The organism is Achromobacter spanius (genome assembly GCF_029637605.1).
GTDB classification, from domain to species: Bacteria; Pseudomonadota; Gammaproteobacteria; order Burkholderiales; family Burkholderiaceae_B; genus Achromobacter; species Achromobacter spanius_E.
Genome location: NZ_CP121261.1, coordinates 2,848,565 through 2,961,655 on the forward strand (window position 1 = coordinate 2,848,565; position 113,091 = coordinate 2,961,655).

Below are 113,091 nucleotides of genomic sequence, written 5' to 3' on the forward strand. Positions count from 1 at the left end.
GCCATTTGCGCAGCCATCATCCGCAACTGCCTATCGTGATCGTGTCGGCGCATGAAGACCCGCTCTTGATACGCCGCGCGCTGGATCACGGCGCGATGGGCTTCATCCCGAAATCGTCAGACGCCGATACGCTGGGCACTGCCTTGCGGCATGTGATGGACGGCGGCACCTGGTTGCCCGATACCGCCGACGCCACCATTGCAGGCTCCCGCGACGCCCTGCCGCGCGAGCCGGCCATGGCGGCCAATGTGCGTGAACTTACACCGCAGCAGTTCCGGGTATTGCAGATGGTGGGCGCGGGATTGTTGAACAAGCAGATCGCGCACGAATTGCAGGTATCGGAAGCCACCATCAAGGCCCACATGACCGCCGTGATGCGCAAGCTGCGCGTATCGAACCGCACCCAAGCCGTGCTGATCGCTGGGCGGCTGGGCCTGGGCACCTGGCGCTATGGTGCTATTGCGTCAAACCCTGGGCGTCAAACGTGATGACGCCACGCCAGGCTGCTCCGGACCCTGCTGCGCCATGCATTGACGAGCCAATCCTTCGTGCACCAATCCTTCGTGCACCAACCCTTGATCTGCCAGGGTCCGCGCGCGCAGTTTCGCCGCCAGCAAGGCCCGCAACGAGGCCGGCTTGATGGGCTTGGCCAGCACCCGGTAACCGCGCGCCCGCGCCGCCTGCGCCAAGGCGTCCGCGCCATCCGCCAACAACAACGCGCCTCGTGTGGCAGGCGAGTCGACGCGCAGCGCATCCAGGCTGTCCAGCCCGCTCATGCGGTCGCGCAGATGAAAATCGACCAATAGAACATGAGGCTGATGCCGCATCAGCGCCAGGGCGTCGTCCAGCGTGGTCGCGCACCACACACTGGCCTGCCAGCCGTCCAACAGCGCTTGCAAGCCGCCGAGCACTTGCGGATCGTTATCCAGGCACAGCACCCGCAAGCCCTGTAGCGAGGCATGCACGGGCGGCCATTGCAACCGCAACGCCGGGCCGCTCAAGCGTGTTGGCGCGGGCCTTGCGGTTGCAACGCTGGGCACGCCGACCGAAAACACGCTGCCACGGCCAAGCGCCGAACGCGCGTCCAACCCATGCCCCAGCAGCAACGCAAAGCGGCGGCATATCGACAAGCCCAGCCCAAAGCTGCGCCCTTCCCGGTTCTGTGGTTGTTCGTAGCGCTGAAACTCGTCGTAGATGCGGCGCAATTGATGCGGGGGGATGCCCGGCCCAGTGTCCCACACTTGCAGCCGCACTTGCCCACCTTGCGAACGCGCGGACAACAAAATGCGCCCGCCACCCGTGTAGCGCAGCGCATTGGCCAGAAAGTTCTGCAAGATGCGGCGCAGCAGGCGCGGGTCGCTGCGCACCAGCAGAGAAGGCTTGGCGTGCAGGCGCAACTGCAAGCCGGCCCGCAGCGCCACGTGGCCGTATTGGTCGGCCAATTGCCGCAGCATGGGTTCCACGTTGAAGTCGCTGAGTTCAGGCTTGAGCACGCCCGCGTTCAGCTGCGATACATCCAGCAGGCCGTCAAGCAGTTCTTCCGCCGCGCGCAGCGACGTGTTGATGCGGCCCGCCAGATAGCGTTGCGCCTCGGGCCGGTCTTCCTCGTTCAGCGCCGACGCAAACAGGCGCGCCGCGTTGATGGGTTGCAGCACGTCGTGGCTGACGGCGGTCAGGAATTGGGTGCGTGACCGCTGCGCCGCTTCGGCCTCTTGCGCCCGCGCGCTGACGCGCTGCTCAAGCGTGTCGTTGATATCCCGCAGCTCGCGTTCGACGCGCTTGAAGTCGGTGATGTCGCTATAGCTGGTAACGTAGCCGCCGCGCGGCAATGGCCGGCCACGCAGTTCCACGACGCACCCGGACCGCAAGGTGCGCTGCCGGTGATAGACGGCGCCGGCTTGCATCAGGGCGATGCGCTTGCCTACCACTTCGTCGATGTCCAGGCCCGGATCCGAGCCAAACTTCCCGCGATGCGCATTGAAGCGGATGAGGTCGGCCACGGGTTGGCCCACGCGCAGCAGGCCGTCGGGGTAATCGAACAGACGCTGATACTGCTGGTTCCACGCCACCAGCCGCATGCGCGCATCCACCACGCTTACGCCCTGATCCAGGCTGTCCAGCGTGGCCAGCAGGTCGGGCATGCGTAGCGGGTTGTGCCTTAGGGCGGCATACGCCAGCAGGGCGAAGGCCAACAAGGCAAGCGCAAGCCAGCCCAGCATCATGGGGGAAGTCTCCTGCGTCAGGGGTCGGGCCGCGGGCGCAGGTTGTCATTGTGTTGGGTCCCGTCGGCACTGCGCGCATTATGACGCTGCCTTCGCACGGGTAGCACACGCCGACGCTATCGGCGCAGCAAATTCAGACGAATCCTAAATCGACAAGATGGCGTCTCCGACAGGAATCGAACCTGTATCTAGGACTTAGGAGGTCCTTGTTCTATCCGTTGAACTACGGAGACACGTTGCGGGCGGAATTGTATCGCTTTTCACGGGCGGACTTGTGAAGCAAGGGACGTATGAGACGACCCGCAACGCTGGTGGCTCATTCCGATTTCTCCTTGTCCATCTCTTCAATCTCCGCGAAGACAGCGGCAGCGGGCACTCCATCACCTTGTTCAACTGCATGGCGTCCGTCGGCAAGAAGCCGCGGCAGCGCAATGGTTTGCTCTTGTTCTTCGTAGTTCATGACTTCCCTTGCCTGTTGTGAAGACCGACGCCTTCTTGCGACGTTCAGCCAATTGAGGGTTATTCCGGGCTACGCTCACGCGCGATCCGCCGTTAGCTTCTCATCTCGCGCCTGTGACAAATTGCATCCATGACGCATGCGTCACTATTATTTTTTTATGACAAGATGGCGAATCGCCTTGCGCGCCTCTTGATGTACTGTTTAAATTCATCGCGTAAGCCCCTAATTCCTCTGGACTTTTCCTGAACCGACGATACGCCGGCTTGCGAAACATTTCTTCACAGACTGATAAGCCTGCTCAACCATGGCATTTTCCTGGAAACGTGCAATTGCGAACGCGGTAGCGCCCATGGCGCTGGCGATGTGCGCGCTCCTGCCCCCCGCCGCGCAAGCCGCGAAAAATTCCGACCCTTGCAAGACCAACGCCAAATCGGCGGCTTGCAAGGCGCAACAGGCCAAGAAGGCCCCCGCCCCGAAGGCGGCTTCGGGCAAGGGTTCGTCCGGCAAGCAAGCCGCGGCCAAAGCTTCCCCCAGCGCCAAGAAGGCGCCCCCCAAATCTTCGTCCACCGCCAAAAAAGCCCCACCCAAGTCGTCGTCCAGCGCCAAGAAGTCGCCACCCAAGGGGGGCAAGCAAGTGGCCGCCAAGGGCACGCCCCCGAAGAAGGGCGCCGCGGGCAAGAATGGCAAACCCAACAAACCGAGCCGCGCGCAACGCGCTGCCGCCGTCGCGGCGGCAGCGGCCATGCCGCCAGCGGCGTCGTCGGTGCGCGCTGAAGCCGCTGCGCTGCGCTCCAGCACCGCCTATGTGCAAGACCTGGAAACGTCCACCGTTCTGTTTGCCAAGAACGCAGACGTCGTGCGCCCCATCGCGTCCATTTCAAAGCTGATGACGGCCGTCGTGGTGGTGGACGCCAACCTGCCGATGGATGAAATGCTTGAGATCACCGACGATGACATCGACGGCCTCAAGCACACCACGTCGCGCTTGCGCGTGGGCACCAAGCTGTCGCGCGGCGACATGCTCCACTTGGCGCTGATGTCGTCCGAGAACCGCGCGGCCAACGCGCTGGGCCGCCACTACCCGGGCGGCCTGCCGGCTTTCGTGGCCGCCATGAACGCCAAGGCGCAATCGCTGGGCATGACCAGCACGCACTTTATCGAGCCCACCGGTTTGTCCAGCGACAACGTGTCGTCGCCGCATGATCTGGCCCGACTGCTGCGCGCGGCGTCACAACGCCCGTTGATCCATCGCTACTCGACCGACACCGAGTACGACGTTGAAATCAACAAGCGCACGCAAACCTTCCGCAATACGAACCTGCTGGTGCGCAAGCCCGACTGGGACATCAAGGTGTCGAAGACCGGCTACATCAACGAGGCCGGCGAGTGCCTGGTGATGCTGGCCCGCATCAATGGCCGCGACCTGGCCATCGTGCTGCTGGACTCGCAAGGCAAGCTGTCGCGCATTGGCGATGCGGTGCGCATCCGCCGCATTCTGCAAAGCGAAGTGGCGCTGGCATCCATACAGTCTGGAAGCTAGGCGGCAACGCGCCGCTTGGCGCGCAGCGGTTCCGCGTCGTACATCGATGCCGGCAGCCCTTTCAACACCGCTTGCGGGTTCAACGACCGGATCGGCACCGAGGCATCCTGAGGAATCCGCCCATCGGCCTGTAGCACTTGATAGCGCAGGCAGCACACGCGCAGGAAGGAAGTGAAGTTGGCGGCCTCGCCGCGATATTCGATCAGCTCGTCGTACAGCCGTTCGATCAATTGCGTGACGCGCATGCCGTCGCGCCCGGCGATCTCTTCCAGCACCTGCCAGAACAACTGCTCCAGCCGCAAGCTGGTCGCCACGCCATGCAGGCGCAGCGAACGGGTTTCGGGCGCGTAGGACTGCTCGCTCGCGCGGATGAAGATTTCACACATATAAGCTCCCGGACCAGGGACCAGGCGTACCAGCCGGGCACGCCTCGCGAAGGACCACTTTACGACGGTTGCCGTCGCGCTCGCAACACATCAGGCGGCTTACGTCCCAGCCCCCCGATCATGTCAACCAGTGGCCGCCACGCCACCTGTCCCCCACCCGTTCCATGCAGTCCCGGTTGATAAAAATCATGGTGTCGGCAACGCAAGCGGTCGAGCATAGGGGAATTGAACTGACATCGGAGCAGACGATGGACAAGACCATGAAAGCCGCCGTTGCACGCGCATTTGGCGAACCCCTGGTGATTGAAGAAGTGGCCGTGCCGCGCCCCGGGCCGGGCGAATTGCTGGTCAAGATAGAAGCCTGCGGCGTGTGCCATACCGACTTGCACGCCGTCCAGGGCGATTGGCCCGTCAAGCCCAACCCGCCCTTCATTCCCGGCCACGAAGGCGTGGGCCACGTTGTGGCGGTGGGCGCTGGCGTGACCCATGTAAAGGAAGGCGACCGCGTGGGCATCCCCTGGCTGTACTCCGCCTGCGGCCACTGCGAACACTGCCTGGGCGGCTGGGAAACGCTGTGTGAACAGCAGCAGAACGCCGGCTACTCCGTCAACGGCGGTTTCGCCGAATACGCGCTGGCCGCCGCCGACTACGTGGGGCTGTTGCCCAAGAACGTGGGCTTTGTCGATATCGCCCCCGTGCTGTGCGCGGGCGTCACGGTGTACAAGGGCCTGAAGATGACGGACACGCGGCCGGGCAACTGGGTCGTCATCTCCGGCATCGGCGGGCTGGGCCACATGGCGGTGCAATACGCCCGAGCCATGGGCCTGAACGTGGCCGCGGTGGACATCGACGACACCAAGCTGGCCCTGGCCCGCCGCCTGGGCGCCGAGGTCACCGTCAACGCCAGGACCACCGACCCCGCCGCTTACCTGAAGCGCGAAATCGGTGGCGCGCACGGCGCGCTGATCACGGCGGTATCCCCCAAGGCATTTGAGCAGGCGCTGGGCATGGTGCGGCGCGGCGGCACCGTGGCGCTGAACGGTTTGCCGCCGGGCGACTTCCCGCTGTCGATCTTCGACATGGTGTTGAACGGCGTCACCGTGCGCGGCTCTATCGTGGGCTCAAGGCTGGACCTGCAAGAGTCCTTGCAATTTGCCGAAGCCGGCAAGGTGCGCGCCACGGTGTCCACGGATCGGCTGGAAAACATCAACAGCGTATTCGACCGCATGAAGCAGGGCCAGATCGAAGGCCGGGTCGTGCTGGACTTTGCCTGATTCCATCCAGCACGGCCCCACGCATCAGGGCGTGATCTTCGTGCCCAGCACCGTCAGGAATTGCGACAGCCATGCCGGGTGCGCGGGCCAGGCCGGCGCCGTCACCAGGTTGCCATCGGTATAGGCTTGATCGATGCCGATCTCGGCATAGGTGCCGCCCGCCAGCCGCACCTCGGGCGCGCACGCCGGGTACGCCGAACACGTGCGCCCTTTCAGGATGCCGGCGGCCGCCAGCAGTTGCGCACCGTGGCACACCGCCGCGATGGGTTTGCCGGCCTGGTCGAAGTAACGGACGATATCCAGCACTTTTTCGTTCAGCCGCAGGTATTCGGGCGCGCGTCCGCCCGGTATTACCAAGCCGTCGTAGGACGCGGGCTCGACGCGGTCGAAGTCGAAGTTCAACGCAAAGTTGTGACCGCGCTTTTCGCTATAGGTCTGCGCGCCTTCGAAATCGTGGATGGCGGTGGCAATGGTGTCGCCGGCCTTCTTGTACGGGCAGACCGCGTGCACCGTGTGCCCCACGGCCAGCAAGGTCTGGTACGGCACCATGGTTTCGTAGTCTTCGGCGTAATCGCCGACCAGCATCAACAGTCTCTTGCTCATGAATATCTCCTTGGGATGAGGGGCGGCCGGTTCAGCACCCAGCATGGGCTTCCGGTTCTTGATGTTCTGGGAGACATTGTGCGCGCGTCCGGCAGGCGGGGGGTGGTAATGGGATACCACAGAAGGCCGCCGTGGCTGCGAACCCATGGGCACTGATGCCCCGGGGAAACCTACAGCAACAGTTGAATAGCCGGCAGGCTGGCGTCCGCATTCAGCAACACGACCTTTTTCATGCGCAGCTTGAATGCGCCGGGCCGACCCTCAATCGTGTGATAAGCGGTTGCGGCCAGCATGCGTTGCACATCCCCTTGCGTCTCCACATACAGGAAGGGGGTACGCATCTGGTGCAGGGTCGAGCCCGGCTCGGCTTGAGCTATCTGCGGCGCTTGCAGGATGCGCAGGCCGCGTACAGCCGGATGCAGGGAATGGGCGCGGGGGTTGCCGTATCGCTGCATGCGCAGCCGCAGCAGCAGCAGGTCTTCGTAGAGCAAGGACGGCGCCTCGTCCCCCAAGGGCTGGTCCGGCGTCAACGGCATCCAATACAAGCCGTCTTCCGCATACAAGGACAGCCATTCGTCGTAGCGCTGCGTGTCCAGCAGCAGGGCCTCGTGGTAGACGAATGCGGCCAGGGCTGCCTGTAGCGTCATCGTGTCCGGGTCAATCCGATCAGTTGTCACGCCGCGTCTCCCATCAGGTTCAGCCAGCCGCGATGTTGATTGCGGATGACCCACTCGTTATTGCCGCTTTCCATTGAACTGGCGCCGGCCTGCAATTCGCTCTCTTGATAGCCTCGGTGCAGGCTCAGCCATTCATTACCGTCACAGGCCAGGCCACGTTGCTGGCTTTCGAACAGATGCACATCGTCATGTGCAACCACCGACATGGGCGAAAACACCAACCTGGCATACGACGCCGCGCGCTGCCGCAGGCGGGCCGGCGCGTTCTTGGGCGCGAAAGCCCAGGTTTCGATCAGGGTCTCGTTCACCGCCAGCGGACGCAGCACGCGCAGGATCATGGGCGAGGCCTTGGCTGCCAGGCTGGGATAAAGCACCGTGTTCTGCGGGGAAAACGCCAGGATCTGTTGCGCGCCCTCTTTGCCATGGCGCGCTTCCAGTTCGGCTTGATAGTCGGGCAGCGGGGCGTAGCCGGTATGGATGCTGAACTTCGTGCCCAAGATGCTGTGCCCGTGTGGCAGCACGCGTGCGCCCATCTCCGAATAAAAGCTGTAGCCCGCGCCAAAGGGCAACAATTGCTCCATGGCCAACACGGTGTCGCCGCCTTCGGGCAGCGCTTCTGCCACGTGCTTCGCGGCACTGGCGGCCGATTCGTGCGTGGAGATGGGGTGCACGGTGTCGTTGACGTTTTCCAGATAGAGCTTCCAGTTGCAGCCGATGCGGTTGCGCAAGGGTGCACCCAGCACGGACAGTTCGCCGTCCGGCGCGCGCGCCACCATGTTGTCGAGCGTGGCAAGGGCTTCCCCGAAATAGGACTCGAAGTCCGGGCCGTCGTGGCTTATCCGAACGAACACAAAGCCCTTGTAGTTCACGTAGGCCCCCGGCGACGCCAGGCCTTTCCCGGACGGGCAGGCGGACAGGTTCGTGCCCTCGTAGTCGTTCTTCAAGGGAATGGACAGCAGGCTGCCATCCAGCCGGAAGGTCCAGGCGTGATACGGGCAGCGCAACACCTTGCCGCAATTACCCGCGTGCTCGTGCACCAACTGGCTGCCCTTGTGCGCGCACCGGTTCATCAGCACCGTCACCTCGTTCGCACTGGCGCGCAGCATGATCATCGACTGTCCGGCGATGTTGGTGGTGGTGTAGTCGCCCACGGCGGGCGTCTGGCTTTCGTGGCCCACGTACACCCAGGCGCGCGTCCACAACCGGGCTTGCTCGGCGCGGTACACATCGGGATCGATATACAAGTCCCGGTGTACCTGGTCCGGTCCGACCAGATGCCCGAACCCCTGGTGCAAAGATCCGTCCTTGAAAGAACCGTCCGTCATAGCGTCTCCTGTGCGTTTCATGGTTTCGGGTCAGGCAGCGGCGGCTTGCGCCAGGTTCGGCGCGGGCGTATCGCCAATGGATATCGGCGTCCAGGCGCGGCTGGCCGAATCCGGCGGCACGGCGGCGATCAGCGCGCGGGTGTAGGCGTGACGAGGCCGTTCAAAGACCTCGTCGACGGGGCCTTGTTCCACGACCTTGCCTTGATGCAGCACCAGCACACGCGTGCACAAATAGCGGACGACGGCCAGGTCGTGCGACACGAACACCAGGGCAATGCCCAGTTCCTGCTTCAAGCGCAGCAGCAGATTCAGGATCAGCGCCTGCACCGACACGTCCAGGCCCGAGACGATTTCGTCGGCCACGATCAGGCGCGGCGTCACGCATAACGCGCGGGCGATGTTGACGCGCTGCTTCTGTCCGCCGGATAGCTGCGAGGGCAAGCGGTCCACGGCCTCTGGCGGCAGCCCGACCGACGCCAGCAAGCGCAGCGCCGCCTCCAGGCGCGCCGAACGTCCCGTGTCGGCGCCTGCGCCGGCGGGCGCGGCTTCCAATATCTGGGTCACCAGCGAGCCCACCGTGCGCCGCGGATTCAAGGCGGAATCGGGGTTCTGAAACACCAACTGCACATCGTGCGGGTCCGCCAGCGGCACGCGGCCCGTGGCCGGCCGCAACGGCTTTGCAGTAGGCGTGACGGCGGGACTCTCGGACGTGGCATACACAATGCGGCCCGCGCTTGCCGGAACCATTCCGGCAATAAGGCGGGCAAGGCTGGTCTTGCCGCTGCCGCTTTCACCGACGATGCCCAGGAACTCCCCCTGCGCGACGGAGAGCGACAAGGGCTGCAAGATCTGCAGCTGGGGCCGGGCCTTGAACAGACGAGCGCGCCCGGGATAGCTGAGCGCAACGTCGCTAAGCGTCACCACCGGTTCCGCGGTTGAGGGCGGCATCGCGCGCATCGCCAGGAACGCGGCTCCGTCGTCGTCAGCCGGCGCGCGCAAGGGCGGAATGGACGGCAGGCAACGCGCGGCGCGCTCGCCGCCACGGTCTAGCAACGCGATATCGCGCTGACCGCAAACGTCTTGACGCGACGGGCAGCGAGACGCAAACCGGCATCCGCGTAGCGTCGCGAAGTCACGCAAGCCGGGCATGAAATCGGGCAAGGTGCGCAAGGCCTGCGTCGGTGCCGTCATGCCAGGCGCGGATTCCTTCAGGCTGCGCGTGTAGGGATGCAGGGGCTCGTCCAGCACCTGGCGCGCCGAACCGAATTCCACCACTTCGCCCGCGTACAGGACGGCGATGGAATCGCAGACGTGCGCGGCCAAGCGCAGATCATGGGTCACCAACACCACCGACGTTTTATGGCGCCGTTGTTGTTCCGCCAGCACCCGCATGATCTGCGCTTGGGTGATGACGTCCAGCGCCGTGGTGGGTTCGTCGGCAAAGATCAGTGCCGGGTCGCCGCAGAACGCCATGGCGATCAGAATGCGCTGGCACTGTCCGCCCGACATCTGGTGCGGATACCGCGCCAGCATGCCGGCCGCGTCGGCCAAGCCGACCTCGTGCAGGCGCTCACAGGCATAAGACTCGTGCCGCGCCGCCGGTATGCCCACATGGCGCAGATGCTCGAACAGTTGCTGGCGCACCGTCAGCGCGGGGTTGAGGCCCGACAGCGGCTCTTGCGGAATGAAGGCAATCTGCCGCCCCAGCATGGCGCGGCGTTGCGCGGCGGGAAGCTGGTTCAAATCGGTGCCACGAAAATGAATGGCGCCTTGCGTGATGGTGAACCCGGGTGGCAGGTTGCCCGCCACCATGCGGCCAACCATGCTTTTTCCCGCGCCCGATTCGCCCACCAGGCCCAACATGCGGCCTTCGGGAACCTCGAGGTCTATGTTGCGCAAGACGGCGGCGGGCAAGCGCTGGCCGCCCACGTCAACGTTCACGGTCAGCGTCAGGTTCTGCAAGCTCAACAGCGACATGGCCTAGTTCCTTCCACGCTTGCGCGGATCCAGCATCTGGCGCATGCCGTCGCTGAGCAAATTGAATCCGAACACCGTCAACACAATGCCGGTCACCGGCGCGATCAGAGTCCAGATGGCTTCCTGCATGGTGCCGCGGGCGTCGGCGATCATGACGCCCCAGGCGACGACGTCGGCAGGCACCGATAGCCCGACAAAGCTGAGAATGGCTTCGACAATGATGGCGATGCCGATCTGCAGGCTGAACAAGGTAAGGATCAGCGGCACCAGGCCCGGCAGCATCTCGCGCAGCATCACGCGCATATGGCCGAAACCCATCAGCCGCGCCGCCGTCACATAGTCATTGCGGCGGATCTTCAAGGCTTCGGCCCGCACGACCCGGCAAAACCGCGTCCAGTCCACCAACACGATGGCAAGAATCACGTTACCCACGCCGGTGCCCAGGCCCACCATCAGGATCAGCGACAGCACCACCGGCGGAAACGACATCCACAGGTCCACCAGATAGCCGATTGCCTTGTCCACGCGGCCGCCAAAATAAGCGGCCACCAGGGCCAGGGTGCAGCCGACCAGCATCGCGCCCATCGCCGCGCAAAGGCCCACCCACAAGGCCACGCGCGTGCCGAAGATCAGGCGCGACAACACGCAGCGGCCCAGGCTGTCGGTACCCAGCGGGTATTGCGACAACCCATCCGCCGCCCAGGCCGGCGGCAACAAGGGAGACAGCAGGTCCTGCGCCAGCGGATCGTTCGGCGCGATGGCGGGCGCAAACAACGCCACCGCCAACAGCGCCAGCACAATCGCCCCGCCCAACGCTGCCTTGGGCGAAGCGCGCAGGGCCACCCACCAGCCGGACAAGCGGGCCGCAACCGGAGCCGCGTGAAAATTCAGCGTCGTCATCAGAGGTCTCTCAAGCGGGGGTCGATCACGGCGTACAGGCAGTCGACGCTGGCGTTGATCAGCAGAATCACCGCGCAAAAGACCAGCGAAATGCCCTGGATAAGCGGCAGGTCATGGTTGCGCACCGCCTGCACCATCATGTTGCCCATGCCGGGAAAAGAGAAAATCATCTCGATCAGCAGGGTGCCGCCAAACAGAAACCCGAACTGCACGCCGATCAGGGTCAGCGTGGGCAAGAACGCGTTGCGCAGCATGTGCCGCAGAATCACGCGCCGTTCGGGCTGCCCGCGCAGCCGCGCAACGGCCACGTATTGTTCGTGGCTGGCTTCCAGCAGGCTGGCGCGCAGCACTCGCACGATCAAGGGGCTGAACCCCAACGCCAAGGCCAGCGCCGGCAACACCAGGTGCGATGCCGCGTCGCCCCATGCCGCCCAGCGGCCCTGCAGCAGGAAGTCCAGCAGCACGAAGCCGGTTGGGCCCGACATGGCCACGTCCGAACTGAACCTGCCCGAGAACGGCAGGATGGGCCAATGCACGCCAAAGCCCAGCATCAGGAATATTCCCCACAGGAACCCGGGGATGGAGATCAGCAGCACCAGCCCCGTGTCGGCAATCAGTTCGCCGCGCCGGTCATGCAGCACGTACAGCAGCAAGCCACCCGGAACGCTGATGGCAAGCGCCATGATGAGCGCCACGATCGATAGCTCCAGCGTGGCCGGCAAGGTGGTGGCGATCAGTTGCGTGACCGGCACGCCGGAGCTGATGGAACGCCCCAGGTCGCCGTGCAGCACCTGCCCGAGCCAGATGCCGTATTGCACGATCAGGGATCGGTCCAGCCCCATCGTGTGCCGCAAGGCCTCGACTTCGGCGCTGGTTGCGCTGGGCGGCAGCATCATGCCCAAGGGGTCCGCGGGCAACAAGCGCAGCACCACGAAGACCACCACGGACAGCGCCAGCATGGTGGGCACCGCCACCGCCAGCCGCCGCACGAAATGGGACACCAGCGCTGCCCACATCAACGGCTCCAGCGATACGTCGCGGGCAGGATGTAGCCGGTTTGATAGACCTGCATGTCCACGGACTTCTTGGACGCCACCGTGGCCACGGACTGCAACAGCGGCAGGCTCCAGGCGTGTTCGGTGGCCTGGCGCGCCAGGTCGCGGTAGCCCTGGATGCGTTTGTCAGGGTCGGCCTGGGCCGCCAGCGCGTCGATGGTCTTGGCCAGTTCCGGTTCTTTCCAGGTGGAAAAGCGCAGGCGCGGGTCCAGGATCTTGCCGGCGAATATTTCGGGGTCGCCGGTGGCGTTGGCCCAGCTGTACAGCATTACGCCAGGCACCTTCGATGAATGGCTCAGCTCAAGGTACTTTGCCAGCGTGATCTCTTGCAGATCGGCCTGCACGCCGATCTGCGACCACATCTGCACAATGGCGCGCGCCATTTCGTAGTCGCTGGGAAAGGTGTTGTTGGTTGACAGGAACTGGATCTTCAACGGCTTGTCCGGCCCGTATCCCGCGCGAGCCAGCTCGGCCTGCGCCGCGGCCTTGTCGAACGCATAGTTGAACCCGGCCACGTCGCCCGGCGACCCGGGCGTGGCCAACACGGAAAGTGGCTTGGCCACGTTGGCGTAGAACGCCTTGGAGATGGCCTGCTTGTTGATGGCCAGGTGCAGGGCGCGACGCACGTGCTCGTTCTGGAACTCCGGCACGTAGCTGGGAATTTGCAGAATGAAGATCTCGCTGTACGGATAGACCTCGGCCTTCAGGGCGGGGTTCTTGTTCAGGCGATTGACTTCACGCAGTGGAATCTGCACCGCGATGTCGGCCCGACCCGATTCCAGCATCGCCACGCGCGCCGACGAATCCGGCACGAACTCGAACACCACGCGCTTGATGGCGGGTTTCGGCCCCCAGTATTTGTCATACGCCTCCAGCACCACGCGGGAGCCGCGCTCATAGCGCACGACCTTGTACGGACCGGCGCCAATGGGCGCGGCCTTGAACCCGTCTTCGCCCACTTTTTCGAAGTAGGCGTGGGGCAGGATGTACGAGGTCAGAAAACCCAGGTAGTTCGGCGCCGTCGGGGTCGGTGTGGAAAACACCATCGTGGCTTCGGTGGGGCTGGCGACTTGAATGTCTTGCAGCGCACCGAAGAAACCGTTGATGGCCAGGCGCTTGTCCTGCTTGGGACGGTCCAGGAAGCTGAACTTGAAATCGTCGGTGGTCAGCTTGGAGCCATCGTGGAAGGTCACATCGTCGCGCAGCACGATGCCCAGCCGCATGTTCTTGTCGTCCAGCCAGCGCCAGCTTTTGATCAGCGCCGGTTGCAGCTTCAGATTCCCGTCTATGAACAGCGCGGAATCGAAGACCGCCTTGTACAACGACTGCCCCGCCGGGAACGTGACGGCGGTGGGATCCCATGAGGGCACGTCCACCGGATACGCAATCTTCAGCTCTTCGCCTTGCGCGGCCGGCTTGTCCGCCTGAGCCCACGCCGAGGACGCCATCAGCCCGCTACACACCATTGCCAGACAGGCCACCAGGGCTCTGCCAAACCACCTTACCCACCATGCGTCAATCATGAACGGCCTCCGATATCGGAATCGTTGCAAAGGCGCCCGGCACCGCCGCGCGAACAGTATACTGTTGTGAATTTAAGCACTAGTAGTTGAACTTTAAACTAATTATTTACCCTAGTATCAGCAGCTTACTATTCGATTAAACAATATATTGTTAAGGGATAACCCCCGTCCTGAAGGCTGCTGCACCCGTCTTCAAAACCCGCCGGCCCGCCTTTGGAACAGATCAAATGGGACAACTTCAAGAACGCCTGGTATGGGACGCCGATGCAGGCGCCATCCTGGATGCCGACCGCCGCTACGTCATGCTGCGCGCCGACGTACTGATGGGGCTGTTCGCCGCCCTGCCCCCCGCGCAACGTGACGCAGCACTTGGCAGCCTGCAGGCATCGGTGCGCAGCCACGGCGGCGCCTCCGCGCGGGCCTATCAGGCGCAAGGCGCGCCCGACCGCGTGCAGTTCCTGCAGGTGATGGCGCAAGCCGCCGCCGACCTGGGCTGGGGAGTCTGGCGCTTCCAGACCAAGGGCACGGACGCGCTGGCGCTAGAGGTGCACAACAGCCCGTTCGCGATGGCAATCACCGGGTCCGACCGCCCGGTCTGCCATGCGATTACAGGTATGCTGGAGGCCGTCAGCGCATTGGTCGCGGGCAAGGCAAGCACGTTTCGCGAGACCAGGTGCGCCAGCATGGGCGCGCCTTGTTGCGCGTTCCAGGCGCAAAACGATTAAGGCCGGCAGGCAGTGATGAAGGCAAAAACCACAACAAGAGACACGGCGCGCAAGCCGAACCTGCGTGAACAGGTATACGGCATCGTCCGAGAGCGCATACAGATGGGCCTGATCCGTCTGGAAGACCGGTTGGTGGATCACGACATTGCCGAAGAGCTCGAGGTGTCGCGCATGCCCGTGCGTGAAGCGCTGATGCAGCTCAAGAGCGAAGGCCTGCTGGAAGGCACGGCACGCGGCTTCGTGCTGCGCCGGTTCACGCTGGGCGAGATGAACGAGATTTTCGAAATCCGTACGCTGCTTGAACCCGCCGCGGCCGCCGCGGCCTCGGTACACGCCGGCCCCAAGGGTCTGGCCGACATGAAGGCTGCCCTGGAACGCGCCGAAGACGCGCACGCCCGCACCGACATCGACGAATTCATGCGTAGCAACGCGCATTTCCGATGGGCCTGGCTGACGATGGTGCCCAACCGCGAGCTGGCCGAGGTGATCTCGCGCTACATCGATCACGTGCAAGTGGTGCGCCTGGTGACGATGGACGACCAGGAAATCCGCAGCATCGTCCTGCAGGGCATGCGGGGCCTGTACGAAGCGTTTCTATCCGGCGACACCGAACTCGTGCGCATCCGCATGCTGGGCCACGCCCGCGCGGCGGCGGCCTGCTATTACAGCGCCTATCAAAAGATGCTGGAGCAATCTGCCCAAGAGCAGGCCATAAACCGCGCCTAACTGGTGCGCGGCCGTCGCGGCCCTATTCAAGTGCCACGGACACCGGCTTGGCGCCCAACACCGTCACCAGCGCGTTGGGGTCGATGCCGATCAGGTAACCCCGGCGGCCACCGTTGATGTAGACCACCGGGTAAGTCAGCACGTCGGCCTCGACCCACACCGGCATCTTCTTGCGGGTGCCGAAGGGCGACGTGCCGCCCACCTGGTACCCGGAATGCCGCTGCGCCACCTCGGGTTTGCAGGGTTCGACTCTTTTCAGCCCCGCCTGGCGCGCCAGGTTCTTGGTGGAAACTTCACGGTCGCCGTGCATGACGACGATCAGCGGCTTGGCGGATTCGTCTTCCATCACCAGCGTCTTCACGACCGCGTGCGGGTCCAGGCCCAACTGGCGCGCGGCTTCGCCCGCGCCGCCATGGTCTACGTAGTCGTAGGTGTGTTCGGTGTAAGGCACCTTGTGCTGCTTGAGCAGTTGTGTGGCGGGGGTTTCGGAAACGTGGCGGGCTTTGCTCATGGTGTTGCCGGAAAAAAATAGAGCGCGGACTTGGGTGATTATCCGCGCGGATGGTGCGCGGCGTGCAGCGCCTTCAGGCGCTCGCGCGCGACATGAGTGTATATCTGCGTAGTGGAAATGTCGGCGTGGCCCAGCAGCATCTGCACCACGCGCAGGTCAGCGCCATGGTTCAGCAGGTGCGTGGCGAAGGCATGGCGCAAGACGTGCGGCGATAGCGGCGCGTGGATGTCGGCCAGCAAGGCATACTTCTTCACCAACTGCCAGAACGCCTGGCGCGACATGGCCTCGGCGCGGCCGGTGATGAACAGCGCATCGCTCTGGCGGCCGGCGGCCAGTTCGGCGCGCGCTGTTTTCAAGTACAGGTCGATCCAGTGTGCCGCCTCGGCGCCCAGCGGCACCAGGCGGTCTTTGCCGCCCTTGCCCAGCACCACGCGCACCACGCCTTCATTCAGGCTGACGTCCAGCGCGCGTACGCCCACCAATTCGGACACGCGCAAACCGGTGGCGTATAGCGTTTCCAGCATGGCGCGGTCGCGCAGGCCGCGCGGCTGCGTCACGTCGGGCGCGCGCAGCAAGGCGTCCACTTGTTGCTCGGACAAGGTCTTGGGCAGGCGCGGCGGCTGCTTGGCGGCGATCAGGGTCAGGCACGGGTCGCGTTCCGACCGATGTTCGCGCAGCGCCCAGGCAAAGAAGCGGCGCAGCGCGGCCAGGCGGCGGTTGGCGGTGGTGGCGCGGGTTTCTTCGTGGCGGAAGGAGAACCAGGCTTCGATGTCGGACTTTTGCGCGTCGCACAGCGGTTTGGCCGGCCCCACGGGCAGTGCCTGGGCGCTTGCCGCGTCGCCATGGCGGTCGGCCATTTCGCGGGCATAGGCTTCCGGGTCTTCCAGCCAGCGGGCGAAACCGGTCAGGTCGCGGCGGTAGGCGGCCAGCGTGTTGGCCGACAAGCCGTCTTCCAGCCAGACGGCGTCGATGAAGGCGTCGATATCGGCTTGGGAGGCAAGCGGTGGGCGGGATGTCGTCATGCCCTTCGGCGTGTCCTTCGTTGTTTGCCGCGGCGTTCCCTTCGTCATGGCCTTCATCGTTCTCCCACCCCCGCCGCCGCCGACTTCAGCCACGCTTCGAACAGCTTGAGGGCATCCGACCGGTCGCTACGCTGCGGATAGCCAAAGTAATAACCCTGGCTGACCGTCAGGGATTGCGGCACAGGCATGGCCAGCGTGCCCTGGTCCAGCGCGGGTTGGGCCAGAAAGCGCGGCATCAGCCCCACGCCCAAGCCTGCCTGCACCGCCGCCATCACCATGGTGAACAGCTCATAACGGGGGCCGCCCGCGGCCTGCGGGCCATACAGATGGTTATTGGCGGCATACCACTGGCGCCAGGCGTCCGGCCGAGAGGCCAGGTGTAAATGCGTCATGCCGGCCAGCACGCTGACGCCGGCCTCGGCCGTCTTGGCGGCGCGGGCAGCAAGCGCGGGGGCGCAGACGGGCACCAGTTCACGCTCGGGAAACAGCAGCCCGCCCTGGGTGCCGGGCCACAAGCCGTCGCCGTGATAAAGCGCGCCGTCGAACGGCTGGTCTTTGAACTGGAACGGCAAGGTACGCACCGACAGGCTGACGGTGATGTCCGCGTGCGCCCGCTGGAAGTCCGCCAGGCGCGGGATGAGCCAGGTGGTGGCCAGCGTGGGCACCACCGCAATGTGTATGCTGCGGCCCATGCCCGTGCGGCTGACCAGGCCAAAGGTGTCTTTTTCGATCTGGTCCAGATGGTGACGGATCCGGCCGGCGTATTCGGCGCCGTGATCGGTCAGCACAATGCGCCGCCGCACGCGCGTAAACAACTGCACGCCCAGCCGCGCTTCCAGGCTGGCCACCTGCCGGTAGACGGCGCTGTGCGTCAGGGACAGTTCTTCGGCGGCGCGGGAAAAGCTGCCCAGCCGGGCCGATGCCTCGAACGCCTGCAGGGCGGTCAAGTTGGGAATGCCGTTTCTCATGGAGCAAAACTGCCTGAAAGCCAACGGGCACTACGTGCCGGGGAATCAATAGATTGTGCAATTTTATCAATTGCGTTGTGCGGCCAGGGCACATATCCTCGAGAGTCTTATCCTCGGCTACCCACGACACCCCACCATGTCTCAGCAAGATTCCCGCCTTGGCGGTCACATTCTGGTCGACCAACTGGTCGCCCAGGGCGTCAAACACGTTTTCTGCGTTCCCGGCGAGAGCTATCTGGCGGTGCTGGACGGGCTGCACGACGCGGATATCAAAGTTACCGTGTGCCGCCAGGAAGGCGGCGCGGCCATGATGGCCGACGCCCACGGCAAGCTGACTGGCGAGCCCGGCATCTGCATGGTCACCCGTGGCCCGGGCGCGTCCAACGCGCTGGCTGGCGTGCACATCGCCAAGCAGGATTCCACGCCGCTGATTCTGTTTGTGGGCCAGATCGAACGCGGCATGCGCGAGCGCGAAGCCTTTCAGGAAATGGACTACCGCGCCGTGTTCGGCACGCAGGCCAAGTGGGTCACCGAGATTGATCAGGTTGAGCGCATTCCCGAACTGATCTCGCGCGCGTTCCACATCGCCACGTCCGGCCGCCCCGGCCCTGTCGTGATCGCATTGCCCGAAGACATGCTGGTGGAAGCGGCCAAGGTTGCCGACGCCCCGCGTTACGAATTGATTGAATCCGCACCCACGGCCGGCCAGTTGGCCGACCTGGAAAAGCTTCTGGCCGACGCCAAGAACCCCGTCGCCATCCTGGGCGGCACGCGCTGGGATGCCCGCGCGGTGCAGCAGTTTGCTGATTTCGCGCAGCGCCATGCGCTGCCCACGGCGGTGTCGTTCCGCCGCCAGATGCTGTTCCCGGCTGATCACCCCTGCTTCATCGGCGACGTAGGCCTGGGCATCAACCCGGCGCTGCTCAAGCGCGTGGCCGATGCCGACCTGATCCTGCTGGTGGGCGGCCGCATGTCGGAAAACCCCAGCCAGGCCTATACGCTGCTGGACATTCCGGTGCCCAAGCAGAAGCTGGTGCACGTGCATCCCGACACCGCCGAACTCGGACGCGTCTACCGCGCCACGCTGGCTATCAACACGTCGCCCGCCGCGTTCGCCGAATCGCTGGGCAGCCTGAAGGCGCCGGCCAAGCCCGTGTGGGCCGAAGGCACCCAAGCCATGCGCGAGTCGTACCTGAAGTGGAGCGACCCGGAAACCGTCACGACGCCGGGCGCGCTGCAAATGGGCCAGGTGATGGCGTATCTGGAAAAGACGCTGCCGGCCGACGCCATCATGACCAACGGCGCGGGCAACTACGCCACCTGGCTGCATCGCTTCCACCGCTTCACGCGTTTTGGCACGCAGTTGGCGCCGACGTCGGGTTCGATGGGCTATGGTCTGCCCGCGGCAGTGGGCGCCAAGCGCGTCTGGCCTGACAAGACGGTTGTCTGCTTTGCCGGCGACGGCTGCTTCCTGATGCACGGCCAGGAATTCGCCACCGCCGTCCAGTACGACCTGCCCATCGTGGTGGTGCTGGTCGACAACGGCATGTACGGCACCATCCGCATGCACCAGGAAAAGCACTACCCCGGCCGCGTGTCCGCGACCGAACTGAAGAACCCGGACTTTGCCGATTACGCGCGCGCGTTCGGCGGCCACGGCGAACGCGTCGAAACCACCGACCAGTTCGGCCCGGCGTTCGAACGCGCCCTGGCCAGCGGCAAGCCGGCCATCCTGCATTGCTTCATCGACCCCGAAACCATCACCCCGTCGACGACCTTGGAAAAGATCCGCGACGCGGCGCTGAAAGCTCAGCACTGAACCCCCGATCGGGCCGGCAAACATGGCGGTGCGCCCAGGCGCGCCGCCCTCGGAAACCCGAACTTGCCGCCCGAATTATTTTAGGTTTAAACTTTCTAGATTCCGAATACGGATCCATAGCGGAGACCCAGCATGTCCTCGAATCCTTCTTTTCAATGGCAAGATCCCCTGTTGCTGGACCAGCAACTGACCGAAGAAGAACGCATGGTGCGCGATGCCGCCTATGCCTATTCGCAGGACAAGCTTGCCCCCCGCGTGCTGAACGCCTTCCGCAACGAGAAGACCGATCCGGAAATCTTCTCGGAAATGGGTGAACTGGGCCTGTTGGGCGCGACCATCCCCGAAGAATATGGCGGCGCCGGCATGAACTATGTCAGCTACGGCCTGATCGCCCGCGAAGTCGAGCGCATCGACTCCGGCTACCGCTCGATGATGAGCGTGCAGTCGTCGCTGGTGATGGTGCCGATCAACGAATTCGGCAGCGAAGCGCAAAAGCAGAAGTACCTGCCCAAGCTGGCTCGCGGCGAATGGATCGGCTGCTTCGGCCTGACCGAACCCAACCACGGTTCCGACCCCGGCGGCATGGAAACCCGCGCCGTCAAGACGTCCGACGGCTACAAGGTTTCCGGCAACAAGATGTGGATCACGAATTCGCCGATCGCGGACGTGTTCGTGGTGTGGGCCAAGTGCGTCGGCGGTGACTTCGACGGCAAGATCCGCGGCTTCATCCTGGACAAGGGCATGAAGGGCCTGTCGGCCCCGGCCATCCACGGCAAGGTCGGCCTGCGCGCGTCGATCACCGGCGAAATCGTCATGGACGAAGTGGAAGTGTCCGAAGACCAGATGATGCCCGGCGTGTCCGGCCTGAAGGGTCCGTTCACGTGCTTGAATTCCGCCCGCTACGGCATCGCCTGGGGTGCCGTCGGCGCCGCTGAAGCCTGCTGGCACACGGCTCGCCAGTACACGCTGGACCGCAAGCAATTCGGTCGCCCGCTGGCTGCGAACCAGCTGATCCAGAAGAAGCTGGCCGACATGCAAACCGAAATCACGCTGGCCCTGCAAGGCTGCCTGCGTTTGGGCCGCATGAAGGACGAAGGCACCGCCGCCGTCGAAATCACGTCCATCATGAAGCGCAATTCCTGCGGCAAGGCCCTGGACATCGCCCGCCTGGCGCGCGACATGCTGGGCGGCAACGGCATTTCGGACGAATTCGGCGTGGCCCGCCACCTGGTGAACCTGGAAGTGGTCAACACCTACGAAGGCACCCACGACGTGCACGCCCTGATCCTGGGCCGCGCCCAAACGGGCATCCAGGCGTTCTATTGATCGCTTGTCAGGCTTGAATGAAAATCCCGCCTTCGCGATGAAGGCGGGATTTTTTTTTGGGTGGCGCCGGCTGATGGGTTACGCGCGCTATACGCCAGCGTCCTTGCCCCGGCCTTCTCGCGCTACACCCATCCTACAACCGTAGGATGGGTGTAGCGCGAGACGCAGTAGCCAAAATTCACACTCCACCATCGCGCAAACCCATCATCCACCGCAAGCCGTAGGATGGGTGCAGCGCGCGACACATCAGCCAAAATCACAGCCCGCCATCGCGCAAACCCATCATCCACCGCAACCCCGTAGGATGGGTGCGGCGCGCGACACATCAGCCAAAATCACACCCCGTCATCGCGCAAACCCATCATCCCCCGCAAGCACGTAGGATGGGTGCAGCGCGCGACACATCAGCCAAAATCACACCCCGCCATCGCGCAAACCCATCATCCCCCGCAACCCCGTAGGATGGGTGCAGCGCGCGACACATCAGCCAAAATCACACCCCGCCATCGCGCAAACCCATCACCCACCGCAACCCCGTAGGATGGGTGCCGCGCGCGACACATCAGCCAAAATTCACACTCCACCATCGCGCAAACCCATCACCCACCGCCAGCCCGTAGGATGAATGCAGCGCGCGACACAGCAGTCAAAATCCCCGCCATCGCGCAAACCCATCCCTCCTTAATTCTCCCCCGACAAATCAAACAAACTCGTCGCGTCCATTTCCAGCACGCCTTCGTCGTGTTGATTAATCACCGTCCAGGACCACGTGATAATCCCCAGATCCGGGCGTGACGACGACGTTCTCGCGCCTTGCACGCGCGCTTCCAATCGCAAGGTATCCCCCGGGCGCACCGGAGTCCGCCAGCGCACTTCCCCCAACCCAGGCGACCCAAACGACTCCGAATCATGCAACGCCGCATCCACCGCCATGCGCATGGCCAGCGCGCAGGTGTGCCAACCACTGGCGATCAGCCCGCCCCAACGGCCTTCCGCCGCGCGTTGCGGGTCTGTGTGGAACCACTGGGGATCGAACTTGCGGGCGAACTCCAGGATCTCGGCTTCCGTAATGGTGACCGGACCGGCCTTGATCAACATGCCGTCTTTGAACTCAGCGAACTTCATTTGTTTTTTTCCCCTCGGAAAAACAGACGGCGCGCTCAAGGCGCGCCGTGCTTTTCACGTATGTCACGCTTGTGAATGACGCTAATAAGTCTCGAAATGCAGGCGCCCTTCGCGGCGCAGCACATCGTGCAGGATAGACCAATCCTGCCCCGCCTGCATCGTCACATCACGCAAGGCCTCCAGCACGCCGACTTCCATGCCTTTCAGGCCGCACACATAGATGCAGGTGTTGCGGTCAGCCAGCAAATCGCGCACCTGCCCCGCCCGATCTCGGATCAAATCCTGCACATAACGCTTGGGCTGGCCGGGCTCGCGCGACAGCGCCAGATTGATGTCGATGAAGTCGCGCGGCAGCTTCATCAGCGGCCCGAAATACGGCAGTTCGCGCTCGGTGCGCGCGCCAAAAAACAGCATCAGCTTGCCGTTTTCGCCGGTATCGATACGCCGCCGGTAGCGTTCGGTCATCGCGCGCATCGGCGCGGAACCCGTGCCCGTGCAGATCATGATGAGATTCGCGCGCGGGTGGTTCGGCATCAGGAACGTGTGGCCGAAGGGGCCGATGACCTGCACCGTGTCGTTCTTGGCCAGATCGCACAAATAGTTCGAACACACCCCATGCGCCGCCACGCCGCCGTGGTCCTCGGTCACGCGCTTCACCGTCAGCGACAGGTTGTTGTAGCCCGCGCGTTCGCCGTCGCGCGGACTGGCCAGCGAGTACTGCCGCGCATGATGCGGCCGGCCTTGCGCGTCCACGCCGGGCGGCAGGATGCCGATGGACTGACCCTCCAGCACGGGAAACGGCAGCTCGCCGAAGTCCAGCACGATGTGATGGATGTCGCTTTCGGTATCGGCGCCCGTCACGCGATAGTTGCCGACTACGGTAGCCGTCATCGGCGCCTTGTGCGTGTAAAGGTTCACGTAGGGATGCGCCGCCGACCACGGCGGCACGGATGCGCCCGGCAGCGTGAAGGACGCTTGCGCGGAGGGCTGCGCCGCCCCCCCGGAAGCATCATCGGAAGCAGCGCCAAAAAGCCCCACCGCCGCCTCATCCACCACCGGCAGCGCCTTTTCCTTGGGCAACTCTTCCCAGCCGAATTGCTCTTGCACCGAGTACGCTTCGCTGCGCACCATCAGCCGCCAGTTGTCGATTGACCCCGTCGGGCACGGCGGCACACAGGCCATGCAGCCATTGCAGATATCGGGATCCACCACGTAGTTGTTGGAATCGTGCGTGATCGCGTCGACCGGACAGGTCTCTTCGCACGTGTTGCAGCGGATGCAGATCTCGGGGTCGATCAGATGCTGCTTGAGCACCTGTGCGGGTAAGGGAGCGTTCATCGCGGTCTTCCCAATGCGCGGGCAGGGCGGCACGCGCGCGCCGCCCCGTCGCCTTCAGTTGAAACGGACGTAATCGAAATTCACCGGCTGGCGGTTGACGCCCATGACGGGCGGCGCGATCCAATTGGCGAACTTGCCGGGTTCCGTTACCCGCCCCATCAGCGACGCGACAAACGCGCGGTCTTCGGGCGTGGGCAGCCACTTGTGGCTGTTGGCCTGCCATTGCGCTTCGGACACGATCTCGCCTTCGGGCGACATGCGGATGCCGGCCAGCGTGCCGATCTGCCGGTTGAACGCCTTGTGCGGAACCTGCAGGCGGAACGGGATGCCGCTCTTTTCGATGACCTTGTTCCAGCGGCCGATACCCGCAACCGAATCGCGAATGAAATCATCGCGCAGCACTTCGTTCAGCGCATTCAGCATGGGCACTTCCACCTCGTTCAGCTTGCCGTTGTTCACGGTCAGCACGCGATAGGTGTCGTTCTTCAATTGGTGGTCGTCAGTGCGCTTGGACTCTTCGTAACGGCCCTTCAAGCCCGAACCATAGAAGATGGCCGCGTTCGACGACTGGTCCGCGCCGAACAGGTCGATGGTGACGCTGTAGTGGAAGTTCAAATAGCGCTGGATGGTGGGCAGATCAATCACGCCGGCCGCGCGCACGCTTTGCGGGTCATCGGTCTTCAACTGATTCATCACTTCGCAAGTGCGCTGGATCACGCGCGAGATACCGGATTCGCCCACGAACATGTGGTGCGCTTCTTCGGTCAGCATGAACTTGGTGGTGCGCGCCAGCGGGTCGAAGCTGGACTCCGCCAACGCGCACAACTGGAACTTGCCGTCGCGGTCGGTGAAGTAGGTGAACATGTAGAAGGCCAGCCAATCCGGCGTCTTTTCATTGAAGGCGCCCAGGATGCGCGGGTTGTCGGCATCGCCCGACGTGCGTTGCAACAGCGCGTCGGCCTCTTCGCGGCCATCGCGGCCGAAGTAGCGATGCAGCAGATACACCATGGCCCACAGGTGGCGGCCTTCTTCGACGTTGATCTGGAACAGGTTGCGCAGGTCGTACTGCGACGGCGCGGTCAGGCCCAGGTGGCGTTGCTGTTCGATCGAGGCGGGTTCGGTGTCGCCCTGCGTCACGATGATGCGGCGCAGGTTGGCGCGGTGTTCGCCCGGCACGTCCTGCCACACGTCGCGGCCGATGTTCTCGCCGAAGTGGATCTTGCGCTGGCCGTCCTGCGGCGCCAGGAAGATGCCCCAGCGGTAATCCGGCATGCGCACGTGGTCGAAGTTGGCCCAGCCATCGGGTTCCACGCTGACGGCCGTGCGCAGGTACACGTCAAACCCATGCGAGCCGTCAGGCCCCATGTCTTGCCACCATTGCAGGTAGTTGGGCTGCCAATGTTCCAGCGCGCGTTGCAAGGTGCGGTCGCCGGACAGGTTGACGTTATTGGGGATCTTATCGGTGTAGTTGATTCCAGACATTGTCTCGCTCCTTGTTTGTTTTCCGGCTCGGCGTCGAAGACCGGCTTCTATGGCCGGCTTCTATGGCCGACTTCCAAGACCGATCTCAGACCCGCTTCCAGTCGAACGTGGCCTGCTCGCCCTTGCCGTAGAGCTTCAGCGCGCCCTTGTCGCCAGCCGCGTTGGGGCGGTTGAAGATCCAGTTCTGCCAGGCCGTCAGGCGCCCGAAGATGCGTGTTTCCATCGTCTCTTTGCCGCCGAAGCGCAGGTTGGCTTCCAGCCCGGTCAAGGCGTCGGGCGAGAGCGCGCGGCGTTCCTCAAGCATCATCCGCACCTCGTCGTCCCAGTCGATGCTGTCGGGCGCGTAGGTCACCAGGCCCAGGTTCAGCGCATCGATGGCGGACAGGGGCTGGCCGGCGCGGGCGCGCACGGCTTCCAGCGGCTCGGTCTCTTCATAGAAGCGGCGCTGCAAGCGGCTTTGGCCGTTCACCATCGGATAGGCGCCGAAGTTGCGTTCGCCCACGACGATCTGCGCGGGGGAAGTATCAACATCGGCATCAACATCGGCATCAACGTCCGCTTCGCTATCCAGCATGTAGCTGCGGTCGGCGGCCAGCGCCAGTTCCAGCAAGGTGCCCACAAAGCAGGAGCCGGGTTCAATCAGCGCGAACAGGCTGCGCGACGTGACGTCCAGGCGCGCCAGCGTGCGGCGCAGCATGCCGGCCGTTTCACGCACGAACCAATGGCCGGCGTGCCGTTGCAGCGCGGCGTCGGCAGCCAGCACGGCGGCGGCGTCGCCTGCGGTCTTGAAGATCCAGGTGCCGATGTCCAGCTCGTTGGTGCGCATCGTCAAGATGGCGTCGTCCAGTTCGCGCGCCATCTGCAAGGGCCACCAAGCGGCGCCCGCCGCCAGGAGGTCAGCCAGTTCGGATGGCACCTCGCCATCCGGGGCGCGCACGGTCCAGGTTGCCAGGCGCTTGTCGCGGTCAACGTGGATATCCACGTAGCGGTACGACAAATGGTCCGCGCCTTCGGTGCGTTCGATCGGCGTCAGCGCAATGCCGGGCCCGCTCGCCTGGCGATCGCTGCCTTCAGCCAGCGCCATGGCCCGTTCACGCACGGCCTCTTCAAAACGCGCGGGCTTGACCACGTCGTCCACCAACCGCCAGTCCTTGGCGCGCTGGCCGCGCACGCCTTCGACCAGCGTGCAGAAGATGTCGGCATGGTCGTGGCGCACACGGCGCTTGTCGGTCACGCGCGTCAGCCCGCCCGTGCCGGGCAGCACGCCCAAGAGCGGCACTTCGGGCAGCGCCACCGAGGACGAACGGTCGTCCACCAGCAGGATTTCGTCGCAGGCCAAGGCCAGCTCGTAACCGCCCCCGGCGCAAGCGCCGTTCAGCGCGGCGATGAATTTCAGGCCGCTATGGCGGCTGGAATCTTCAATGCCATTACGGGTTTCGTTGGTGAACTTGCAGAAGTTCACCTTCCAGGCGTGCGACGACAAACCCAGCATGAAGATGTTGGCGCCCGAACAGAAGATTCGGTCTTTCATGCTGGTGACGACCACGCTTTTCACTTCGGGGTGTTCGAAGCGAATGCGTTGCAGGGCGTCGTGCAGTTCGATGTCCACGCCCAGGTCGTAGGAATTCAGCTTGAGCTTGTAGCCGGGGCGCAGGCCGCCGTCTTCGGCCACGTCCATGGCCAGGGTGGCGACGGGGCCGTCGAACGACAGGCGCCAATGGCGATATTGGTTGGGCTGGGTGCGGAAATCGACGCGGGCTTCTGTCATCGATTCAGACCGGGTGCCGCCGCGGACTTCCGCCCCATTTGCGGTGCTGCTCATCGTGTGTCTCCTCGTACGCCCTGCCTGGACAGGAAAAATACTGCATCACATGAATTATTGTGCAGATTAGTTCAGGCAAAAAGGCACGTCAAGCAAGACATGCAGAAAAGTGCAGTTTTATAGAGGCAGGCCGCAGGCCTTGCGAACCTGGGTACGCAGGCCGGCAAAGCTCTCCTGCACTTCCAGGTTGCTGGTCACCCAGGTCAGGTCGGCCTTCTCGTAGAAAGCCTCGCGCCCGGCCAGGATGCGCTTCAGGTCGGCCATGGCCTCGTTGTTGCCCGACATGGGGCGGAAGTCGCCCTGCGCCATGACGCGGCCCATGTGCTCTTCGGGCGTGGCGCGCAGCCACACCGTGTAGCAGTGCGCCAGCAGCAGGTTCAGCGTGGCGGGTTCGGACACCAGCCCGCCCGGGGTGGCCAGCACCATTTCCGGGTAGATCTGCACCGCTTCTTCCAGCGCCCGCCGTTCGTAGCGGCGATACGCGTTCGGGCCGTACAGATTATGGATTTCCAGAATGCTGCACCCCGCCACGCGCTCGATCTCGCGATTGAGCTCGACAAAGGGGTAGCCCAGGTCGTCGGCCAGCATCTGGCCCAAGGTGGACTTGCCCGCGCCACGCAGGCCGATCAGCGCCACGCGCTGCGTGCGGTTGGGCCGCTGCGCGCCGGCGCCCACGCCAAACAGTTGCGTCAAGGCTTCGCGCGCGCGTTGCAGGTCGGACTCGGTGCGGCCGCTGAGCAGTTCGCGGATCAGCAGCCAGTCGGGCGATTCGGTAGTGACATCGCCCACCAGTTCAGCCAGCGCGCAATTGAAGGCGCGGGCAATCTGCAGCAGCACCAAGATGGACGCGTTGCCCACCCCATGTTCAAGATTGGCCAAATGCCGTTCCGACACCCCCGTCACCTGCGACAGGCTTTTGCGGGTCATGCCGCGTATGGCTCGCAGGCGGCGCACGCGCTCGCCCAGTGCCACCAGGAAAGCTTCCCGCCTGGGTTCGGATGGCGCCGCATCTAGCGCTTGATTCATGTTTGGCTGACTCCGCAAATACCCTGATACGCCATGTTTTATGCACTATAGTGCTTGACCCTTTCGTATGGAAGCACTATTTTTCCTTCCAAGCAGTTCCAAGCCGTTATCGCGCAACAAAGCAGCATTCAAGTTCATGCCGCTTCCAAAGCGCCGACAGTGTAAAGGAGGAGTCCCGGTGAGCACGCCAGATCAATTCCATGCCCTGATGCGCGAGGCCACGCGCCTGGTGGCGAACCAGCCACTGGATGACGGGCTGCAGGCGATGCTGAACCGCGAGGCCGGCCCCGACAGCGCGCTGTATCAGAACATCTTCGCCGCCTGTAGGCAGGGCGTGGCCGACGGCTGGATGTGCAACCGCGAAGGCGGCGGCATCCGCTACGGGCGCGTCATCAAGCCGGCGGAAGACCTGGCCGGCTGTTCAGTCGATGTGGTCGACATGGACGATCTGGCCGGCCCGCACCACGCCCATCCCAATGGCGAAATAGACCTGATCATGCCGCTTACCGCCGACGCGCGCTTTGACGGCCACGGCGCCGGCTGGCTGGTGTACGGCCCCGGCAGCGCGCACCGCCCCACCGTGACGCAAGGCCGCGCGCTGGTGCTGTACCTGCTGCCCGGCGGCGCCATCACGTTCACACCGCCCGACGGCTGACGCCACGCCAACCCGCCATGGCAAACAAAAAAACACAGCCATGGCGCGCCCCCACCAGGACATCAGGAGACAACCGTGAACACCTGCCCCGCCGAACTCAACTTCGCCAGCCATCTGGCTGCCCTGAACGCCGCCCGCGCCGCCAAGCCCGCCTATATCGATGACAGCCGCCAGCTCAGCTACGGCGAACTGGCCGAGCGGGTCGCGCGCATGGCGGGCGCGTTGCGGCAACTGGGACTGCGCCGCGAAGAACGCATTCTGCTGCTGATGCAGGACACGGTGGATTGGCCCGTAGCCTTTCTGGGCGCACTGCATGCCGGCGTGGTGCCCGTAGCCGTCAACACGCTGCTGACGCCCGACGATTACGCCTACATCATCACGCACAGCCGCGTGCGCGCCGTGTTCGTCTCGGGCGCGCTGCTGCCGGCCTTGCAGGCGGCGCTGGCGCAATCGCCTGGGGACGTCGAACACGTGGTGGTGTCACAGCCCAATACTGCACATCCCAATACTGCACAGCTGAACACTGCGCAACCCGTGGCCACCCTGCCCGCCCCCGCCCAGGACTTCGACGCCCTGCTGGCCGCCGCGCCGCTGGCCCCCGCCGTGCGCACGCTATCTGACGAGATCGCGTTCTGGCTGTATTCATCAGGCTCCACCGGCAAGCCCAAGGGCGTGGTGCATACGCATGGCAACCTCTGGCACACGGCCGAACTCTATGCCAAGCCCGTATTGGGCATCCGCGAGGACGACGTGGTGTTCTCCGCCGCCAAGCTGTTCTTTGCCTACGGCCTGGGCAACGGCCTGACCTTTCCGCTGTCCGTCGGCGCCACCGTCATCCTGATGGGCGAACGCCCCACCCCACAGGCCGTGTTTCAGCGCCTGACGCGGCATCGCCCCACCGTGTTCTACGGCGTGCCCACCCTGTACGCCAGCATGCTGGCATCACCCGATCTGCCGCCACGCGAGCAGGTGGCCATGCGGGTCTGCACCTCGGCCGGCGAAGCCTTGCCGCGCGACATCGGTGAACGCTTCACGCGGCATTTCGGCTGCGAGATCCTGGACGGCATCGGCTCCACCGAGATGCTGCACATCTTCATCTCGAACCAAAGCGGACAGATCCGCTACGGCACCACCGGCAAGCCCGTGCCGGGCTACGAAGTGCAGTTGCGCGACGACAGCGGCGCGCCCGTGGCGGCCGGCACCATCGGCGACCTCTACATCAAAGGTCCCAGCGCCGCGCTGATGTACTGGAACAACCGCGACAAGACGCGCCAGTGCTTTCTGGGCGACTGGTTGAAGAGCGGCGACAAATACACCTGTGACCTCGACGGCTACTACACCTACGCCGGCCGCAGCGACGACATGATCAAGGTCAGCGGCCAGTATGTGTCGCCAGTGGAAGTGGAGAACGTGCTGGTGCAGCACGAGGCCGTGCTGGAAGCCGCCGTGATCGGCGTGCCGGACCACGACGGCCTGGTCAAGACCAAGGCCTACGTGGTGCTGCGCCCCGGCTTCGAGCCCGACGCCCAGACCGGCGCCGCGCTGCAAAGCTATGTGAAGCAGCATCTGGCGCCCTTCAAGTATCCGCGCCAGATCAACTTCACCGAAGAGCTGCCCAAGACCGCCACGGGAAAGATCCAGCGCTTCCGGCTGCGTCAGCTGGAAGAAGCAACGCTATGAATCCCCCTCGCCGGCATCGTCGGCGCGTTGGATAAACCCGGCCGGCCTTGCGCCAGCCCATGACAAAGCACGGAGACAAACCATGAACCACGCCCTGACCCGGGCTGCGATTGCCGCGGCCCTGACGTTCGCCGCCAGCGGCGCGCAGGCCGCCGACAAGATCAAAGTCGGTTTCATGCTGCCCTATAGCGGCACCTACGCCGCGCTGGGCAACGCCATCGAGAACGGCTTCAAGCTGTACGTTGCCGAACAAGGCGGCAAGCTGGGCGGGCGCGAGATTGAATACTTCAAGGTGGATGACGAGTCCAACCCCGCCAAGGCCGCCGAAAACGCCAACCGCCTGATCAAGCGCGACGAGGTCGACGTGCTGATCGGCACGGTGCACTCTGGCGTGGCCATGGCGTTGGCCAAGGCCGCGAAAGACAGCGACACCACGCTGATCGTCACCAACGCGGGCGCCAACGCCATCACCGGCCCGCTGTGCGGCCCCGGCATCTTCCGCACGTCGTTCACCAACTGGCAGCCGGCCTATGCCATGGGCCCCGTGGCCTACGCCAAGGGCCACAAGACCGCCGTCACCATCACCTGGAAATACGCCGCGGGCGACGAGGCCATCGGCGGCTTCAAGGAAGGCTTCGAGAAAGCGGGCGGCAAGGTCGTCAAGGAATTGAGCCTGCCTTTTCCCAACGTGGAATTCCAATCGCTCCTGACCGAGATCGCCGCCACCAAGCCCGACATGGTGTTCACCTTCTTTGCGGGCGGCGGCGCGGTGAAGTTCGTGCAGGACTATCACGCAGCCGGCCTGGACAAGACCATTCCGCTGTACGGCTCGGGCTTCCTTACCGATGGCACCTTGCAGGCGCAAGGCGCATCGGCGCAAGGCCTCTTGACCACGCTGCACTACGCCGACGGCCTGAACACGCCGCGCGACAACGCCTTCCGCGCCGACTACGCCAAGCACTACAAGGTGCAGCCCGACGTGTACGCCGTGCAAGGCTATGACGCCGCGCAACTGATGCAGTCGGGCCTGTCGGCCGTGAAGGGCGACTTCGCCAAGAAGGCGGACTTCCGCCAGGCAATGCGCGGCGCCACCGTGGACAGCCCGCGCGGCCCCTTCACGCTGTCGGCCGCGGGCAACCCGGTGCAGGACATCTATCTGCGCCAGGTGGATGGCCTGGAGAACAAGGTCGTTGAGGTAGCCGCGAAGAAGCTGGCCGACCCCGCGCGCGGCTGCAAGCTCTGACGCCCCCCGGCAACAAGGACGCCCCATGGACATCAGCATCCTGCTTATTCAAAGCCTGAACGCATTCCAGTACGGCTTGCTGCTGTTCCTGGTGGCCAGCGGACTCACGCTGATCTTCGGCATCATGGGCATCATCAACCTGGCCCATGGCAGCTTCTACATGATCGGCGCCTACATGGCGTTTGCGCTGGGGCCGCTGGTTGACCGCTGGCTGGGCGGCGGCTTCATCGCCACCCTTGCCGTGTGCGTGCTGCTGGCCGGGGTGCTGGGCTATGTGCTGGAAGCGGCGTTCTTCAGCTACCTGTACCACCGCAACCACTTGCAGCAGGTGCTGATGACCTACGGGCTGATCCTGGTGTTTGAGGAACTGCGCAGCATCCTGGTGGGCAACGACGTGCACGGCGTGCCGCTGCCCGCGTGGCTGCAAGGCAGTATCTCGCTGGGCGGCGTGATGACGTATCCGGTGTACCGACTGTTCATCTCGGCCGTGGGCATCGCCGTGGCGCTGCTGCTGTATTGGGTGATTTCGCGCACGCGGCTGGGCATGATGCTGCGCGCCGGCGCCAGTAACCGCGAAATGACCGCGTCCTTGGGCATCGACGTGAACAAGCTGTACCGGCTGGTGTTCGCGGCCGGCGTGGCCCTGGCCGCGCTGGCCGGCACCATTGCCGCGCCCGTGTCGTCGGTGTATCCCGGCATGGGCAACGGGGTGCTGATCATCTGCTTCGTGGTGGTGGTGATAGGCGGTATCGGTTCGATACGCGGCGCCTTCCTTGCCGCGATGCTGGTGGGTTTTGTGGAAACTTTCGGCCAGGTGCTGTTCCCGTCCGCCGCGGGCGTGCTGGTGTACCTGCTGATGGCCTTCATTCTTCTATGCAAGCCCGAAGGGCTGTTCAAACAGGGCTAGCCATGCAGAGACTTCTTCCCCTTGCCACGCTGCTGGCGCTGGCCGCGTTTGCCTACAGCGGCAGCGACTACTACACCGGCCTGGCCATCAAGGTCATGATCTACGCCATCTTCGCGCTAAGCCTGCAACTGCTGGTGGGCGGCGCGGGGCTGGTCAGCCTGGGGCATGCCGCCTTCTTCGGCATCGGCGCCTATGCGGCGGCACTGCTGTCGCCCGAATCCCAGGCGGGCAACCTGTGGTGGTTACTGCCCGCCGCCCTGCTGGCGGCGGCGGCCTATGCGCTGGTGACCGGCGCGCTGGCGCTGCGCACGCGCGGCGTGTACTTCATCATGGTGACGCTGGCCTTTGCGCAGATGGCCTATTACGTCTTTCACGACACCGACTTCGGCGGCGGCAGCGATGGCATCTACCTGTACTTCCGGCCCGAACTGCCGCTGGGCGGCTGGATGCCGTTCGACCTTAGCAACGCGACCACCTTCTACTTCTTCGTGCTGGCTTGCCTGGCGCTGAGCTGGGGTTTCCTGGCGCTGCTGCGGCGTTCGCCCTTTGGCGCGGCGCTGGCCGGCATTCGCATCAACGAACAACGCATGCGCGCGGCCGGCTATTCCACGTATCCGTACAAGCTGACCGCCTACGTGGTGGGCGCCACGCTGGCCAGCCTGGCGGGCTTTCTGTTCGCGCTGAAAGACGGCTTCGTCACGCCGGAACTGCTGGCTTGGGAGCAATCTGGCCTGGTCTTGTTGATGGTGATTCTGGGCGGCATGGGCAGCCTGGGCGGCGCGGTGATCGGCACGGTGGCGCTGGTGCTGATGCAAGAGCTGTTCCAGTCGCAGGCGCTGTTTGGCGACTACGCACGCCATTGGCACCTGCCGCTGGGCATTGCCATCATCGCGCTGGTGGCGCTGCTGCCCAATGGCATTGCGGGGCTGCCCGCGCAATGGCGCCAGCGCCGCGACGCACGCGCCGCCAATGCGCATGCTGCCGCCAGCGCTGGCACGCAGGTCGCTTCCACCCCGCCCGCCCCCTCCCCGTCCGCCTCCGTGCGTCCCGCTGCCCGTCTGCCCATCCAGGGAGAACGCCATGTCTGATTGCCTGCTTGCCGCCAACGGCGTCACGCGCCGCTTTGGCGGGCTGACCGCGGTGAACGACGTATCGCTCGCGCTGGCGCGCGGCCAAGTGCATGCCGTCATCGGCACCAACGGCGCGGGCAAATCCACGCTGATCAACATCCTGTCGGGCGAACTGACGCCCAGCAGCGGTCAGGTGATGCTGGGCGGACGCGACATCACCCCCTGGCGCCAGCCGCAACGGGCGCGCGCCGGGCTGGGCCGCAGCTACCAGCGTTCAACCTTGTTTCCTGAACTGAGCGTGTTCGAGAACTGCCGCTTGACGGCGCAGGCGGCGCGCCAGCGCTTCTGGCATTGGTGGCGTCCGGCGTCTGACTGCCGGCGCAGCGCGGAACTGGCGCATCACGCGCTGGAGCGCACGGGACTGGCGGACGACGCCGCGCGCCCGGCCGGCCTGCTGCCGCACGGCCGCAAGCGCCAGCTTGAAATCGCCATGTGCCTGGCGGGCGAGCCGCAGGTGCTGTTGCTGGATGAACCCTTGGCCGGCATGGGCCCGGAAGAGACGGACCGCATTCTGGACCTGCTGCAAAGCTTGAAGGCGGGCCACGCGATTCTGCTGGTGGAACACGACATGGATGCCGTGTTCCGCATTGCCGAAACCATCACCGTGATGGTCAACGGCACCGCCATCGCCAGCGGCGCACCGGCCGACATCCGCGCCAACGCGGACGTACGCACGGCCTACCTGGGCGAAGACACCCGCCCAGGCCACACACCAGGAGACCCCGCATGCACGCCTTGATAGAAGCCGGCGGCCTGCATGTGTACTACGGCGCCAGCCACGTGCTGCGCGGCGTGGACATGCACATCGCGCCCGGAGAATCCGTGGGCCTGGTGGGGCGCAACGGCATGGGCAAGACCACGCTGATCCGCAGCCTGATGGGCCAGGTGAAAAGCACGCGCGGCCAGGTGCGCGTGGCCGGTCGCGATTGCACCCGCGCGCCGGCCCATGCCATTGCGCGCATGGGCGTCGCGTACGTGCCTGAAGGGCGCGGCATTTTCCCCAATCTGAACGTGCGCGAGAACCTGCAAGTGGCGGCGCGGCCCAGCGTAGGTGGCGAGCGCGCCTGGACCTATACCCGCGTGCTGGACACGTTTCCCCGGCTGCGCGAGCGGCTGGGCCATGGTGGGCAGCAGTTGTCGGGCGGAGAGCAGCAGATGCTGGCCATCGGCCGCGCGCTGATGACCAACCCCGACCTGCTGATTCTGGATGAAGCCACCGAAGGGCTGGCGCCGCTGATCGTGGCCGAAATCTGGCGCATCATCCGCGAGATTCGCGCCACGGGGATGTCCACCTTGATCGTGGACCGCAACTATCGCGCGGTGCTTGAACACACCGATCGTTGCCTGGTGATGGAAAAAGGGCTGATCGTGGAAGACGGCGATAGCGCGTCGCTGGCCCGGCGACCGGAACAACTGACGCGCTATCTGGGCGTGTAAAAACGCCGCCCTAGATGATGGCCTCGATCAGGAACGGTCCACGGCGCTTCAGGCCATCGGCCAGCGCGCGCGCAAAGCCTTCCACCGTATCCACGCTGACCGCCTCCACGCCCATGCCGCGCGCCAGGTGCGTCCAGTCCAGGTAGGGCTCTTCCAGGTCCAGCATGCGGCGGGCGTTGCGGCCCGGTTCCTTCACGCCCACGTTCTTCATCTCGCCATGCAGGGTGGCGTAGGAACGGTTGGCCAGGATGACCGTCAGGCAGTCCAGGTTTTCACGCGCCTGCGTCCACAGCGCCTGCAAGGTGTACATGCCGCTGCCGTCGGCTTGCAGCGTGATGACCTTGCGGTCCGGGCAGGCCACGGCGGCGCCAGTTGCCAGCGGCAGGCCGATGCCGATGGCGCCGCCGGTCAGCATCAGCCAATCGTGCGGCGCGCTGCTGGCGCTGTAGATGGGAAATTCGCGGCCCTGCGTGATGGACTCATCGCACACAATGGCTTGCTCGGGCAAGGTGTGGGCAATAAGAATGTTCACGGCGGCGCCCGTCAGCTTGCCGGTCGACGGCACTTCATAGGCCGCGGCCGGCGTGGCCAGGCGCGGTGCGTCGGCGGCAATGCCGAGTTCATCGGCCAGCCATTCCAGCGCGTGGGCAAGATCTTGTTCGGCCGACGCCAGCACCACCTGGTTGCTGTCGGGCGGCGCCAGCAGGCTGGGCTTGCCGGGGTAGGCAAAGAAGCCGACCGGCGCCTTGGCGCCCGCCAGCACCAGATGCTTCACGTCTTTCAGCTTGGCCACGGCCAGGTCAATCGGGTACGGCAGCCGGTCAACCGGCGTACGCGCGCCGCCGCGTTCGATGCGGCGGTTGGAGGTTTCGGACATCAGGCGCACGCCGGTCGCGCGGGCGATACGGCCCGCGGCGTTCAAGGCGCGTTCACGCAGCGCCGCGCCACCCAGCATCAGCACCGTGACCTCGCCCGAGCGGATGGCGGCGGCTGCCGCGCGCACGGCCTCGGCGGAAGTCTGCGCCAGGGGCAAGTCCTTTACCTGCACGGGCGCGGGCGCGCCGTCGGGCAGATCGGTCCAGGCGGTGTCGGCGGGCAGGATCAGGGTGGCGATGTTGCCGGGCGCCTGACGCGCCACGCCGATGGCCTCGGCGGCATCCGCCGACACGGCGGCGGCCGTCATCGTGCGCTTGACCCAGTGCGACATGGGACGCGCCACGCCTTCCACATCGCTGGTCAGCGGCGCGTCATATTGCACGTGATAGGTGGCGTGGTCGCCCACGATATTGACCATGGGCGTGCGCGCGCGCTTGGCGTTGTGCAGGTTGGCCAGGCCATTGCCCAGGCCGGGGCCCAGGTGCAGCAAGGTGGCGGCCGGCTTGTCGGCCATGCGCGCATAACCATCGGCCGCGCCCGTCACCACGCCTTCGAACAGGCCCAGCACGCAACGCATCTTGGGTTTGCGATCCAAGGCCGCGACAAAGTGCATTTCTGATGTGCCGGGGTTGGCAAAACACACGTCCACATCGTTGGCCAGCAAGGTATCGCAGAGACTGTCAGCGCCGTTCATGATTTTCCCTAGTCGTTTTCAATGGCGATGCGGGCGCATGCGCGCCCGCCTGATATGCATCATAGGGAGCGTATCAAAAACGCGATAGACCCATTTCAGGTTGCGGGCATGGAACCATTTCCGAATTCGCCCACCAGGTTCCGCCAGCCGGAATTAGCCTTATCGCGCGCGCCGCGCTCAGCCCAATATCTGCCCCAGAAACGCCTGCGCCCGCTCCGACCGGGGCGCATTGAAGAAGTTTTCCGGCGTGTCGGCCTCTACGATGGCCCCCTGGTCCATGAAGACAACCCGGTCGCCCACTTCCCGCGCAAAGCCCATTTCGTGCGTGACGCAGACCATGGTCATGCCGTCTTTGGCCAGCGCGACCATGGTATCCAGCACTTCCTTGACCATCTCGGGATCCAGCGCCGAAGTGGGTTCGTCGAAGAGCATGATCTTGGGTTGCATGCACAGGGCGCGCGCGATTGCCACGCGCTGCTTCTGGCCCCCCGAGAGCTGGCCAGGATATTTGTCGGCGTGCTGGGGAATCCGCACCCGCTCCAGATATTCCATGGCGCGCGCGCGGGCCTCGTCCGCCGGCACGCCCTTCACCAGCAGCGGCGCCAGCGTGCAGTTTTCCAGCACGGTCAGATGCGGGAACAGGTTGAAATGCTGGAACACCATACCCACTTCCGCACGGATGCGCTCGATGTTCTTGACGTCTGCATTGAGCTCGATGCCGTCGACCACGATGCGGCCCTTCTGGTGGTCCTCCAGCCGGTTCAACAGGCGGATGGTGGTGGACTTTCCTGATCCCGACGGGCCGCACAGTATCAACTTTTCTCCCGGCGACACTTCCAGCGCCAGGTCGTTCAGCACCTGGAAGTCGCCATACCATTTGCAAACGCCCTGCATCGTGATGATCGGGGCCGAGGCTGTCGTTGCGTTCATCGCTTCATGCCTTGGAAATATCGTGGTTCTCGCCGGCGCCGCTCCAGTAGCCCGGCACGGTCAAGCGTTTTTCGGAACGCCGGAACAGGTACGACAGCACGCTGCACATGGCGAAGTAGATGACGCCCACCATGGTGTAGACCGTCAGCGCCTGGAAGGTCGCGCCGGCCAGCATCTCGCCCGCCCGCATCAGTTCGTACACGCTGATGACGGCCACCAGCGATGTCTCCTTGATCAGCACCAGCGCGTAGTTGCCCAAGGCCGGAAAGACAGTACGCAGCGCTTGTGGCAACACGATGCGGTGCAGCCGCTGCGCCTTGCGCAGGCCCAGCGCGCGCGCCGCCTCGTACTGGCCCGTGTCCACCGACTGGATACCGCTGCGGAACAGTTCGGCCAGGTACGCGCCGAAGTTCAGGGTCAGGCCCAACACGCCGGCGACGAAACCGTTGATCACCACGCCCATCTCGGGCAAGCCGTAGTAGATGTAGAACAGTTGCAACAGCAGCGGTGTGCCGCGCATCACCTCGATGTAGAACCGTGCGCCTCGGCTCAACAAGCGCGAAGGCGACAAGCGGCACAAGCAGACGACCAGGCCCAACGCCACCGCCAGGAAAGCCGAACAGAAAAACAGCGCCAGGGTCCAGACCGTGCCTTCGGCCAAAGGGGTCAGGTACATGCGCAGCGTAGCGAGATCCAAGTCGTGCTCCTTATGCGTGCCGTTGCGGCGCTTACTTGCTGATCAGGTCCGACACGCCCCACTTCTTTCCGATGGCAGCCATTTCCCCGTTTGCCTTCATCTCGGCCAGCGCCTTGTTGACGGCTTCGAGCAGCGTGGTATTGCCCTTCTGCACGGCCATGCCCACCTGCCACGTGCGCTGCGGCTGGTAGCCGGTGTCGAGCTTCACGCCCGGGATGTTCTTGGTCTGGATCTGGTAGATGATGCTGGGCGGGTCCACGATGCCCAGATCAATGCGGCCGGCACGCACGTCAGCCAGCAAGGTTGAATAGTCCTGGTAGGTCGTGACCTTGGTGCCCGGCATGTCCTTGATCATGTTGAACTGGACCGAATCCACCAGCACGCCCACGCGCTGTCCCTTCATGTCTTCGAACTTGGCGTACTTTTTGGTCGCCTTGTCGCTGACCACCACGCCCTCGCCCCACCCGTAGACGGGCACCGAAAAATCGATGGCCTTTGCCCGCTCTTCGGTGATGAAGAGCGGCGCGGACATGACATCCGCGCGGCCCGAAGTCAGCGTGGGGATCAAGCCGGAAAACGGCACGTCGGACAGCTTGTCCGACACCTGCAGGTGCTTGGCCACACCGGCCGCCACATCCACCATGATGCCTTCCAACTGGTTCGATTTCGGATTCTTGAACCCATGCGGCGGCGCGGACGCGGTGGTGACGACGGCCAGGCTTTTATCGGCGCGCACCTCGTCCAGCGTGCGCGCCTGCGCGCCGGACTGGATCAGCAGGCCGGCGGTTGCCAGGCCCAGCAAAATGGATTTGAGTTTCATCGTTTTCCCCTTGGATGTATGAATGCCGCAACTATGAACGCGGCAAGCAGGAATGCCGCAAACGCCTCGGCTCAGGCCGGACGCCCTTGCGGGTACTGCTGCACCGCTACCGCCGCCAACGCGCAGAATTCCTGCATCACGGTGGCGGCCAGGAAGGCCGTGGCCCCCTGTACGTCTTGCGGCGGCGACACGGTATTGACGTCGAACGCCACGAAGTTCAGGCCGGCAAGCTGGCGTAACAACGCCAGCCCTTCCTTGGCCGTCAAGCCGCCCCATTCCGGCGTGCATACGCCCGGCGCGCAGGACGGGTCGAAAATGTCCATGTCGAAACACAGATAGACGGGGCGCTGGCCGACGCGCTGCTTGATGTCCGCCAGCGTGGCCTTCTGGTCCTGATCGAAGTCGTCGTACGGCACGATCGTGTAGCCGACCTCGCGCCCGAATTCCAGCACCCCGGGCATGAAGGAACTGCCGCGCGTGCCCACGTGGAAGCTGGACGCCACGTCCAGCAGCCCTTCTTCGGCGGCGCGGGTGAACGTGGTGGCGGTGTTGTAGCCAGGGATGGGATAGGTGTCGGTATGCGAATCAAAATGCAGCACGACGACATCCGGATGGCGGCGCGCCACGGCACGCAATTGCGGCAAGGTCACCGCGCCGTCGCCCCCCATCGATATCGGAATGGCGCCCGCGTCCAGGATGGCGCCGATGCCGGCTTCGATCAGGGGAAACGAAGCGTCCGGATCACCGGGATGGCAAGCCACGTTGCCCACATCGATGGCGCGCAGGAATTCAGGCGGATTGTCGATGCCATGGCGGCGGAAGATGTCCACGGGACGCAGCAAGCGGGATTGCTCGCGGATGGCGTCAGGCCCCTGCCGCGACCCGACACGGAAAGGATGCGTGCCGCAATCAAACGGAATCCCGACCACGCAAGCGCGTGCCTGGCCCGCCCCGGGCTCGCGGGCCGAGGGCAAACCCATGAACCCGGCAACGGGATTGAAACTGACTTCAGATGACTGCGGCACAGCGCGGCTCCTGGGCATGCTCCGTCGGCGATTTCGCAAACGTTGCAATATTTAGATTCGTTCGAATCGCTGTGCGATACGACCGTGTCATAAATAGATTAGCAAGCAAAAACCCAGCCGGCCAACTAGGGAGTTCCCCCTAGAGGCAAAAAAATATAGTTGAGTAATTTAGTTGGCTTTACGGGCGAGCGCGCCCCGACATGGTGCGACGATCGCACCAACAAAACGCATGCGGGAAGGCTCAGGCCACGTCGTCGGGAGGGGGCATCGCCCCGCGCAGCGCGCCACCCGGAGGTTCCATCAGATAGAAGGGGTGCGACCGGCCCAGCGTGCGCGATGCACTGATAGCGTGCGCCGTTTCCACCACTTGCGGGCCGAAGACGGCTTGTGCCTGTTCAAAAGACCAGCGGCTGGAAGGCACGGACACGTTCACGGCGCCCAAGGGGGTGCCACCGGCGTCCAGCACCGCAGCGCTGACCGTGATGTCACCGGGATAGAACTCACCGTTGGAGCACGCGAATCCGTGGCGCCGTGCAAACGCCAGTTCAGCCAACAAGGCGTCCATGCTGGTCAGCGTGTTTGCGGTATAGGGCTTACGATCGCAGCGTTCCAGCAGGTCTTGCGCAACCTTCGGGTCCAGCTTGGCCAGCACCGCGCGGCCCGCCGCTGTGCAGTACAAGGGCAAGCGCATGCCGACGGGCATGTTCACGAACATTTCCTTGTGGGTGGCAAAACGCGCCACGTAGACCATATCCAGGCCGTCTGGCTCTGCCAGGCTGCATGTCTCCTGGCTATTGCGATTGAGCGTGTGCAGGAACGGGTTGCCACCCAGCACCAGCGGACTGGTCTGCACATAGTGCATGCCCAGCTCCAGCGACCAGGGCGCCAGCGAAAATTTCTTGCTGACCGGGTCCTTGCGCAGGTAGCCCAGCGTCCACAGCGTATGGGTAAAACGCTGGACCGCGCTTTTGCTCAAGCCCGTGGCCTCTGCAAGTTCCGGCAGCGTCATGGCGGGCTGCCCTTCGCTGAACGCCCGCAATACGGAAATACCGCGCGCCAGCGCGGCAATGAACAAAGGAGAATCCTCGGGGTGTGGCGTCTGGGTCATGGTACGGCGCGCGCAACGGGAAAGCGCATAGCGTACCGCATAACGGTTTGCTTATATCGCAGAGCGATTGGAGGAAGATCGCGCCAGCATCACGCCCGCCATCGCACTGGCAATAAAAAGGCGGCCAACACAGCGGCCCACACAGGCGGGCCGCCTTGCCTGCCGCACACGCCGCGGCCGCGTCAGCGAATCGGCCACGGATACATGGCGCCGCCGTTGCTCCACAGCGCATTGGTACCCCGTTGCAGGCCCAGCTTGCTGTCCTTGCCGACGTTGCGTTCGAATATTTCGCTGTAGTTGCCCACGGCCTTGATGGCGTTGTAGGCCCATTTTTCGTCCAGGCCCATGTTCTTGCCCGCCCCTGGCGTCACGCCCAGGATGCGCAAGACGTTCGGGTTCTTGCTCTTCAGCATCTCATCAACGTTCTTCTGCGTGATGCCGTATTCCTCGGCTTCCAGCAGCGCGAACAAGGTCCAGCGCACGATGCTCAACCAGTTCTCGTCGCCCTGGCGCACCATGGGGCCAAGCGGCTCTTTCGAGAAACGTTCCGGCAGGATTTCGTAGTCATCCGGGTTTGCCACTTGCGTGGCGCGCACGGCTGCCAATTGCGAGGAGTCGTCGGTGAAGGCATCACAGCGGCCGGCTTCAAAAGCACGTACCACTTCCGTCACCTTGTCGATCACGACCGGCTTGAATTCAATACCGTTGGCGCGAAACCAGTCAGCCAGATTCAGTTCGGTGGTGGTGCCGGGCTGCACGCAAATGGTGGCGCCGTTGAGATCCTTGGCGCTTTTCACGCCCAGCTTCTTGCTGACCAGAATGCCCTGTCCATCGTAAAAGCTGGCGGCCACGGCGGCCAGGCCCAGGGACGTGTCGCGCGTCTGCGTCAAGGTGACGGTGCGCAGCAGCACGTCGACTTCGCCCGACTGCAACGCGGTGAACCGTTGCTGGGTGGACAGCGCGGTACCTTTGAATTTGGTCGGGTCACCGAACACGGCCGCAGCCACCGCCCGGCAGATGTCCACGTCCATGCCCGCCCATTCGCCCTTGCTGTCGGTGGCCGAGAACCCGGATACGCCGTCGCTCAGGCCACACTGCACAAAACCTTTTTTCTTCACCGCATCCAGGGTGGGGCCGGCAAGCGCCGCCTGGGACGCGCAAGCCAGGGCCAGAGCGCCGGCCGCCAACCATGTTGACCGCTTTATTGACCACTTCATTGACCCCGTCATCGCGCTTCTCCTGAAGGTGGAATTCGCGCCAGATTACGCCATGTCCACCCTGTGAACAACGCGGCTTTCCCTAGTGCAAACCCCAGGAATGACAGGCCTGCCAGATCGGGACATTTGTCCGGTGATCGAACTTAATCAGACCGTTTCACCCCGATCGGCGCGCCCCCGCATGCCATACTTTTTTTGCGTCGATGTCCGATACGCGGCATTGCCGCAAACCCTTAAAAAAACGCCGAGCGCGCCAGCAGAAAACCTGGCGCGCATCGATATTCGGTCGATTCATGGAGGAGACAAATCCATGGCTACAGTTTGCAAAACGCAGCCCCGCCGCCTTGCCCTGAAAACCTTGTTGTGCTCGGCCCTGGCCACCATCGGCCTGGCCGCTGGCCCGGCCCAGGCCGCGGATGACTGGCCCACCAAGCCCATCAAGATCATCGTGCCGTACACACCGGGCGGCTCTACCGACATCGTCACCCGCATCGTGGTGGAAAAGCTGGCGCCGCGCCTGGGCCAGACGATCATTGTCGAAAACAAGCCGGGCGCCAACAGCAGCGTGGGCTCGGCCATCGCCGCCAAGGCGGACCCGGACGGCTACACCTTCCTGGCCATGCTGCCCGCCTACCTGGTCAACTTCCATCTGTACAAGCTGAACTTCAAGCCCACGGACCTGGTGCCCGTGGTGCAGATGGCCGACCTGCCCCTGTTCCTGTTCGTGGCCGAAGACGTGCCCGTCAACACCGTGGCGGAATTGGTCGACTACGGCCGCAAGCATCCCGACAAGCTCACCTATGCGTCCAGCGGCACGGGTTCCAACGCGCACCTGACCGGCGCCCGGTTCGCGTCGAAGAACCAGATTGCCATGACGCACGTGGCCTACAAGGGCAGCGCGCCGATTCTGACCGACTTGCTGGGCGGGCGCGTGTCGATGGTGTTCGACCCGATTCTGGTGCCGATGCAATACGTGAAACAGAACCGGCTGAAGGCGCTGGCCTTCACCGGCAAGCAGCGCTGGCCCGACGAGCCCTCGATTCCCACCATGGGCGAAGCCGGCCAGCCGGGTTTTGAAACGGGTTCGTGGGCGGGACTGCTGGCGCCGGCCAACACGCCCCAGCCCATCATCGACCGCATGGCGCGCGAGGTCGCGGAAGTGGTGAAGGACCCCGAGGTGCGGCGTAAATTCATCGACGTCGGTTTCCTGCCGGTGGGAGGCACGACGGCGCAATTCGCCGAATTCATGCGGCAGGAATCCGCCCACTATGCCGACGTCGTCAAGCAGGTCGGCATCACCGCGAACTGAACGAAGCCGGGGCGCGGCGGCAACGCCGTCGCCCCGGCGGATCGGAACCCACATCATGATCAACAAGTTCATCGACACGCCCGAGGCCGCGGTCTCGGACATCCACGACGGCGCCACGATACTGATCAGCGGCTTCGGCGGCGCCGGCATGCCCACCGAACTGATCCATGCCCTGATCGACCAGGGCGCGCGCGAACTCACCGTGGTCAGCAACAATGCGGGCAACCACGAAACGGGGCTGGCCGCGTTGATCAAGGCCGGCCGCGTGCGCAAGGTGATCTGCTCGTTTCCCAAGGCGTCCCACTCCTGGGTCTTCGACGACCTGTACCGCCGTGGCGGCATCGAACTGGAATGCGTGCCGCAGGGCACCATCGCCGAGCGGCTGCGCGCGGCGGGCGCGGGGCTGGGCGGATTCTTCACGCCCACCGCCTACGGCACCGAACTGGCGCAAGGCAAGGAAACGCGCATGATCAACGGGCGCGGCCATGTATTCGAGACGCCGCTGCACGGCGACTTTGCGCTGGTCAAGGCCGACCAGGGCGACCGCTGGGGCAACCTGACTTATCACAAGAGCGCGCGCAACTTCGGGCCGATCATGTGCATGGCGGCCAAGACCACCATCGTGCAGGTGCGCGCCAAGGTTGACCTGGGCGAATTGCCGCCCGAAGCCATCGTGACGCCCGGCATCTTCGTCAAGCGCGTCACCGAGGTGGCCAATGCCGCCTTTTCCAGTTGAAGGACAGCCATGTATCAACCCTTGACCCGCGAGGCCATGGCGCGCCGCCTGGCCCTGGATATTCCCGACGGCAGCTACGTCAACCTGGGCATCGGCATGCCGGTGCTGGTGGCCGCCCACCTGCCGGATGACCGCGAGATTGTGCTGCACAGCGAAAACGGCATCCTGGGCATGGGCCCGCCGCCCGCCGATGACGCCATCAATCTGGATTTGATCAACGCCGGCAAGCAGCCCGTGACCCTGCTTGCGGGCGGCGCGTATTTTCACCATGCCGATTCCTTCGCGATGATGCGCGGCGGCCACCTGGACATCTGCGTCATGGGCGGCATGCAGGTCGCGGCTAATGGGGATCTGGCCAATTGGTCGCTGGCCAGGCCGGGCGAAGCGCCCGCCGTGGGCGGCGCGATGGACCTGGCGGTGGGTGCGCGCAGCGTGTTCATCATGATGGAACACAACAGCAAGAATGGTGATCCGAAGATCGTCGAACGCTGCACTTATCCCTTGACCGGCGCGGGCGTGGTGGACCGCATCTATACCGATCTGGCGGTCATTGACGTCACGCCGGACGGCTTGGTGGTTCGGGATATGATCGACGGCATGACGCTGACCGAACTGCAAGGACGCACCGGCGCGCCGCTGCGCGCGGGCTGATGCTGCCCAACCTGCCCCCGCCCGGCTACGCCGCGCCGCTGGCCGCCGACGACCATCCCGACCAGTTCCGGGGCGACCCGGACTACATGCTGACCCTGGCGCGCGGCCTGCACGTGATCCGCGCGTTCGGCACGCGGCGTCATCCGCAAACGGCGGCGGAACTGAGCCGGCGCGCCGGCCTGCCTCGCGCGGTGGTGCAACGTTGTCTGCACACGCTTATGCTGCTGGGCATTGCTGAACAGCACGGCAGGTTGTATGTGCTGACGCCGCGCATCCTGGGCCTGGGCTATGCGTATTTCTCGTCCACGCCGTTTGTGTCGCTGGCCCAGCCCGTGCTGGAAGAACTGAGCGCCACCGTCAACGAGACCTGCGCGCTGGCCATCATGGAAGGCCACGAAATGCTGTATCTGGCGCGTTCCGAAGTGAACCGCCTGCTGGCAACCTCCATGGGCCTGGGCAGCCGCCTGCCGGCTTATTGCACGTCGATCGGGCGTGTGCTGCTGGCCGAACTGCCCGAGCCCGCGCTGGCCCGCTATTTCGCCGCCACTGACCTGCAGCCCTATACGGAATTCACGCTGAACACGGAAGCAAAACTGCGCATGGAACTGGCGCGTATCCGCGAGCAGGGCTACGCGGTGGTCGATCAGGAATTGGAATTGAACGTGCGCGCGATCTCGGTCGCAGTCCGTTCCGCCAGCGGCAAGGCCTGCGGCGCCGTGAACGTCAGCGTCAAGGCAGCGCGCGTGCCGCTAACGCGCCTGACGGAAGAATTCTTGCCCCCGCTGCGGCAGGCTGTGGAAAGAATCGGGGAATTTCTGGTCGCATGAAGCGGTAGGCGCCACCGTCCGATGGGTTACGCGCGTTAAGAGCCCTGCCCCATCTGACCGCCATGCCGCGCTGCACCCATCCTACAAGTCCGTAGGATGGGTGCAGCGCGAGAAGCCCAACAAAAGAAAACAAGCAAGGTTCGCGCGAAACCCATCAAGCATCCGCCCAAACCCCCACGACCATCAGCGAAGCCCGCAACAACCAACCCGGTTCACGAGTCACCGCATCCCCCAATTCGTAGGATGGGTGCAGCGCGAGAAGCCCGGCAAAGGAAAACCAGCCAAGTTCGCGCGAAACCCATCAAGCAGCCGCCCCAGCCCCACGCCCATCACCGAAGCCCGCAACAACCAGCCCGGTTCACAACCCACCGCGTCCCACGATCCGTAGGATGGGTGCAGCGCGAGAAACCCAACAAAAGAAACCCAGCCCAGTTCGCGCGAAACCCATCAAGCATCCGCCCAACCCCCCACGCCCATCACCGAAGCCCACAACAACCAGCCCGGTTCACAACCCACCGCGTCCCACGATCCGTAGGATGGGTGCAGCGCGAGAAACCCAACAAAAGAAAGCCACTCAAGTTCGCGCGAAACCCATCAAGCATCCGCCCAAGAATCCCGCGCCCCCCATCCAGCAACCTACCCCAACCCCGTCATATCCAACGAAAACGCCGCGGCCGCGCGACCGATCCGGTCATTGACCGCGTGCCATTCATCACTATCAGGCGGCGCCTGCACGATGATCCGCGAATACCCCTGCTTATCCAGATCACGCAGCAAGCCATACAAGGCCTGCGCGTAACGCGCCGGATCCTCAGGCACAGACTGCCATTGCAAACGCGCATCCATCGCTTCAGGCTTCACCCCGTACGCCACCACCACCACCTTGCCCGCTGGCAAATTCCGGCCTTGCACCACCTCTTGCAGCCGCTCGTCCGACGCCAGCTCCAGCGGTGTGCGCGGCGCATAATGCGCCTTCAACGTACCCGATGCCCGTGGCGCGGCGGCGTCCGGTGCGAACACCTGCACGCCCAGCACCGCTTCAATCTGCGCCGCACTGATATGACCCGGACGCAGCAGCACTGGCCCCGCACCGCGATCCAGGCGCGACAGGTCAAGAATGGTCGACTCGATACCCACTTCCGACGCGCCGCCTTCCAGCACCGGCATGCCCGCCGCGACTTCCTCCGGGAACTCGCTGCGCACATGCTCGGCGCGCGTGGGCGACACCTGGCCAAACTTGTTGGCCGACGGCGCGGCCACGCCGCCCTGCCCGTTCGGCTTGCCCGCCGCGAACGCCGCCAGCAGCGCCTGCGCCACGGGGTGTGATGGGCAGCGGATGCCGATGCTGTCCTGGCCGCCGCTTACCGTGTCCACGATATGCGGCGCGCGCTTCAGGATCAGCGTCAGCGGCCCCGGCCAGAACGCATCGATCAGCAGGCGCGCCTCGGGCGGCACGTCCGCCGCCCAATACGACACATCGCCACCGGGCGCGATGTGCACGATGACGGGATGGTTCGACGGACGGCCCTTGGCCGCGTAGATCTTCGCCACCGCCTGCGGGCTTTCCGCATCCGCGCCCAGGCCGTAGACGGTCTCGGTCGGAAAGGCGGCCAGATCGCCGTCCAGCAGGCGCTGCGCGGCGTGGGCGATGTCCGCGTCGCGCGCGGAATCCAGCGTGGGCAAGGAAGGCATCGCGGTTTACTCGGGGGCTTGCATGCCCAGCGCGGCGGCCACGCGGGCGGCGTCGCTGCGGGCCTCATCCAGCGTGGGCGCCACGATGGTGATGTGACCCATCTTGCGACCCCGGCGCGCGTCGTGCTTGCCGTACAAATGCAGCTTGGCGGTGGGCACCGCCAGCGCGGCGGCCCAGTCAGGTTCGCGCTGGGTGGTGGCCGTGGCCGATTCGTACCAGATGTCGCCCAGGATGTTCAGCATGACGGCGGGCGCCAGCAGCGCCGTGCTGCCCAAGGGCAAGCCGGCCATCGCGCGCGCCTGCTGTTCGAACTGGCTGGTGACGCAAGCGTTCATCGTGTAGTGGCCGCTGTTGTGCGGGCGCGGCGCGATCTCGTTGACGATCAGGCTGCCGTCCTTCAACACAAAGAACTCCACGCACAGCACGCCGTGGTAGCCCAGGCCTTGCGCAATCGACTGCGCCGCTTCGGTGGCACGGGCCTGCCGTTCGGCGTGGGCAGCGTCCGACTGCACGGGCGCCGCCGTCGACACCGCCAGGATGCCGTCGCGATGCACGTTGCGCGCCACCGGGAACACCACGCTGGCGCCATCGAAACCGCGCGCCAGCACCACCGAGATTTCATAATCCAGCGGCATCAAGGCTTCCAGCACGCAGGCCACGCCGCCGAATTCGGCAAACGCAGCCAGCGCTTCATCGCGCGTGCTGATGCGGGCCTGGCCCTTGCCGTCATAGCCCAGGCGGGCCACTTTCAAGATGCCGGGAAACAAGGCGTCGGGCGCGGCGCGCAGGTCCGCTTCGCTGCGGATGGCGGCGTGCGGCGCAACGGGAATGCCTTGCGCGGCGATGAAGGTTTTTTCGGCGATACGATCCTGCACGATGGCCACGGCGTCGGCGGCCGGGCTGACGCGGCAGCGCGTGGCCAGCGTGCGCAGGCTGTCGGCGGGGACGTTTTCAAATTCGGTGGTGACGGCCTGGCAGGTCTGGGCCAATCGCGCCAGCCCGGCTTCGTCGTCGTAGGCCGCCTGGATGTGCAGGTCGGCCACCATGCCGGCGGGGCATTCGTCGGCCGGGTCCAGCACGGCAACCTTGTAGCCCAGGCTTTGCGCCGCGTGACAGAACATGCGGCCCAGTTGGCCGCCGCCCAGCAAGCCCAGCCAGCCGCCGGGGGCAATCATGAAGGAAGTGGGTTTGCTCATACGATCGACGCCTCGGGCGGAACCTTCATGTCGCGCGCGGCTTGCGTCTGGCGCGCGCGGAAAGCCACCAGCTTCTGATGCAGACCGGCATCGGTGCCGGCCAGCGTGGCAATCACGTGCAGCGCCGCGTTGGCCGCGCCGGCTTCGCCGATGGCAAATGTGGCCACGGGCACGCCCTTGGGCATCTGCACGATGGACAGCAACGAGTCTTCGCCACGCAGGTACTTGGACGGCACCGGCACGCCAAACACCGGCACTTCGGTCAGCGCCGCCATCATGCCCGGCAGGTGGGCCGCGCCCCCGGCGCCAGCGATGATGCCGCGCAGGCCGCGGGCATGCGCCGCCGCGCCGTACTCGGCCATGTCTTGCGGCATGCGATGCGCGGAAATCACGCGCGCCTCGTAAGCCACGCCGAAATCCTCCAGCATGGTCACCGCGTGCTTCATGACCTCCCAATCGCTGGAAGATCCCATAATCACGCCCACCACGGGGGTGGCCTCTGCCGCTGCGGAAGTCTTGGCTGTCATAACCGGTGTCGAAAAGGTAAGACCGCGGAAACCTGCCCGCGGAATGTCAAAGGACCGCGGACCGAGTCCGCGAAACCCGGTATTTTACCCGGCGCGCGGGCGAAGCTAGCGCGCGGCCGGTGACGACAGCAACAGATAGCTGTCGGGATTGTCCGGGCAAGGCCCGAAACCGCATTCCAGCGTGGTGCCGCCCACGTTGGCCAGCGTCATGATGAAAAACAGGGCCATGACGATGATGCCCAGCACCGACACCGGCTTTTTCAGCATGCTGTCGCCCCATTTGCGGTCGGCCGTCTGCATCAGGATGCAAAAAACGATGATGGCGCAGAAAGCGATGAAGGCCCAGGTGTAGAAGTGCATGCCCAGGAACGGCGAGCCATAGCCCGGATCGCCCGGCGCCATGTGCAGCAACACCTGCCGGCCTGACGCCAGCATGCCCCCCAGCGACGCCGCGATGCTCATGGCGTAGTGCATGGGCGATGGCCCCAAGCGCATGTTCAGCAGGAAACCCACCCCGGCCAGTATCAGCGCCACGCGCTGCAACAGGCACAACGGGCAAGGCAGTTCGCCATAGATGAACTGCCAGGCGAAGGCCATGCCCAGGATGCCGGTGATGCCCAGCAGCGCCAAGCCGTTCAACACACGCGAACCGCGCGCCGGATTGCGGGAAAAAATCATGGCCCGGCCTTTACAACGACAACGCCAGGGGCGTGTTCATGTGGTGCACGCACCAGGCGGCGAAGATCGCCAGCGTCAGCAGCCAGAAAGTCACGCAGGGGCGGCGCTTGCCAAGCACACCGAACCACACAGCGACCAATCCGGTCAGAAAGGGCAACATCATGATCATGCGGAAGGCTCCTGTCGGCGGACGTCCTGCAAAGCAGCCGACGAGTATAACGTAACAATCCGACATATTTGTTATCGAAAGCCCTGATGCGCGCGGCGCCGGCTTATGCCTTGGGAGCATAAAAAAACCCGCTCACTATGCATGAGCGGGTTGTTTCGACCACGAAGGCCTGATGCCCTAAGGCGGATCAGGCGATCAGGCGATCCAGCGCTTCGCGGTACTTGGCGGCCGTCTTTTCCAGCACGTCTTGCGGCAGGCGCGGGGCGGGCGGGGTCTTGTCCCAGGTTTGGGTTTCCAGCCAGTCGCGCACGAACTGCTTGTCGAACGACGGGGGGCTGATGCCCACGCGGTAGCCGTCGGCGGGCCAGAAACGCGAAGAATCGGGCGTCAGCACTTCGTCCATCAAGTGCAGCGTGCCGTTGTCGTCCAGGCCGAATTCGAACTTGGTGTCGGCAATGATGATGCCCTTGGTGGCGGCAAACTTGGCGGCTTCCGTGTACAGCTTGAGCGTGACGTCGCGGATGCGCTCGGCCATTTCCTGGCCAACTTCCTTGACCACGTGCGCAAAGTCCACGTTTTCGTCGTGCATGCCGAATTCGGCCTTGGCCGCGGGAGTGAAGATGGGCTCGGGCAACTGGCTGGCCTGTTGCAGGCCGGCGGGCAGTTGAATGCCGCAGACGGCGCCGGTGGCCTGGTAGTCTTTCCAGCCGGAACCAATCAGGTAGCCGCGGGCAACCGCTTCCACCAGAATCGGCTTCAGGCGCTTGACCACCACGGCGCGGCCGCGCACCTGGTCGACTTCGTCCGGGGCCACCACGTCTTCGGGCTGCACGCCCGTGGAGTGGTTCGGCAGAATGTGGGCCAGCTTCTGCAACCAGAATTCGGTCAGCTCGGTCAGCACCTGCCCCTTGCCGGGGATGGGGTCGTCAAGGATCACGTCGAAAGCGGAGATACGATCCGACGCGACGATCAGCAACTTGTCGTCGCCCACCGCGTACATATCGCGCACCTTACCGCGGCCCAGCAGCGGCAAGGACTTGATGCTGGATTGATGCAAAGCAGAAGTCACGGGAATGGCCTATGGCAAAAATGAAGATTCCCGCCACGGGCGAGCGCCAGGGCGGGAAGTAGAACGAAATCGGAACCTGCGCAAAAGGCGGCATGGCCTCTGCAAGACGCATAGATTACTGCAAATAAGCCCGTCTTGCCGGGCGGCGGGGGCCGGGTTAGGCTCTGATTTCCGACACACAATTCGCGCCGGCCGCCTTTGGGCGTCACGCCGCAGACCTTACGCCCGGAGACAAAGCCGTATGCAGGAAGCTTCCCTCAAACGCCCGCCCGCCGCCGACGCGCAGGTACACCTGACTGGCGGTTGCCAGTGCGGCGCGATCCGTTACGCCGTTACCGACGAGCCCATCACCGCCGCCACCTGTCATTGCCGCGACTGCCAATACTCCAGCGGCGGCGCCCCGGCCCATGCGTTGATCTTTCCCGCCGGCTCGGTGACGATGCTGCGCGGCCAGGCCAAAGAACACCGCTACAAAGGCGATTCCGGGCACACCGTCATGCGCAGCTTTTGCGCCGCCTGTGGCACGCCGCTGTTCGGCGGCTCGGAAGGCATGGGATACGAAGTGGTGCGCGCGGGCTCGCTGGACGACCCCGAAGCCTTCCACGCCAAGGCCAGCCTGTGGACCAGTTCGGCGCCGTCCTGGCACCACGTGGACCGCAGCGTGCCGCACTTCCCGCAAAATTCGCCGCCCGCCTGACGCGCGGGGCTGACGCGGCCAGCCGATACGCTCGTCTTGGCAGCCGGCCAAAACAAAGGGGTGGGTCCATGACGGACCCACCCCTTTTTGCTACCCCGGCGCCCCCCGAAGGCGGCGTTGGATAGGCTTATTGCACCACTTGCGACAGCTTGCCCGAGGCGTACTGCGCGGCGATTTCGGTCAGCGGCAGCGCCTTGATCTTGCTGGCGTTGCCGGCCGTGCCGAATTCCGTGTAGCGAGCCACACAGATCGCCTTGGCGGCGGCGCGGGCGGGCTTCAGGTATTCGCGCGGGTCGAACTTTTCGGGGTTCTCGGCAAAGAAGCGGCGAATCGCGCCGGTCATGGCCAGACGAATATCGGTGTCGATATTGATCTTGCGCACGCCGTACTTGATGGCTTCCTGGATTTCCTCGACCGGCACGCCGTAGGTTTCCTTCATGTTGCCACCGAATTCGCGGATCTCGGCCAGCAGTTCCTGCGGCACGCTGGAGCTGCCGTGCATCACCAGGTGGGTGTTGGGCAGGCGGGCGTGGATTTCCTTGATGCGGGAAATCGACAGGATGTCGCCGGTGGGCTTGCGCGTGAACTTGTAGGCGCCGTGGCTGGTGCCGATGGCAATCGCCAGCGCGTCCAACTGGGTGCGGCGCACAAAGTCGGCGGCTTGCTCCGGGTCGGTCAGCAGTTGATCCATGGTCAGCTTGCCGTCGGCGCCATGGCCGTCTTCCTTGTCGCCTTCCATGGTTTCCAGGGAACCCAGGCAGCCGAGTTCGCCTTCAACCGTCACGCCCAGCTTGTGGGCGACGTCCACCACCTTCTTGGTGACTTCGACGTTGTAGTCGTAGTCGGCGATGGTCTTGCCGTCTTCTTTCAGCGAACCGTCCATCATCACGCTGGAGAAACCGAGGTCGATAGCGCCTTGGCAGACCTTGGGCGACTGGCCGTGGTCCTGGTGCATGACGACGGGAATGTGCGGATAGGATTCCACCGCGGCCTGGATCAGGTGCTTCAGGAAGCCTTCGCCCGCGTACTTACGCGCGCCGGCCGAAGCTTGCATGATCACCGGGCTGTCGGTCTCCGCAGCGGCTTCCATGATGGCCTGGACCTGTTCCAGGTTATTGACGTTGAAAGCCGGAATGCCGTAGCCGTTCTCGGCGGCGTGGTCGAGCAACTGGCGCATGGAGACTAGGGCCATGAGTGGTCCTCCTATGTACTGTCTATGGAATGATGGTTGAAGCCTTGCTGAATGGGGTGATTTTACGGGGGAATCGCTGAAAGGTCTTGCAACCGCCGGTATCCGGTCCATTCAGCCGATGGCAAAGCGGTGCAAGCCCCGCGCGGGTCGTCCGGAAGCATGATGGGCAAGGGGCGGCCAAAGCCGCCCCCGACGCGTGCAACCCCTACCCCAGGATCTGTTCCCCGTGTCTGTTCCCCAAGGTCCGTCCCGAGGGGTCTGTCCTGAGGGGGTCTGTCCTGAAGGGTCCGTCCCTAGACCGCTTGTGGCACGGCGATGCGCCCTGCCCAGGGCTGGGCCGTTTCCAGTTGCGCCGACAAGGCCAGCACCACCGCTTCGTGGCCATAACGGCCCACCACCTGCACGCCCACCGGCAGGCCCGCGTCGGTCCAGACCAGCGGCAAGCTGGCGGCCGGCTGGCCCGACGCATTGAACGCCGCCGAGAACGTGCCGTAGGTGGCGACCTTGCGGCGGAAGTCCAGGAACGAGCCCTGGGCCGTGGACAATTCGCCCAGCTTCAACGGCAACTGCGTCAGCGAGGGCGACAGGATGGCGTCGTAGCCTTCCATATAGTTGTCAAGAATGCGGCCGATGGCATGGAAGCGGTTCACGCTGCCGATGTACTGCGCCGCCGGCAGCGACTTGCCGTATTCATATCCTTGGCGCAGCACGGGTTCCAGGTCATCGTCGGCCAAAGGCTGGCCGGTCAGGCCCAGCCGCGTGTCCACCGACAGCACGATGTTGCCCGCCAGCACATTGGCGTGGGCCTGCACGAAGGCGTCGTACTCGATGTCCGGCGGTGTGCCGTCCACGACCTCGTGGCCCAGTTCCCGGCACAGCGCCGCCGCGCGCTCGACAGCGGCGATGCATTCGGGCGCCACGGCCACGCCATTGAAGGCGCTGCGCCACACGACGATACGCATTTTTCGCACAGGGTTGGACAGCAGTTCCAGATAAGACGCCGGGGCGGCGGGTGCCGCGTAGGGCGCACCCGGCTCCGGCGCGCACACGGCGTCCAGCGCGGCCGCCGTGTCGCGTACCGAACGCGACAACACGCCATCGGTCGCCAGGCCGCCCCAGCCTTCGCCACGCAACGGACCCATGGGCACGCGGCCGCGCGACACTTTCAGCCCGTACACGCCGCAAGCCGCGGCGGGAATGCGAATGGAGCCCCCGCCGTCGCTGCCGTGCGCCAAGGGAACGATGCCCGCCGCCACCGCCGCCGCCGCGCCACCGCTGGAGCCGCCCGTCGACCGCGTCGGGTCCCAGGGGTTGCGGGTCGGGCCGCCATTGCGCGCCGCCTCGGTGGTGGGCGCCATGCAGAATTCGGGCACGGTGGTGCGGGCAAACGGAATCAGGCCGGCGGCTTCAAAGCGGTCGGCCAGGGTGGCGTTACGGGCATAGCGCGTGTCGTTCAACAAGCGGGAGCCCAGGCTGGACGGAAAGCGCGTGTGCGCCAGCCCCGAATCTTTCAGCAGGAATGGGATCGCGCCGAACACGCCCCGGGCTTGCCAGGCGCGCGCCACATCCAGCGACTCTTCATAGCGCTCGTAGCAGAGCGCATTCATGGCCGGCGCGCGTTCTTGCGCCAGCTTGATGGCGCAGGCCATCAGGTCTTCGGGGCTGACTTCGCGCCTTGCCAACAAGTCGGCCAGCGCCAGCCCGTCCAGCGCCTGATACTCGGTGTCACGCATACTGCTTGCTCCTTGAGGGGTCTGACAGCGCATCCAGATCGGGTTTGTTCCAGGCCTTGCCCGGCACCGATTCGATCAGTCGGCGCGTGTATTCATGTTGTGGGTGGTAGAAAATCGTGGCCGCGCGTTCCAGCTCAACCAGTTGTCCCTGCCGCATCACGGCGATGCGGTCGCAGATCTGGGCCGCGACCCGCAGGTCGTGGGTGATGAACAGCACCGACAGGTCGAACTGCCCGCTCACGGTCTTGAGCAGGTCCAGCACCTGCGCCTGGATGGACACATCCAGCGCCGACACCGCTTCGTCCGCCACCAGCAGCCGGGGCTTCAAGGCCAGTGCGCGGGCGATGCCCACGCGCTGACGCTGCCCGCCAGAGAATTGGTGCGGATAGCGGTCGCCGGCGTCTCCCCCCAAGCCCACCAGTTCCAGCAATTCACGCGCATCGCGCAGCGCGGTCTTGCGGCTTGCGCCAAAGGCGATGGGGCCTTGCGCCACCGCCTCGATCACGCGGTGGCGCGGGTTCAGCGATGCGTAGGGGTCCTGGAACACCATCTGGATCTGACGGCGATAGGGGCGGAAGTCGCGCGGCTTCATTCCCACGAGTTCCTGGCCTTCCATGCGCACGCTGCCACTGTCCGGCGAGATCAAGCCGATCAGCGTGCGGCCCAGCGTGGACTTGCCCGAACCGGACTCCCCCACCAGACCCAGCGTTTCGCCCTGCCGGATTTCCAGCGAGATATCGCGCAGTGCATCGACCCGGCGCCCGCCCGTGGCGAAGGTCTTGCACAGCTTTTCCACCACCATCAGCGCGGGCGCCGCGCCGGCCTCTGCCTTGCCCTGGGGCTTGTGCGGCACGGCTGCGATCAACTGGCGCGTATAGGAATGCTGTGGGCGGTTCAGGATGTCTTGGGCGGCGCCCGCCTCCACCACCGCGCCCTTGCGCATGACGACGATGCGATCGGCAATGTCGGCCACCACGCCAAAGTCGTGGGTAATGAAGATGACGCCGATGCCCATGCGCCGTTGGATGTCCTTGATCAGCCCGAGTATCTGCGCCTGCGTCGTGACATCCAGCGCGGTCGTGGGTTCGTCGGCGATCAGCACATCCGGCTCCAGGGCCAGCGCCATCGCGATCACCACCCGCTGCCGCTGCCCGCCCGACAACTGGAACGGAAAGGCGTCGACCATGGCGGCGGGATCCGGCAGCAAGACCTGTTCGAACAATTCCAGCACGCGCTGCTTGCGCGCCGCGACGCTCAGCGTGGTGTGGCGCTCGAGCACTTCGTCCACCTGCCGGCCCACGCGCATGATGGGATTCAGCGCGGTCATGGGTTCCTGGAACACCATGCCGAACGACTTGCCGCGCAATCCGTACCAGTCGGTGGCCGACAGGCCGACCAGGTCGCGCCCGCCGTACAGGATCTGCCCCTGCGTAACGCTGAGCTGACCGGCCGGCAGCAGGCCCATGATGGCGTGCGCCGTCACGGATTTGCCCGAACCGGATTCCCCCACCACGCACAGGATCTCGTTGCGGTTGACGGTGTAGGACACGTCCTGCACCACGGTCGGCCCGCCGTGCGCGGCCGTCACGCAGAGCCCGCGGATGTCCAGCAGCGCGCTGGCGGCGTTGGAAGCCGTGGTGGTGGGATTCGTGGCGTTGGAAGTCGTCGCGTCGACGTTCGTGTAGTCAGTACCCATTACGTCGTCCTCCTGCGCGCCAGCTTCGGATTAAGTGCGTCGTTCAGTGCTTCGCCGATCAGGTTCAGCGACAGCACCGTCACCAGGATCGCCACGCCGGGGAACACGCTCATCCACCAGGCGTCGCGCAGCACGCTGCGCGAGGCGCCGATGATGTAGCCCCACGTCATGGCATTGGGGTCGCCCAGGCCCAGGAAGCTGAGCGCCGATTCCAGCAAGATCGAACTGGCGATCATGAGCGAGCCGGACACAATCACCGGCGACAGGCTGTTGGGCAGGATCTGCGTCAGGATGATGCGCAAGTTGGATTGGCCGGCCAGCATGGCCGCCTGCACGAATTCACGGTTCTTCAGGCTCATGAATTCGGCCCGCACCAGACGCGCCAAGGGCGGCCAGGACACCACCGCGATCGCGAAGATCACGGTTGCCATGTTGGGGGTCAGGATGGCCACCAGCACCACCGCAAGAAAAAAGCTGGGAATGGTCTGGAAGAGTTCGATGAAGCCGACGATGGCCTGGTCGACCCGCCCGCCATAAAAGCCCGCCAGCGCGCCCACCGTGATGCCCACCAGGATGGACACCGCCGTGGACACGGCGGCCAGCACCAGCGTCACGCGGGACCCATAGGCGATGCCGGTGGCGATGTCGCGGCCCAGGGTGTCGGTGCCCAGCAAGGCGCCGTCCGACAGCGGCGGCATGAAAGGGCCGTTGATGATGTCCCAGGGGCTGTCCGGAAAGATCCAGCTGGCGGTGACGGCCATCAGCGTGACCAGCGCGATCACGATCAGGCCCATGATGCCGCCCTTGTTGCGGCAGAACGATTGCATGAACGCTTTCATTTCAGTTCGATCCTGGGATCCGCCACCGTGTACAGAATGTCGGTGACTAGGTTGACCACCACCACGATCAGCGAGGCCACGAAGAACACGCCCAGCAGCACGCTGTAGTCGCGCTGGATCAAGGCGTCGAACGCCAGCCGGCCGATACCCGGCCAGGCGAAGACGGTTTCCACCAGCAGCGAACCGCCGATCAGGCCGCCCGCCTGGATACCCGCATACGTGATGACGGGCAGCAGCGCGTTGCGCAGCACGTGGCGCACGATGACGGTGCGTTCGGACAGGCCCTTGGCGCGCGCCGTCTTGACGAAATCAAGCTGGCTGATTTCCAGGATGGACGCGCGCGTCAACCGGGCGTAGACCGCCATGTAGAACATGCCCAAGGTCAGCGCCGGCAGCAGCAGATGCTTGGCCACGTCGGCCAGGCGGGCCAGCCCCGTCAGGTTCGCGCCCACGCTTTCATAACCGAAGGCCGGCAGCCATTCCAGGTTCACCGAAAACAACAGCACCAGCATCAGCCCCACCCAGAACAGCGGCGTGGCGTAGGCCAGCATGGACAGCGTGGTGATGACGGTGTCGCCCCACTTCCCCACCCGCAGCGCCGCCTGCGTGCCCAGGCTGACCCCTGCCAGCAGCGCGAATGCGAAGGCCGACAGGGTCAGCAGCAACGTGGCGGGCAGATGTTGCAGGATCAGGCTGGAAACCGGCGCTTGCTGGCGGTAGGAATAGCCCAGGTCGAACGTGGCCACGTTCTTCAGGTACTGCCCCAGTTGCACGGCAATGGGCTTGTCCAACCCGAATTCCTGGCGCAGCTTGGCGATGAACTCGGCATCCACCGCGCCGGACTGGCCCGCCAGGATTTCCGCCGGGTCGCCCGGCGCCGCCCGCACCAGGAAGAAGTTGAAGAGCGCGATCATCAGCAGAACCAGGATGCTCTTGACCACCCGGTTCGCCAGGAATTTGCCGACCTTCTTCATTCTTTGGACAGCCAGGTATCGCTTTGCGTATCCACCACGCCCAGCGCCGTCGTCACCGCGTTGTGCACGCGCTTGTTCAGCAGCGTCGAATAGTTCGTGTCGGCCACCCACAGCACCGGCACGTCTTCGACAAGAATGCGCTGCACTTCGCTGTACAGCTTCTGGCGTTCTTCATCCGTTGCGGCCGTGGCGGCGGCATTGAACAGCTCATCAACCTTGGGGTTGTTGTACTGCGAGGTATTGCTGAACATCATCCCCTTCTTGATGTTGCTGCTGACGTAGGTGCGCGACACGCCGATCGCCGGGTCGCCATACTGGAACACGCCGTTGGCGCCCATGTCGAAATCCCAGTTGCCCACGCGGCTGACCCAACCGCCCACATCGGTGTTCTCGATGCTGACGGCCACGCCGATCTTGGCCAGGTTCTGCTTGATGTATTCAGCAGTGCGGCGCGGCATTTCGCCATAAGGCAGCGGGATCAGGCCAAGCGTGGCGCGCACGCCCTTGGCGTCCGGCTTCAGGCCCATTTCGTCCAGCAGCGCAATCGCCTTCTTGGGATCGTACGGATACTTCTTGACGTTGGCGTCATAGAAGCGCGTGTTGTGGTGGATGGGGCCGGTGGCCACGGTGCCCGATCCGAACATGATCTTGTCCACGATGAACTGGCGGTTGATGCCGTACATCAGCGCCTGGCGGAAGCGCTTGTCAGAAAACGGCTCGCGGCCGCCGTTCAGCTCAATCCATTGCATGGTCGACCAGTACTCATAGCCCTTGTGAGTCTGGGTGATGGTGGGCAGCTTGGCCACGCGCGCCAGGTCTACCGATTCGATGTCCTGCAGCCAGGCCTGCAACACCGTGCCTTGTTCCAGCGCCACGCGGCGCGAGGCCGAATCGGGAATCACGCGGTAGGTGATGCCGTCCAGGTAGGGCCGGCCTTCTTTCCAGTAGTGCTCGTTCTTGACGAGTTCAACGTAAGAACCGCGTTCCCAGTGCTTGAACTTGAACGGGCCGGTGCCGATGGGCGCGTTGTTGTTGGGGTTCTGGCCGATGGGCGTGTCGACGTCATACAGGTGCTTGGGCAGGATGGCGCCGCCGCCGATGTCGAAGGCGTACAGGAACGCCGAATACGGCTGCTTCAATTTGAAAACGACGGTCTGCGCATCGGGCGCCGACACCTCTTGCACATTGGCCATCAGCGTGCGGGTGCGCGGCGTATTGGCCAGGATCTTGGTGTAGGTGAACACCACGTCGTCGGCCGAGAACGGCTTGCCGTCGTGCCACTGCACCTTGGGTTGCAGATGGAAGGTGTAGGTCAGGCGGTCGGGCGAGACCTCCCAGGACTTTGCCAGGCCGGGCTGCGGCTTGAGGTCGAAGGAATAGGTCAGCAGGCTTTCGAAGATCTTGCCGGCCACCAACTGCGTGCTGGCCACTTGTTGCACCGCCACGTTCAAGCTGGGCGGCTCGGGGCTCAGGATGGCGGTCAGCACGCCACCGTATTGGGGTGTTTCAGCCGCCTGCGAGACGGGCGCCGACAGGGTCAGAAGGCTGGCCACGGCCAGGGTGCAGCGCGCAAGGGCGCGCCGGGCAATGATGGATGTCATGGCAGGTATTCCGTATTGAGAGAACAACGGCGGGAGGCGCCGCGGCGCGTGCCGCGGCCGGGCTCAGGCTTGCAGCGGTTCAACGCCGCACCAGTCGTGGATGAAAAGCGCCAAGGCGGTGGCTACGCGCACCATGCTGTCCACTGACACGCATTCGTTGAAACCATGCACGTTCTGCACCTTGGGGCCATAGCAGGTGACCGGCACGTCCATCAACAGCCGGAAGTGGCGGCCGTCGGTGGTGGCAGTCAGCGCCGTGGGTTGCGGCAATTCACCGGCCACGCGGCGGTGGGCGTCGGCCAGCAACTGCATGGCCGGCACGTCCAGGTCGTACTCGCAGCCGGGCGCGTGGAAGCCTTCGTAGCGAATGTCGATGCGGACATCGCTGTCCGTCAATGCTGCTTCGACGGCGCGGATGCGCGACTCGACCAATTGCTTGGCCGCTTCGATGCTCATGTCCGGATAGCAGGCAATGCGCATGCCCAGCGTGCAGACGCTGGGTACCGACGAATTCCAGTCACCCGCGTGGATCTGCCCCAGGTTGAAATTGATGGGATGCGCATGGTCGCGATAGGCGGGGTGCCGGTTTTCAGGCTGGTTCCATTCGTGTTCCAACTGCTTCATGGCATCAACGATGCGCAGGCCGGTCTCGACCGGGTTGACGCCCGTGGTCATGTAGGCGGCATGCGCGGGGCGGCCCACGATGTCCACGTACATCCAGTACACGCCCAGTTGCGCGCTCATCATGCGTTCATGCGTGGGTTCGGGGATGACCACCGCGTCGAACGCACTGAGCTTGGCCGCCGCGATGGCGCTTTGCAGCGCCGACACCGTGGCCAGCGTGCCGTTGCCGGTGTTTTCTTCTTCAAGCACGCCGTTGAACCCCACCGCGCCGGCGGGTTGCACGCCCAGCTCGCGCAGCGCCTTGAACGCGGCCAGCGCGCAGATGATGCCGGCCTTCATGTCGCCCGCGCCGCGGCCATACAACCAGCCATCGCGCAGTTCGCCGTCGAACGGCGCCGGGTCCCAGAGTTCATGCGGCCCCGTGGGCACCACGTCAAGGTGGCCGTTGAACAGGACGGCGCGGCCGCCCGCGCTACGCGGCTCGTGGCGCGCCAGCACGTTGTAGCGGCCGCCGTCCGGGCAGCATGCCGGGGAATACAAAGGCAGGTTTTTCAGCTCTTCGGTACGCAGCGCAATGCGCTCGGACGCCAGGCCCAGGTCCGACAGCGCGTCTTCCAGAAACTCGGCGGCGGACATCTCCTGCCCGGGCAGGCTGCGGCACTGCACGAAACCGGTCAGCGTGTCGGTCATGTATTGGCGGAGCTGGTTGACGGCTTCGGCGATACGGGCCTGGTCCAGGCTGGCTGTTGCGACGCTGCTCATTGCATTCCCCTTGTCGGCTGTGAAATCGGCGATTTCATAGGTATCAATATTTGATATCTAAATATCTATATTTGGCATGATAGAGTTCACACAATTGCGGGACAAGCCGCAAACCATGGGTAATTTCCCTAGCCCTGACAGAAATCGATTTGCCACTACAGTGCCTATCCGCGTGCGAATAGTCCGCACCGATAGCCCGCACCGACACCGCGCGGCAAAAACAAGAAAAGAGACTGGAGTAGATCAACATGGCCACAACCGAAACCCGGTTCAACCAATCCCTGGCGAAAGGCTTCGGCATCCTGGAAGCTTTTTCGAACCATCCCGGCCCGCTCAGCCTGAATGAGCTGACAGAGTTGTCAGGGCTGGACCGCAGCTCCACCCAGCGCATGCTGCACACGCTGGTGGCCCTGGGTTATCTGGAACGCGGCAGCAATCAGCGCGGCTACGTGCTGGGCAAGAAGATCCTGGACCGCACCTTCGACTTTCTGCGCGGCCATCCGCTGCTGGAACGCGCCACCCCTATCCTGGAACAACTGCAACAGGAATGCGGCGAACGCGTGGATCTGAGCCTGTTCGACGATCTGACCATCGTTTACGCGCTGCGCCGCCAAAGCAAGCGCCAGACTTTCTACGCCACGCTGGTGGGGCGCCGCATGCCGACGTTCTCGTCGTCGGGCGGCCGCGCCATCATGTCGCATCTGGCCGATGACGAAGTCGACAACATCCTGGCGCGCAGCGACTTGCGGCCGCTGACGGCCAAGACCATCACCGACCCCGACCTGATCCGCCAGCGCGTGCGCGAGGCGCGCGTGCAGGGCTACGCCGTCTGCCTGGAAGAAAGCATGGTGGGCGAGATCGTGCTGGGCAGCGCGGTCGTCGACCACAGCGGACGGCCCATGGCGGCCATCCATATCTCTGGCCTGCTGGCCGAATGGACGCTGGATTCCTTCACGCAGCGTTTCAGCTCATTGGCGATCTCCGCCGCGCGCGCGTTGAGCGGCCGTCCCAACCGCAACTGAAAGCGCCCCGCCTCATCCTTTTAGCGGGATATCCCTAGCCCTCGCCGCCTTGCGCGGCCTGGGTCAGTGCTGCACCATAATCTTCTTGGATTCCTTAGTATCAATATTTGATACTTAAAAACCCAAGGAGACTTGCCTTGAAGTGCAATATCGTCCGCCGCGCCCTGACGCGGGGCATGCTGGCCACTGTATTTACCGCCACATTCGCCACCACCGCCATCGCCGCCTCGCCCTCGGCCGATCTTCAGCCGCAATACGGCGGTGTGCTGACCGCCATCCTGAACCCCGAGCCGCCCAACCTGAACGTGGCCATGCAGCAGGTGGGCACCACGCAGATGGTGGCGGGCAAGGTCTACGAAAGCCTGTTGACCTATTCGTTCGACCTGAAGCCGCAACCCAGCCTGGCCAAGTCCTGGGAAGTGTCAGACGATCAATTGACCTACACCTTCCATCTGCAGCCCAACGCGCAATGGCACGACGGCAAGCCCTTCACCTCGGCGGACGTGGTGTTTTCGTACAAGCAGGTGCTGGCCAATACGCCGCGCACGCGCGCGCTGATGCGCTACATCCAGGACATCACCGCGCCCGACGAGCACACCGTGGTCTTCAAGCTGAAGGAACGCTATTCGGCGTTCCTGTATGCGTTCGACATTGGCGGCGGCGTGATCCTGCCCAAGCACCTGTTCGACGTCGATACGCCCATGGCGCAGAACCCGCACAACAATGCCCCAATCGGCACCGGCCCGTTCAAGTTCAAGCGTTGGGAACGTGGGTCCTACATTGAACTGGTCAAGAACAAGCATTACTGGAAGGAAGGCCGGCCCTACCTGGACGGCATCATTTACCGTGTGATTCCGGACGCGGCCTCGCGCCGCCTGGCCCTGGAACAGCGCACCGTACAGCAGGCCTGGCTGCAAGACATCGAACCCTTCGACATGCCGCGCGTGGCCAAACTGCCGCACATCAACGTCACGCAAAAGGGCTATGAGTATTGGTCCACGCTGCACTGGATTGAAATGAACGGCGCGCGCAAGCCCATGGACGACAAGCGCTTTCGGCAGGCGGTCATGTACGCCATCGATCGCGATTTCATCGCCAAGCGCATCATGTTCGGCATGGGCACCGTGTCCACGGGTCCGTTCCATCGCAACACGCGCTTTTACGACCCCAACATCAAGCAGTATCCGTATGACCCAAAAAAGGCCATCGCCCTGCTCGACGAAATGGGCCTGAAGCCGGACGCCAATGGCGTGCGCGTGAAGCTGGGGCTGATCCCCAACCCCTACGGCGAAATGCAGCGACGCATTGCCGAATACACCAAGCAAAGCCTGGGCAAGGTCGGCATCGCGATCGACATCGAAAGCACCGACGTGGGCGGCTGGACCACGCGCATGGGCAACTGGGATTTCGACATGGCCTACAACGGCGTATTCCAGTACGGCGACCCGGCGATCGGCGTGTCGCGCACTTACGTCAGCAGCAACATCAAGAAGGGGCTGGCCTTCACCAACACCTCGCAATACCGCAACCCCAAGGTGGACGCGCTCTTTGACCAGGCCGCCACGGCGCCCACGGACGAGGAACGCCAACGCCTGTACACCGAGGTCCAGAAAATTCTGGCGGAAGACGTGCCCCTGGCCTGGATCGACGACACCAATTACTCCACCTACCTGGACACGCGGGTGCACGGCGCCATCACGACCGGGCTGGGCGCCGTGGGCAGTTACGCCGACGCCTGGCTGGCGCCGAAGTAGACGCTGCGGACCGGCCCCTGGGCGCATAGCGCGGGGGCCGCCGCATCAGGGCAGGCTTATCAACGCCGCCGCATCACGGCATGCCCTTCACGACGGACCCATCCCGTCAAGCCATCAAGGCCGGCCCGCGTGCGGCACGTCCACCCGGGTCATCAGAATGCGGCCTTCGGGCTTGGCGCGGCGGTTGGCTTCAATGAAATCCGGCGCGGCAGCCATGAACAGCGTGCAGCCATCCGGCCCGCCCAAGGCCGCCGCGAAAATGCCGAACTCGCCGGTGTCGATCTGTTCAAGGATCTGCCCACCGCGCGCCAACCGCACGATGCGCTTGCCGATGGCGTCCGCCACCCACAGCGCACCTTCCGCGTCCAGCGCCCCGCCGTCCGGGCCGATGGTCGACGCGGCGATCAACACCGACAGGTCGTCGCTATCCGGCAGCGCGCCGAAGTTGGCCCAGTCGCGGCGCGGACCCAGCGCGCCCGTCGGCAGGATGTCGAATTCCGAGATCCGGTTGCCGAAGGTTTCGTTGACGATCAGCGTCTTGCCGTCTGGCGTGATGAACGACCCGTTGGGAAAGCACAGCCCTTCAGCCACTGCCTGCGCCACGCCGTCCGTGTCCACCCGCACCAGCGTGGTCGTTGCGACCGGCTCGCCAGCCATCAGGTCAAAACCGAAATTGCCCACGTATGCCCGGCCCTGCTCATCCACCACCATGTCGTTGATGGGGCCACCCGTGAGCGCCGACAGGTCGGCATGCACGGCCAGCGTGCCGTCGGCCTCGCGGCGCAGCACCTTGCGGTCTTTCATGGATGAGATCAGCAGGCGGCCATCGGGCAGCCAGCCCAGGCCCGAGGGTTGCTCCGGCACGCGGCAGATCTGTTCGATCTTGCCGGCCAGGTCCACGGCGATGACCTGCTCGGTATAGAAGTCCGACGCCCACAGGCGGTCTTCGTGCCACCGCAGACCTTCCAGGTAGGTGTATCCGGACGCCAGCACGGACAGTTCGCGTTTCGGCATTGCTTGGTCTCCATTTATTTTCCCGGTCGGGGCCGGTTCTTATCGATGCGCCGCTTGGCGGCCGGCCCATTCTGGCACGCCGGAAGGGCTTACTGATACGTCCCCAGCATGACAACTCGGTGTCATATGGGCAGCATGAGCGACCCGCGGGGAAGACAATCCCGAGGGCGTGCTCGCGGCCGCCCGCGCGCCGGCGCGGGCGGCCGCGAGCACGCGGTCAACCGGGAGGGGAAACCCGCGAGGGGAAACCAGATGTGGTCGAGGGGACCTGGTCGACTAGATTCAGTCGACAGTATTCAGTCGTTGACCGAGCAGGATACCGGTGCGCCGTCTTCGAATTCAACGTCGTAGGTGTGGACCGGATCCCAGGGCAGCGTGAACCAGAGTTCGTAGCCGTCGCCGTCTTCGTCGAACAGCCACAAGGCGCGCAGCACGGCCTTTTCGGCCATGGCTTCGGCGGTTTCTTCCTGCAGCAACTGGTCGTCGTCCAGGCCCAGCTTCTTGTAGTGCTCGTAGGAATAGTTATCCAGCAAGAACTCGGCCGCCGCCAGGATGTGATCGTCCAGATTGTCGATGATGGCCTTGACCACCTTGGACGCGCCGCTGTCGGGCTCTTCGCCATCCGTCTGGATCATGACGTGGATGGGGGGACGGCCATCACCGACGGGCACGTTTTCGGCCGCCCACAGATCGGGTTCTTCGGGGTCTTGGTTGAAATTGAATCGTGCCATCGCGCGCTCCGGAAAATTGGATGACGAGCCGGAGAAGGGCCGGCTGCGCCTTAGGCCGTTACGCCCTTCGCCATTTAACCAGATGCCGGGCGACCCGTCTTTGACCCGCAACGATGTTTTTGCCCCTACACCCGTTCCAGCGGAAAATGCGGCAGTGCGGGAAGCTCGGCCCGGATGGGGTCGCCGGGGCTGACCGCCCCGCCCTCCACCACAATCCCCATGACGCCGGCGCGGCGTTGCAGGCTGCCATCGGGATTGCGGCCCAGCACGGCGCCCGTCAAGCCCTTCTGATACTGGTCCAACTGCACGCAGGGATTGCGCAGCCCGGTGATCTCGACCACCGCATCGGCGCCGATGCGCAGGCGCGCGCCGCGTGGCAAGGCCAGCAGATCGATACCCCGGGTGGTGATGTTTTCGCCCATCGTGCCTTCGGCGACGTTGAAACCGGCCAGTTGCAGCTCGTCATGCAGCTCGGCTTGAATCAAATGCACCTGGCGCAGGTTCGGCTGCGTAGGGTCGGCGCGCACGCGCGAGCGATGCTTGACGGTCACCCCCTGATGCGCGTCGCCATCCACCCCCAGCCCGCGCAACAGCATGATCGTGGGCACCACAGGCTTGCTGAACGTGTGCGTGGCGCTCAGCGCCACGGCAATCACGATCGGATTCATCGCGGTTCTCCTGGAAGACATCGCCAGCGGCTCAGGCCGCCACCCGTTGCGGCTGGGGTGACGCCGCCGCGAGCGCGCGCGACGGCTGATAGTGCGTGGAGAATACCAGCCGGCCGGCCGACCAGGTGTGACTGATCAATGGCAAGGCCCCCACCTGCGCCACCGCCACCAGATCGGCGCGCAGGCCCACGGCAATGCGGCCCCGGTCCGACAGGCCGCAGGCGTCCGCGGGGTTCGCCGTGACCAGCGCAATCGCCTGCGGCCAGCTCAGGTCGGTCTGCGCCGCCACCGCGTAGGCCGCGGCGATCAGCGTGGACGGCTGGTAGTCCGAACACAGGCAACTGGCCACGCCCGCGCGGATGGCGTCGATGGCTCGCATCGACCCGCTTTGGCTCTGGCCGCGCAGCACGTTCGGCGCCCCCAGAATCGTGGGCAGGCCGCAAGACACCGCCGCGCGGGCGGTATCCAGCGTGATCGGAAATTCGCTCATCGCCACGCCCAGGTTGCGCATGGTGGCAATGCGTTGAACCGAATCGTCGTCATGGCTGGCGGTGGGGATGCCTAGCGTCTTCGCGTGCGCCAACAGGGTCTTTACCCGCTCCACCGCGCCATCCTTCGCGCGCGTCTTGGCGTTGGCGGCTTCTTCGGCCTGCTCGCGGCTCATCGCATGGTTGCCCATCATGTATTGCAGGTAGGACTCCAGCGTCTTGAACTGGCCCTGCCCCGGCGAATGGTCCATGACCGACAACAGGTCCACCGCGCCCTCTTCCATCAGCGCGCGCAACACCGGCACCGAGGTGTCGTCGGTGACTTCGTAGCGGCAATGCACACGGTTATCCACCAGGCTATGCGAGCGGAACGCACGCAGCGTGCGCACCACTTCGGCCGCCGTCTGGTTGTTGCGCACGCCCAAATCCTTGTTCGCGAACGACAGCGCATGGTAGGGCGTGGTGATGCCGGCCGCGGCGTTGCGGCGGTCGACCTGGGCCACGGCGAAGTCCAGGGGAAACAGCACGCGCGAACGGGGTTCGGCTTCCTTCTCGATGGCGTCGCAATGCAGGTCGATCAAGCCCGGCAAGAGGGTCTGGCCCTGCAGATCAACCACGCGGTCCGCGCGCGCGCCGTCGGGTTCGATGGCGACGATGCGGCCGTCATCGATCAGCACCGCGCTGTTGTCCAGTACGCGGTCGGGCAGCACCACGCGCGCGTGGGTCAGATAGGTGCTTTGCATGATTCCTCCTGTTGGGCCAGCGCGGCCGTCTTGGCGGGCTCAGCCGTCTCAGCCGGCTCGGCCCGCGCGGGCCGCAGCGCCAGGGTCTGCGTGGCGACGGCGTCGCGCACCTCGGCGTCGTGAAAAATGCCCAGCAGGCAGCGGCCAGCCGCCAGGGCTTCGTGGATCAGCTCGATCACCACGCGCCGGTTGTCGGCGTCCAGCGATGCCGTGGGTTCATCCAGCAGCAAGATGGGATGGCGCGCAATGAAGCCACGCGCGATGTTCACGCGCTGCTGCTCACCGCCCGAGAACGTGGCGGGCGCCAGACCCCACAAGCGCGGCGGCACGTTCAAGCGTTGCAACAAGGCGCCGGCCTGATCACGCGCGGCGTCTGCGTCCACGCCCGCCATGCGCAGCGGCTCGGCCACCACATCCAGCGCGGACACGCGCGGAATTACCCGCAGGAACTGGCTGACATAGCCGATGACGTCGCGGCGCAAGGCCAGAATGCGTTGCTCGGGCGCGCCCACCAGCTCGACCCATTCGTCGTTTGCGCGCACGCGGATGCTGCCTTCGGTGGCCAGGTAGTTGCCGTACAGGCAGCGCAGCAAGGTGCTTTTACCGGTGCCCGACGGGCCTGCCAGCACCAGGCAATCGCCGGCTGCCGCATCAAAATCCACCGCGTCCAGCACGGGCAGGCGGATGCCGCCCTGGTTATGCAGGGTGAACATCTTTCCGAGGCCCCGCACCTCGATCATGGGAGTGGTTGCGCGCATGTTCATGTTCAGCTCTGCAAAATGGAAGACACCAGCAACTGGGTGTAGGGGTGTTGGGGATCGTCAAGAATCTGGTCGGTCAGCCCGCTTTCCACCACCACGCCGCCGCGCATCACCAGCGTGCGATGCGCCAGCAGGCGCGCCACCGCCAGGTCGTGCGTGACCACGATGGCGGCCAGGCCCAGGTCCGTGACCAACTGGCGCAGCAGGTCCAACAAGCGCGCCTGCACCGACACGTCCAGCGATGCGGTCGGCTCGTCCATGAACACCAGGCGCGGATGCGTCACCAGGTTGCGCGCGATCTGCAGGCGCTGCTGCATGCCGCCGGAAAACGACACCGGCGTGTCGTCCAGGCGGCCCGCGTCGATCTCCATCTTTTGCAGCCAGTTGCCCGCCACGGCGCGCAGATCACCATAGTGCCGGTCGCCCACGGCCATCAGGCGCTCGGCAATGTTGGCGCCCGCGCTGACCTGCATGCGCAGGCCGTCGCGCGCGTTCTGCCGCACAAAGCCCCAATCGGTGCGCGACAAGAGGCGCAGCCGCGCGCCGGGCAGCGCCGCCAGGTCGATGAAGCCCTGGTCACGTGTGTCGTACCAGACGCTGCCAGCGTCCGGCTGGGTTTGGTACGACACGGCCGACAGCAAGGTGCTTTTGCCCGAGCCGGACTCACCGACCACACACAGAACTTCACCGGGAAACAGGTCAAAGCTGACGTCGCGGCAGCCATGCACGCCATCCCAGGTGCGCGTCATGTTGCGCACGGACAGCAGGGGTTGCGGGTGGAGTTGGGGGTTCATGCCGTGGCCTCGTCGTTGCGTTGTTGCGCTTGGCGGTGGTTGCAGTATTCCGTGTCCGAACACACGAAGCGGCGCGTGCCCGCGTCGTCCAGGATGATTTCATCCAGATAGCTGTCGCGCGATCCGCACAGGTCGCAGCATTCGGTCCAGGTTTCCACGGTGAAGGGGTGATCGTCGAAGTCCAGGCTTTTGACGCGGGTGTACGGCGGCACGGCGTAGACGCGCTTTTCGCGGCCGGCGCCGAACAGCATCAGCGCCGGGTTGCCGTCCAGCTTGGGGTTGTCGAACTTCGGGATGGGCGACGGGCGCATCATGTAGCGGTCGTTCACGATGACGGGATAGTCGTAGGTGGTGGCGATGTGGCCGTGCTGCGCGATGTCTTCGTACAGCTTGACGTGCATGCCGCCGTATTCGGCCAGCGCGTGCATTGTGCGGGTTTCGGTTTCGCTGGGTTCAAGCCAGCGCAGCGGTTCTGGAATCGGCACCTGGTAAACCATCACCTGCCCTTCGCGCAGCGGCGTTTCGGGGATGCGGTGGCGCGTCTGCACGATGGTGGCGTCCGGCGTGGACTCGGTCGTGGCCACGCCCGTGACGCGGCCAAAGAAACGGCGGATATTGATGGCGTTGGTGGTGTCGTCCGATCCTTGGTCAATGACCTTCAGCACGTCGTCCTGGCCGATGATGGCCGCCGTGACCTGGATGCCGCCCGTGCCCCAGCCATAAGGCAGCGGCATCTCGCGGCTGCCGAACGGCACCTGGTAGCCGGGAATGGCCACCGCCTTGAGCAGCGCGCGGCGCAGCATGCGCTTGGTGGATTCATCGAGATACGCAAAGTTGTAGTGGTCGTCGCGTTCGACCGTGGCGTGTTGTGCGCTCATTGGGAGACAGCCTCGTCGATGAGATCGTTGGGAGCGGCTTGGGGGGTGGGCTTCGATGCAGCTTGGGGCGTGGCTTGGGTTGTGCCATGTGGCTCGGCTTTCTTCGCAGCCCCGTCCGCACGCAAGCGGCGCAGCAGTTCCAGGTTCGCCTGGAAGTCCACGTAATGTGGCAGCTTCAAGTGCTGCACAAAACCGGACGCTTCGACGTTGTCACTGTGATACAGCACGAACTCGTGGTCGTTGGCGGGCGAATCGGCGCGTTCGCCCAGGTCCCGGGCCTTCAACGCGCGATCCACCAGCGCCATCGACATGGCTTTGCGTTCGCCGTAGCCGAAGGTCAGGCCGTAGCCGCGCGTGAACTTCGGGCCGGCGTCAGCGTTGCCCGCGAACTGGCTCACCATCTGGCATTCGGTGATTTCGATTTCGCCCACCGTGACGGCAAAGCCCAGCTCTTCGATGTGCATCTCGACTTCCAGCGTGCCGTAGCGGATCTCGGCCGCGAACGGATGGGTGTTGCCGTAACCGCGCTGCGTGGAATAGCCCATGGACAACAGAAAGCCCTCGTCGGCGCGCGCCAGGTTCTGCAAGCGGGCCGCGCGCGAGGCCGGAAAGTCCAGCGGCTGGCGCGTCAGGTCGAAGGGTTCGGGGTCGCCTTCGGGCACGGGTTCGGCGTCGATCAAATCATCGTGCGCCAGCAGATCCGTCACGCGCGGCATGGCGCTGTCCAGCGCCTCGCCGCCGGCGGGCAACGCGTCGGCCTCGCGTTGCGCTTCCAGCGTGAAGTCCAGCAGGCGTTGGGTGTAGTCGTAGGTGGGCCCCAGAATCTGGCCGCCCGGCACGTCCTTGAAGGTGGACGAGATGCGGCGCTGCAAGCGCATGGCGCCGGTGTCGATCGGCTGCGTGTAGCCATAGCGCGACAAGGTCGTGCGATAGGCGCGCAGCAGGAACACGGCTTCGATCACGTCGCCCGCCGCCTGCTTGAGCGCCAGCGAGGCCAGTTGCGGATCGTAGAGCGAGCCCTCGGCCATCACGCGCGATACCGCCAGCGGCATCTGTTCGCGAATCTGGTCCAGGCTCAGTTCGGGCACCGCGCGGTCGCCGCGCCGGTAGGCGTCCAGCATGCGGTACGAATTCAGGATGGCGCGTTCGCCCCCTTTGACGGCTACGTACATGTCAGTTCTCCACCCGCGTCGTGCGCGGCAGTCCACACATCCACCGGTCTTGCGTCAGGAACACGTCGACGCCCAGCGGAAACTGTTGATGGTTCAGACGCCAGTCGCGCCAGAAGCCGTCGGGCAGGCCCGTCACCGACAGCGCTTGCCGCGTCTGGATACCCGGGCCGGTCAGGCTGACGGCGTGGCCGTCGACAAGCGAGCCCACTTCAAGGAGCAAGGTCGTGGACAGATCGGGATAGGCCGGATCACCCGGATGGCAGGCGGACAGCGCGGGCGCATCGAACCCCGTCGGCACGGCGGCAAAGCGCGCAAGCGACGGCGACGGCACGATGGGGCAGCCGCAATGAAACCGCAGGAAAGCCAGCGCGTCGGCGCTCACTTCCGGGGGCAGCCACAAGGGCGTATCGCCGTCCGCCAGCGTCAGCAGCAGCGCCGTCATGGCCGGCGACAAGCCGGCGGGCACGCCGCAGTGGGCGACGATTTCTTGTAAACGCCCGGGATGCGCCAAGGCCTTCAAGGCAGCGCGAAACGTGGTTTGCGCATCGTTGACCGGGTCGGCAAACCCCGGAATCAGGCCGCCGCGCGCGGCGGGCAACGTGGTGCTTGTCTGTGCTTGCATGTCAGTCCTCGCCCCGCACCATCGTGAAGAATTCAACCTTGGTCTGCGCCGCGACCCGTGCCTGGGCGTCGACCTTGTCGGCATGCTGGCGCGCCAGCGGCTGGATCAATTGCGCTTGCACGGTGTCGTGCCATTCCGGCAATTGCAGCAGCGCGTCGGCCACCGCGGCCTGCTCGGCATGGCGCAGCGAACGCCCTTGCACGTAGGCCACGCCCACCACGCCGCCTGCCTGCGTGTCCAGCGTCACCGCGCAGCGCGTCACGGTCATTTCGCCCAGATTGAAGCGCGCCCCGGTGCCACCGCTGCGCGCCCGCACCATGGCCATACCGGTCTGGGCCGGCCGCAACATCTGGTGCTGGGGCACGCTGCCCAGGCCACTGAACGCCCCTTCCAACGCGGCCGGATCGGCCAGGGACAACACGCGCATCCAGGCGGCGCGCCGGGTAACGGGCGCCTGCTGCCCCGCTTGTGAGTGATCCATCTTTTCCTCTACACGTCTAGACGACTGGATGAAGTATGATCGCTTGGAAAACGAAGTTCAACAGGTTGGCGTGAATTTTTGATGACAGTTGCGGCGCGTGTGCAGCGCCTATCCGGCGCGCGCCGCATGGGGCACAATCACAGCCATTCTTCATGAAGCTGATATGACAGCACGAGCAGACCCCATGGTTGAAAGAGGTTCCGGCATCGCCGTCTGGCGGCAAATTGGTGAGTCCCTGGCGGACGACATCCGCAACAAGCTCTATCTGGCGGGCGAGCAGTTGCCCTCCGAACCCGAGCTGGCCGCCAAGTTTTCGGTCAACCGCCACACCATCCGGCGCGCCATGGGCGAGCTAGAGCAAAGTGGCCTGGTCCGCATCGAACAAGGCCGTGGCACGTTCGTGCAAGAGCACGCCATTGATTACGCCATCGGCAAGCGCACGCGCTTTTCCGAAAACCTGCGCAGCCAGGGCATGCTGGGTCACCAGGAAGTTCTGGGCAGCCAGACCTTGCGCGCGGCCGATATCGCCAAGCACCTGGGGCTGACCCGCACCGCCCCGCTGTTGCGCGTGCAAATCGTGGGCAAGGCTGAAAACCGCCCCATCAGCGCCTCTGAGCACTTCTTCGACGAAAAGCGTTTTCCGGATTTCGCCGACCGCCTGAGCGCCTTGCGCTCGGTGTCCAAGGTATACGCGCACTACGGTATTGGCGACTACACGCGCAAATGGTCACGCATTACCGCCGCGCTGCCCACGCCGGAAGTCGCGCGCCTGCTGGGCCAGCCCAAGACCCGCCCCATTCTGCAGATCGAGGCCTTGAACGTGGATCAGGACGGCGCCCCGCTGCAATACAGCATCACCCGCTTTGTGGGCGATCTGGTGCAACTGATGGTGGCGGACGACAGTTAAGCGGCACGGCCCTTCCCCGGGCCGAAAAGCGATTTAACTCATCTAGACATCTGGTTGTCATGCAAAGTCGATAACGTCACACCATGAACTCACATGCCCCTTCGCCCCTGGCCGGTGTTACAGGCCAACGCATCCTGACGCCGCGTGGCGTCGAACAAGCCAGCCTGCGCTTTCAGGGCGGACTCATCGACGACGGCGGCGGCTCGCCCACGCGCGGCGCGCCCTGGTTCGACGCCGGTCAACTGCTGGTGCTGCCCGGCATCGTGGACCTGCACGGTGACGCCTTCGAGCGCGCCATCATGCCCCGCCCCAGTGTCACCTTTCCGTATGACAGCGCCTTGTTCGACGTAGACCGCCAACTGCTGGCCAACGGCATCACCACCGAATTCCACGGCGTGACCTTGTCCTGGGAAGGCGGGCTGCGCGGCGAGGCCTATGCCGAACGGATGTTCGATGCGCTGGAGCGCATGCAGCCGATGATGGGCGCGCGGCACTACGTGCATCTGCGCTTTGAAACGCACCATGTTGGCGGCGTGGAGCTGGCCCAGCAGTGGATCCGCGATGGTCGTGTGCGCTTTCTGGCGCTGAACGACCACCTGCCCGGCATGGCCCGCCGCCTGGGCGACGACCGCAAGCTGATGCAGTACGCCAACCGCGCGGAATGCGATCTGGACACCTTCCAGCAACGCATACGCGCCGCGATGTCGGCGGCGGATTCCGTGGCCGACGCCATGCGCGAACTGACGCTGTGCGCGCAGGCGGCCGGCTTGAAGGTCGCCTCGCATGATGACCCCGACGCCGCCACGCGCCGCTACTACCATCAACTGGGCTGCGGCGTGGCCGAGTTTCCGCTGACCCGCGACGCCGCCTGCGTGGCGCGCGAACTGGGAAATTCCGTGGTCTTCGGCGCGCCCAATGTCGTGCGCGGCGGCAGCCACACCGGCGCGCCCAGCGCCACCGAGATGGTGCAGGCGGGCCTGTGCGACATCCTGACGTCTGACTATTACTACCCGGCGCCGCTGGCCGCCGTGATGCGCCTGGTGCAAGACGGCGTGCTGCCGCTGGCGCAGGCCTGGAACCTGGTGTCGATGAACCCCGCCCGCGCCGCCGGCTTGAAAGACCGAGGCGCACTGGCGCCGGGGCTGATCGCCGACGCCATCGTGGTGGACGACAACGTGGCGGGCTTGCCGCGCGTGGTGGCCGCCATTGTGGGCGGCGAACTGCGCTACGCCACGCGCGTGTTCGGCGACGGCCACAGCCAACGCATGGCGGCTTGATGTCCACACTTATGCCCATGCCGCTTGCCCACCGCTACGCCTTGTACCTGTCGCCCAGTGGACCGTGGCGCGAATGCGGCAGCCGTTGGCTGGGCCGCTGCGCCGACACGGGCGCCCTGCTGCCGCCCTTGCCCGGCCAGCCCGAGGCCTCACGGGGCTGGACCGACGCGCCGCGCCATTACGGCCTGCATGCCACCCTGAAGCCGCCCTTCCGGCTGGCCTCCGGCGCCACGCCTCAGGCGTTGGACGCGGCGGTGCGCACGCTGGTCCAGGGTCTCAGCCCGTTTGCCCTGACACTGGAATGCGAAACGCTGCGCGGCTTTTTAGCCTGGCGCATTGCGGACGCGGACAAACAAGGCCAGGCCCGCATCCAGGCGCTGGCAGATGCTGCCGTACAGGCGTTGGACGCCTTTCGCGCCCCGCCCACGCCCGAGGAAATCGCGCGGCGCCAACCCCATGCGCTGACACCCGAACAACGGGAAATGCTGACGCGTTGGGGCTACCCGTATGTCTTCGACACCTACACCTTTCACATCACGCTGACCGGCAAGCTGGCGGGCGACGCCCTGGAGCAGGCGCAACGCAGCATCGCCGCCTTTGCCGACCCGCTGCGCGGCCAGGCGATGGCGGTATCCGGCGTCAGCCTCTTCGTGCAGTCGGAACCTGGCGCCGATTTTGTCGCAGCGCGCCATTACCATTTCGACGGCACGCAGTCCGACGCCCTTGGCGCGCCTGCCCTGCAAGGCCCCGCCGCGCCATGACCAAGCCCGCCCCACCCTTGCCGCCCGCCGACGGTGCGCGCTTGATCTATCTGATGGGTGCATCGGGCAGCGGCAAGGACACCTTGCTGCGCTGGCTGCGCGCGCACCTGCGTGCGGAAGAACCGGTGTTGGTGGCGCACCGCTACATCACCCGCGATAGCGGCAGCACCGAAGACGCGCTGGCATTGACGTCGGAAGAGTTTGCGCGACGCGCGGCGCTGGGTTGCTTTGCCCTGCGTTGGGCCAGCCATGGCTTGCAATACGGCATCGGCATCGAAATCGACACCTGGCTGGCCTGCGGCGCGGCGGTGATCGTGAACGGCTCGCGCGAGCATCTGCAAGCGGCGCACCAGCGCTACCCGGCATTGACTGCCGTAGAGATCACCGTAGACCCGTCCGTGCTTGCACAACGGCTGGCGGGCCGGGGCCGCGAAAGCGCGGACCAGATTCAGGAGCGGCTGGCGCGCGCGGCACAGGGCTTTGCCATTCCGCCGCACTGCGCCTACACGCGGATCAGCAACGACGCCGCGCATGACGTCGCGGCGGCGGCCTTATTGGGCATCGCGCGCCGGGCGTTGGCGGGCTGAAGCGGCTGGCTGCTGAAGCTCCTGGCTGAACGGCGTGCTTGCAGACTGGCTGGCGCGGCGGGCCCAGCAAAAGCCGCTGTCCAAAGATCAAGCCGCCGCCGGCGCCCCGAAGCCCGCGCCCTCGGGCAGCCCGGCATCCACGCACAAGTCCAGCAGGATTTCCGAAAACCGCTCTTCCGCCGCCAGCACCTGTTCGCGCTTGCGGCGGATCAGGTTGATGGGCGGCAGTTCCCAACCGAAATCCCAAGGCAGCATGCCCAGCTTGCCGCGCTGGCAAAGCTCGCGCGCGATGTCTTCCGGCACTACGGAAATCAGCGTCTCGTTCATGGTCAGCATGCCTTCGATGACATCCGTGGAATAGGCTTCGAGCACGGGCGACGGCGGACGCAGCCCCGCGCGGATGAAGTGTTCAACGATCAATTGCCGCGTGGGCGTGTTGGCGGCCGGCAGCACCCAGTCCATGGCGGCCACGGCCGCCCAATCGGGCCGGCGCCGCGCCAGGCGTTGGGCCAGGCGGCTATGCGCGATCAAGCGCGGCCGCTGACGGTACAGCACGCGGTGGATCAGGTCGTCCAGCGTCACCGTGGACGTGGCGCGGCTGATGATGCAGTCCAGTTCATGGCGGCGCAACATGGGCACCAGGTGGTCCGTGGTGGCGCGGTGCAGCGTCAGCGTGACGCCATAGCGCTGGTGCAGGCGGCTGATGGCGGTGGTCAGCAAGGCGCTGGACACATAGGGCACCACGCCCACGTTCAGATGCGCCGAATGGCCCGCGTGCAGGGCTTCGACTTCGCGCGCCCACAGGTCCAGATCGCTCTGCATATGCCGCGCGCGGACCAGCGCCAGATTGCCCAGCGCCGTGGGCAGCAGCCCGCGCCCGCTGCGCAGGAACAAGGGCCCGCCGAAAATATCCTCAAGCTCGGCCAGCGCCTTGGTCACGGCGGGCTGGCTGATGCCGGTGGCCGCCGCCACGCGCGTCAGCGAACCGTGCTTGGCGATGTTGGTCAGCAAGGCCAGGTGGCGGTGTTTCAGGCGGTTGGACAGGCGGGCTGCATCCCAGCTCATGGCTTTCTCTATAACCAAACAGTTATTGAATTATGCCAACAAAGATGATTCCAGTTATTTCACAACCCTATACTTCTTCTCGTCCCTTACCCACAGCCGCCCCGCCATCATGAGCGCCTCCTTCACCACCCGTCCTGAAATACGCGGCACCTTCGGTGTCGTGTCGTCCACGCATTGGCTGGCGTCGCAGGTGGCCATGGGGGTGCTGGAACGCGGCGGCAACGCCTATGACGCGGCCGTGGCCGGGGGCTTCACGCTGCAGATCGTGGAGCCGCACCTGAACGGCCCCGGCGGCGAAGTGCCCATTCTGTTCTGGAGCGAAAACGAACAACGCATGCGCGCGCTGTGCGGTCAAGGCCCGGCGCCCGCGCTGGCCACGCCCGCCGCGTTCCGCGCGCTGGGCGTGGAAATGGTGCCCGGCATTGGACTGTTGCCCGCGACGGTTCCCGGCGCGTTCGGCGCCTGGCTGACGCTGCTGCGCGACTACGGCACGTGGGAACTGGCCGACGTGCTGCGCCCCGCCATCGACTATGCCCGCCACGGCTTCCCACTGGTGCCGCGCGTGTCGCAGGCGGTGCTGGCCGTGCAGGCGCTGTTTCGGGATGAGTGGACCACGTCGCGCGATGTCTGGATGCCCGATGGCCGCGTGCCCGCGCCGGAATCCCTGTTTCGCACGCCCGCAATCGCCGACACGTACACGCGCATCCTGGATCAGGCGCATGCCGCCAGCAGTGATCGGATCGGCCGCATCGACGCCGCCTTGAACTGCTGGTATCGCGGCTTCGTCGCCGATGCCATCGACGCTTACTACACCGAAGCCGAGGTGCGCGACACCACCGGCCAGCGCAATCGCGGACTGCTGCGCAAGGCCGACATGGCCGACTGGCGCGCCACCTACGATGACCCCGTCACCACGCAGTACGGCCGCTATACCGTGGCCAAGTGCGGCGTGTGGTCGCAAGGGCCGGTGCATTTGCAGCAGTTGGCGATGCTGCGTCATCTGGGCATGGAAGGCCTGGACCCCACATCGCCAGAATTCGTACACCGCATTGCCGAAGCGGCCAAGCTGGCGTTCGCGGACCGCGCCGCCTGGTATGGCGACCCCGACTTCACGCCCGTGCCCTTGGCCGCGCTGCTCAGCGACGCCTATGCGCGCGAACGCGCTGCCCTCATCAAAGCCACCGCATCCACCGTGCTTCGGCCCGGCAGCCCCGACGGGCTTGCCCCCCGCCTGCCCGACCTGGCCGCCGCCGACCGCACGCTGGCCGCTTCCGACACGCGCTTTGGCGTGGGCGAGCCTACGTTCGCCGCCTTGCCGCCGGTGGCCGAATGGGCCGCGCGCGAAATCTTCGTGGGCGATACCTGCCAGATCGACGTGATCGACCGCGACGGCAACATGGTGGCCGCCACGCCCTCGGGCGGCTGGCTGTCGTCAAGCCCCGTCGTGCCCGGACTGGGCTTCCCACTGACGACCCGCCTGCAAATGACCTGGCTGGACGACGGCGTGCCCGGCCAACTGCAAGCCGGCAAGCGCCCGTGCACCACGCTGTCGCCCGGCCTGGTGTTGCGCGATGGGCAACCCTATATGGCGTTCGGCACGCCGGGCGGCGACCAGCAGGATCAATGGACCGTGGCGTTCTTCCTGCGGCACGCCATGGGCATGAATCTGCAAGAAGCCATCGACGCGCCGTCGTGGCATATCGATCATTTCCCGGGCTCATTCTGGCCGCGCACGCAAACGCTGAACCGGCTGACGGTGGAATCGCGCTTGCCCGAGGCCACCCTCGACGCGCTGCGCGCCGCCGGCCACAACGTCAAGGTCGGACCGGCCTGGTCCGAAGGCCGCATCAGCGCCTGCACGCGCGAACCCATCGCGGGCGGCGGCCTGCTGCTGCGCGCGGGGGCCAATCCACGCGGCATGCAGGGCTACGCGGTGGGGCGCTAGTTGCTTATCAACCATTTCCATCCAGCCGGCGTCCAGACCGGCACTTTCACAGGGGTAAACACCATGAAGCTGAACTTCCAACGATTGCTGCGCGTGTGCGCGCTGGGCCTGGCCCTGGCCACGCCCGCCTTGTCCCAGGCCGCCTGGCCTGAAAAACCCATCACGTTGATCGTGCCGTGGGCCGCGGGCGGGTCCACCGACATCCTGGCGCGCGTGCTGTCGGAAGGGCTGACCCAATCGCTCGGCCAGCCGGTCATTGTGGAAAACCGCTCGGGCGCGTCCGGCAACATCGGCACCACCTTCGTGGCGCGCGCCAAGCCCGACGGCTACACGCTGCTGGTGGGCTCGATGAGCACGCACACGATGAACCAGGCGCTGTATTCCAATATGCCCTTCGATGGCGTCAAGGACTTCACGCCCATTGCCGAACTGGCCTTGGTGACCAACACGATGGTGGTACACCCCTCGGTGCCCGCCAAGAACGTGAAGGAATTCATCGCCTACGTGAAAGAGCGCCCGGACACCGTGGCCTATGCCTCGGCGGGACAAGGCTCGACCAACCACCTGAGCGCCGCGCTGTTTGAAAAGGCCGCGGGCGTGAAGATGATGCACATCCCCTACCGTGGTGGCGCGCCCGCCGTGCTGGATACGGTGGCCGGCCGCACGCAGGTGCTGTTCAGCGCCGGCACGCAGACCCTGCCGCACGTGCGCACCGGCAAGCTGACGCTGCTGGGCGTCACCGAAGAGCAGCGTTCGCCGCTTTTGCCTGAGGTGCCCACGGTGGGCGAAACGCTGCCGGGCTATGAATTGTCGGTCTGGTACGGCGCCTTCGGCCCCGCCGGCATGCCGCCTGAACTTACCGCCCGCCTGAACCGCGAGATCAACCTGATCTTGAAGCGTCCCGACGTCATCAAGAAAATGGGCGACATGGGCGTGCTGCTGACGGAAACCACGCCGGAGCAGTTCGGGCAGATCCTGGCGCGCGATGCCGACAAGTACGGCAAGCTGATCAAGGAACTGGGAATTACCGCTGAATGAACGGCAAGCCGACTTCCGTGACGCCGGCGCTGGCCGGCGTGCAAGCGATCGCCCTGGCCTATGCCGCCGCCGACTCGGCGGCGGCCTTGCAGGCCATCGACGCCTACGCCCACGCCTCGCTGGAACACACCCTGTGCACCGTCAACCGCTTTGATGCCGCCACCATGCGCGTGGTGCGCCTGTACAGCTCCAACCCGCAGGCCTACCCACCGGGCGGCAGCAAGGACAAGCGTGACACGCCCTGGGGCCGCCACGTGTTGCTGGAACAGCGCGTGTTCGTAGGCGAAGGGGAAGCGGCCATCCGCGAATTCTTCAACGACCACGACGCCATCCGCAAGCTGGGCCTGCAATCGGTGATCAACGTGCCCGTCGTGTACGACGACGTCTGCCTGGGCACGGTGAATTTCCTGATGCCGCGCCCCACCGTGTCGGACGCCGACGTCGACAACGCCCGCCTGGCGGGCTTGCTGGCGCTGCCGGCGCTGTTGGCGGGACAGCAGGCCAGCTAGATCACTAGATCAACGCCCGCCGGATCCGCGAGGACAGCATGTCGATGACCACCACGAAGGCCACGATGATGATCATCACCGCGCAGGTTTCGGCGTAGCGGAAGCTGCGGATGATTTCCCACAGCACGGTGCCGATGCCGCCGGCACCCACAATGCCCACCACCGACGCCGACCGCACGTTGGATTCAAAGCGGTAGAGCGAATACGAAATCCACAGCGGCAGCACTTGCGGAATGACGCCGTAGACGATTTCTTCCAGCGCATTGGCGCCGGTGGCGCGCACGCCTTCGACGGGGCGCGGGTCGATGGCTTCAACGGCTTCCGAAAACAGCTTCGCCAGCACCCCGGTCGTGTGCACCCACAGCGCCAGCACGCCGGCGAACGGCCCCAAGCCCACGGCCACGATGAACAGCATCGCGAACACCATTTCATTGATGGCGCGGCACGCATCCATCAGGCGTCGCATCGGCTGGTAAACCCAGGCCGGCACCATGTTCGACGAGCACAGCAGCCCCAGCGGCACGGCCACGACGATGGCCAGGAACGTGCCCCATACCGCGATCTGCACCGTGACGATCATCTCGTCCAGATACATGCGCCAGTCGCGGAAATTGGGCGGAAAGAAGTCGGCGGCAAACTGGGCCATGTTGCCCGAATCACGCAGCAGGTCCATGGGCCGCATGTCCGCGCCCTGCCATGACATGACCAGTAGCGCAAGAACGACGGCCCACACAAGCAGCACGGGCAGCGATGAGCGCGGCGCGGTAGGCAGGCGGGGTGAATGAGTGGCAAGGTTCATGGAATGGGCGGTCCGCTTGAAGGCGTTCAAAAAGGCAGGGCCGGCGCACCAGGCGATGCGCCGGCCATACGCCGCGCTTATTGCTTGGCGGTGGCAGGTTGGCCCAGGCTGGCCAGCTTCTTGTCCAGGTCAGCCAGCTGCTGTTGCTTTTCAGCCTGGCCCAGCGTGGTGTCGGATTCGACCTTGGCCTTTTCACGCGCCAGTTCGATTTGACGGATGGGCACCAGTTGCTGGTTGTCGGACGCGCGGAAGCCCTGATAGGTCAGCGCCTTCAGGTTGGCCATCTCACGCTGCGCGTCCTTGCCCTTGCCGTAGTTGACGAAGAAGTCGCGGATGCGGCCCTTCAGGTCGGCGGGCAGGTCGGAACGCATGACCAGCGGATCCGCCGGAATCAACGGCGACTTCCACAGCACGCGGACGCTGTCGTTGGCGTCCTTGCCCGTGTTCAGGCGGTAGCGCTCCAGCGCTTCGGTGTTATTGATGGCCACATCCACCTGCTTGTTGATGACCGACAGCAGGTTGGACTCATGGTTGCTGGAACGCATGGTCTTGAAGAAGGTCTTGGGTTCGATCTTGTTGGCGCCCCACAGGTAGTAGCCGGGCACAGCGGTGCCGGACGTGGAGTTGGGGTCGCCCGCGCCGTAGCTCAGCTTGCCAGGGCTCTTCAACACGTCATCCAGCGTCTTCAGGTTGCTGTCCTTGTTGACGATCAAGAGCGACCAATAGCCGGGGTTGCCGTCCTTGTCGATGACCGAGGCGAACACTTCGCCCTTGGCGCGGTCCACGGCTTCGATGGCCGACTTGTTGCCGAACCAGCCCAACTGCACCTTGTTGAAGCGCATGCCTTCGATGATGCCGGCGTAATCGGATGCGAAGAAGGGCTTGACCGGCACGCCGACGGCGCGGCTCAGGTCATCAATGACGGGCTGCCAGACGGACTTCAGGTTGGTCGACGACTCGGTCGAGATGATGCCGAAGTTCAAGGTCTTGGTATCTTCCGCGTGGGCTTGCGTGGACAAGGCCGCGGCGGCGATCAGGGTAACGAAGGTTCTGCGTAGCATGGGTGGCTCCGGGGTAGGAAGGGCAGAGAGGCCGCGAAGAGCGGAATCAGAAAAAGATCAGGCGGCTTGCGCCAAGGTGCTCAGGGGCGCCAGGGCCGGCATGGCTGGCGCCGGTTGCGTGTACTCGGGCAGCAGTTCGCTCAGTTCCGAGCCATACAGGTCGCGCAGCATTTCGGGGGTCAGGTCGGTGGCGGGGCCGTCGTACACGACCTTGCCGTGGCGCAGCGCCACCACGCGCGGGCAATAGCGCAGGGCCACGTCCACCTGGTGCAGCGACACCACCACCGCCACCTTGCGACTGCGGTTGATCTGGGCCAGCGTGTCCATCACGCGGCGCGACGACTCGGGGTCCAAGGACGCGATGGGCTCGTCGGCCAGGATCACGCGCGCGTTCTGCACCAGCGTGCGCGCGATGGCGGCGCGCTGCTGCTGGCCGCCGGACAGCGTCGAGGCGCGCTGAAATGCATAGTCGTCTATACCAACCTGGGCAAGCGCTTCCAGGCCCTGGCGCACTTCGTCGCGCAGGAACCAGCGCGTCAGGCTGCGCCACAGCGGTATGCGCGGCAACATGCCGGTCAAGACGTTGGTGATGACCGGCAGGCGGCCCACCAGGTTGAATTGCTGGAACACGAAGCCGATGCCGGCGCGCGCCGCGCGCACGTCACGGCTAAGGCGGCCGTTGCGCTGGATAAGCTGGCCATTGACCGTTACGCTGCCCGCGCCCGAATTGTCCGCATCACCGGCAACAAAACCCGCCAGATGGCGCAGCAGCGTGGACTTGCCCGAACCCGACGCGCCCAGCAGCGCCACCATTTCGCCGTCGGCCACTTGCAGGCTGACGTTGTCCAGCGCCTTGGACCCGGCGTGGAACGTTTTGCTCAAGGCATGTACTTCGATGGCGGTTGTCATCGCTTGATCCCCTTGGATGTGGTCATTGCGGCATTCTGTTTTCGCGGCATGACAGCGCGATGACCCGCCAACACTATCGCCAGGGATAAAAATCGGGGCCAGCAATCAACTGAAAGATTGCCGTCATAAACACGCTTGCGGACAGCTTGCGGCGACCGGCGACGGGCGACGGGCAACCGGCGACCGGCGGCGCAGGTATATTCGAGGTGTTATCCCAATGCCTGGCGCTCATCATGATCAAAGGTTCCTGCCTGTGCGGCCGCGTGGCTTACGAGATCGACGGCCCCCTCACCGACGCCCTGAACTGCCACTGCGTCATGTGCCGCAAGTCGCACGGCGCGGCTTTTCGAAGCCGCGCCTCGGTGCAAGCCGTTGATTTCAAATGGACCAAGGGCGAAAACCACGTCACGTGGTATGCCTCGTCACCAGGCAACTACCGGGGGTTCTGCGAAGCCTGCGGCACGCCCTTGCTAAGCCGCTTCGATCAGGCGCCCGACGCCTACGGCCTGCCCCTGGGTGCACTGGATGACGACCCTGGCGTGAAGCCCGCCGCGCATTGCCACGTGGCCAGCAAGGCCCCGTGGTTCGACATCTCGGATGATTTGCCCCAATACCCGACGACTTCCCCGCCGAGATCGGATCCCGTCAGCAAACCGTTACATAAGCCTGCACCCTGAAGCCGTAACGCGCCGCCCCGCGCCATCCGGGGGCCTCAGCCCACGCCCCGCGCGCGGCGAGTCGTTCAGCAGCAACTATCACGGCGCTGCGGCGGATAAATACTGGCTAAGCGTCGCGCTTTGCAGTAACATCAGTCCGTGATTTTTCCGCAAAAACCGGGCTTCGGTCACTCTGCGTGCCAACCTGTACTCCTTCGGGCAACCCCCCAAGATACCCAGGCTGCTCCCGGTTTGGTTGAGATAAGCCACTGGATTACCCCCACGGGATGGCCCGGGTGGACATCACTGGGGAACCTCACGGATCAACCCACCGAGCAACCCACCGAGCGACCTCACCCCTGCCCCAGGCGCCGCAACATTTTGCGCCGCAGGGCATTGCAGCAAACGCTCCAACCCGCTTCTTCCGGAGCCATGCATTTGCATGGCGTCGCGACCAAGCCGCGCCCCGCGCGCACATTGCCCACGCTGCGCGAGTATCCGTCATTTCAGACATCCGCTTCGGATGCCGTGGCCGTTACCCGCGCTTGCCCGAACGTTTTACGTTCAACCGCTGGACCTGGTTATCTGTGTCCAACGCGCATGCCGCTTCGTGCGGCGCGTCATGCCGCCGGCCTGGCTGCGCGTATTGATCAAGGAGTAGAGAATGGCTAAAGAAGAACTCATCGAATTGGATGGCATTGTTGACGAAGTGCTGCCCGATAGCCGCTACCGCGTCAAACTGGACAACGGCATCGAAGTCGGCGCTTACGCCTCCGGCCGTATCCGCAAGCACCGCATCCGCATCCTGGCGGGTGACCGTGTCACCCTGGAAATGTCGCCCTATGACCTGACCAAGGGCCGCATCAATTTCCGCCACAAGGACGAACGCGCCCCCGCGCCCCATCGTCCCCAGCAATACCGCCGTTAAGCCAGGGCCTCAGGGCCGGCCTGTTGGCCGGCTCCCCTGGCTTTTCGTCGCCCGCCCCAGGGCTCACCGCCCTTAAGGCCACGGCGCGACATGCCGTAATGCGTGGAACGTCCGTTCGTGAAAAAATGGCAACCCGGTCAGGCGCAATGTCTGGCGGGAAACGCATGAAGCAAGATGGATTTCACAGAAGAGTTGCAAGCCGCTGCTGACCAGCTTTCCCTGGCGCGAAGAAAATTCGCGAAGGGGGAGGAAGGCCTGCGCCTGCTGCATCAGTCGCGCGAGGCGTTCATCAACAGCCTGCGTAATACCGGCCTGACCTACGCCGAAGCCAAGATCAAGTACGACAACTGCCTGGACGAGCAAGAGGCCGCGCAGCGTCATGTACGCCAGCAGATGGATTATGCCGAGCGCATGCACCAGTTCGTGCTGAACAAGATCGCGCAGCAGACCGCCACGGCCTGATGCGTGCGCCGGGCACGCTGGCCCGGCATTCAAGCATGGAATCAGGGCTTGAAGGCCCCGATGAAAATGGCCGGGTCAACCCGCGCATCGTTCAGGCTGATGTTCCAGTGCAGATGCGGACCGGTCGCGCGCCCCGTGGCGCCCACCTTGCCCACCACCCCACCACGCGGCACCTCGTCGCCCACCTTCACGTCAACCGCTGACATGTGGCAGAACATGCTGATGAAGCCTTGGCCATGGTCGATGAACACGGTCTTGCCGTTGAAGAAATAATCCCCCACCAGCACCACCACGCCCGCTGCCGGCGCCTTGATCGGCGTGCCCGCGGGCACGGCGAAGTCCAGACCCGAATGCGGATTGCGTTCCTGTCCGTTGAAAAACCGACGCAACCCGAACGGGCTGGACAGCCGCCCGCCGTTGACCGGGCGGTCCAGCAGCACGTTGCTGGGCGTGACGCCAGCGCGATACGTCCGGTAGGCCGCGATCTGCTCGGCCAGCTCGCGTTCGATGCGCTTCAGGTCGTCTGGGTTGGGGTCCACCTGGCGCCGATTCTTCAGGGTGATGTGCTGCGCCACGTAGTCCTTGGCGCCCACCTTGAACGGCAGTTTGCGTTCGCCGTTGGCGTCGCGCACCACGGCGTACTGCTCGCCCGGCTTCACGCTCAGCGGAATGCCCACCATGGCGATCCACTGCTTGCCTTCTTCGCGCAGGACCATCACGCGCCGGTCCTGGTACGTGACTTCGGGCGCATTGTCGGTATCGCCCAGCGACAAGACGGCCACGCCACCCGGCACGGGGGCATTCAGCTTGCGCGAAATAAAGCCTTGCTGGGCGGCGGCACGGCCAGGCAGGCCCAAGGCCAGGGCGGCCGCTGCCAGGCCCAGGCCCAGAACGGCGCGACGCGGGTACAGGGTGCTTACAGACACAGGTTCGCGGGTTCGATGATGCTTTGGTCGCGGCGGGCGATACGCGTGGACAGGCGCGCCTCGGTCTTGCCCTTCCAGGTGGTGGTGGTCAGCACGGCTTCGACGCCCAAGCTGTCTTCCTGAATCAATTCAAACCCGTTGCGCACCGCCTTCTGCTGGAAGTTGACGCCCATGTTCTTCCAGGCGCTGGCCACGCAGGTCGTGTAGTCCTCGGCCGTACGCTGGGTGGACCCGTAGAACACCGGGTCGCGATCACGCACGTCTTTGACGTTGGCGCAAGCCGACAGGGCAGCCAGGGCGATAAGGGACAGGGCAATGCGAACCTTCATGACGGGCGGACTCTCAAGCAAAAAGTGGATGGGCGGCCAAAACTATAACGCAGCGCTATCACGCGGCAACGACTCAGGGCTGCGGGGCACGGCGGGCCGATTTGGGGCGGAACGCATCAATGACTTCGGGGCGCGTCTCTGCATAGGGCCCACCGATGAGATCAATGCAATAGGGGATGGCGGCGAAAATTCCCGGCGCGATGACGGCGCCGTCGCCGCCCTTCAGCCCTTCCAGGGTTTCACGAATGGACTTCGGCTGGCCGGGCAAGTTCACGATCAGCGCGGCGTGCGAAGGCGTTTCGCGGATAACCGCCACCTGACGCGACAGAATGGCCGTGGGCACAAAGCGCAGGCTGATCTGGCGCATCTGTTCGCCGAAACCCGGCATTTCTTTCGTGCCCACGGCCAAGGTGGCCTCGGGTGTGACGTCGCGGCGGGCCGGGCCCGTGCCGCCGGTGGTCAGCACCAGGTCACAACCACAGACGTCGACAAGCTCGATCAAGGTTTCGGAAATGCGCGCGGGCTCGTCGGGGATCAGCCGATCCACTGCCTGCCAGGGCGACACCAGCGCCGAGCCCAGCCATTCGCGCAAGGCGGGCAGGCCCTGGTCCTGGTAGGCGCCGCTGGACGCGCGGTCAGAGACCGATACCAGGCCGATGATCAGGTCGTCGGGATGGCGGCGGGCGATTCGGGTCGTGGTGGTCATGGCGGAGGCGGTAAGAGAAAAAAGGGCAGTGGCGGCGGCTGGATATGGCGCACGGCGCGGTCGATCATGGCAATCCAGAAGACAGCCACGGTGTTGATGCTATCGCATTCTTTCCCTGGAGCCTGGCGGCCGAGCGGTCCTCGTGGCGGGTTCAACCCTATGGAAAAAAAGCGAATCGGTCCGTGGCCCCGTTTACCCGGCTTGTTCGCGCCCCAGGCGCTGAATAACATCCACTAACAAAAATATTCCAAGACTGTCGCCCGGCGGGGTCGACGGCGACGGCAGGATTGACGCTCCCCTTGAAAAGAACCGGGCGGGATTTGGTTTTTCGACGCAACCAGGACCCGGTCACAAATCTGCAATAATCGGCTCCTCACGCCGGAACCTCCCCCCCGCCTCCATGTTCGACCTCTTCCACGGCCTTGATCTCTGGGTCGGCCTCAGTCTTGTGCTGGCCCTGACATTCGTCCTGGCCTTCGAATTCATCAATGGTTTCCACGACACGGCCAACGCCGTGGCCACGGTCATCTACACCAAGGCCATGCCACCGCATCTTGCGGTGGTGCTGTCCGGCATCTTCAACTTCCTGGGCGTGCTGCTGGGTGGCGTGGGGGTGGCCTACGCCATCGTCCACCTGTTGCCGGTGGAGCTGCTGATCAACGTGGATACCGGCCGCGGCCTGGTCATGGTGTTCGCCATGCTGGCCGCCGCCATCGCCTGGAATCTGGGCACCTGGTACTTCGGCATCCCCGCTTCCAGCTCGCATACGCTGATCGGCTCGATCCTGGGTGTGGGCCTGGCCAACGCCCTGATCACCGACCTGCCGCTGGCCGAGGGCGTGAACTGGGGCAAGGCGATCGACATCGGCATGTCGCTGGTGGCCTCGCCCATCGCCGGCTTCCTGGTGGCGGGCGGCCTGCTGCTGCTGCTCAAGCGCTGGCTACCGCTGTCGAAAATGCACAAGACGCCCGAGCAGCGCCGCGCCATCGACAACAAAAAGCACCCGCCGTTCTGGAACCGCCTGGTGCTGGTGCTGTCGGCCATGGGCGTGAGCTTCGTGCACGGCTCCAACGACGGCCAGAAGGGCATCGGCCTGATCATGCTGGTGCTGATCGGTATCGTGCCCGCCAACTTCGTGCTGGACACCACCAGCACCACCTACCAGATTGAACGCACGCGCGACGCGGCCAATCACCTGAACGTGTTCTACCACCGCAACGAAGCGATGCTGGGCGACTTCCTGGCGCTCAAGCGCCCGGACGCTAGCTCGGAATTGCCGCCCACCTTCCGCTGCGACCCCAAACTGACCATACCTACCATCGCCGCGCTGCAAACCGACCTGGCCGGCGTCAGCCACTACGCCGACCTGTCGGCCGAAAAGCGCATCGACGTGCGCCGCTACCTGCTCTGCCTGGATGACACGGCCAAGAAGGTATCGAGCATCGAGGGGCTGCCCGCCCGCGAACGCGCCGACCTGCAACGCCTGCGGGCCGACCTGACGGCCACCACCGAATACGCCCCCTTCTGGGTCATCGTGGCGGTGGCCCTGGCGCTGGGTGCCGGCACCATGGTCGGCTGGCGCCGCGTGGTGCTGACCGTGGGCGAAAAAATTGGCAAGCAAGGCATGACGTACGCGCAGGGCATGTCGGCGCAGGTGACGGCGGTTGCCGCCATCGGGCTGGCCAACGTGTTCAGCCTGCCGGTATCCACCACCCACGTGCTGTCCTCGGGCGTGGCGGGCACGATGATCGCCAACAAGACCGGCCTGCAAGGCAATACCGTGCGCAACATCCTGCTGGCCTGGGTGCTGACCCTGCCCGCCTCGATGGCGTTGGCGGCCGCGCTGTTCTGGCTCGGCGTACAAATCTCCGGATAAGGCCAAACGGCCGCGCGGGCAATCCGCGCGGCCGCTGCAACACAGTGGCGACCGGGTCAGGCTTTTCTTGGCACGCGGTCCGCGTCTACCATGGCGGCATGGCTACCCAGACCCCCACCCCCGCTCCCACCCCCACCCCCACCCTGCATTACATTTTTGACCCGCTCTGCGGCTGGTGCTACGGCGCCGCCCCGCTGGTGGACGCCGCGCGCGGCGTTGCCGGCCTGCATGTGGCGCCCCATGGCGGCGGCATGATGACGGGCGGCAACCGCCAGCCCGTCACCGACGCGCTGCGCCGTTACGTCATGGCGCATGACGAACGCATCGCCAGCATGACAGGCCAGGTCTTCGGCAAGGACTACGTCGACGGCTTGCTGCGTGATACCGGCGCCGTCTTCGATTCCGAGCCCCCCACCACCGCCATCCTGGCCGCCGAACAACTTGCTGGCCGCGGGCTGGACCTGCTCAAGCGCCTGCAACGCGCCCACTACGAAGAAGGCCGCCGCATCGCCGAGCCGGCCGTCCTGAAGGAACTGGCCCGCGAGATCGGCCTGGACGGCGCCGCGTTTGACGCCGCCTACGCCGCGGCAGAAGGAGCGGACACCACCGCGCACATCGCGGCCAGCCGTCAACTGCTTGCGCAAGTGGGCGGCAGCGGTTTCCCCACGCTGGTGCTCGAACAGCACGGTGCCTACACCCTGCTGGAACCGGGCCGCTACCTGGGTCGCCCGGAGCAGTGGCAGGCTGACCTGCGCAGCCGCCTCCAGCCCGGCGGCTGAGCGATCAGGATTCTTCGATGTCGCCGTCGCGCTGCAATGCCCGGTGCATGGCCGGGCGCGCGCCCAGCCGTTCCAGATAGGCGTTGAACACGGGCGATTCAGGAATTACCTTCATCTGAATCAGGTATTGCAGGGAACCGCCCAACACGATGTCGACGGCCGAAAATGTATCGCCCAGGAAGTACGGCCGCGCCTGCAACACCCGGGTCAGCACCTGCTCGACCTCGTCGGCCGACCCCCAACCCGGCGCGCCTTCCTGGTGCGGACGCTTCAAGGCACGTTCCACCATGGCCGGCTCGAACACGCCGGTGGAATACGCCAGCCAGGTCAGGTAGGGCCCACGCTGCGCATCGCCCACCAATGGCCCCAGCCCTTTTTCGGGAAAAAGGTCCGTCAGGTATAGCGCGATGGCCGGGGTTTCGAAGATGGGCACGCCGTCGTGCACCAGGGCGGGCACCTTGCGGTGGGGATGGATGTCGATGTAATCGGCGGGCATGTGCCCCGCGCTATCGGTGCCCCGGATGGACACCATTTCGGTGTCGTAGGGCACGCCTAATTCCTCAAGCAGCCACAACACCCTGAACGACCGCGAGCGCGGCGCATGGTAAAGCGTAAGCATGGTCGGCCTCCTCTGCCTTGCACACCGACCATTTTGCCTTGCACCGCGCGCGGGCGAAAGCCGCCGAAATGACTACTGATCCGCCTCGCCCAGGGCGCGCAGTTGCGCTTTCAGGCGCCGCACCTCCTGGCTCAGGTCCAGGATCAGCGCCACCGCATCCAGGCTGGCGCCGAAATCGTGCTCCAACCTGCGCGCGTGCAGGGCGCGCTGCAGGTCCAGGCTATAGAAGCACCACTCCGACGGTTGGCGGCCATTGGCATTGACGATGCCGACCTCAACCAGTTGGGCCACCCACTCCACTTCCGCGTGGCAGGCACGGGCCAGCTCATCCGCGCTGAGCGGCTGCGCTTTGCCCACGACGGTGGCGCTGGTGATGACAAGTTTGCTCATGATCAGACCCCCAGATGGCGTCGTGGGTTGAACGGCGCGTCCTGTTGCAGTTTCCGGTAGGCCGCCTTGGCCGCTTCGCTATCGGCGGGCGGCAGCACCAGGTCCAACACCAGATACAGGTCGCCCGGCGGATCACCCGGGATGCCGCGCCCGCGCAGCCGCAGCTTGCGGCCATTGCCCGACCCGGCAGGAATAGATACCTCAACCGTGCCCCCCGGCGTGGGCGCATTCACCTGCGAACCCAGCGCGGCTTCCCAGGGCGCCACCGGCAACGTCATGTACAGATCGCGCCCTTCGGCGCGGTAGCGAGGGTGCGGCTTGAAGCGCACCTCAAGATAAAGGTCGCCATTTTCGCCGCCGCCGTAGCCGGGCATGCCCTGGCCAGACAGCCGGATGAACTGGCCTTCGCGCACGCCCGCCGGGATGCGCACGCTGAGCGTGCGCGTCTGCAGATGCGGGCGGCCTTGCGCGTCCGTCTCCATGGCGCGCAGGCTGATGTCGCGCGTGGCGCCATGGATGGCGTCTTCCAGGTCCACCTCGATGGCGGCGTGATGGTCATCGCCACGCGCACGGAAATCCTGCTGGCCGCCGCCGCCCCGGCCGGCGCGTTGGCCACGGCCGCCGAACAGCGACGAGAAGAACTCGCTGAACTGCGCCTCGTCGCCAGGCGCCGCGCCCCGGTGAAATTCAAAACCTTCGTCCCAACCAGGCGGCGGCTGGAAACCGCCCTCGGGCGACACGCCCACCGCCAGGTTGTCGTAGGCCACGCGCTTTTCCTGGTCTCGCAGCACGTCATAGGCTTCGTTGACGTCGCGCATACGGACTTCGGCGTCGCTTTCCTTGCTGACGTCGGGGTGGTATTTGCGGGCGAGTTTGCGGTAGGCGCGCCGGATCTCGTCTTCCGACGCGCTGCGCTCCACCCCGAGAATGCTGTAGTAGTCCTTGAACTCCATATGCCAGCCCACCTTAAAGGTTTCGGCCGCCTGGGGCAGTGCCGCATCCGGCCTTGAATATCAAGAAGATAGGGGTTGCGGACCGATTTTTCAATGCGCAATATCAGACCAAGCCGTGGATGCGACATGTCACGCGAGTGGCGTAGTATCTGTTCCGTAGTATCGAATCTTTACCGGCGGCCAACCTACGGCCGCCTCCACCCCCACGCAGGATCCACGATGAAGATGAGCAACATCCCCTTCGGCACCACGGACTGGTCCGAAGTTGAACGCACCGAACACGCTGGCGACACGGGCATGGCCTATTGGCGCACGCGCCAATTCGGCGACCTGCGCGTACGCATGGTGGAATACACGGCGGGCTACCTGGCCGACCACTGGTGCACCAAGGGACACATCCTCTTCTGTCTGGAAGGCGAGCTGCACACCGAGCTAGAAGACGGCCGCCAATTCGTGTTGACGCCCGGCATGAGCTACCAGGTGGCCGACCAGGCCGAACCGCACCGTTCGTCCACGGCCACGGGCGCGAAGCTCTTCATTGTTGACTGATCTATTGACTGATGCGCCCGCGCCACACGCAAAATTGCCGTTGCGTTACGCTTTGCAAGTCATGCGGCCCAGCGCCGCATGACGAATCATTGCTGCATTGCCAGACCCCCGCCTGACCGGAGACTACATTGGGCGCCCCGATTACCCTATACGTCGATTCCCAGTTCCTTAGCCCCTACGCCATGTCGGTGTATGTGGCGCTGGCCGAAAAGCAATTGCCTTTCGAAGTGCGCCCCATCGACCTGAACGCGGGCGAGCAACGGATGCAGCCCTATCAGTGCCGCGCGCTGACCGCGCGTGTGCCGGCGCTGACGCACGAGGACTTCAACCTGACGGAATCCAGCGTCATCACTGAATACCTGGAAGAAGTCTTTCCCGCCCCCCAACACGCCGCCTTGTACCCGCAAGCAATCCGCCCCCGTGCCCGTGCCCGCCAATTGCAGGCCTGGCTGCGCAGTGACCTGGCCGCGCTGCGCCAGGAACGTCCCACCGAAACCGTGTTCTACGGCGCGGCGGGCGAGCCCCTGTCCGATGCCGGGCACGCGGCCTTGGCCAAGCTGGTGCGGGTAGCCAGCTATCTGATTCCCGTGGGCCAGACCACGCTGTTCGACACATGGAGCATTGCCGACCTGGATTTGGCGGTCATGCTCAAGCGCCTGGCGCTGGACGACCTGCCCGACCCGTTGCGCGCTTATGCCGACGCCCAATGGCAACGCCCGTCCGTTCAGAAATGGCTGGAACACAACGCCGCCGCGCGCGACTGATAGCGAACCCTTGCCGGCCCATCGACAACAATAAAAAGGGACGGCTTTATTCGCTGCCGATTACCGAGTTTTAACCGTTGAAATGTTGCGGCGCAGCATTCGTTGCGGTGTAATGGTGAGGTCAACCTAGCCGGCTCCACTTGGGGCCGGTCCGACGGTCTTTCGCCGTCGGGCGCCACTAACAGGAGATCGCCATGGCCGATTCCGGCAACGATCGCGTCCCCACCCCGTCCTTCAATCCCTGGACGGCCGCCTACGAATATGCCGTGGATGCCTGGCAACGTGGCGTGCTCTACGCCGACGTGCTGCGCCAGCGCGGCAACCAGTATCACGAACACATGGCCAAGCGCGCCCCCAACGTGCTGAGCATGGAGTTCGAACTGGTGATGGATGGCCGCGAGCTGCCCCGCCCCGTCAACTACGGGCTGTTGCGCATCCAGCCGCCCGAAGGCGTGGAAACCGACCCGATCAAGCGCCCCTTCCTGGTGGTGGACCCGCGCGCCGGGCACGGCCCGGGCATCGGCGGCTTCAAGCCGGAAAGCGAAATCGGCGTGGCGGTCCGCGCGGGGCATCCCTGCTACTTCGCCACCTTCCTGCCGCAGCCCATGCCGGAACAGACCGTCGAAGACGTGATGATGGCCGAAGCGCGCTTCCTGGAAGAGATCATCGCGCTGCACCCCGACGCGGAAGGCAAGCCCGTGGTGGTGGCCAATTGCCAGGCCGGCTGGCAGATCATGATGACAGCCGCCGTCCGCCCCGAATTGTTCGGCCCCATCATCGTGGCCGGCGCCCCGCTGTCGTACTGGGCAGGCTGGCGCGGCATGAATCCCATGCGCTATTCCGGCGGTTTGTTGGGCGGAAGCTGGTTGACGGCAATGACCAGCGACCTGGGCAACGGCAAATTCGACGGCGCCTGGCTGGTGCAGAACTTCGAGAACCTGAATCCGGCCAACACCTTGTGGTCCAAGCAGTACAACCTGTATTCCAAGGTGGACACCGAAGCCGACCGCTACCTGAGCTTTGAAAAATGGTGGGGCGGCCACGTTTTCCTGAACGGCCCCGAAATCCAGTACATCGTCGACAACCTGTTCGTGGGCAACCGCCTGGCGACCGCGGGCCTGGTCACGTCGGACGGCATCCGTATCGACTTGCGCAATATCCGCTCGCCCATCGTGGTGTTCTGCTCTAAGGGCGACAACATCACGCCCCCGCCGCAGGCGCTGGGCTGGATTCCCGACCTTTACCAGAACGAGGCCGAAGTGCTGGCGCACGGGCAGACCATCGTCTATGCCGTGCACGAGAGCATCGGCCACCTGGGCATCTTCGTGTCGGGCAGCGTGGCCCGCAAGGAGCACCAGGAGTTCACGTCGAACATCGACATGATCGACGTGTTGCCGCCCGGCATCTACGAGGCTGAAATCGCCGACAAGACGCCCGACACGCCCAATGCCGACCTGGCGTTTGGCAACTACGTACTGTCGTTCGAGCAGCGCACCCTGGACGATGTGCGCACCATTGTCGACCGCAAGGAAGAAGACGATAAGCGCTTTGCCGCCGTGGCCCGCATCTCGGACATCAACCTGGGCATGTACCGCAGCTTCATGCAGCCGTGGCTGCGCGCGCTGGTCACGCCGCAATCGGCGGAATGGTCGCAGCGCCTGCATCCGTTGCGCTTGCCGTATGAGTTGATCTCGGATCGAAACCCCGCCATTGCCCCCATCGCGAAGGTTGCCGAACAGGTGCGCGAACACCGCCAGCAGGTGTCCGAATCCAACCCCTTCCTGATGGCGCAGGAAATGTTCTCGAACTGGGTCGAGACCAGCCTGAACATCTGGCAGGAAATGCGCGATTCGGCGGACGAACGCACCTTCATGGGTGTCTACGGTTCGCCGCTGGTGCAGGACCTGGCCGGCCTGGGCGCGCGCTCCGGCCCGCCGCGCAAGCACCCTGGCGTGTCGCCCGAACACCGCCGCTTCATGGAAGAACGCACCGCTGACCTGCGTTCGCTGCTGCAGGAAGGCGGCTTGCGCGTGGCGGCCATCCGCATGCTGCTGTACGTGTCCGGCGCCGAAGGTGGTTTGGACGAACGCAGCTTTGCGCTGATCCGCAAGGTGCGTGCCGAATCCGACAACGCCATGACGCTGCAGGAGTTCAAGGACACCATCCGCGACCAGGCCTTGATTCTGACGCTGGATTCCGACGCCGCTATCCAGGCCATGCCGCGCCTGCTGGAGAAGTCGCCCGCCGACGCCATCCGCAGCGCGTTGAAAACCATGAAGCACGTGTTGGAAGCCGCCGAGCCGCTTAGCCCGGCGGCTCGCGACAGCCTGACCGAAATGGAGCGCATCTTCGAAGCTGCCGAACGCCGTGCGCAGAAGCGCGCCCAGGCGCCCGCGCCCGCCAGGCTTGAAGCCACACCCGCGCCCACGGCCCCCGCGCTGAGCCTGATCGACGCGGCCGCGCAAGTGCCGTCCAAGGTCGCCAAGCCCCACCCGGCGGCAGCAAAATCGGCAGCCGCGGAGGCGCCTGAAAAGACCGCCAAGGCGGCGACCAAGGCGGCGCCGAAAGCAGCGTCCAAATCGGCAGCGGCCAAGCCGGCAGCCAAGCCGGCAGCGAAATCCGCAGCAAAGTCGGCAACCAAGTCGGTGAGCCCATCCGCGACCAAGCCCGCCACGAAGCGCGGCTCGAAGTCCACCGCTGCTTCCGCTCCCTCCGCCAACACCCCCGGCGCCCGTCAACCCGCCAAGGCCAAGCGCGCATGACACTGCCCACGTCCACGCATTACGACACGCTGATCGCACGCGCGCAAACGCTGGAACCGGCCTTCTGCGCCATTGCCCACCCCTGCGACGAACCGTCCTTGTCCGCCGCGCTGGAAGCCCGCGACCTGGGCCTGTTGCACCCCATTCTGGTGGGTCCGGAAAAGAAGATCCGCGACACGGCCGCCCAGTTCAAGCTGAACCTGGGCGACGCGCGCATTGTTGACGCGCCCCACAGCCACGCCGCCGCTGAAACGGCCGTGGCGCTGGTACGCAACGGCGAAGCCACGCTGCTGATGAAGGGCAGCCTGCACACCGATGAACTGATGCATGAAGTGGTGGCGCGCACCACCGGTTTGCGCACCAGCCGGCGCATCAGCCATGTGTTCATCATGGAAGTGCCCACCTATGCGGGCCCGCTGTTCATCACGGACGCGGCCATCAACATCTTCCCCGATCTGGAAACCAAGGCCGACATCATCCGCAACGTGATCGACCTGCATCACGGGCTGGGCTTGGGCGAGCCGCGCGTGGCCATCCTGTCGGCGGTGGAACAGGTCACGCCCAGCATTCCCAGCACCATCGAAGCGGCCGCCCTGTGCAAGATGGCCGACCGTGGCCAGATCACCGGCGGCCTGCTGGACGGCCCGCTGGCGCTGGACAACGCCATCAGCCCGGACGCGGCGCGCATCAAGGGCATCCGCTCGCCCGTCGCGGGCGTGGCGCAAGTGCTGGTGGTGCCCGACCTGGAAGCGGGCAACATGCTGGCCAAGAACCTGACGTTCCTGGCCAACGCTGAAGCGGCCGGCATCGTGCTGGGCGCGCGCGTGCCCATCATCCTGACCAGCCGCGCCGACAGCCCGCGTTCGCGCCTGGCCTCGTGCGCGGTGGCGGCCATCTACGCGCACCACCTCAGCCAGTTGGCGGCCCGCCCCCTGGTCTGACCCGCGTCCCCACCGCTACCGGATCCCAGAGCCATGAGCGAACCTCGCGACACCCGAGATACCAGCGATACCATCCTTGTCATCAACGCCGGCAGTTCCAGCATCAAGTTCTACCTGTACGACATCGACGGCAATCACGAACTGGCGCCGCGCCTGGGTGGCCAGTTGGAAGGCATCGGCACCTCGCACCCGAAGCTGCGGGTACGCGACGCGGCGGGCCAAACCTTGCTGGAACGCGATATTGCGCCCAGCCACGCGCCCGACGTGCCCAACGCCCAGGAAGTGGTCGGCACCTGGTTAAGCGGCCACCTGGGCGGCGCGCCGCTGGCGGTGGGGCACCGCGTGGTGCATGGCGGGCCGGATCTGTCCGAACCGGTGCTGGTGGATGATGCCGTGCTGGCCAAGCTGGATACGTTCACGCCGTTGGCGCCGCTGCATCAACCCAACAACCTGGCGCCCATTCGCGTGATCCGTGAACGCCGCCCGTGGATACCGCAGGTGGCCTGCTTCGACACGGCGTTTCACCGCAGCCATTCAGACGTGGCCGACCGCTACGCGCTGCCTGAATCGCTGTACCAGGAAGGCGTGCGCCGCTACGGCTTTCATGGGCTGTCCTACGAGTACATCGCGCAGCGTCTCGGCCAGGCCTTGCCAGACATCGCGCACGGCAAGATCATCGCCGCGCACCTGGGCTCGGGCGTGTCCGCCTGCGCCATGCACGAAGGCAAGAGCGTGGACAGCACAATGGGCTTCACCGCGCTGGAAGGGCTGCCCATGGGCACGCGCCCCGGCCGGCTGGATGCGGGCGTGGTGCTGTGGATGATGGAACGCGGCATGGACCACGACCAGATCGAGCACATGCTCTATCACGACTGCGGCATGAAGGGCCTGTCGGGCATCAGCAACGACATGCGCGAACTGCTGGCCAGCGATGCGCCATCGGCCCAGCTGGCGCTGAAGTATTTCGCGTGGCGCGTGGCCGAAGGCATGATCGGCCTGGGCTGCGCCATGAACGGCATCGACGGCATTGTGTTCACCGCCGGCGTGGGCGAGAACTCGCCCCAGATCCGCCAGATGATCGCTGACCATTGGGGCTGGCTGGGCATCAAGCTGGACCCGGAACGCAACGCCCACCAAGGGCCGCGCATCTCCAGCGACGACAGCCGCATCGGCGTGTATGTAATCCGCACGAACGAAGAGCTGGTCATCGCCCAACACACGCTGGCCCTGGTTCGCCAACAATGAATGCGCCAAGAATGTGCCAACCGCGAGTGAGCCCACGATGAACGCCCCTACCTCGAACGCGGCGTTGCCGCTGGCCGGCAAGCGCGGCCTGGTGACCGGCATCGCCAACGCCGATTCCATTGCCTGGGGCTGCGCCAAGGCGTTTCGCGCCATGGGCGCCGAACTGGCCGTGACCTATCTGAACGACAAGGCCCTGCCCCACGTCGCGCCGCTGGCCAAGCAGGTGGACGCGCCGCTGCTGATGCCGCTGAACCTGCTGAACGAGGGTGAACTGGAAGCGGTGTTCGACCGCGTCACGGCCGAATGGGGCCACCTGGACTTCGTGCTGCACTCCATCGCCTTCGCCCCGCGCGACGACCTGCATGGCCGCGTGACGGACTGCTCGCGCGAAGGCTTCCTGCAAGCGATGGATGTGTCGTGCTGGTCGTTCATCCGCATGGCGAAACTGGCCGAACCGCTGATGGCCAAGGGCGGCGCCCTGTTCTGCATGAGCTATTACGGCTCGCAGATGGTGGTGGAGCACTACAACATGATGGGGCCGGTGAAGGCGGCGCTGGAATCCGCCACGCGCTATCTGGCCGCCGAACTCGGCCCGCAAGGCATCCGCGTACATGCCATTTCGCCCGGGCCGCTGAAGACGCGCGCCGCCTCCGGCATTGCGGAATTCGACGCGCTGCTGGACCGCGCGCAAGCCAAGGCACCCGCGCGCAGCCTGGTGTCGATTGACGATGTGGGCGAAGCCACCGCGTGGCTGGCCACCGACGCCGCGCGGCTCATGACAGGGCAGACGCTGTACATCGACGGCGGCTATCACATCATCGATTAGGCTCAGGCAAGCGTGGCTGGCGCCCCCTGGCGCCACCGCTCTATCGCTTCGACCGCTTGTTCGGCGCTGCCGAAGATCTTGTCGCGGCCAATTTTCTTGACCAGCCCCGAGCGTTCAAGCGCCATGCGGAACTGCCCATGGCCGCCCGCCACCAGCAAGCTGATCTGGCGCGCATCCAGTTCGCGCTTCAGCTCATACAGCGCTTCGACCGCATCGGCATCGGCCTGCGTCATGGCTTCGGCGTCCAGCACGAACCAGGTGGCGTCACCCGCGTGCTCCATGACCTCACGCGCGCGGCGCCGGAAAGCATCGGCGTTGAAGAACCAGACCGATGATTCAAACAGCCAGATCACCACGCCCGGCACGGGCTGCGCGTCGGGGTTCAGATGCAGCTTGCCCAGCACATATTCGCCGGGCAGCCGGCCCAGCAGCGCGTCGCGCGGGTTGCCCGACACATACATGGCGTACAGCAAGGTCGCGCCCACCGACACCGCCACGCCTTGCAGCACGCCAAAGCCCACCACGCCCACCGCCGCCAAAATGCCAAAAGCCAGTTCAATGCGTGAAATGCGCGCCAGGCGCATGAAGGCCTTGGCATCGAAAAGGCTGGCCGCCGCCAGCAGCAAGATGGCCGACAGCACGGCTTGCGGCAGCCAGTACAGCGGCGCGCTCAACAAGCCCACAACGATCGCCAGCGCAACGGCCGCGCTGACGCTGACCAGCGGCGACGAGCCCCCGGCCACCAGCCCCACCGCTGTACGCGAATCCGCGCCCGTCACGACAAACCCCTGAAACAGACCCGCCGCCACATTGGCCGCGCCAAAGCCCACCAGTTCGCGGTTGGGGTCCACATGTTCACCGGTGCGGGCGGCAAAGCTGCGCGCCGTGACGATGCCGCTGGAAAAACTGACCACCAGCACCCCCGCCGCGCCCAACAGCATGCTGTCCACGCCTTCCAGCCGCATGGGCAGGCTGATGCCCGGCAAGCCGGCCGGCACGTCGCCCACGACCGCGATGCCCAGGCTGGGAAAATCAAACAGCCACGACAACAGGCAGCCCCCCACCACCAGCAGGATCGGGCCGGGCCAGGCCGGCCGCCAGCGCTTGACCCCAATCAGCAACGCACACGAGGCCAGCCCCAGGATCAGGGTTGGAATCTGGATTTCCTGCACCCGCCGGGACAGCTCCAGAAACGGATGCACCAGGCCGCTGTTGCGCAGTCCCACGCCCGTCAACCCGCTCATTTGCGACACCGCCAAGGTAATCGCCACGCCGGCCATGTAGCCGATCAGGACGGGACGCGACAGCAGGTTGGCCAGCACGCCCAGCCGCAGCACGCGGGCGATCAGGCAGCCCACGCCCACGGTCAGCGCAATGCCGGTGGCGGCCACGAGCCGGTCTTCGGGGGATGTCAGCGCCATGCCCGTGAGGGTGGCGGCGATGAGCGTGCAGGTGGCGGTGTCCGGCCCCACGATCAGGGTGCGTGACGAACCAAACAGCGCATAGCCCAGCATGCCCGCAATGGCGGCCCACAGGCCGGCGACGGGGGGAACGCCCATCATGGCGGCATAGGCCAGGCCCACCGGCAAGGCCACCGCCGCCACGCTTAGCCCGGCCATGACGTCGCGCCGCGCCGAATCTCGGGTCATGCCACGGAAATTGTTCAGGCCAGGGAAGAAGCGTAGGTTCATGATGCTGCGAGACGACCGATGGATGATGATGCGCGACGGGCACATAGACCGCAAAGGCTACACCAGGCGGCGCACACTGAACCCGATCCACATCAACAAGCTGTCACTTTTCATTCCTTTTTAGAATGAAGATCGTTGCGTATTTATCTCTTTTATCGAAAAGCCGGATTGCGTAGAGTCCCCCGCATAAGAACAGCGGCCCCGCGCCGCGACTTGCACACCGACATGGCCCGCCCGCATCGACCACCCGACGCGAAGGACAGGGCCGGCACTTCTGGAGACTTGATGTCCTACGCCTTCCTGCGCCGCGCCAGCCGCGCGCTTATCCTGGCCACCTTTGCCGCGGGCGTTGCCCCGGCCGTGCACGCACAAACCTATCCCGACCGCCCGATCAAGCTGGTGGTGCCCTGGCCGCCAGGAGGCGCCACGGATTCATTGGGCCGCTTGTTGGCGCAACGCCTGTCAGAACGATTGGGGCAGACGGTGATCGTGGACAACAAGGCCGGCGCGGGCGGCAACATCGGCACCGCGTCCTTCGTGCGTGAAAAGGCCGACGGCTACACACTCTTGATGGCCACCAGTTCCACCAACGCGGCCAATCCGCACCTGTATTCGCGCCTGGGCTTCGATGCGGCCAAGGATTTCGCACCGGTCGCTTTCGTGGCCGAGATTCCCAACATTCTTGAAGTGCCGAAGCAGTCGCCCTTTCAATCGGTCGCGGACGTGGTCGCGGCCGCCAAGGCAGAACCCGGCAAGTTGAACTACGGCTCGGGCGGCGTGGGCTCGTCGCAGCATCTGGCGGGTTCGATGTTCAAGCACCTGACGGGCGCGGACGTGATGCACATTCCGTACAAGGGCAGCGGCCCTGCGGTGTCGGACCTGCTGGCTGGACAAGTCGACATGATGCTGGACACGGGCTCGCTGGCCCAGGTTCAGGCCGGCGCCCTGCGCGCACTGGCCGTGGCCTCGCATCAACGCCTGCCGGCCCTGCCGAACGTGCCCACCTTCGAGGAAGCAGGCGTGCCGAAGATGTTTGCGTCGGCCTGGTACGGCATCGTGGCCCCCGCCGGCACCCCGTCGGAGGTGGTGCAACGCCTGAACAAGGAAGTCAACGCCGTCGTGGCCAGCCCGGACGTGAAGCAGCGCATGGAAAACATGGGCGCGCTGGTGCCAGCCGGCCAATCGCCGGAAGAATTCGGCGCGTTCATCCAATCGGAAATCCAGCGCTACGCAGAGATCGTGAAAATCTCCGGCGCCAAAATGGAATAAGGATGGTCGGTTAAAAACCGATGTCCAATGGCACGTAGGATGGGTGCAGCGCGAGCCCAATCCAAAGAAGAACACCAGCCCCAAACGCGCGAAACCCATCAAGCAGCACAGGCGCAATGGCTGAATCAGCCACATGCGAATGCCGCTTGATGGGTTCGCGCGATAAATTGCAGCGCCCTTGCAGAGACCATCTCGCGCCACACCCATCCTACGATGGGACATTGCGCGAACGATCCATCATTTCGCGCGTAGCGCGAACCATCCCTTTACGACGCGCGAGCTTCCAGCACGGCCACGGCCGGCAGGGTTTTGCCTTCCAGGAATTCCAGGAACGCGCCGCCGCCCGTCGAGATGTAGCCCACCTGCTCGCCGATGCCGTACTTGGCGATGGCGGCCAGCGTGTCGCCACCACCGGCGATCGAAAAGCCGTCGGACTCCGCAATCGCGCGCGCCACCACTTCGGTGCCGTTGGCGAACTGGTCGAATTCGAACACGCCAACCGGGCCGTTCCAGACGATGGTGCCGGCCTTCTTCAGGATCTCGGCCAACTGCGCCGCGGTTTGCGGGCCGATGTCCAGGATCATGTCGTCGTCGGCCACGTCGGTGGCGGCCTTGACCGTGGCTTCGGCATCCGCGCCGAATGCCTTGGCGCACACCACATCCACCGGAATCGGCACGGCTGCGCCGCGCTGCTTCATCATGTCGATCACGGCGCGCGCCTGCTCAACCTGGTCAGGTTCCGCCAGCGACTTGCCGATGGGCAGGCCGGCGGCCAGCAGGAAGGTGTTGGCAATGCCGCCACCCACCACCAACTGGTCAACCTTGTCGGCCAGCGATTGCAGGATGGACAGCTTGGTCGAGACCTTCGAGCCGCCCACGATGGCGACCAGCGGGCGCTTGGGTTCATGCAGCGCACGACCCAGGGCGTCAAGCTCGGCTTCCAGCAAGGGGCCGGCGCAGGCCACGGGCGCAAAGCGCGCGATGCCGTGCGTGGTGGCTTCGGCGCGGTGAGCGGTGCCGAAGGCGTCGTTGACGTAGACGTCGCACAGCGCGGCCATCTTCTTGGCCAGTGCTTCGTCGTCCTTCTTTTCGCCGACGTTCACGCGGCAGTTTTCCAGCAGCACGACCTGGCCGTGATCGACTTGCACGCCATCGACCCAGTCGCGCACCAACTGCACGGGCATGCCCAGCAATTCGGACAGGCGTTGGCCAACCTTGGCGAGCGAATCGGCGTCGGTCAGCACGCCTTCTTTCGGGCGGCCCAGGTGGGAAGTGACCATCACGGCGGCGCCGGCGTCCAGCGCCAGGCGGATGCCGGGCACGGACGCGCGGATGCGCGTGTCTTCGGAAATGCGGCCGGCGTCATCGAACGGCACGTTCAAGTCGGCACGGATGAACACGCGCTTGCCGGACAGAGCGCCGGACTTGGCCAGCGCGGACAGGGTATTGACCTTGGACATAATTGAATTCCTACGATAGGCGAACAAAGGGGACGAACCCATTTTCCGCATTGGCGGAAAACAAATCCGTCCCCTCTGGACTGACCGTGTTGCTTACTTGGCCGACATCAGCGCGACGGTGGTGTCGAGCATGCGGTTCGAGAAGCCCCACTCGTTGTCGTACCAGGACGAGACCTTGACCAGACGGCCCGAGACCTTGGTCAGCGACGCGTCAACGGTGCTGGAGGCCGGGTTGTGGTTGTAGTCCACCGAGACCAGGGGTTCGGTGTTGTAGTCCAGGATGCCCTTGAGCTCGCCTTCCGACGCGGCCTTCAGGATGCTGTTCACTTCCTCGGCGGTCGTGTCGCGGCTGGCCACGAACGACAGGTCGACCAGCGACACGTTGATGGTCGGGACGCGGATGGCGTAGCCGTCCAGCTTGCCGTTCAGTTCCGGCAGCACCAGGCCCACGGCGGCGGCAGCGCCGGTCTTCGTGGGGATCATGCTCATCGTGGCCGAACGCGCGCGACGCAGGTCTTCGTGATAGACGTCGGTCAGGACCTGATCGTTGGTGTAGGCGTGAACGGTCGTCATCAGGCCGTTTTCCAGGCCCAGCTTGTCGTTCAGCGGCTTGACCAGCGGGGCCAGGCAGTTGGTGGTGCACGAAGCGTTCGAAATGACCGTATCGGTCGACTTCAGCACGCCGTGGTTCACGCCGAACACGATGGTGGCGTCCACATCCTTGCCGCCCGGGGCCGAGATGATGACTTTCTTGGCGCCGCCCTTGATGTGCGCGCCGGCCTTTTCCTTGGTCGTGAAGAAGCCCGTGCATTCCAGGACCACGTCAACCTTGAGCTCGCCCCAGGGCAGTTCAGCCGGGTTGCGGTTGGCCAGCACGCGGATCTTGTCGCCGTTGACGACCATGAAGTCGCCGTCGACTTCGACGGTACCCGGGAACTTGCCGTGGGCGGTGTCGTAGCGCGTCAAGTGCGCGTTCGTCTTGGGATCGCCCAGATCGTTGATGGCGACGATTTCGATATCGTGCTTCTTGCCACCTTCGTAGTGGGCACGCAGGATGTTGCGGCCGATGCGACCGTAACCATTGATGGCGACGCGAATAGTCATACTAAGCTCCCTTTTTTACAAAACCTGTTTGACGGTCTCGGCCACCTTGTCGGCGGTCAGCCCGAAGAACTTGAACAATGCGCCGGCCGGGGCGGATTCACCGTAGCGGTCGATGCCGACCACGGCGCCTTCCAGGCCCACGTACTTGTGCCAGAAGGCGGTCACGCCGGCTTCGACAGCCACGCGCGGCAGGCCCTTGGGCAGCACGGATTGTTTCCAGGCGGCGTCCTGCTTGTCGAACACGTCGGTGCTGGGCATTGAGACCACGCGCACGGCGATGCCGTCCTTGGCCAGTTGGGCCTGCGCCTCCAGCGCAATGGCCACTTCCGAGCCGGTGGCGATGATGACGGCGCGGGCGCCTTCGGCATCACGCAGCACGTAGCCGCCGCGCGCAATCGCGTCCACGGTGGCGGCATCGCGCGGCACGAACGGCAGGTTCTGGCGCGACAGCAACAGGGCCGTCGGGCCACCGTCATGCACGTCCATGCCGATGCTGGTCGGGCGCGTCACGGCAGCGTTCCAGGCCACGGCGGTTTCGGCCGTATCGCAAGGACGCCACAAGGACAGGTTGGGGATCAGGCGCAGGCTGGCGGCGTGTTCGATCGACTGGTGGGTCGGGCCGTCTTCGCCCAGGCCGATGGAATCGTGCGTGAACACGTGCACGACGCGCTGCTTCATCAGCGCGGCCATGCGGATGGCGTTGCGCGAGTAGTCCGAGAACGTCAGGAAGGTGCCGCCGAAAGGCAGGTAACCGCCATGCAGGGCCACGCCGTTCATGATGGCGGCCATGCCGAATTCGCGCACGCCGTAGTTGATGTGGCGGCCGAACTGGATGCCCTTGTCGCCGGCCCGAACGGCGCCAACGCCCTTCCAGTCGGTGAAGTTGGAACCGGTCAGGTCGGCCGAGCCGCCCAGCATTTCAGGCAGCAGCGGCGCCAGCGCGGCGATCGCGAATTGCGAGGCCTTGCGGGTGGCGACGGTTTCGGCCTTTTCCAGGGTCGAGGCCAGGAAGGCCTTGAACTGGTCGGCGTAGCCCTCGGGCATTTCGCCCTTCATGCGGCGCGTGAATTCAGCGGCTTCGGCGGGAAATGCGGCGGCGTAGGCATCAAACGCGGTCTGCCATTCGGCTTGGGCCGCGGCGCCCGACTTGCGGCCATCCCAGCCGTCGTACACGTCTTGCGGAATCTGGAACGGTTCCGACGACCAGCCCAGCGCGGCGCGCGTGGCGGCGATTTCGTCCTTGCCCAGCGGCGCGCCGTGCACGTTGTGCGTGCCGGCCATGTTGGGCGAACCCTTGCCGATGACGGTGCGGCAGATGACCAGCGTGGGCTTTTCCGATTGCGAACGCGCGGCCTTGATGGCGGCGTCCACGGCAGCGACGTCATGGCCGTCAACGCCACGGATCACGTTCCAGCCGTAGCCTTCGAAGCGCTTGGCGGTGTCGTCGGCGAACCAATGTTCGACGTGGCCGTCGATGGAGATGCCGTTGTCGTCATACAGCACGACCAGCTTGGAAAGCTTGAGCGTGCCGGCCAGCGAGCACACTTCGTGCGAGATGCCTTCCATCAGGCAGCCGTCGCCCGTGAAGGCGTAGGTGTGGTGGTCGACGATGGTGTGGCCGGGCTTGTTGAATTCAGCGGCCAGCAGCGCTTCGGCCAGCGCCATGCCCACGGCGTTGCCCAGGCCCTGGCCCAGCGGGCCGGTGGTGGTTTCCACGCCCGGGGTGATACCCACTTCGGGGTGGCCCGGCGTCTTGGAATGCAACTGGCGGAAATTCTTGAGCTCGTCGATCGACAGGTCGTAACCCGTCAGGTGCAAGAGCGCGTAGATCAGCATCGAGCCGTGGCCGTTGGACAGCACGAAACGGTCGCGGTTGGCCCAGGCGGGATCTTTGGGGTTGTGGCGCAGGTTGCCCGTCCACAAGGCTTGGGCGATTTCCGCCATGCCCATGGGAGCACCCGGATGCCCGGAGTTCGCTTGTTGCACAGCATCCATCGCGAGGGCGCGGATGGCATCCGCCAAGGCAAGTTTAGGGGCGGTCGGATTGCTCATTCGGAAGGCTCTTTGAAGCTGGCGCGCCTAAGGGGAATATAGGGGCCAGTTGAGTGGGTTGCGAAGCAGACGATTTTAGCATCAGGGGATTTCCCTCACGCCATCGCTCTTAAGCCCGATGTAATGAAGCGTATCTCCGGGGGGAATATCAGCGTAGCTCCCACAATTGCGGGAAAGGAGTCCGACATTCAGCTTGGAGCCCTGTATCTCTCTGATGGAGTCCCCTACCATGGGCCTCATGCTGAATCTGACCATCCCCATCGAAGGCTTCATGGCCCTGCGAAATGCCGTGGGCGAAGAACGTGCCGTAGCCTTGGCGCGGGCACTGGAGCACGCCCAGATCAAGGGCGAAGCCGATCTGGCCGCCAAGCTTCGGCAAGACTGGCGCAACGAAATGGCCACCATGATCGCCCCCTTCGCGCGCCGCGAAGAACTGGCCGAAATCCGCAATCAGATCGCGCAGTTGCCCACCCGCGAAGAACTCAAGCGTTTCGCCACGCACGAAGACCTGGCTGACCTGCGCGCCCTGTTCATGCGGCTGGACAAGAAAATGACGGTGGGGTTTCTGACGCTGCTGGGCCTGAACCTGGCGTCCAGCGCCCCGACCTTCCTGGAATGGGGGGTCAAGGTGGTAGGCTACGCGCTCAAATAACCTGATCGCCCGCCCCCCGCGCCCGAACGCCCATGTCCGCCCCCCGATTTTTCTGCGACATTCCCCTTGTTGCCGGCACCCGTGTCGCCTTGCCGGACGCCCTGGCACACCATGCGTTGCGCGTGCTGCGGCTGAAAGCAGGCGAAACCGTTGTGCTGTTCAATGGCCAGGGTGGCGAGTACGACGCCGTGCTTGAGGTCGATGGCAAGGCAGGCTTCGCCACGCTCGGCGATTTCAAGCCCCGCGAAGCCGAGCTTGCCGGGCGCATCACCCTGGTTCAGGGCTTGCCGTCGGGCGACAAGATGGATTGGGTGGTGGAAAAAGCGGTGGAACTGGGGGCAGTCCGCGTCAGCCCTATTGCCGCGCAACGCAGCGTGTTGCAGTTATCGGGGCCTCGGCTGGACAAGCGCGTTGCGCATTGGCAGCGCATTGCACAATCCGCCAGTGAGCAGTGCGGCCGCAACCGCCTGATGACGGTGGACGCGCCGCAAACGTTGGCTGAATGGCTGGCACAGCCCGCCGACGGGTTGCGCCTCTTGTGTCATCCAGAGGCCGCCGACGATCTGGCCGGCAAGCTGCGAGCCACGCCCGACTTATCGGCGCTGACCTTGCTGGTCGGGCCGGAAGGCGGATGGTCGGACAAGGAACTGGATCTGGCCCGCCACGCGGGCGTACAGGCCGTGCGGTTCGGTCCGCGCGTGCTGCGCACGGAGACGGCCGGGCTGGCCTTGCTGGCGGCCGTCAGCGCGTTGATGGGCTGGTAGCAGTTAGAACCCCGGGCGGCCACCAAGTGGTGACCAACCCTGTGGTGACAAACCCGCGACAAAGCAGCAACCCAGCGGCAACCCCCGCCGATCCGTCAAAGGCTTAGGCGGGTGCGCCTTCAGTCGTTTTCACCATAGGGCGCCGCCGCGACGCCGGGTTCCGGATCGGGGTGCTTGCCAGCGTGCTCAATGACGAACGCAAAAATGCGACCGTTCTCGCGGGCAAAATCGGCCGCGTCAGAACATACGGTTTCAATGCGGGCGGCGTCTTCTTCCAATACCGGGTCGCCCGAGTGCAACCGGTACAGCCACAACACGACACCAGTCTTGTGGTCCAGGACCGTATCGCACAGGCAGTCGTACAGGGCATCCAGGTTGCCGCCGAAGTATTCGGGAAAGTCCACCGCCTTGACAATGGCGCGCAGCACCGCGGAACGGCTGCGGGCGGGGTCGCAGTTGGCAACGAACAAGGCCAGGCCCAGCTCGTGGGAGGCATCCACGACGGCCTTCTTGTCCAGCCCCTCATGAGGCAGCGCTCCCCCGCGCAGAAGCTGCTTCTGCAACGTAGATTGGCCATTGCGCGTCATGCCTGAGCCTCCTTGAAAAAGGCGATCACTTCTTCGTTACGCTGCATCGTATCGGCATAACCCAGTTCAATCAATCGCTTGGTGTAGCTGGATTCGAACAGCAGATACGACATCAGCGCACCGCCCCCGGGACGGCCTGGATCGGACGATACACCGAGTACGCGGAAAAGGGCACGCGCTTGTGCGGGCATGTCTTGCAGGTGCTCAAGCGCCATCGTGTCCAGCGACTGGCTGGGCGTGATGGTCAGCACCTGAATGCGGCGCACATTGACCTGGACGCCGTCCGGCGTGGCGTGCTCCATCAGGGCATTGATGCGCTCCAACCGTTCCACGTCCACCGACAGGCCATCCAGGAAGATGCTGGACAGCGCATGCCCGCCCACCTGGGCCAAGGACGGATACGGTGGGGAATCTTCGCGGTTCTCGGGATGGGTATCGTCGCGAAAGCCCGTGCCTATCACCAGGACGCGGTGCGCGCCCAGATGAATGGCCGGGCTGATCGGCGCCAACTGGCGCATGGACCCGTCGCCGCACCATTCGCCCTTGCCATGCACCTGCACCTGCCGCGCGGGGAACACAAAAGGGATCGATGACGACGCCATCAGATGGTCGATGCTGATGGGCGTGGGGATGGCCAGCCGCAAATAGCGGTGCCAGGGTTCGATGGGCGCGTGCGCCTGGTAGAAGGTCAGGTGTTCGCCGCTGGTGTAGCCCGACGCCGTGATGGCCAGCGCCGACAGTGCGCCGCCTTCCAGGTTGGCGCGCAGATGATCGAAGTTCAGCACCCGTCCCAGCAGCGCCTCCATGGGGCCGTTGTCCAAGAGCGACTGCGGCCGCTTGCGCGTCAGCCCCGAATACATCCACCCCAGCGACAGCAGCCCCAGCCAGCGCACGCCCGTGCGTATCAGCCCGGGCGCGTCGGCGCGGTAGATCATGTCGGTATTCAGCGACGACCACAGCCGACGAATGCGGCGCACGCCCAGGTGCGGGCGATCGGCGCGGCAGGCCAGCGCGGCGGCGTTGATCGCGCCCGCGGACGTGCCGCAGATGATGTCAAAAGGGTTACGGAAGCGGGACTGCCAGTCGGGGTCCAGCAGCTCCATGATGGCGCTGAGCACGCCGACCTGATAGGCGGCGCGCGCGCCGCCCCCCGTCAGGACCAGGCCGATCGGCGTGCGCGGGCACGCCGGACCGGCGGGACTCACTTCAACGTGGCGTGTTGACATCGACCACAGTCATCGCGGTCATGTTGACGATGCGGCGCACGGTCGAGCTGGAGGTCAGGATATGCACCGGCGCATTGCAGCCCAACAGGAACGGGCCGACGGCCACGTTGCCGCCCGCCGCCGTCTTGAGCAGGTTGTAGGCAATGTTGCCCGAGTCCACGTTCGGGCACACCAGCAGATTGGCTTCGCCCTTCAATGTGGACGACGGCAGGATGCGCATGCGCAGCGCTTCGTCCAGCGCGCAGTCGCCGTGCATTTCGCCGTCGATCTCCAGTTCGGGTTCTTTTTCGCGCACGATTTCCAACGCGCGGCGCATCTTGGCGCCGGACGCCGAGCTGCCGGAACCGAAGTTCGAACGCGACAGCAGCGCCACCTTTGGCGCCAGGTACATCCGGCGCATTTCGTTGGCGGCGGAAATGGTGAATTCAGCGATCTGTTCCGCCGTGGGTTCGTCGTTGACGTGCGTGTCCACCAACACTACCGTGCGCTCATTGAGCAGCAGGATGTTCATGGCGGCGTACACGTTGTGCCCCGGGCGGCGGCCGATCACTTCATCCACGAAACGCAGGTGATCGTGATACGCCCCCACCGAGCCGCAGACCATGCCGTCCGCGTCGCCCAGGTGCACCATCATCGCGCCGATCAAGGTCATGCGGCGGCGCATTTCCACGCGCGCCATTTCCTTGGTGATGCCTCGGCGGCACATGCGTTCCCAGTATGTCGTCCAGTATTGATGGAACCGTTCGTCATACTCGGGGTTGGTGACTTCAACGTCTTCACCCAGGCGCAAGCGCAAGCCCAGTTTTTCGATGCGGGTCAGCAGCACCGACGGGCGGCCTACCAGGATGGGGCGGGCCAGACCTTCGTCCACCACCACCTGCACCGCGCGCAGCACGCGTTCATCTTCGCCTTCCGCGAACACGATGCGAGCGGGGCCACCCTCACGCACGATGCGCTTGGCGGCCGAAAACAGGGGCTTCATGAATGCGCCCGAGTGGTACACGAATTGCTGCAACTGCGCTTCGTAGGCTTCCAGGTCGGCCAGCGGGCGCGTGGCCACGCCGCCGTCCATCGCGGCCTTGGCCACCGCCGGCGCAATGCGCACGATCAGGCGAGGGTCAAACGGCTTGGGAATCAGATATTCCGGGCCAAACGAGATGTCGAACGTGCCATAGGCGGCGGCCACGACTTCGTTCTGTTCTTCCTGTGCCAACTGGGCAATGGCATAGACGGCCGCCATTTCCATTTCACGCGTGATGGTGGTGGCCCCCACGTCCAGCGCGCCTCGGAAGATGTACGGGAAGCACAGCACGTTGTTGACCTGGTTGGGGTAGTCGGACCGGCCGGTTGCCATGACCACGTCGTCGCGCACGCCATGCGCCAGTTCCGGCAGGATTTCCGGCGTGGGGTTGGCCAGCGCCAGGATCAACGGACGCGGCCCCATCGTGGCAACCATTTCCGGCTTCAGCACGCCACCGGCCGACAGGCCCAGGAACACGTCGGCGTCCTGGATCACTTCCGCCAGCTTGCGGGCATCGGTCTTTTGCGCAAAGCGCGCCTTGTCCGGGTCCATCAATTCGGTGCGGCCTTCGTAGACCACGCCTTCGATGTCGGTCACCCAGATGTTTTCCAGGGGCAGGCCCAGGTCCACCATCAAATCCAAACACGCGAGGGCGGCAGCGCCCGCGCCCGAGGTCACCACCTTGACCGTCTTGATGTCCTTGCCCACGACCTTCAGGCCGTTGATGAAGGCGGCCGACACGGTGATGGCGGTGCCGTGCTGGTCGTCGTGGAAGACCGGGATCTTCATGCGTTCACGCAGCTTGCGTTCCACGGTGAAGCACTCCGGCGCCTTGATGTCTTCCAGGTTGATGCCGCCGAAGGTGGCTTCCAGACCCGCAATGATCTCGACCAGCTTGTCGGGGTCGGTTTCATTGATTTCGATGTCGAACACGTCCAGGCCGGCGAACTTCTTGAACAGCACCGCCTTGCCTTCCATGACCGGCTTGGAGGCCAGCGCGCCGATATTGCCCAGGCCCAGCACGGCCGTACCATTGGTGATCACACCCACCAGGTTGCCGCGCGCGGTGTAGCGAAACACGTTGGCCGGGTCAGCCACGATTTCCTCACAAGCCGCCGCCACACCCGGCGAATACGCCAGCGCCAGGTCGCGCTGATTCGTCAATTGCTTGGTCGGCGTGACCGAGATTTTGCCGGGGCGGCCGGCCTCGTGATATTCAAGGGCGGCTTTGCGAAGGTTGGCATCCATATGGGCGGCTACAGGCTGGTAAGTGAAACAGAGGGTGGAATTCTATTCCCATGACGGCCGTCGCGGTATGCCCGCGCGGCCTCTCCCTTCGGTCGGGACAGGCGGCCGAATCTTACATTAAGCTGAACGATTGTCAGGTTTCATTGGACAGAAATAGGGGAAAACGACCATGCGGGTCGAACAGCGCCTTGACCCGCGCGTCGAGCCGGAACGTGGCAAGCCCGGGCGTTTGTGGTTCAGATGGGGGGAAGAAAGGCGCTGCCGGCGCCTCGGTCAGCGTGACGCTTTGCACCCACGCCAGCGTCCCGCCGTGACCCAGCAGCAGATGGGCCAGATTGACGGTGGCCGGGGCCTCGGGTTTAAGCGCGTCCAGCCGATAACGTCCCAGCCAGTGATCGCCGTCCCGCGTGGCAAAGGCGTCGCCGCCCGAAGCCAACTGGAACAGCGAGGGCACCAGGCTTTGCACGGTGGCTGAGCGCAGCGGCTGGACATCGGCCTCGCCAAACGGTCCCAGCGTTTCCTCGACGCCGTCGGCCAACATGACATCCACCGTCAGCACGCCCGAGGCGGCGCAGCGGCCAGCAGGCCAGGGCGCTGGCGCGGCCAGCCATTCGGCCAGGGTCATGGCATCCGGAAAACCCGCGAACTGCCTCAAGCCGGCCTGGACCAAGGCCGCCATGGGCACGCCAGGCTGCGCCCGCCAACGCGGAGGGTTGGCCGCCGGGTAACTGCCTGGGGCACTGCCCGACTCGCCAACCAAGCGGGCCAGGCCGGCCAGGCGCGACGGATCAATCCGCAGGCGCGGCTCGGGGGACGGCGCATAAGGCCCCGTCGCCCCCTCCAACGTCATCACCACGCCATACTCGGCACACAGCGTGCGCGCATGGGCCACGTCGGCATCGCGCGTGGGCGTCAGGATGGCCTGCGCACCGCCCGGACCGTTCTCGCCCAAATCATTGACTTGCCCCTGGCACAGCAGCTTCAAGCGCTGCATAAAAGCGGCCCACGGCGTTTGCGCGGGCCGCCTACCAAGCAGGAAGGCGCGCCGGGATGGCTGCATGACTACAATTCCTTTTTGCTTCAAAGACGCTTTTCG

The 113,091-nt window shown here is 64.9% G+C and carries 108 protein-coding genes and 1 tRNA gene (1 of these 109 running past the window's edge); 42 read left to right on the plus strand and 67 right to left on the minus strand.

Going from position 1 to position 113,091, the window contains the following annotated elements; translation table 11 throughout:
* Positions 1-488: the 3' portion of a response regulator transcription factor gene (locus P8T11_RS12620; protein WP_268081618.1), read on the plus strand. The gene continues 202 nt to the left of window position 1, outside the view; the window shows 488 of its 690 coding nt (coding positions 203-690); its start codon lies beyond the left edge, outside the window; it ends in the stop codon at positions 486-488.
* On the opposite strand, the gene P8T11_RS12625 is transcribed toward P8T11_RS12620, so the two are convergent.
* From P8T11_RS12625 to P8T11_RS12635, 3 genes are all read right to left on the minus strand, one after another.
* Positions 465-2,222, minus strand: coding sequence for a PAS-domain containing protein (locus P8T11_RS12625; protein WP_268081617.1), 1,758 nt, complete (start codon positions 2,220-2,222; stop codon positions 465-467). The genes P8T11_RS12620 and P8T11_RS12625 overlap by 24 nt on opposite strands.
* Before the next feature lie 158 nt (positions 2,223-2,380).
* Positions 2,381-2,455, minus strand: a tRNA-Arg gene (locus tag P8T11_RS12630).
* 83 nt (positions 2,456-2,538) lie between these two features.
* Positions 2,539-2,682 (minus strand): hypothetical protein, encoded by a 144-nt coding sequence (locus P8T11_RS12635; RefSeq protein ID WP_268081616.1) that lies wholly within the window; start codon positions 2,680-2,682, stop codon positions 2,539-2,541.
* A 304-nt stretch (positions 2,683-2,986) separates the two neighbouring features.
* Here P8T11_RS12635 and pbpG point away from each other — a divergent pair, with 304 nt between their 5' ends.
* Positions 2,987-4,222 (plus strand): D-alanyl-D-alanine endopeptidase, encoded by a 1,236-nt coding sequence (gene pbpG / locus P8T11_RS12640; protein WP_268081615.1) that lies wholly within the window; start codon positions 2,987-2,989, stop codon positions 4,220-4,222.
* Here pbpG and P8T11_RS12645 read toward each other — a convergent pair.
* Positions 4,219-4,608: a ribbon-helix-helix domain-containing protein gene (locus tag P8T11_RS12645; protein ID WP_268081614.1), complete on the minus strand. Its 390-nt coding sequence runs from the start codon at positions 4,606-4,608 to the stop codon at positions 4,219-4,221. The two genes, pbpG and P8T11_RS12645, sit on opposite strands and share 4 nt — an antisense overlap.
* A gap of 248 nt (positions 4,609-4,856) precedes the next feature.
* Between P8T11_RS12645 and adhP the strand changes: the two genes are divergently transcribed.
* Complete coding sequence (gene adhP, locus P8T11_RS12650; protein ID WP_268081613.1) at positions 4,857-5,882, plus strand: alcohol dehydrogenase AdhP; 1,026 nt, start codon at positions 4,857-4,859, stop codon at positions 5,880-5,882.
* A 24-nt stretch (positions 5,883-5,906) separates the two neighbouring features.
* On the opposite strand, the gene P8T11_RS12655 is transcribed toward adhP, so the two are convergent.
* The 7 genes from P8T11_RS12655 to P8T11_RS12685 form a co-directional block, all read right to left on the minus strand.
* Entirely contained in the window at positions 5,907-6,485 is a 579-nt protein-coding gene (locus tag P8T11_RS12655) for a DJ-1/PfpI family protein (RefSeq protein ID WP_268081612.1), read from the minus strand.
* Positions 6,486-6,655: 170 nt separating this feature from the next.
* Positions 6,656-7,162, minus strand: coding sequence for an aromatic-ring-hydroxylating dioxygenase subunit beta (locus P8T11_RS12660; protein WP_268081611.1), 507 nt, complete (start codon positions 7,160-7,162; stop codon positions 6,656-6,658).
* Positions 7,159-8,487: an aromatic ring-hydroxylating dioxygenase subunit alpha gene (locus tag P8T11_RS12665; protein ID WP_268081610.1), complete on the minus strand. Its 1,329-nt coding sequence runs from the start codon at positions 8,485-8,487 to the stop codon at positions 7,159-7,161. The genes P8T11_RS12660 and P8T11_RS12665 overlap by 4 nt, the downstream gene beginning before the upstream one ends.
* Positions 8,488-8,517: 30 nt before the next feature.
* The gene (locus P8T11_RS12670) at positions 8,518-10,464 is read right to left on the minus strand and encodes an ABC transporter ATP-binding protein (protein ID WP_268081609.1); all 1,947 of its coding nucleotides are present in this window, start codon (positions 10,462-10,464) and stop codon (positions 8,518-8,520) included.
* 3 nt (positions 10,465-10,467) lie between these two features.
* Positions 10,468-11,364 carry an ABC transporter permease gene (locus tag P8T11_RS12675; protein WP_268081608.1) on the minus strand — a complete coding sequence of 299 codons (897 nt, stop codon included), beginning with the start codon at positions 11,362-11,364 and terminating at the stop codon, positions 10,468-10,470.
* Positions 11,364-12,380, minus strand: a complete 1,017-nt coding sequence (locus P8T11_RS12680; protein WP_268081607.1) for an ABC transporter permease — start codon at positions 12,378-12,380, stop codon at positions 11,364-11,366. The genes P8T11_RS12675 and P8T11_RS12680 overlap by 1 nt, the downstream gene beginning before the upstream one ends.
* Positions 12,380-13,942, minus strand: a complete 1,563-nt coding sequence (locus P8T11_RS12685) for an ABC transporter substrate-binding protein (protein ID WP_268081606.1) — start codon at positions 13,940-13,942, stop codon at positions 12,380-12,382. The genes P8T11_RS12680 and P8T11_RS12685 overlap by 1 nt, the downstream gene beginning before the upstream one ends.
* 227 nt (positions 13,943-14,169) lie before the next feature.
* Here P8T11_RS12685 and P8T11_RS12690 point away from each other — a divergent pair, with 227 nt between their 5' ends.
* Both P8T11_RS12690 and P8T11_RS12695 read left to right on the plus strand, forming a co-directional pair.
* A complete protein-coding gene (locus P8T11_RS12690) occupies positions 14,170-14,667 on the plus strand; it encodes a 4-vinyl reductase (RefSeq protein WP_268081605.1) in 498 nt (165 codons plus the stop codon).
* Between the two features lie 15 nt (positions 14,668-14,682).
* Positions 14,683-15,393, plus strand: a complete 711-nt coding sequence (locus P8T11_RS12695) for a GntR family transcriptional regulator (RefSeq protein ID WP_268081604.1) — start codon at positions 14,683-14,685, stop codon at positions 15,391-15,393.
* Between the two features lie 22 nt (positions 15,394-15,415).
* Here the strand turns inward: P8T11_RS12695 and ybaK are convergent, their stop codons facing one another.
* From ybaK to P8T11_RS12710, 3 genes are read right to left on the minus strand one after another with little or no spacing between them, the layout of a single operon-like run.
* Positions 15,416-15,904, minus strand: coding sequence for a Cys-tRNA(Pro) deacylase (gene ybaK, locus P8T11_RS12700; protein WP_100854909.1), 489 nt, complete (start codon positions 15,902-15,904; stop codon positions 15,416-15,418).
* Positions 15,905-15,942: 38 nt separating this feature from the next.
* Positions 15,943-16,926, minus strand: coding sequence for a site-specific tyrosine recombinase XerD (gene xerD, locus P8T11_RS12705; RefSeq protein ID WP_268081603.1), 984 nt, complete (start codon positions 16,924-16,926; stop codon positions 15,943-15,945).
* A 53-nt stretch (positions 16,927-16,979) separates the two neighbouring features.
* Positions 16,980-17,894 (minus strand): LysR substrate-binding domain-containing protein, encoded by a 915-nt coding sequence (locus P8T11_RS12710; RefSeq protein WP_268081602.1) that lies wholly within the window; start codon positions 17,892-17,894, stop codon positions 16,980-16,982.
* Between the two features lie 136 nt (positions 17,895-18,030).
* Between P8T11_RS12710 and P8T11_RS12715 the strand changes: the two genes are divergently transcribed.
* Entirely contained in the window at positions 18,031-19,713 is a 1,683-nt protein-coding gene (locus P8T11_RS12715; protein ID WP_268081601.1) for a thiamine pyrophosphate-binding protein, read from the plus strand.
* Between the two features lie 132 nt (positions 19,714-19,845).
* Positions 19,846-21,039 carry an acyl-CoA dehydrogenase gene (locus P8T11_RS12720; RefSeq protein ID WP_259249383.1) on the plus strand — a complete coding sequence of 398 codons (1,194 nt, stop codon included), beginning with the start codon at positions 19,846-19,848 and terminating at the stop codon, positions 21,037-21,039.
* 681 nt (positions 21,040-21,720) lie between these two features.
* On the opposite strand, the gene P8T11_RS12725 is transcribed toward P8T11_RS12720, so the two are convergent.
* The 5 genes from P8T11_RS12725 to P8T11_RS12745 all read right to left on the minus strand — a co-directional run bounded on the left by P8T11_RS12725 (position 21,721) and on the right by P8T11_RS12745 (position 27,832).
* Positions 21,721-22,164: a MaoC family dehydratase gene (locus P8T11_RS12725; RefSeq protein ID WP_006221119.1), complete on the minus strand. Its 444-nt coding sequence runs from the start codon at positions 22,162-22,164 to the stop codon at positions 21,721-21,723.
* An 81-nt stretch (positions 22,165-22,245) separates the two neighbouring features.
* Complete coding sequence (boxA, locus tag P8T11_RS12730; protein ID WP_268081600.1) at positions 22,246-23,502, minus strand: benzoyl-CoA 2,3-epoxidase subunit BoxA; 1,257 nt, start codon at positions 23,500-23,502, stop codon at positions 22,246-22,248.
* 54 nt (positions 23,503-23,556) lie between these two features.
* Positions 23,557-24,984, minus strand: coding sequence for a benzoyl-CoA 2,3-epoxidase subunit BoxB (gene boxB, locus P8T11_RS12735; protein WP_100854903.1), 1,428 nt, complete (start codon positions 24,982-24,984; stop codon positions 23,557-23,559).
* An 85-nt stretch (positions 24,985-25,069) separates the two neighbouring features.
* A complete protein-coding gene (boxC, locus tag P8T11_RS12740; protein WP_268082372.1) occupies positions 25,070-26,752 on the minus strand; it encodes a 2,3-epoxybenzoyl-CoA dihydrolase in 1,683 nt (560 codons plus the stop codon).
* 171 nt (positions 26,753-26,923) lie between these two features.
* Positions 26,924-27,832 carry a helix-turn-helix transcriptional regulator gene (locus P8T11_RS12745; RefSeq protein WP_268081599.1) on the minus strand — a complete coding sequence of 303 codons (909 nt, stop codon included), beginning with the start codon at positions 27,830-27,832 and terminating at the stop codon, positions 26,924-26,926.
* Positions 27,833-28,010: 178 nt separating this feature from the next.
* On the opposite strand from P8T11_RS12745, the gene P8T11_RS12750 reads away from it, so the two are divergent.
* The 7 genes from P8T11_RS12750 (at position 28,011) to P8T11_RS12780 (ending at position 34,884) form a co-directional block, all read left to right on the plus strand.
* Positions 28,011-28,487 (plus strand): DUF4863 family protein, encoded by a 477-nt coding sequence (locus tag P8T11_RS12750; RefSeq protein WP_268081598.1) that lies wholly within the window; start codon positions 28,011-28,013, stop codon positions 28,485-28,487.
* A 75-nt stretch (positions 28,488-28,562) separates the two neighbouring features.
* Positions 28,563-30,167: a benzoate-CoA ligase family protein gene (locus P8T11_RS12755; protein ID WP_268081597.1), complete on the plus strand. Its 1,605-nt coding sequence runs from the start codon at positions 28,563-28,565 to the stop codon at positions 30,165-30,167.
* Positions 30,168-30,249: 82 nt separating this feature from the next.
* Positions 30,250-31,410 (plus strand): ABC transporter substrate-binding protein, encoded by a 1,161-nt coding sequence (locus P8T11_RS12760; protein ID WP_268081596.1) that lies wholly within the window; start codon positions 30,250-30,252, stop codon positions 31,408-31,410.
* Between the two features lie 25 nt (positions 31,411-31,435).
* On the plus strand, positions 31,436-32,317 hold the full coding sequence (locus P8T11_RS12765) for a branched-chain amino acid ABC transporter permease (RefSeq protein WP_259249391.1): 882 nt from the start codon (positions 31,436-31,438) through the stop codon (positions 32,315-32,317).
* Between the two features lie 2 nt (positions 32,318-32,319).
* Positions 32,320-33,405: a branched-chain amino acid ABC transporter permease gene (locus tag P8T11_RS12770; RefSeq protein WP_268081595.1), complete on the plus strand. Its 1,086-nt coding sequence runs from the start codon at positions 32,320-32,322 to the stop codon at positions 33,403-33,405.
* On the plus strand, positions 33,398-34,186 hold the full coding sequence (locus tag P8T11_RS12775) for an ABC transporter ATP-binding protein (protein ID WP_268081594.1): 789 nt from the start codon (positions 33,398-33,400) through the stop codon (positions 34,184-34,186). The genes P8T11_RS12770 and P8T11_RS12775 overlap by 8 nt, the downstream gene beginning before the upstream one ends.
* Positions 34,174-34,884, plus strand: a complete 711-nt coding sequence (locus tag P8T11_RS12780) for an ABC transporter ATP-binding protein (protein WP_268081592.1) — start codon at positions 34,174-34,176, stop codon at positions 34,882-34,884. The genes P8T11_RS12775 and P8T11_RS12780 overlap by 13 nt, the downstream gene beginning before the upstream one ends.
* 10 nt (positions 34,885-34,894) lie before the next feature.
* On the opposite strand, the gene P8T11_RS12785 is transcribed toward P8T11_RS12780, so the two are convergent.
* From P8T11_RS12785 to P8T11_RS12815, 7 genes are all read right to left on the minus strand, one after another.
* Positions 34,895-36,454 (minus strand): acetolactate synthase large subunit, encoded by a 1,560-nt coding sequence (locus tag P8T11_RS12785; protein ID WP_268081591.1) that lies wholly within the window; start codon positions 36,452-36,454, stop codon positions 34,895-34,897.
* A gap of 177 nt (positions 36,455-36,631) precedes the next feature.
* The gene (locus P8T11_RS12790) at positions 36,632-37,384 is read right to left on the minus strand and encodes an amino acid ABC transporter ATP-binding protein (RefSeq protein ID WP_277550282.1); all 753 of its coding nucleotides are present in this window, start codon (positions 37,382-37,384) and stop codon (positions 36,632-36,634) included.
* A 4-nt stretch (positions 37,385-37,388) separates the two neighbouring features.
* A complete protein-coding gene (locus tag P8T11_RS12795; RefSeq protein ID WP_268081590.1) occupies positions 37,389-38,081 on the minus strand; it encodes an amino acid ABC transporter permease in 693 nt (230 codons plus the stop codon).
* 31 nt (positions 38,082-38,112) lie between these two features.
* Entirely contained in the window at positions 38,113-38,901 is a 789-nt protein-coding gene (locus P8T11_RS12800; RefSeq protein ID WP_268081589.1) for an ABC transporter substrate-binding protein, read from the minus strand.
* Between the two features lie 71 nt (positions 38,902-38,972).
* Positions 38,973-39,881, minus strand: a complete 909-nt coding sequence (locus P8T11_RS12805; protein ID WP_268082370.1) for an arginase family protein — start codon at positions 39,879-39,881, stop codon at positions 38,973-38,975.
* A gap of 286 nt (positions 39,882-40,167) precedes the next feature.
* Positions 40,168-41,034, minus strand: coding sequence for an IclR family transcriptional regulator (locus P8T11_RS12810; protein WP_268081588.1), 867 nt, complete (start codon positions 41,032-41,034; stop codon positions 40,168-40,170).
* Positions 41,035-41,216: 182 nt separating this feature from the next.
* Complete coding sequence (locus tag P8T11_RS12815; protein WP_418910306.1) at positions 41,217-42,251, minus strand: amino acid ABC transporter substrate-binding protein; 1,035 nt, start codon at positions 42,249-42,251, stop codon at positions 41,217-41,219.
* A 310-nt stretch (positions 42,252-42,561) separates the two neighbouring features.
* On the opposite strand from P8T11_RS12815, the gene P8T11_RS12820 reads away from it, so the two are divergent.
* From P8T11_RS12820 to P8T11_RS12835, 4 genes are read left to right on the plus strand one after another with little or no spacing between them, the layout of a single operon-like run.
* Complete coding sequence (locus P8T11_RS12820) at positions 42,562-43,560, plus strand: Bug family tripartite tricarboxylate transporter substrate binding protein (RefSeq protein WP_268081587.1); 999 nt, start codon at positions 42,562-42,564, stop codon at positions 43,558-43,560.
* Between the two features lie 55 nt (positions 43,561-43,615).
* Positions 43,616-44,296: a 3-oxoacid CoA-transferase subunit A gene (locus P8T11_RS12825; protein ID WP_268081586.1), complete on the plus strand. Its 681-nt coding sequence runs from the start codon at positions 43,616-43,618 to the stop codon at positions 44,294-44,296.
* A 9-nt stretch (positions 44,297-44,305) separates the two neighbouring features.
* Positions 44,306-44,947 (plus strand): 3-oxoacid CoA-transferase subunit B, encoded by a 642-nt coding sequence (locus tag P8T11_RS12830; protein ID WP_268081585.1) that lies wholly within the window; start codon positions 44,306-44,308, stop codon positions 44,945-44,947.
* The gene (locus P8T11_RS12835; RefSeq protein ID WP_268081584.1) at positions 44,947-45,774 is read left to right on the plus strand and encodes an IclR family transcriptional regulator domain-containing protein; all 828 of its coding nucleotides are present in this window, start codon (positions 44,947-44,949) and stop codon (positions 45,772-45,774) included. Before P8T11_RS12830 ends, P8T11_RS12835 begins: the two co-directional genes overlap by 1 nt.
* Positions 45,775-46,410: 636 nt before the next feature.
* Here the strand turns inward: P8T11_RS12835 and P8T11_RS12840 are convergent.
* From P8T11_RS12840 to P8T11_RS12865, 6 genes are all read right to left on the minus strand, one after another.
* Positions 46,411-47,466 (minus strand): L-threonylcarbamoyladenylate synthase, encoded by a 1,056-nt coding sequence (locus P8T11_RS12840; RefSeq protein ID WP_268081582.1) that lies wholly within the window; start codon positions 47,464-47,466, stop codon positions 46,411-46,413.
* 6 nt (positions 47,467-47,472) lie between these two features.
* Positions 47,473-48,663: a 5-(carboxyamino)imidazole ribonucleotide synthase gene (locus P8T11_RS12845; protein ID WP_268081581.1), complete on the minus strand. Its 1,191-nt coding sequence runs from the start codon at positions 48,661-48,663 to the stop codon at positions 47,473-47,475.
* Complete coding sequence (purE, locus tag P8T11_RS12850; protein ID WP_050448834.1) at positions 48,660-49,190, minus strand: 5-(carboxyamino)imidazole ribonucleotide mutase; 531 nt, start codon at positions 49,188-49,190, stop codon at positions 48,660-48,662. Before purE ends, P8T11_RS12845 begins: the two co-directional genes overlap by 4 nt.
* Before the next feature lie 105 nt (positions 49,191-49,295).
* Positions 49,296-49,868, minus strand: coding sequence for a disulfide bond formation protein B (locus P8T11_RS12855; RefSeq protein ID WP_268081580.1), 573 nt, complete (start codon positions 49,866-49,868; stop codon positions 49,296-49,298).
* A gap of 10 nt (positions 49,869-49,878) precedes the next feature.
* A complete protein-coding gene (locus P8T11_RS12860) occupies positions 49,879-50,037 on the minus strand; it encodes a DUF5993 family protein (RefSeq protein WP_268081579.1) in 159 nt (52 codons plus the stop codon).
* Positions 50,038-50,224: 187 nt separating this feature from the next.
* Positions 50,225-51,106 (minus strand): phosphoribosylaminoimidazolesuccinocarboxamide synthase, encoded by an 882-nt coding sequence (locus P8T11_RS12865; protein WP_230694637.1) that lies wholly within the window; start codon positions 51,104-51,106, stop codon positions 50,225-50,227.
* A gap of 241 nt (positions 51,107-51,347) precedes the next feature.
* Between P8T11_RS12865 and P8T11_RS12870 the strand changes: the two genes are divergently transcribed.
* A complete protein-coding gene (locus P8T11_RS12870) occupies positions 51,348-51,803 on the plus strand; it encodes a GFA family protein (protein ID WP_268081578.1) in 456 nt (151 codons plus the stop codon).
* A 127-nt stretch (positions 51,804-51,930) separates the two neighbouring features.
* On the opposite strand, the gene fba is transcribed toward P8T11_RS12870, so the two are convergent.
* From fba to P8T11_RS12905, 7 genes are all read right to left on the minus strand, one after another.
* On the minus strand, positions 51,931-52,995 hold the full coding sequence (gene fba, locus P8T11_RS12875; protein WP_050448830.1) for a class II fructose-bisphosphate aldolase: 1,065 nt from the start codon (positions 52,993-52,995) through the stop codon (positions 51,931-51,933).
* 293 nt (positions 52,996-53,288) lie between these two features.
* Entirely contained in the window at positions 53,289-54,728 is a 1,440-nt protein-coding gene (locus P8T11_RS12880) for an amidase (RefSeq protein WP_268081577.1), read from the minus strand.
* Positions 54,721-56,424, minus strand: a complete 1,704-nt coding sequence (locus P8T11_RS12885) for an ABC transporter ATP-binding protein (protein WP_268081576.1) — start codon at positions 56,422-56,424, stop codon at positions 54,721-54,723. The genes P8T11_RS12880 and P8T11_RS12885 overlap by 8 nt, the downstream gene beginning before the upstream one ends.
* Complete coding sequence (locus tag P8T11_RS12890) at positions 56,424-57,263, minus strand: ABC transporter permease (protein WP_268081575.1); 840 nt, start codon at positions 57,261-57,263, stop codon at positions 56,424-56,426. The genes P8T11_RS12885 and P8T11_RS12890 overlap by 1 nt, the downstream gene beginning before the upstream one ends.
* Positions 57,260-58,237 carry an ABC transporter permease gene (locus P8T11_RS12895; RefSeq protein ID WP_268081574.1) on the minus strand — a complete coding sequence of 326 codons (978 nt, stop codon included), beginning with the start codon at positions 58,235-58,237 and terminating at the stop codon, positions 57,260-57,262. Before P8T11_RS12895 ends, P8T11_RS12890 begins: the two co-directional genes overlap by 4 nt.
* Complete coding sequence (locus tag P8T11_RS12900) at positions 58,234-59,838, minus strand: ABC transporter substrate-binding protein (RefSeq protein WP_268081573.1); 1,605 nt, start codon at positions 59,836-59,838, stop codon at positions 58,234-58,236. Before P8T11_RS12900 ends, P8T11_RS12895 begins: the two co-directional genes overlap by 4 nt.
* A gap of 63 nt (positions 59,839-59,901) precedes the next feature.
* On the minus strand, positions 59,902-61,224 hold the full coding sequence (locus P8T11_RS12905; protein WP_268081572.1) for an ArgE/DapE family deacylase: 1,323 nt from the start codon (positions 61,222-61,224) through the stop codon (positions 59,902-59,904).
* Between the two features lie 248 nt (positions 61,225-61,472).
* Here P8T11_RS12905 and P8T11_RS12910 point away from each other — a divergent pair, with 248 nt between their 5' ends.
* On the plus strand, positions 61,473-62,246 hold the full coding sequence (locus P8T11_RS12910) for an IclR family transcriptional regulator (protein WP_268081571.1): 774 nt from the start codon (positions 61,473-61,475) through the stop codon (positions 62,244-62,246).
* A 137-nt stretch (positions 62,247-62,383) separates the two neighbouring features.
* A complete protein-coding gene (locus P8T11_RS12915) occupies positions 62,384-64,000 on the plus strand; it encodes an ABC transporter substrate-binding protein (RefSeq protein ID WP_268081570.1) in 1,617 nt (538 codons plus the stop codon).
* Between the two features lie 114 nt (positions 64,001-64,114).
* On the opposite strand, the gene P8T11_RS12920 is transcribed toward P8T11_RS12915, so the two are convergent.
* The 10 genes from P8T11_RS12920 to phnG all read right to left on the minus strand — a co-directional run bounded on the left by P8T11_RS12920 (position 64,115) and on the right by phnG (position 72,352).
* Complete coding sequence (locus P8T11_RS12920) at positions 64,115-65,014, minus strand: SMP-30/gluconolactonase/LRE family protein (protein WP_268081569.1); 900 nt, start codon at positions 65,012-65,014, stop codon at positions 64,115-64,117.
* 296 nt (positions 65,015-65,310) lie between these two features.
* Complete coding sequence (locus P8T11_RS12925; RefSeq protein WP_268081568.1) at positions 65,311-65,745, minus strand: hypothetical protein; 435 nt, start codon at positions 65,743-65,745, stop codon at positions 65,311-65,313.
* Positions 65,746-65,870: 125 nt separating this feature from the next.
* Entirely contained in the window at positions 65,871-66,413 is a 543-nt protein-coding gene (locus P8T11_RS12930) for an MOSC domain-containing protein (RefSeq protein WP_268081567.1), read from the minus strand.
* A 31-nt stretch (positions 66,414-66,444) separates the two neighbouring features.
* Positions 66,445-67,644 carry an alpha-D-ribose 1-methylphosphonate 5-triphosphate diphosphatase gene (locus P8T11_RS12935; protein ID WP_268081566.1) on the minus strand — a complete coding sequence of 400 codons (1,200 nt, stop codon included), beginning with the start codon at positions 67,642-67,644 and terminating at the stop codon, positions 66,445-66,447.
* The gene (gene phnL, locus P8T11_RS12940; protein ID WP_268082368.1) at positions 67,626-68,402 is read right to left on the minus strand and encodes a phosphonate C-P lyase system protein PhnL; all 777 of its coding nucleotides are present in this window, start codon (positions 68,400-68,402) and stop codon (positions 67,626-67,628) included. Before phnL ends, P8T11_RS12935 begins: the two co-directional genes overlap by 19 nt.
* An 8-nt stretch (positions 68,403-68,410) precedes the next feature.
* The gene (gene phnK, locus P8T11_RS12945; protein ID WP_268081565.1) at positions 68,411-69,199 is read right to left on the minus strand and encodes a phosphonate C-P lyase system protein PhnK; all 789 of its coding nucleotides are present in this window, start codon (positions 69,197-69,199) and stop codon (positions 68,411-68,413) included.
* Entirely contained in the window at positions 69,196-70,077 is an 882-nt protein-coding gene (locus P8T11_RS12950; protein WP_259249440.1) for an alpha-D-ribose 1-methylphosphonate 5-phosphate C-P-lyase PhnJ, read from the minus strand. The genes phnK and P8T11_RS12950 overlap by 4 nt, the downstream gene beginning before the upstream one ends.
* Positions 70,074-71,249 (minus strand): carbon-phosphorus lyase complex subunit PhnI, encoded by a 1,176-nt coding sequence (locus P8T11_RS12955; protein ID WP_268081564.1) that lies wholly within the window; start codon positions 71,247-71,249, stop codon positions 70,074-70,076. The genes P8T11_RS12950 and P8T11_RS12955 overlap by 4 nt, the downstream gene beginning before the upstream one ends.
* A 1-nt stretch (position 71,250) precedes the next feature.
* A complete protein-coding gene (gene phnH, locus P8T11_RS12960; RefSeq protein WP_268081563.1) occupies positions 71,251-71,871 on the minus strand; it encodes a phosphonate C-P lyase system protein PhnH in 621 nt (206 codons plus the stop codon).
* A 1-nt stretch (position 71,872) separates the two neighbouring features.
* A complete protein-coding gene (gene phnG, locus P8T11_RS12965; protein WP_268081562.1) occupies positions 71,873-72,352 on the minus strand; it encodes a phosphonate C-P lyase system protein PhnG in 480 nt (159 codons plus the stop codon).
* Between the two features lie 184 nt (positions 72,353-72,536).
* Here phnG and phnF point away from each other — a divergent pair, with 184 nt between their 5' ends.
* The 4 genes from phnF to phnN all read left to right on the plus strand — a co-directional run bounded on the left by phnF (position 72,537) and on the right by phnN (position 75,884).
* Positions 72,537-73,259 (plus strand): phosphonate metabolism transcriptional regulator PhnF, encoded by a 723-nt coding sequence (phnF, locus tag P8T11_RS12970; protein WP_268081561.1) that lies wholly within the window; start codon positions 72,537-72,539, stop codon positions 73,257-73,259.
* 83 nt (positions 73,260-73,342) lie between these two features.
* Entirely contained in the window at positions 73,343-74,536 is a 1,194-nt protein-coding gene (locus P8T11_RS12975; protein ID WP_268081560.1) for an alpha-D-ribose 1-methylphosphonate 5-triphosphate diphosphatase, read from the plus strand.
* A gap of 17 nt (positions 74,537-74,553) precedes the next feature.
* Complete coding sequence (locus P8T11_RS12980; RefSeq protein WP_268082367.1) at positions 74,554-75,297, plus strand: DUF1045 domain-containing protein; 744 nt, start codon at positions 74,554-74,556, stop codon at positions 75,295-75,297.
* Positions 75,294-75,884, plus strand: coding sequence for a phosphonate metabolism protein/1,5-bisphosphokinase (PRPP-forming) PhnN (gene phnN, locus P8T11_RS12985; protein WP_268081559.1), 591 nt, complete (start codon positions 75,294-75,296; stop codon positions 75,882-75,884). The genes P8T11_RS12980 and phnN overlap by 4 nt, the downstream gene beginning before the upstream one ends.
* 87 nt (positions 75,885-75,971) lie before the next feature.
* Here phnN and P8T11_RS12990 read toward each other — a convergent pair whose 3' ends face one another.
* Positions 75,972-76,949 (minus strand): LysR family transcriptional regulator, encoded by a 978-nt coding sequence (locus P8T11_RS12990; protein WP_268081558.1) that lies wholly within the window; start codon positions 76,947-76,949, stop codon positions 75,972-75,974.
* Positions 76,950-77,058: 109 nt separating this feature from the next.
* Here P8T11_RS12990 and P8T11_RS12995 point away from each other — a divergent pair, with 109 nt between their 5' ends.
* The 3 genes from P8T11_RS12995 to P8T11_RS13005 all read left to right on the plus strand — a co-directional run bounded on the left by P8T11_RS12995 (position 77,059) and on the right by P8T11_RS13005 (position 80,441).
* A complete protein-coding gene (locus P8T11_RS12995; protein WP_268081557.1) occupies positions 77,059-78,894 on the plus strand; it encodes a gamma-glutamyltransferase family protein in 1,836 nt (611 codons plus the stop codon).
* 63 nt (positions 78,895-78,957) lie between these two features.
* Positions 78,958-79,932, plus strand: a complete 975-nt coding sequence (locus P8T11_RS13000; protein WP_268081556.1) for a Bug family tripartite tricarboxylate transporter substrate binding protein — start codon at positions 78,958-78,960, stop codon at positions 79,930-79,932.
* On the plus strand, positions 79,929-80,441 hold the full coding sequence (locus P8T11_RS13005; RefSeq protein WP_268081555.1) for a GAF domain-containing protein: 513 nt from the start codon (positions 79,929-79,931) through the stop codon (positions 80,439-80,441). Before P8T11_RS13000 ends, P8T11_RS13005 begins: the two co-directional genes overlap by 4 nt.
* 4 nt (positions 80,442-80,445) lie before the next feature.
* Here P8T11_RS13005 and phnE read toward each other — a convergent pair whose 3' ends face one another.
* The 3 genes from phnE to phnC all read right to left on the minus strand — a co-directional run bounded on the left by phnE (position 80,446) and on the right by phnC (position 83,210).
* Positions 80,446-81,240, minus strand: a complete 795-nt coding sequence (gene phnE / locus P8T11_RS13010; RefSeq protein ID WP_268081554.1) for a phosphonate ABC transporter, permease protein PhnE — start codon at positions 81,238-81,240, stop codon at positions 80,446-80,448.
* A 77-nt stretch (positions 81,241-81,317) separates the two neighbouring features.
* Positions 81,318-82,301 carry a phosphonate ABC transporter substrate-binding protein gene (gene phnD, locus P8T11_RS13015; RefSeq protein WP_268081553.1) on the minus strand — a complete coding sequence of 328 codons (984 nt, stop codon included), beginning with the start codon at positions 82,299-82,301 and terminating at the stop codon, positions 81,318-81,320.
* A 57-nt stretch (positions 82,302-82,358) separates the two neighbouring features.
* Positions 82,359-83,210 (minus strand): phosphonate ABC transporter ATP-binding protein, encoded by an 852-nt coding sequence (phnC, locus tag P8T11_RS13020; protein ID WP_268081552.1) that lies wholly within the window; start codon positions 83,208-83,210, stop codon positions 82,359-82,361.
* Positions 83,211-83,443: 233 nt separating this feature from the next.
* Between phnC and P8T11_RS13025 the strand changes: the two genes are divergently transcribed.
* The 3 genes from P8T11_RS13025 to P8T11_RS13035 all read left to right on the plus strand — a co-directional run bounded on the left by P8T11_RS13025 (position 83,444) and on the right by P8T11_RS13035 (position 85,256).
* On the plus strand, positions 83,444-83,887 hold the full coding sequence (locus P8T11_RS13025; protein WP_278072173.1) for a GFA family protein: 444 nt from the start codon (positions 83,444-83,446) through the stop codon (positions 83,885-83,887).
* Between the two features lie 643 nt (positions 83,888-84,530).
* On the plus strand, positions 84,531-84,794 hold the full coding sequence (infA, locus tag P8T11_RS13030; protein ID WP_006221179.1) for a translation initiation factor IF-1: 264 nt from the start codon (positions 84,531-84,533) through the stop codon (positions 84,792-84,794).
* Between the two features lie 174 nt (positions 84,795-84,968).
* Positions 84,969-85,256: a hypothetical protein gene (locus P8T11_RS13035; RefSeq protein ID WP_268081550.1), complete on the plus strand. Its 288-nt coding sequence runs from the start codon at positions 84,969-84,971 to the stop codon at positions 85,254-85,256.
* A 41-nt stretch (positions 85,257-85,297) separates the two neighbouring features.
* On the opposite strand, the gene P8T11_RS13040 is transcribed toward P8T11_RS13035, so the two are convergent.
* The 3 genes from P8T11_RS13040 to mog form a co-directional block, all read right to left on the minus strand.
* Positions 85,298-86,167 (minus strand): peptidoglycan DD-metalloendopeptidase family protein, encoded by an 870-nt coding sequence (locus tag P8T11_RS13040; RefSeq protein WP_418910333.1) that lies wholly within the window; start codon positions 86,165-86,167, stop codon positions 85,298-85,300.
* Between the two features lie 5 nt (positions 86,168-86,172).
* Positions 86,173-86,511 (minus strand): hypothetical protein, encoded by a 339-nt coding sequence (locus tag P8T11_RS13045; RefSeq protein WP_268081549.1) that lies wholly within the window; start codon positions 86,509-86,511, stop codon positions 86,173-86,175.
* Positions 86,512-86,584: 73 nt separating this feature from the next.
* The gene (gene mog / locus P8T11_RS13050; RefSeq protein ID WP_268081548.1) at positions 86,585-87,217 is read right to left on the minus strand and encodes a molybdopterin adenylyltransferase; all 633 of its coding nucleotides are present in this window, start codon (positions 87,215-87,217) and stop codon (positions 86,585-86,587) included.
* Positions 87,218-87,617: 400 nt separating this feature from the next.
* Here mog and P8T11_RS13055 point away from each other — a divergent pair, with 400 nt between their 5' ends.
* Both P8T11_RS13055 and P8T11_RS13060 read left to right on the plus strand, forming a co-directional pair.
* A complete protein-coding gene (locus tag P8T11_RS13055) occupies positions 87,618-89,093 on the plus strand; it encodes an inorganic phosphate transporter (RefSeq protein ID WP_268081547.1) in 1,476 nt (491 codons plus the stop codon).
* Between the two features lie 98 nt (positions 89,094-89,191).
* On the plus strand, positions 89,192-89,872 hold the full coding sequence (locus tag P8T11_RS13060; protein WP_268081546.1) for a DsbA family protein: 681 nt from the start codon (positions 89,192-89,194) through the stop codon (positions 89,870-89,872).
* 4 nt (positions 89,873-89,876) lie between these two features.
* On the opposite strand, the gene P8T11_RS13065 is transcribed toward P8T11_RS13060, so the two are convergent.
* The 3 genes from P8T11_RS13065 to P8T11_RS13075 form a co-directional block, all read right to left on the minus strand.
* Positions 89,877-90,491 (minus strand): glutathione S-transferase family protein, encoded by a 615-nt coding sequence (locus tag P8T11_RS13065; RefSeq protein ID WP_268081545.1) that lies wholly within the window; start codon positions 90,489-90,491, stop codon positions 89,877-89,879.
* A 72-nt stretch (positions 90,492-90,563) separates the two neighbouring features.
* Entirely contained in the window at positions 90,564-90,881 is a 318-nt protein-coding gene (locus P8T11_RS13070; RefSeq protein ID WP_268081544.1) for a chaperone modulator CbpM, read from the minus strand.
* Positions 90,882-90,883: 2 nt separating this feature from the next.
* The gene (locus P8T11_RS13075) at positions 90,884-91,834 is read right to left on the minus strand and encodes a DnaJ C-terminal domain-containing protein (protein WP_268081543.1); all 951 of its coding nucleotides are present in this window, start codon (positions 91,832-91,834) and stop codon (positions 90,884-90,886) included.
* 219 nt (positions 91,835-92,053) lie between these two features.
* Here P8T11_RS13075 and P8T11_RS13080 point away from each other — a divergent pair, with 219 nt between their 5' ends.
* The 6 genes from P8T11_RS13080 (at position 92,054) to fabI (ending at position 98,921) form a co-directional block, all read left to right on the plus strand.
* Complete coding sequence (locus tag P8T11_RS13080) at positions 92,054-92,383, plus strand: DHCW motif cupin fold protein (RefSeq protein ID WP_050448791.1); 330 nt, start codon at positions 92,054-92,056, stop codon at positions 92,381-92,383.
* 128 nt (positions 92,384-92,511) lie between these two features.
* Entirely contained in the window at positions 92,512-93,147 is a 636-nt protein-coding gene (gene yfcF, locus P8T11_RS13085) for a glutathione transferase (RefSeq protein WP_268081542.1), read from the plus strand.
* A gap of 194 nt (positions 93,148-93,341) precedes the next feature.
* Positions 93,342-95,909 carry a DUF3141 domain-containing protein gene (locus P8T11_RS13090; RefSeq protein WP_268081541.1) on the plus strand — a complete coding sequence of 856 codons (2,568 nt, stop codon included), beginning with the start codon at positions 93,342-93,344 and terminating at the stop codon, positions 95,907-95,909.
* Positions 95,906-96,850: a phosphate acetyltransferase gene (locus P8T11_RS13095; protein WP_268081540.1), complete on the plus strand. Its 945-nt coding sequence runs from the start codon at positions 95,906-95,908 to the stop codon at positions 96,848-96,850. The genes P8T11_RS13090 and P8T11_RS13095 overlap by 4 nt, the downstream gene beginning before the upstream one ends.
* A 33-nt stretch (positions 96,851-96,883) precedes the next feature.
* A complete protein-coding gene (locus P8T11_RS13100) occupies positions 96,884-98,095 on the plus strand; it encodes an acetate/propionate family kinase (RefSeq protein ID WP_268081539.1) in 1,212 nt (403 codons plus the stop codon).
* A 37-nt stretch (positions 98,096-98,132) separates the two neighbouring features.
* Positions 98,133-98,921, plus strand: coding sequence for an enoyl-ACP reductase FabI (gene fabI, locus P8T11_RS13105; RefSeq protein WP_268081538.1), 789 nt, complete (start codon positions 98,133-98,135; stop codon positions 98,919-98,921).
* A 2-nt stretch (positions 98,922-98,923) separates the two neighbouring features.
* On the opposite strand, the gene P8T11_RS13110 is transcribed toward fabI, so the two are convergent.
* Positions 98,924-100,612 (minus strand): SulP family inorganic anion transporter, encoded by a 1,689-nt coding sequence (locus tag P8T11_RS13110; protein WP_268081537.1) that lies wholly within the window; start codon positions 100,610-100,612, stop codon positions 98,924-98,926.
* A 285-nt stretch (positions 100,613-100,897) separates the two neighbouring features.
* Here P8T11_RS13110 and P8T11_RS13115 point away from each other — a divergent pair, with 285 nt between their 5' ends.
* Complete coding sequence (locus P8T11_RS13115; protein ID WP_268081536.1) at positions 100,898-101,881, plus strand: Bug family tripartite tricarboxylate transporter substrate binding protein; 984 nt, start codon at positions 100,898-100,900, stop codon at positions 101,879-101,881.
* A 266-nt stretch (positions 101,882-102,147) separates the two neighbouring features.
* Here P8T11_RS13115 and P8T11_RS13120 read toward each other — a convergent pair whose 3' ends face one another.
* The 3 genes from P8T11_RS13120 to tkt all read right to left on the minus strand — a co-directional run bounded on the left by P8T11_RS13120 (position 102,148) and on the right by tkt (position 106,497).
* Positions 102,148-103,341, minus strand: coding sequence for a phosphoglycerate kinase (locus P8T11_RS13120; protein WP_268081535.1), 1,194 nt, complete (start codon positions 103,339-103,341; stop codon positions 102,148-102,150).
* 93 nt (positions 103,342-103,434) lie between these two features.
* Positions 103,435-104,445, minus strand: coding sequence for a type I glyceraldehyde-3-phosphate dehydrogenase (gene gap, locus P8T11_RS13125; RefSeq protein WP_006221200.1), 1,011 nt, complete (start codon positions 104,443-104,445; stop codon positions 103,435-103,437).
* A gap of 15 nt (positions 104,446-104,460) precedes the next feature.
* Positions 104,461-106,497, minus strand: a complete 2,037-nt coding sequence (gene tkt / locus P8T11_RS13130) for a transketolase (RefSeq protein ID WP_268081534.1) — start codon at positions 106,495-106,497, stop codon at positions 104,461-104,463.
* A gap of 229 nt (positions 106,498-106,726) precedes the next feature.
* Here tkt and P8T11_RS13135 point away from each other — a divergent pair, with 229 nt between their 5' ends.
* Positions 106,727-107,149, plus strand: coding sequence for a hypothetical protein (locus P8T11_RS13135; RefSeq protein WP_268081533.1), 423 nt, complete (start codon positions 106,727-106,729; stop codon positions 107,147-107,149).
* A 32-nt stretch (positions 107,150-107,181) separates the two neighbouring features.
* Positions 107,182-107,913 (plus strand): 16S rRNA (uracil(1498)-N(3))-methyltransferase, encoded by a 732-nt coding sequence (locus P8T11_RS13140; protein ID WP_268081532.1) that lies wholly within the window; start codon positions 107,182-107,184, stop codon positions 107,911-107,913.
* Between the two features lie 119 nt (positions 107,914-108,032).
* Here the strand turns inward: P8T11_RS13140 and P8T11_RS13145 are convergent, their stop codons facing one another.
* The 4 genes from P8T11_RS13145 to P8T11_RS13160 all read right to left on the minus strand — a co-directional run bounded on the left by P8T11_RS13145 (position 108,033) and on the right by P8T11_RS13160 (position 113,055).
* Positions 108,033-108,500 carry a barstar family protein gene (locus P8T11_RS13145; protein WP_006222736.1) on the minus strand — a complete coding sequence of 156 codons (468 nt, stop codon included), beginning with the start codon at positions 108,498-108,500 and terminating at the stop codon, positions 108,033-108,035.
* Positions 108,497-109,726 (minus strand): patatin-like phospholipase family protein, encoded by a 1,230-nt coding sequence (locus P8T11_RS13150; protein ID WP_268081531.1) that lies wholly within the window; start codon positions 109,724-109,726, stop codon positions 108,497-108,499. The genes P8T11_RS13145 and P8T11_RS13150 overlap by 4 nt, the downstream gene beginning before the upstream one ends.
* Positions 109,707-111,995 (minus strand): NADP-dependent malic enzyme, encoded by a 2,289-nt coding sequence (locus P8T11_RS13155; RefSeq protein WP_268081530.1) that lies wholly within the window; start codon positions 111,993-111,995, stop codon positions 109,707-109,709. Before P8T11_RS13155 ends, P8T11_RS13150 begins: the two co-directional genes overlap by 20 nt.
* A gap of 133 nt (positions 111,996-112,128) precedes the next feature.
* Positions 112,129-113,055 (minus strand): FAD-binding protein, encoded by a 927-nt coding sequence (locus P8T11_RS13160; RefSeq protein ID WP_268081529.1) that lies wholly within the window; start codon positions 113,053-113,055, stop codon positions 112,129-112,131.
* Positions 113,056-113,091: the final 36 nt, after the last annotated feature.

Coding starts and splice junctions, on each gene's coding strand:
- P8T11_RS12770 (WP_268081595.1), top strand. CDS start 32,320: ATGCAGAGACTTCTTCCCCTTGCCACGCTGCTGGCGCTGGCCGCGTTT.
- P8T11_RS12975 (WP_268081560.1), top strand. CDS start 73,343: ATGAACTCACATGCCCCTTCGCCCCTGGCCGGTGTTACAGGCCAACGC.
- P8T11_RS12825 (WP_268081586.1), top strand. CDS start 43,616: ATGATCAACAAGTTCATCGACACGCCCGAGGCCGCGGTCTCGGACATC.
- P8T11_RS12765 (WP_259249391.1), top strand. CDS start 31,436: ATGGACATCAGCATCCTGCTTATTCAAAGCCTGAACGCATTCCAGTAC.
- P8T11_RS12675 (WP_268081608.1), bottom strand. CDS start 11,364: ATGACGACGCTGAATTTTCACGCGGCTCCGGTTGCGGCCCGCTTGTCC.
- P8T11_RS12895 (WP_268081574.1), bottom strand. CDS start 58,237: ATGAAGAAGGTCGGCAAATTCCTGGCGAACCGGGTGGTCAAGAGCATC.
- P8T11_RS12685 (WP_268081606.1), bottom strand. CDS start 13,942: ATGATTGACGCATGGTGGGTAAGGTGGTTTGGCAGAGCCCTGGTGGCC.
- P8T11_RS13145 (WP_006222736.1), bottom strand. CDS start 108,500: ATGACGCGCAATGGCCAATCTACGTTGCAGAAGCAGCTTCTGCGCGGG.
- P8T11_RS13140 (WP_268081532.1), top strand. CDS start 107,182: ATGTCCGCCCCCCGATTTTTCTGCGACATTCCCCTTGTTGCCGGCACC.
- P8T11_RS12665 (WP_268081610.1), bottom strand. CDS start 8,487: ATGACGGACGGTTCTTTCAAGGACGGATCTTTGCACCAGGGGTTCGGG.
- P8T11_RS13045 (WP_268081549.1), bottom strand. CDS start 86,511: ATGAAGGTTCGCATTGCCCTGTCCCTTATCGCCCTGGCTGCCCTGTCG.
- P8T11_RS12905 (WP_268081572.1), bottom strand. CDS start 61,224: ATGAGCAGCGTCGCAACAGCCAGCCTGGACCAGGCCCGTATCGCCGAA.
- phnF (WP_268081561.1), top strand. CDS start 72,537: ATGGTTGAAAGAGGTTCCGGCATCGCCGTCTGGCGGCAAATTGGTGAG.
- P8T11_RS12780 (WP_268081592.1), top strand. CDS start 34,174: ATGCACGCCTTGATAGAAGCCGGCGGCCTGCATGTGTACTACGGCGCC.
- P8T11_RS12710 (WP_268081602.1), bottom strand. CDS start 17,894: ATGAGAAACGGCATTCCCAACTTGACCGCCCTGCAGGCGTTCGAGGCA.
- P8T11_RS12680 (WP_268081607.1), bottom strand. CDS start 12,380: ATGTGGGCAGCGCTGGTGTCCCATTTCGTGCGGCGGCTGGCGGTGGCG.
- P8T11_RS12980 (WP_268082367.1), top strand. CDS start 74,554: ATGCCGCTTGCCCACCGCTACGCCTTGTACCTGTCGCCCAGTGGACCG.
- P8T11_RS12625 (WP_268081617.1), bottom strand. CDS start 2,222: ATGATGCTGGGCTGGCTTGCGCTTGCCTTGTTGGCCTTCGCCCTGCTG.
- P8T11_RS13025 (WP_278072173.1), top strand. CDS start 83,444: ATGATCAAAGGTTCCTGCCTGTGCGGCCGCGTGGCTTACGAGATCGAC.
- P8T11_RS12885 (WP_268081576.1), bottom strand. CDS start 56,424: ATGGGTACTGACTACACGAACGTCGACGCGACGACTTCCAACGCCACG.
- P8T11_RS12760 (WP_268081596.1), top strand. CDS start 30,250: ATGAACCACGCCCTGACCCGGGCTGCGATTGCCGCGGCCCTGACGTTC.
- P8T11_RS12785 (WP_268081591.1), bottom strand. CDS start 36,454: ATGAACGGCGCTGACAGTCTCTGCGATACCTTGCTGGCCAACGATGTG.
- phnD (WP_268081553.1), bottom strand. CDS start 82,301: ATGCTACGCAGAACCTTCGTTACCCTGATCGCCGCCGCGGCCTTGTCC.
- xerD (WP_268081603.1), bottom strand. CDS start 16,926: ATGACGACATCCCGCCCACCGCTTGCCTCCCAAGCCGATATCGACGCC.
- P8T11_RS13095 (WP_268081540.1), top strand. CDS start 95,906: ATGACACTGCCCACGTCCACGCATTACGACACGCTGATCGCACGCGCG.
- P8T11_RS12935 (WP_268081566.1), bottom strand. CDS start 67,644: ATGCAAAGCACCTATCTGACCCACGCGCGCGTGGTGCTGCCCGACCGC.
- tkt (WP_268081534.1), bottom strand. CDS start 106,497: ATGAGCAATCCGACCGCCCCTAAACTTGCCTTGGCGGATGCCATCCGC.
- P8T11_RS13110 (WP_268081537.1), bottom strand. CDS start 100,612: ATGAACCTACGCTTCTTCCCTGGCCTGAACAATTTCCGTGGCATGACC.
- P8T11_RS12950 (WP_259249440.1), bottom strand. CDS start 70,077: ATGAGCGCACAACACGCCACGGTCGAACGCGACGACCACTACAACTTT.
- gap (WP_006221200.1), bottom strand. CDS start 104,445: ATGACTATTCGCGTCGCCATCAATGGTTACGGTCGCATCGGCCGCAAC.
- P8T11_RS12900 (WP_268081573.1), bottom strand. CDS start 59,838: ATGACATCCATCATTGCCCGGCGCGCCCTTGCGCGCTGCACCCTGGCC.
- P8T11_RS12835 (WP_268081584.1), top strand. CDS start 44,947: ATGCTGCCCAACCTGCCCCCGCCCGGCTACGCCGCGCCGCTGGCCGCC.
- P8T11_RS13005 (WP_268081555.1), top strand. CDS start 79,929: ATGAACGGCAAGCCGACTTCCGTGACGCCGGCGCTGGCCGGCGTGCAA.
- P8T11_RS12890 (WP_268081575.1), bottom strand. CDS start 57,263: ATGAAAGCGTTCATGCAATCGTTCTGCCGCAACAAGGGCGGCATCATG.
- P8T11_RS12860 (WP_268081579.1), bottom strand. CDS start 50,037: ATGATCATGATGTTGCCCTTTCTGACCGGATTGGTCGCTGTGTGGTTC.
- phnH (WP_268081563.1), bottom strand. CDS start 71,871: ATGCAAGCACAGACAAGCACCACGTTGCCCGCCGCGCGCGGCGGCCTG.
- P8T11_RS12775 (WP_268081594.1), top strand. CDS start 33,398: ATGTCTGATTGCCTGCTTGCCGCCAACGGCGTCACGCGCCGCTTTGGC.
- P8T11_RS13135 (WP_268081533.1), top strand. CDS start 106,727: ATGGGCCTCATGCTGAATCTGACCATCCCCATCGAAGGCTTCATGGCC.
- P8T11_RS12805 (WP_268082370.1), bottom strand. CDS start 39,881: ATGGGTTTGCCCTCGGCCCGCGAGCCCGGGGCGGGCCAGGCACGCGCT.
- P8T11_RS13065 (WP_268081545.1), bottom strand. CDS start 90,491: ATGCTTACGCTTTACCATGCGCCGCGCTCGCGGTCGTTCAGGGTGTTG.
- fba (WP_050448830.1), bottom strand. CDS start 52,995: ATGGCCCTAGTCTCCATGCGCCAGTTGCTCGACCACGCCGCCGAGAAC.
- P8T11_RS12925 (WP_268081568.1), bottom strand. CDS start 65,745: ATGGCACGATTCAATTTCAACCAAGACCCCGAAGAACCCGATCTGTGG.
- P8T11_RS12955 (WP_268081564.1), bottom strand. CDS start 71,249: ATGTACGTAGCCGTCAAAGGGGGCGAACGCGCCATCCTGAATTCGTAC.
- P8T11_RS13120 (WP_268081535.1), bottom strand. CDS start 103,341: ATGTCCAAGGTCAATACCCTGTCCGCGCTGGCCAAGTCCGGCGCTCTG.
- P8T11_RS12690 (WP_268081605.1), top strand. CDS start 14,170: ATGGGACAACTTCAAGAACGCCTGGTATGGGACGCCGATGCAGGCGCC.
- P8T11_RS12810 (WP_268081588.1), bottom strand. CDS start 41,034: ATGACCCAGACGCCACACCCCGAGGATTCTCCTTTGTTCATTGCCGCG.
- P8T11_RS13000 (WP_268081556.1), top strand. CDS start 78,958: ATGAAGCTGAACTTCCAACGATTGCTGCGCGTGTGCGCGCTGGGCCTG.
- P8T11_RS13070 (WP_268081544.1), bottom strand. CDS start 90,881: ATGAGCAAACTTGTCATCACCAGCGCCACCGTCGTGGGCAAAGCGCAG.
- P8T11_RS12645 (WP_268081614.1), bottom strand. CDS start 4,608: ATGTGTGAAATCTTCATCCGCGCGAGCGAGCAGTCCTACGCGCCCGAA.
- boxA (WP_268081600.1), bottom strand. CDS start 23,502: ATGAACGCTCCCTTACCCGCACAGGTGCTCAAGCAGCATCTGATCGAC.
- P8T11_RS12855 (WP_268081580.1), bottom strand. CDS start 49,868: ATGATTTTTTCCCGCAATCCGGCGCGCGGTTCGCGTGTGTTGAACGGC.
- P8T11_RS12830 (WP_268081585.1), top strand. CDS start 44,306: ATGTATCAACCCTTGACCCGCGAGGCCATGGCGCGCCGCCTGGCCCTG.
- P8T11_RS12990 (WP_268081558.1), bottom strand. CDS start 76,949: ATGAGCTGGGATGCAGCCCGCCTGTCCAACCGCCTGAAACACCGCCAC.
- P8T11_RS12820 (WP_268081587.1), top strand. CDS start 42,562: ATGGCTACAGTTTGCAAAACGCAGCCCCGCCGCCTTGCCCTGAAAACC.
- phnN (WP_268081559.1), top strand. CDS start 75,294: ATGACCAAGCCCGCCCCACCCTTGCCGCCCGCCGACGGTGCGCGCTTG.
- adhP (WP_268081613.1), top strand. CDS start 4,857: ATGGACAAGACCATGAAAGCCGCCGTTGCACGCGCATTTGGCGAACCC.
- fabI (WP_268081538.1), top strand. CDS start 98,133: ATGAACGCCCCTACCTCGAACGCGGCGTTGCCGCTGGCCGGCAAGCGC.
- mog (WP_268081548.1), bottom strand. CDS start 87,217: ATGACCACCACGACCCGAATCGCCCGCCGCCATCCCGACGACCTGATC.
- P8T11_RS12910 (WP_268081571.1), top strand. CDS start 61,473: ATGGCCACAACCGAAACCCGGTTCAACCAATCCCTGGCGAAAGGCTTC.
- P8T11_RS12695 (WP_268081604.1), top strand. CDS start 14,683: ATGAAGGCAAAAACCACAACAAGAGACACGGCGCGCAAGCCGAACCTG.
- P8T11_RS13060 (WP_268081546.1), top strand. CDS start 89,192: ATGGCTACCCAGACCCCCACCCCCGCTCCCACCCCCACCCCCACCCTG.
- P8T11_RS12845 (WP_268081581.1), bottom strand. CDS start 48,663: ATGAGCAAACCCACTTCCTTCATGATTGCCCCCGGCGGCTGGCTGGGC.
- P8T11_RS12995 (WP_268081557.1), top strand. CDS start 77,059: ATGAGCGCCTCCTTCACCACCCGTCCTGAAATACGCGGCACCTTCGGT.
- P8T11_RS12790 (WP_277550282.1), bottom strand. CDS start 37,384: ATGAACGCAACGACAGCCTCGGCCCCGATCATCACGATGCAGGGCGTT.
- P8T11_RS12655 (WP_268081612.1), bottom strand. CDS start 6,485: ATGAGCAAGAGACTGTTGATGCTGGTCGGCGATTACGCCGAAGACTAC.
- P8T11_RS13055 (WP_268081547.1), top strand. CDS start 87,618: ATGTTCGACCTCTTCCACGGCCTTGATCTCTGGGTCGGCCTCAGTCTT.
- phnG (WP_268081562.1), bottom strand. CDS start 72,352: ATGGATCACTCACAAGCGGGGCAGCAGGCGCCCGTTACCCGGCGCGCC.
- P8T11_RS12870 (WP_268081578.1), top strand. CDS start 51,348: ATGCAGGAAGCTTCCCTCAAACGCCCGCCCGCCGCCGACGCGCAGGTA.
- P8T11_RS13080 (WP_050448791.1), top strand. CDS start 92,054: ATGAAGATGAGCAACATCCCCTTCGGCACCACGGACTGGTCCGAAGTT.
- boxC (WP_268082372.1), bottom strand. CDS start 26,752: ATGACAGAAGCCCGCGTCGATTTCCGCACCCAGCCCAACCAATATCGC.
- P8T11_RS13150 (WP_268081531.1), bottom strand. CDS start 109,726: ATGTCAACACGCCACGTTGAAGTGAGTCCCGCCGGTCCGGCGTGCCCG.
- P8T11_RS13115 (WP_268081536.1), top strand. CDS start 100,898: ATGTCCTACGCCTTCCTGCGCCGCGCCAGCCGCGCGCTTATCCTGGCC.
- P8T11_RS12930 (WP_268081567.1), bottom strand. CDS start 66,413: ATGAATCCGATCGTGATTGCCGTGGCGCTGAGCGCCACGCACACGTTC.
- phnK (WP_268081565.1), bottom strand. CDS start 69,199: ATGAACCCCCAACTCCACCCGCAACCCCTGCTGTCCGTGCGCAACATG.
- P8T11_RS13100 (WP_268081539.1), top strand. CDS start 96,884: ATGAGCGAACCTCGCGACACCCGAGATACCAGCGATACCATCCTTGTC.
- boxB (WP_100854903.1), bottom strand. CDS start 24,984: ATGTCTGGAATCAACTACACCGATAAGATCCCCAATAACGTCAACCTG.
- P8T11_RS12800 (WP_268081589.1), bottom strand. CDS start 38,901: ATGAAACTCAAATCCATTTTGCTGGGCCTGGCAACCGCCGGCCTGCTG.
- P8T11_RS12720 (WP_259249383.1), top strand. CDS start 19,846: ATGTCCTCGAATCCTTCTTTTCAATGGCAAGATCCCCTGTTGCTGGAC.
- P8T11_RS12635 (WP_268081616.1), bottom strand. CDS start 2,682: ATGAACTACGAAGAACAAGAGCAAACCATTGCGCTGCCGCGGCTTCTT.
- P8T11_RS13155 (WP_268081530.1), bottom strand. CDS start 111,995: ATGGATGCCAACCTTCGCAAAGCCGCCCTTGAATATCACGAGGCCGGC.
- purE (WP_050448834.1), bottom strand. CDS start 49,190: ATGACAGCCAAGACTTCCGCAGCGGCAGAGGCCACCCCCGTGGTGGGC.
- P8T11_RS12920 (WP_268081569.1), bottom strand. CDS start 65,014: ATGCCGAAACGCGAACTGTCCGTGCTGGCGTCCGGATACACCTACCTG.
- phnE (WP_268081554.1), bottom strand. CDS start 81,240: ATGAACCTTGCCACTCATTCACCCCGCCTGCCTACCGCGCCGCGCTCA.
- P8T11_RS12840 (WP_268081582.1), bottom strand. CDS start 47,466: ATGCCTTCCTTGCCCACGCTGGATTCCGCGCGCGACGCGGACATCGCC.
- P8T11_RS12670 (WP_268081609.1), bottom strand. CDS start 10,464: ATGTCGCTGTTGAGCTTGCAGAACCTGACGCTGACCGTGAACGTTGAC.
- phnL (WP_268082368.1), bottom strand. CDS start 68,402: ATGCGCGCAACCACTCCCATGATCGAGGTGCGGGGCCTCGGAAAGATG.
- P8T11_RS12715 (WP_268081601.1), top strand. CDS start 18,031: ATGTCTCAGCAAGATTCCCGCCTTGGCGGTCACATTCTGGTCGACCAA.
- infA (WP_006221179.1), top strand. CDS start 84,531: ATGGCTAAAGAAGAACTCATCGAATTGGATGGCATTGTTGACGAAGTG.
- P8T11_RS13075 (WP_268081543.1), bottom strand. CDS start 91,834: ATGGAGTTCAAGGACTACTACAGCATTCTCGGGGTGGAGCGCAGCGCG.
- P8T11_RS13160 (WP_268081529.1), bottom strand. CDS start 113,055: ATGCAGCCATCCCGGCGCGCCTTCCTGCTTGGTAGGCGGCCCGCGCAA.
- P8T11_RS13035 (WP_268081550.1), top strand. CDS start 84,969: ATGGATTTCACAGAAGAGTTGCAAGCCGCTGCTGACCAGCTTTCCCTG.
- ybaK (WP_100854909.1), bottom strand. CDS start 15,904: ATGAGCAAAGCCCGCCACGTTTCCGAAACCCCCGCCACACAACTGCTC.
- P8T11_RS12725 (WP_006221119.1), bottom strand. CDS start 22,164: ATGAAGTTCGCTGAGTTCAAAGACGGCATGTTGATCAAGGCCGGTCCG.
- P8T11_RS13090 (WP_268081541.1), top strand. CDS start 93,342: ATGGCCGATTCCGGCAACGATCGCGTCCCCACCCCGTCCTTCAATCCC.
- P8T11_RS12815 (WP_418910306.1), bottom strand. CDS start 42,251: ATGAAGTGGTCAATAAAGCGGTCAACATGGTTGGCGGCCGGCGCTCTG.
- P8T11_RS12880 (WP_268081577.1), bottom strand. CDS start 54,728: ATGCGTGACACCGAGTATCAGGCGCTGGACGGGCTGGCGCTGGCCGAC.
- pbpG (WP_268081615.1), top strand. CDS start 2,987: ATGGCATTTTCCTGGAAACGTGCAATTGCGAACGCGGTAGCGCCCATG.
- phnC (WP_268081552.1), bottom strand. CDS start 83,210: ATGACAACCGCCATCGAAGTACATGCCTTGAGCAAAACGTTCCACGCC.
- P8T11_RS12745 (WP_268081599.1), bottom strand. CDS start 27,832: ATGAATCAAGCGCTAGATGCGGCGCCATCCGAACCCAGGCGGGAAGCT.